Consider the following 115,343-nt stretch of genomic DNA (forward strand, 5'->3'; position numbering starts at 1 on the left):
TGAAATCCTCCGTGGAGCGAGGCCTCCGTGATGGAGCTGGCGGCCGCTTCGCGGCCTTCTTTGTTTCACACAGATTCGCACGGATTAGCCACAGATTCTCGCAGATTTTCCCGCAGCACTCCGGATTTCTCAGATTGGGGATGCGCTGCGCGCCTCCGCGTACCTTGGCGTACCTTCTTTTCTCTGCGTTTGGCCTCCCTCTCCTCGGCTTACCTCTCTCTGTGGCACCGCTGTGAAATCCTCCGTGGAGCGAGGCCTCCGTGATGGAGCTGGCGGCCGCTTCGCGGCCTTCTTTGTTTCACACAGATTCGCACGGATTAGCCACAGATTCTCGCAGATTTTCCCGCAGCACTCCGGATTACTCGGATTAGGGATGCGCTGCGCGCCTCTGCGTACCTTGGCGTACCTCCTTTCCTCTGCGTTGAGCCTCCCCTCCTCTGCCTACCTTCTTCTCTCCCTAATTAATGCGACCCGATAACCTCAAAAATCCAGGTCCACGATCCGTAATCGCTTGTACTTCCCCGGTCGGAATTTTCGCTTCCCGAGAAGCTTAACGAGCAGAAAACCGGTGCCCACCGAGGCGGCGGTGATCAGGGCATCGTCTGTACTATAGCTCGTGTCGTCGTAGCCGTCGGTGGCGTAGCCCAGGGCGGCGAAGAAGGACCAGCCGGCACCGAAGGTCATCAGTGCGTAGCCGATGCGGGAGGCGGCGGTATGCCCCCGGTAGACGGCGTCAATCTCCTCCAGCAGAATGTAGCGGTCGTTGATGACCAGGGCCTGGATGTCGGGCCGCATCTCGCGGATATAGCCTTCCTGCCAGAAGTCGTCGCCCTTCATCCGGAAGCGGAGCGACTCTCCCTCGTACACCCGTTCGCTGTGGGAACTGGTCAGCTTTTCGAAAAGCAGCACGCGTTGGGCGCGCACGCAGGTGCAAAAAAGTACCGCGAAGAGGAGTAATGTCAGGCGCATACCGGGTTGCGGTAAAGAGTCGGGGATGATGGGGCGGGTTGGTTACTTGGTCGCCGCCAGTCCAATTATTTGCTGCATCTGGTCGGCGTAGGCGGTAAGTACCTCACCAAGCTTATCGATCTGCTCCTGTGCCTCCGTGAAGTTGCGTTGCTCGATCGCTTCGCGGACCCCCGGCAGGGTCTTCACGCCGTAGCCGGTATAGAAGCCGGGTGCGTAGACGTGGTGGACGAACCAGGGCCGGCGGGGTAATCCTTCGGGCCGAGTGAGCTTGCGCTCCAGCCCCATGAACAGTTGGTTGAGCCGTTCGCGATCGGCGGCGGGCAGTTGGCTGGCCTGCCCCGGCTTGTAGGTATCGGCCAGTTCACTGATGCGACCAAGCGCGTTTTGCAGAGGGGCGAAGTTGAGGTAGGGTACTTCGGCCTTTTCCTTGGGCGCGGTGTACGGCTCGGTGGGATCGGCGGCCAACTCGTAGGCACCCTCCCCGATCAGGCGGTTACGGCGGGCGGTTTCCTTGCGGGTGCTCTCGGCGAGGTCCATCACTTCCTTGCCGTACTCCTGCAGGGTCCGGGCCATACGCGTAAACTCGAAGGGGAGCACGTCGGCGTTGGCGAGTCGCAGGGTGATTCGGCCGGCTACCTTTGCCAGGGCGCCCCCGTAGGCAAAGTCGGGATCCTTGAACCGCTTGTAGTGGTCGTAGCTGTCGTACATGGTGTGGTACTCCCCGCCGCTGCTCTCTCCCCCGAATCCGAGGTTGAAGGCGGCGATACCGAGGTGCTGAAAGAAGGGGGAGTAGTCCGAGCCGGAGCCCAGTGCCGACAGCTCGAAGGAGTGTAGGTCCTGCCCCTGATTCACCGCCGCGGCGGCCTTCCGGCGCTCGAATACGGTGACGCCGGTCTGGGGGTCCTCCACGTCGTCGGCGATCTGGCCGAAGAATTTTTCAAGGGTGTGCGAGCCGCCGGCCCCGAGGAAGCCCCGGCCGCTGGCGTCGGTGTTGATGTAGGCCACGGCCTTTTCGACCAGCTCGTCGGCGTGGGTTTCCACCCACTCGGTGGAGCCCAGCAGTCCGGGTTCCTCGGCACCCCAGGCGGCGTACTTGATGGTCCGCTTAGGCCGCCAGCCGGTCTTTGCCAGTTCCGCTACGGCGCGGGCCTCCTCCATGACGGCGACCATGCCGCTGATCGGATCGTTGGCGCCGTGCACCCAGGCATCGTGATGGTTGCCGCGGATGACCCATTCGTCGGGATACGCGCTGCCTTCCAGGGTGGCGATCACGTCGTAGGCGGGGGCTTGCTCCCAGTTGAACTCCAGCTGGAGATGGACTTCCGCCGGACCGGGACCGATGTGGTAGGTGATGGGCAGGGCTCCGCGCCAGGAAGCGGGGGCCACGGGGCCGCCCAGCGCCCGGAGCAGGGGAAGGGCATCGTGGTAGGAAATGGGCAGCACGGGAATCTCGGTCAGCCCCTCCGCTTCATCGAGGCTGAGGCGTTCCGCGTCGGCGGTGGCGCCGTAGCCGGGGGTGAGGGGATCTCCGGGGGCCCGGGGCAGGTCCATCACGGCACCGCGCTGTACCCCGTACTCGTTCTTGTAGGCCCCGTCGGGGTAGGTTTCTCCTTGGTAGTAGCCGTCGTCTTCGGGATCCGAGTAGAGAATGCAGCCGATGGCGCCCTTCTCGGCGGCTACCTTGGGCTTGATGCCGCGCCAGGAGCCCTGGTACTTGGCGATAACGATCTTCCCTTCGACGCTGATGCCACGCTTCTCCAGTTCCTCGTAGTCCGCGGGGACCCCGTAATTCACGAATACCAGTTCCGCCGTTACGTCGCCGTCGATGGAAAAGGCATTGTAGGGAGGCAGGGCTTCTTCGGTCTGGTCGGTAGCGGCATCGCCGGTCACGGGCGGCTCCTCCAGCATGGCCGTGTAGGTAGTGGGACCCAGCAGTTCCAGTTTACGCACCTTCGGCGTCGGGAAGAGCACGTCGAAGCGCTCGACGTCTACGTCGTACCCCCAGGAGCGAAATTTCTCGGCCATATAGTCGACTACCTTCTTGTCGTACGGTGACCCGACGTGGTGGGGGCGGGCGGTCATGTACTTCATCCACTCGTCCAGGTTGGCCGGGGTGATCTGGTCGTCGTACGCGCGCTCCAGCTGCCGTTGCTGCTCAGCGGAGGATTCGGTGAAGCCCATTAGTTGTTGGGATTGGGCAGAAAGGGAAATACCGGGAAGCAGGCAGGCGAGCAGGAAGTATAGACGGTTCATAGCGGATCGGGCGGTTTGGGAATGGAAATGTATGAAATCTAGTGCTGCGTGGGGAGCGGCCGGTCGACTAGTGGCCGGTCCGCTAGTGGCCGGTCGACTAGTCGACCGGCCACTTAGCCATCGGACCAGTTTCGAAAAATTAACATTCAGTTTACACTCGTCGCGGTGTAGCCGCTCCAGGAACCGATAAGGAATGATGACCATAACCTCGCACTACCGGTACCACCCAATTTGCCAACCCCGCCTAGACGCTCCAATCCCCTAATGCTTTCCAGTGCGCTCAACCTACCCGACAGGTACCGGCCGGACCGCCCTATAGCTTACGGCTGTTTTGCACTAAATTTACCCACCGCCCTGCCGGAGTCGATCGATCTCACTAACCCAATCCAACGTAATCAACCCATGCTCCGCATTCTGCTCGCCCTTTCTGTTTTCTCGCTCCTTGTCGCCTGCGGCGATTCCGGGGCTAATGCCCCCGAGGGCATGTCAGACGTAGAACTCCGCGCTCACGCCGACAGCCTTGCCCACTCGACCATCATTATCGACGGGCACGTGGATCTTCCGTACCGGCTCAAGATCAAGAACTTCCGCCTGGAGCGCGAGATGCTGGGCATTCCCGTCGAGACCGACGAAGGCGATTTCGACTACGTCCGCGCCGTAGAGGGTGGACTCGATGCCCCCTTCATGTCCATTTATATCCCGAGCAACCTCCAGGAAACCACCGGCGAATCTCCCGCGCTGGCCGACAGCCTCGTACAGATGGTAAAGGGAATCGTCGAGGCGCACCCCGACAAGTTCGCCCTCGCCCTTAGCCCCGATGACGTAGAGCGCAACTTCGCCAACGGCATCATGAGCCTGCCCATGGGCATGGAGAACGGCTCCCCCATTGAGGACAAACTGGAGCGCGTGGAAGAATACTACAACCAGGGTATCCGCTACATCACCCTCACCCACGCCAAGGATAACCTGATCTCGGACTCCAGCTACGATACCGTAGGCACCAACGGTGGACTAAGCCCCTTTGGCGAGGAAGTCGTACGCGAGATGAACCGCGTAGGCATCATGGTCGACGTGAGCCACATCAGCGATTCGGCCTTCTGGGACGTGATGGAACTCACCGAAGTACCGGTGATCGCCAGCCACTCTTCCGTGCGCTACTTCACGCCTGACTTCGAGCGTAATATGGATGACGACATGATCAAGCGGCTCGGAGAGAACGGGGGCGTGATCCAGATTAACTTCGGCTCTACCTTCCTCGACGGCGCCTTACGCACCCGGCAGGACAGTCTCCGCGAAGCCTTTATGGCCCGCCTCAGCGAGCGGGGAATTGAGAACCGCTCCGACGAGGCCGAGGCACTGGCCGACAGCTTCCAGCTCGAAAATCCTACCCTGTACTCTGACGTAGAAATGGTAGCCGATCACATCGACCGTGTAGTGGAACTGGCGGGGATCGACCACGTAGGCCTGGGTTCCGACTTCGACGGCGTAGGCGACAGCCTCCCTACCGGCCTGAAGGACGTTGCGGACTACCCCAACCTCGTTTACACCCTGCTCAAGCGGGGCTACACCGACGAGGACATCAAGAAAATACTGTCCGGCAACGTCCTGCGCGTATGGCGAGCCGTGGAAGCGGCCTCCTCCTCCCGCGGATAGAAGAAAAACCGGTTGCGATTCGTAACCGGTTTTTCTACACCTCTAGGAAATATGTACCTTGTTACCTATAGTTGCGTAACAAGGTACTAGTATGGCACTTCCCGATTTCTTCGACCACCTCGGCATCACCGCCGTGGCTTCCCGCACCCGCCTGTTGAGTGAGCGGCTGTTTGCGGATTCCCGGCAATTGAATTTCACCTACGGCACGGAATTGAAGTCGCAGTGGCTTCCGCTGTTGTACCTGCTCCGGCTGAATGGCCCGACGCCGGTATCCGATCTGGCAGCCAGCATTCGCCAGAACCATCCGGGGGTGGTGCGGATGATCAACGACCTGCAAAAGCACGATCTGGTCACCCGCACCCGCGACGCGACCGACGGGCGCAAGACTATGGTAGCACTGACCCCCGCCGGAGCGGCGGCCGCTACTACCCTGGCCGAGCGTACGGTACCCGATGTGGCGGCCGCCCTGCACGAAATAGCCGGGGAGTGCCAACATGACCTCTGGGTAGCCCTGGCCGAGTGGGAAGCGGCCCTGGAGCGTAAGAGCCTACCGGAACGCACCCGTGACGTGCGGCGGCGGCGTCTCGACGGCGAGCTCCGTATCGTGCCCTTCGAAGGCCGGCACGCCCAGGCATGGCACGACCTCAACGAGGCGTGGATCAGTAAATTCTTTACGATGGAGCCCGCTGATTATGAAGCCCTGCTGCATCCCCGCGAGCACATTCTCAACCCCGGCGGGGCCATCCTCATCGCCGAACTGCGCGGCCGCCCCGTGGGTACCTGCGCTCTGATCCCTATGCAGCATCCCTACTACGACGTGGAACTCGCCAAAATGGCGGTGGACCCGGAAGTGCAGGGGCTCGGCGTCGGCTACCGGATCGCACAGGCTACCCTGGAACTGGCCCGACAGCGCGGCGACCTACGGATACACCTGGCCAGCAATCAGCGCCTGAAGGCCGCCGTCCACCTCTACCGTAAGCTTGGTTTTAAAGATGTAACCGACAAGCACGGAGCGTACCAGCGCGCCGACGTCCAGATGGCCCTTACTCTTGCTCCGGGCTCCCCAACCGGCTGAGTAGGCGTCCCATCTTCTTCTCGATCACGGAAAACGGCATTTCCTCCCGGCCAGTGTACAGAAAGAGCAGCACCAGCTGCACCCCGACTTCCCCCGGCACCTGCGGCCGCGGCAGCAATTCCTTGTTGAGGCGGTAGGCCTCCCGCATCCGCCGCTTCAGCAGGTTGCGGTCTACCGCCCGCTTGAATTTGCGTTTCGGCACTACGAAGGTGACCCGGTAAGGATGAGGTCCCCGTACCTGCTCCGCCTCCCGGTAGATGAGCCGTACCGGATAGGAGGATACGGAAGCGGAGCCGCGCGCGAACAGCCGGCCTATCTCCCGGCTTGATTTCAGGCGCTCGGCGGTATAAAGGCGTTTTGACATGGTTTGCGCAGGTGCGGGGCGGATGAGTAGGGTTTCTACCGAACTTGGGCCGGGGGGTTCCCGTTGTAAAAGTGTAACTAAAAACAACAAGACATGACCAAGTCACCAAGCAATAACATCAAAGAAAAGTTTCTCGATACCCCAACCGACCTTCCCCAGGAGGCCGTCAAGGACATTACCGAGGCCCTCAACCCGCTCGTAGCCGATCTGATCGCCCTGTGGGTTAAAGTAAAGAATTACCACTGGCATATGTCGGGCCGTCACTTCCGTGATTACCACCTGATGCTCGATGATCAGAGTGAAGAACTGATTTCCACCGTCGACCCCCTCGCCGAGCGCGTCCGCAAGCTGGGCGGCAAGACCATCACCAGCCTTGCCCAGATCGGCAAATTGACCAGCATAGCCGACAACGATCAGGCACAAATCGCCCCCCGCGACATGCTGCTCGACCTGATGCAGGAGAACAAGAAGATGGCCGCCAACCTGCGCAAGGCGCACGAGGTATGTGAGAAGCACGACGATACCGGCGGCGCCAGCCTGCTGGAGGACTACATCAACGCCACCGAGCGTCGTACTTGGTTCCTCTTCGAGGCTACCCGCGAGGTTGAAACCGGCAACGCGCCCAAGAGTAACGGCAAGTCCGGTAAATGAGCACCTTTGTAACCAGCCTCGGACGGTTTAGAGCCGTTTTGCAGCAAGCGTCGGACGGTTTGAAACCGTCCGACGCTTAACAGTACCTGGGTTCCTCTTTGAGGCTACCCGCGAAGCAGAGTAAGGCACCCTACCCAGATTAATGGCCCGTCCCAACCGAATTGGGACGGGCCATTTTTTAGTATTCCGGTGGGGACCTTCACCCCATTGCCTTACTTCTTATAAAAGATCACCGAACGCGTGGGTACCGATAAGGTGTACGTTCCCCTAGGCAGGTTATCAAGATCCAGAATCACGCCCCCCTCCCTAACCTCGCTTAGCCCGACTAAATGTTGCACCTCCTGCCCCAGGGCGTTATGGATACGTAGCTCCGTTAGGGCGTCGAGCCCCGTCTCCACGTTGAGGCGATTGGTGGCGGGATTGGGATAGACGTGAAGTCGGTCTTTCCTACCCTCAGCTACGTAGACCCCCTTACTGGGTGACAGGCTGGATACACCATCATAGTCAGTCTGGCGAAGCCGGTACAGGGAAAACCCGGTCAGTGGTTCGGTGTCTTCGGCTACGTACTCGAGCTTACTGGCGGAGTTGTTACCACCGGCAACGGTCGTGAGGGTCATCCACTCCCGCCCGGTGGCGGAACGCTCTACGGCGAATGATTCGTTATTCTGTTCTGCGGCGGTTACCCAGTTTAGGCGCACGATTCCGTCACGTTCTACCGAGGCGGAGAAGGACAGCAAGTCTATCGGTAGGGCTTCCTCGGCGGTACCGACGGTGAACCTCGCGTTATTGGTGATTGCCGTCACATCCGAAAATTGAAAAATGCCACCTCCAAGGGAGGTAGCCGGTGTGGCCACGATAGCGTCGTCGGAAAAGCTGCCATTGTTATTGGCGTCGACCAGCAGGCGTAGGTCGGCAACGTCAGCCGGTGCCAGGCTACCGGGCGTGAAGCGCATGTCAATGCTTCCGACATCAACCGGGGAACCGGAAATATTCACTTCACTAACCCGCCACTCACGGTTGAGCCGGGAAATCATCCCGGCAGGCATATCGGCGGAAGTAGTGGAAGTAAGCGAGGCTCCGTCATGGCCCCAGAACAGGTACTCGTTGCTATTCAGGTTACTGGCCCCCAATATCCTAACGATGTCGCCCTGTGCATCGGTGTGAGTGCTGCCGGAGCTGCTCCGTCCTATACACGCTACGTCAGCATCATAATTTCCGTTCGCCGGGTTGTCGTGAATATAGACATCGTTAGCGATCGAAAAATTCCCGTACTTGGCCTGCAGGTAATTATTAACAATTGTGATTTCTACGTCGCTGAGTCTCTCATTGTAGACCAGTATCTCATAATAGTGTCCGCTGGCTCTATTCGAGCTGGTCCCGGTCCTGCCGATCATCGAGTAGGGAATGCCGGGGGTAGTGGACCCCAAGTTCAAGGTTTGCTCTTGGTTATTGACCCCAATGGTCATACTTTGGGAATTCGAGCGTTTATGCCAGGTAAAAAGCGAGTGACTACCGTAGTTGGAGGATCAAGTAGTGGTATAGTCCGTAGTACCGACCACGGTGTATCCCACCCGGTTACTATTTTCCCACTGCTCGCTTCGCAGGGAATAATCGGAACCATTCAGGAACGGACTCGTGGAGGCTCCGTGATCGATAGCCTGGGCCACGAGAAAAACGCTGCCGCCCCCGTACGAACCCGTGGATGTTCCATTCATATGCTGAGACACGGCATTATTGAAATTGAAGAGCACGGAGGGAGCGCCCACCGTACGGTATTCCGGCCGGGAGTCAAAACTGGACTGGCTGAAGTTGAAGCCGGTACTGACCTTGTTTACCCAGTTGGATACCCGAGTACCGTTTGCGGGATTATCGTTGGTATTGCCATCTCCGTCTAGGTCATCCGCCGATAGCCAAATTCTTAGCGAGGAGCTTCCACTTGTATTGCCGATACCTCCAGGCCCAAATTGAGCCATGCACATACACGGTAGGAATAGAAGCAGGGGTAAAAGGTTTTTCATTTCCTGAGAGACATAAAGATTATCTAAATATTATTCCTCGATACCCAATAGGATGAAAGAGTAGGGCAAAAACAATCCTATTAGGAAATTCAAAGCATCGTGAAATTCACCAGCTACAACTTCTATAAAATTTGGAATCGTAAGGTCACCGAACCTCGGAGGTGCAGCCGCCCCCTCCCAGCGGCCACATGATTTATTTAACTAATGTTTGGGTCAAGAAGAATATTGTTCAGGCGGTCAAATCCGGAAAGTTTAGGTCATCGTGCCAGTGGCGCAGGCTCCCCTCAAACGTATTCGGTAATGCATCAAAAGAAAGCCCGTCCTGATTTGATCGGGACGGGCTTTCTTGGTTTATTCAGTTGTCAGCTTAGACATCCACCTTGGCGTACTTGGCATTCGCCTCGATGAAGGCGCGGCGCGGCGGAACCTCGTCGCCCATCAGCATGCTGAAGACGCGGTCGGCCTCCGAGCTCTCCTCGATGGCTACCTGCTGCAGCACACGGGTATCGGGGTCCATGGTCGTTTCCCAGAGCTGGGTAGCGTTCATTTCACCGAGACCTTTGTAGCGCTGCACCTTTACGGCGCCGTCGTTCTCGTGCTTACTGTAGTTGGCGATGGCCTCGCGGCGCTCCTCCTCACTCCAGCAGTAGCGGAACTGCTTGCCGCGGCGCACTTGGTAGAGTGGCGGCTGGGCGATGTACACGTAACCGCCCTCGACGAGCGCGTGCATGTACCGGAAGAAGAAGGTGAGGATTAGGGTCACGATGTGGCTACCGTCGATGTCGGCGTCACACATGATGATGATCTTGTGGTACCGCAGCTTGTCTAGATTGAGGATCCGCTCCCCGTGGTTGCCCTCTACGATGCTCACGCCCAGGGCGGTAAACATGTTCTTGATCTCCTCATTCTCGTAGATCTTGTGCTCCATAGCCTTCTCTACGTTGAGTATCTTGCCGCGCAGCGGCAGGATGGCCTGGAAGGCCCGGTTGCGGCCCGCCTTGGCTGTACCACCGGCCGAGTCGCCCTCGACGAGGTAGATCTCGGAGCCCTCGGGGTCTTTATTGGAGCAGTCGGCCAGTTTGCCGGGCAGTCCCGTACCGGTGAGCACGTTCTTGCGCTGCACCATCTCGCGGGCCTTGCGGGCGGCGTGGCGGGCGGTCGCGGCGATGATCACCTTGTCGATGATACGCTTGGCCTGGTCGGGGTTCTCCTCGAGCCAGTGGCCCACGCTCTCCCCTACCGCGCGGCTGACGATACCGGTGACCTCGCTGTTGCCGAGTTCCCCCTTCGTCTGCCCCTTGAACTGCGGTTCGGGTACCTTGACGGACACCACCGCGGTGAGTCCCTCGCGAAAGTCCTCGCCGCTCACCTTGAACTTGAGCTTCTTGAACAGGCCGTTCTCGTCGCCGTACTTGGTGAACAGGCGGTTCACGGCGCGGCGGAAGCCGTTGACGTGGGTACCGCCCTCGCGGGTCTTGATGTTGTTGACGAAGGAGTAGATGTTCTCCTGGTAGGTGGTGTTGTACTGCATGGCCACCTCGACCTCCACGTTGTCCTCCTTGGACTTCACGTAGATGGCTTCCTCGATCAGGTCTTGCTTGCCCTCGTCGAGGTACTTGACCATTTCGGCGAGGCCGCCTTCGCTGTAGAATTCCTTCCGTAGGGGCTTGCCCTCGTCGTCGGTCTGCCGCTCGTCGGTGATACTGAGCTGCAGGCCGCTGTTGAGGAAGGCGAGTTCCTGCATGCGATTGGCCAGCGTCTCGTACTTGTACACCAGCGATTCGAAGATCGTGGGGTCCGGCGTGAAGTGAATAGTAGTACCGCTTTTCTCGGCCTCACCCACGACATGTACCGCGTTCTGTGGGATACCCTTGCTGTAGTCCTGTTGGTAGATCTTGCCGTCGCGGTGGACGGTGGCGCGCAGGTGCTCCGAGAGGGCGTTCACACAGGAAACGCCGACACCGTGGAGACCGCCGGAGACCTTGTAAGTATCCTTGTCGAACTTACCACCGGCATGGAGTACGGTCATGACGACCTCCAGGGCCGACTTGCCGAGCTTGGCGTGGTTGCCCACGGGGATGCCCCGCCCATCGTCCTGTACGGAGATGGAGTTGTCCGGGTGAATGATCATATCGATGCGGCTACAGTAGCCCGCCAGGTGCTCATCGATGCTGTTGTCGACTACTTCCCAGACGAGGTGGTGCAGACCGCGCGTATCGGTGCCCCCGATGTACATTCCGGGGCGCTTGCGGACGGCTTCGAGGCCTTCCAGGGCGGTAATATTGTCCGCTCCGTAATCGCCCCGGTTTACCGGCTCATTGTTCTTTGTCATACCAGCAAAAGTACAAAAATTATGCCACTTTTCCTAGTGTTTCCGGGTCGGAGAACGGGCATTCCGGCGGGTCCGCGGGTACCGGACGAAGCGGGCAAAAAAGCGCGCACGCCGTAGTACTTTTTCACGCTCCCGACGGGCGGCTCGGCGTCGTATTGCGGCGGACCGGCCAGCTCAACCGCGTTGACGTGCGGGTCTGAATTACCAGGGGTTGAGGCGCCGCCGGTATTCTTCCACCATCTCCGGTTGCGGGGCGCCCCGCTTGTACATCCGGAAGACCCGCAGGTTGGCCAGCTGCACGCGCAACCAGCCGTTGGCGCGGTACTTGCGGGCGGATACCGTTACCGCCCGCGGGATGACCCGAAAGGGAAAGCGCGCCCACGCCCGCTGGATGATGTCGTAGTCTTCCATGATCTGCATGTTCCCGTCGAAACCACCGAGCGCCTCCCAGGCGGCGCGCGTCAGGTACAGGGACTGGTCGCCGCCCCGGCACGCCAGACCGCGGAAGCGGGTACAGAACGCATTGATGGCCAGCAGGGGGTGGTCCGAGTCGAACCGGAAGCGGTAGCAGCCCACGGGGTAACCCGCTTCCGTACTGCGCAGGATATCGTCGTAAAAGCCCCGAGGCGGCCGGGTATCGGCGTGGAGGAAGTACACTACGTCGTAGTGCTCGACATGGCAGGCGGCCGCCTCGTTCATTTGCCGGGCCCGCCCGCGCCCGGCACAGGGCAGGTACCGCACCCGCGCCAGCCGCCGAACGACCTCCGCGGTACCGTCGGTGCTGCCGCCATCGGCGACCGTGATGGTACCCCGGCCGTTGAGCTCGCCGGCCAGGTAGGGCAACAGCTGGCGCAGGTTGTCCAGCTCGTTGACGACGGGGATGATGAGGTGCAAACGCATGGGAAAATAAACTCGACTTCCGGCAGGGACCTACGGTGCCGCGTACCGGGACGGATTTACTCTAAACGATAATATCCGGCCTTCAGGTACGCGCCCTCCGGAAAACCGACGGGGTGGTCCACGTCGTGGTAGGTGCGTTCCAGCAGCGCGTACGGCCGGCCGCTGCGCTTCAGCACCTTCTCCACGGTGGCGAAGAAATCCTCGGCGCTGACCCGGGCGGAGCACGAGGCCGCCAGGAGAATGCCGCCGGGCTTTACCAGCGGCACGGCAAGGGTGTTGATGCGGCGGTAGGCGTCCAGGGCCCCGCGCACTTCCTTCTCCCGCTTGGCGAAGCTGGGCGGATCCACCACCACGATCCCGAACTCCTCCTTGCGCTTCGCGATGCGCTCCAGCTCCTGAAAGGCATCGCCGATCACCACCTCGTGGCGCGGGTCGGGACCGAAATTGAGGGCGACGTTGCGCCGTGCCAGCTCCAGGGCGGGTTCGCTGATGTCGAGGCTCAGTACGCGGTAGGCCCCGCCCGCCAGGGCGTGGACGGTAAAGCCGCCGGCGTAGCTGAACACATCGAGTACGTCCTGCCCCTGGGACAGCTCCCCTACCCGCTTGCGGTTGTGGCGATGGTCGAGGAAGAAGCCCGTCTTGTGGCCGTCGGCCACGTGGGCCACGAACTGCAGGTTGTGCTCGCGAAAGACGACCTCCGGGTCGGTAAGCTCCCCGGCGAGGACGGCACCGTCGGTCCAGTCCCCCACCGGCGTCACCACGCGGGCGAGGCGCAGCACGACGGTATCGGCCTTCGCCGCCCGCTGAATGAGCGGCAGCAGCTCGGCGAGCCAGGGGAACCAGACGGGGCTGTACAGCTTCACCACGGCCACCCCCGCGTATACGTCGACCACGAGGCCCGGCAGGCCGTCGTTCTCGCCGTGGACGAGCCGGTAACCGTTGGTATTCTTCTTCAGCAGGGGCAGGCGCAGCTTGCGGGCGGCCTGCAGTTTCTCGTTGAACCAGGCGCCGTCGATGCGGGCGGGGCTGCCCTGGTGCAGGACGCGGACGCGGATCGGGGAGGCGGGGTCGTAGAGGCCGACGCCCAGGAAGCGGTCCTTCTTGCGGTCGAAGACGATCGCCAGGTCGCCGGGGCGGCCCTCCCCCTTGACGGATTCCACGGCCCCGTCGAAGAGCCACGGGTGGCCCGCACGCAGGATGCGTTCGCCCTGGGGGGTGAGGCGGGTGGCCAGGCGGGCGGGCGGCGGGAAGGGATCGATGGGCGGGGCTTGGAAGGTGATGTCGGGGCGCCGATTGGCGGGCGGCAAATATAGCGGTAATTTGCTGCGGTATGCGTAAGGTCCTGCACAATGTTTACCGCTCGTTCCCGGTGCAACTCCTGCTCCTGCACCTGCGCTCCCACTACCTGTTGCTGGCGTTGTGGACGCTGCTGCTGCTCATGATGACCGGCGTCCTGGGCCCCCGGCTGGGGATGCAGTACCTCTTTCTCGACCCCGAGTACCTGGGAAGGACGGGCTACCTGCCCTTCCTGATCGTGGGGCTCGCGTACGGTTTCTTCGTCATGACGTGGAACCTCAGCACCTACCTCCTGCTCGGGGGCTACTTCAACTTCCTGGCCAGCCTGGCGCGGCCGTTCTTCAAGTTCTGCCTCAACAACGCGTTGCTGCCGCTGGCCTTCCTGCTGGTGTACTGTGGCCTGCTCATCCACTTCTACCGCCTGGCGGAGGGGGCGGGAACGCAGGTGCTGGAGGCCATCACTGGACTCGTCACGGGACTGGCGGCGAGCCTCTTTATGTACGCGATCTACTTCAACCTCACCAACCGAGACATACTCTACTACACCGGCTACCGCGACCTGCCCCCGAACCAGGGCCCGAGCAGTCCCGAAGACCGCAGCTACCGACCCTACCGCGGTACGCCGCTGGGCCCGGAGCTGGTCGACCGCTACGACAACCCCTTCCGGGTACGCTTCTACCTCAACGCCGACGTACGGGTGCAGCGGGTGCGCTCGGTCTCCCACTACGATACGGCCCTGCTCCGCAACATCTTCCGGCAGAACCACTTCAACGCGCTGATCCTGCAGGCGGCGAGTATCGCTATCCTGGTCGTGCTGGGCCTGTTGGTCGACCGGCCGGCCTTTCAGCTGCCGGCGGGGGCCAGCTTCTTCATCCTGTTCAGTCTGTTCGTCTCCACCATCGGGGCGATCAGTTACTGGTTCAGTGCCTGGCGCTTGCCGCTGCTGACCCTGCTGCTGTTACTGGTGAACTGGCTCACGAGTACGTCGCTGTTCGATCACGGCAACGAAGCCTACGGGCTGAACTACACGCGGCGTGCCACTTACTCCCTAGACACCCTGCGCGCGCTCTACGCCCCGGATACCCTGCGGGCCGATATCGCCGCCACCACCGGCATCCTGGATCGCTGGCGGGCGAAGCAGGCCAGCCCCAAGCCCAAGCTGGTCATCCTCTGCGCCAGCGGGGGCGGGCTTACCGCGGCCCTCTGGGCCACCCACCTTACGCAGAGCATCGAGGCCTGCAGCGAGGGGCGCCTGCTCAACCAGACGGCCCTCATCACCGGCGCCAGCGGCGGCCTGCTGGGCCTGGCCTACCTGCGGGAAAGCTACCTCCACGATCCGGGCTTCTCCGGCAAGGACCTGGTGCGGCTGGAACGGGTGGCTACCGACCTGCTCAATCCGACGGCCTTCTCCATCGTCAGTAACGACATCTTCCTCCCCTTCCGCCGCGTGGAGGTGGGCGGGCGCAGTTACCGCCGCGACCGCGGCTACGCCTTCGAGCGGGCTTACAACCGCGCGACCGACTACCTCCTCGACCGGCCGCTGGCCGCCTACCGGGAGCAGGAGCGTACGGCCCGGGTGCCCCTGCTGTTCGTGACGCCCAGCGTGGTGGAGGACGGCCGGCGCATGGTCATCTCGCCGCAGGGCGTGAGCTATATGATGGCCCCGCCGGTGCCCCAGCGCCGGGGGGTGCCGCTGCTTCCCGACATGGTGGACTTCGGCCGCTTCCTCCGCGCAGAGGATGCCGACAGCCTCCGGTTAAGTACCGCCCTGCGGGCCAACGCCAGCTACCCCTACGTACTGCCGCAGGTGAACCTGCCGACCCGGCCGCAGGTCCGCCTGATGGATGCCGGCTACCGCGACAACTACGGCATCACCTCCGCCACCCGCTTCGTGCACGTGTTCGAGGACTGGATCGCGGAGAATACCTCCGGCGTGGTGCTGGTCCAGATCAGTGCCTTCCGGGAGCAGACGATCGCCGACGACGGTCGCCGGGGCGTGATCACCGGCCTGTTCAGCCCCCTGGGCGTGGCCGGCAACATCCTGGGGTTGCAGATCCTCGACCAGGAAGAGCTGCTGGCCGAGCTGTACCGGACCCTGGGCCCAGACCGCTTCCACCTCTTCCGCTTTAACTACCAGCCCAAAGCCGGTGACCCCCTGCGTACTTCGGTGTCGCTGCATCTCACCGATTTCGAAAAGACGCAGGTGCTCCGTGCCATCGACGAGCCGTACCACCAGCGGCAGATCGACGAGTTGCTGCAACTTCTGTCCTACTAGCTTTTCCAGGCGCGCGGCGCGCGTATCTTTACCCTATGTCGCAGCCCATCACCCGCGTTAACCGCCTCGAGCGCGAGCTCCACCTCCGCCAGCTGCAGGTGCGGAGGTTGCTGCAGATGACGCAGGCGATCAACAACAACGTGTCCGCCGAGGACCTCTTCCAGATGTACCAGGCCTTTCTCCGGCAGGAACTCGGGGTGAACGAAATGGCCCTGTTCGTACGGCACAGCGAGGACGACGAGGCCTGGCGGCTGGCCGCCTCCCTGGGGCTCGAAGACGTGGAACTGCCCGCGGGGCGCGACTACGGGACGGAACTGCAGCACCTCAAGCGGATGGTCACCCTGCACGAGCCCGATCACCCGCTCTTCAGTCACTTCGAGCACGTGGTACCGGTGCTGCACAAGGAGCGGCCCATCGCCTACGTGCTCATCGGGGGGTTCACCGACGAGGAGGACATGTACGAGCGCGTACAGATCATCACCACGATCAGCAATGTGATCGCCGTAGCCATCGAGAACAAGCGGCTCTTCCGTCGGCAGCTCGAGCAGGAACGGTTGGAGGCCGACCTCGACCTGGGGGCCAAGGTGCAGGGCATGCTCATCCCGAAGGACCTGCCGGCCAACGACTTCTACGAGCTCAGCGCCATCTACCGCCCGAAGCTGGGCGTCGGGGGCGACTACTTCGACTTCCGCGAGTTCGTCGACGGCAAGCTCGTCTTCTGCATCGGCGACTTCACCGGCAAGGGCGTCAGCGCCGCCCTGCTTATGGCCAACTTCCAGGCCAATTTCCATACCCTTATCCGCAAGCGGACCGACCTGCGCGACTTCGTCGCGGAGATCAACGAGAGCGTCTACCGCATCACGGACGGGGAGCGCTTCGTCACCTTTTTCGTCGCCGAGTACGACCGCGCCGAGCACCAGCTGCGCTACATCAACGCCGGCCACCCGCCGGCCGTCCTCGTGAGCGATAACCGGTTCCAGCTGCTCGACAAGGGCACGACCGTGCTGGGCTCCATCGACGTCTTGCCCGCGCTGGAAATGGGGGTCGTGGACCTGCCGCCCCAGGCTCTGATCATCACCTACACCGACGGGCTAACCGACCTGCAGAGTGCCGCCGGGGAGACGTTCGAGGAGGAAATCCTCTATGAGTTCGCCCGCCGACAGTTCTCGCGCTCAGCCAAGTCATTTAACGACAACCTGCAAGCGAAGCTTGAGGATTTCCGGCAGGACAACGCCTATCCCGACGACCTGACCATCCTGACCTGCCGCATTTTTGGGGAGTAGCCGAGAACGAAAACCACCGCTCGACCGTTCCCATAAGTGAGATGAAGGAGAAGACGATCGCGGCGGTACTGGCGTTTTTCGGCGGTATCGTCGGCCTGCAGCGTTTTTACCTCGGACAGAAGGGACTGGGCATGGCTCACCTCTTTTTTTTCATCCTTGCCCTGTTTGCCGGCCCTAACCCCTTCACCGTTCTTCTCATTTCGCTGGCCGCTATCTTCGGCGTTATTGACGCCATCACGCTGCTGTCCATGGACCAGCGTGAATTCGATCTCAAGTTTAACCAACCGGTCGCTCAGGCATCCGCATCCGTGGGGTCGTCCGCGCGGTCGTACAATACCGGAACCATGACCGACAGAGAGCGCCGCTTCCAGGAACGGCAGCGGCAGCGGGCCGAACTCGAGCGCGAGCGCGAGCGCCGCGCCAAGGAGCGCAACCACCAGCGCACCGAGCCCGCCCCCCGGGCGTCGGGCGGACGCCGTGATCCCGGACGCGCCGACCGCGAACGCGGCGTACACTACTTCCGCGAATTCGAGTACCGCCGCGCCATCGAGGCCTTCCAGGAGGCCCTCGCCAAGAACAGCCGCGACGTAGCCAGCCACTTCAATATCGCCTGCGCCTATTCCGTAGAGGAGGAGGCCGACCGCGCCTTCTACCACCTCGACCGGGCGGTGGCCCTGGGCTTCGACGACTTCGAGCGCATCCGCACCCACGACAACCTGGCCTTTCTGCGCATTCAGGCGGCCTTCCCCCCCTTCGCCGCCAACCAGTTCCGCCTGGCCACCGCCGCCGCCCGGCCCGCCGAGAATACCGCCGACCCCCTCGTAGCCGAGTCCGAACCCCGGCCCGCCGAGCCCGTCGTCCGCGACGAGTTACTCGAACAGCTCCAACGGCTGGCGGCCCTGCGCGAAAAGGGTCTGCTCACCGAGCTTGAATTCGCTACCCAGAAGCGCCGCCTGCTCGGCTGATTTTAATTCCCTACTTTGCCCCGACCCGATGACAGCTGACTTTCTCCTCACCGACGTTCTCGTTCCCCTGCGCCCCTCCGATACCGGAGAGGAAGCCCTGGAGATCATGAACGAGTTCTACATCCGGCACCTGCCCGTCGTCGACGGCACGAAGCTCGTCTCGGTCATCTCCGAAAGCGACGTCCTCGACGCCGATCCCGAGGAAGCCGTGTCCAACTACCGCGTAGCCCAGCTGCCGCCCTCGGTGTATCCCGATGATCACCTGTACGACGTTATGCGCCAACTGGTCGACAACAACCTCACCGTGGTACCCGTCATCAACCGGGAAGGCGACTACGTGGGCATGGTCACGGGCGAAGACCTGCTCCGCTTCTTTGCCCAGTCGAGCACCTTCAGCGATCCCGGATCCATCGTGGTGCTGGAAATGGGCCGCCACGATTACAGCCTCGCCGAGATCGCCCGCATCGTGGAAAGCGACAACGCCATTGTGCTCAGCTCCTTCGTCCGCAGCGTCATCGACTCCAATCAGGTGGAGGTGACGCTCAAACTTAATAGCCAGAGCATCGCCGGCACCATCGCTACCTTCGAACGGTTCAACTACGTGGTCAAGGCCAGCTTCAACGAGAAGCAGCTCCAGGATACCCTGCGCGAGCGCTACGACAGTCTGATCAACTACCTCAACGTTTAGCGTAAGCGTCCGACAGCTAGAAGCTGCCCGTCAGCAACAGCCGTACCTGCACGTCCTGCGGGTCGGAAGAGAATACGTCTTGGTCCAGCCGGTAGGCAACCTCTATGCCTACTGGCAATAGTTGGGCGTTGAGCCACACATTATCGAAGAAGAGCTGCCCCCCCACGCTGCGTTGATTAAAGCTTAGTTCCCGCGGCTGGTCGAGAGTAAACCGGCTGTAGTCGAAGAAGCCGATGAAGCGGATCCGCTTGAAGTAGGTGATCCCGAGGATTCCCAGGTCCGGATAGACAACCGGCAGGTGATAGTTGACCCCGAACCGGAAGACCCGGTCGTTGAGGGAAGCGGCGTAGCCGCGGGCGTAGCGGAACAGATCGGGATACTGGTACAGGTTTTCGGCCTGCTCGGTCTGTGCGTCCAGATCCAGCCGGATCCCGTGGGTACGGAGTAAGCCCGGCAGGTAGATCGAACTGCGCAGCAGCAAGCGCTCACCCGCCCGGTCGCTGCTCAACGCCCGGTCGTACGCCACCGTCGCCAGTGCTCCCCACCGCGGCTGTACCTGCCGGTAGGCCTGTTGTTGCTGCACGCCGAAGGTCATCCCCAGCGAAAGATTGGTGAAGTTGCCGGGCAACACGCCTTCCTCGGCGTCGCGCAGGTGATAGTACTGCAGCCCCACCGATGGCTGCAGGTTGGTGTAGGTGTTGCCGGACACCCACTGGAGGGGAACGTTGACGACGGGGCCCAGCGACAACTGATCGAATTCCTGCGCCCGAAAGGCAAAGCTGTCTACCCCGGCTACTTGGGAGATGATATTGCGGGCGCGGTAGCGCCCCTCTAACTCCAGTACGGGGTAGAGCCCGCCGTAGGCCACCGACAGGCCGCCCGAGTACCGGGCTTCGTTGATATTATAGCGGCCGTCGAGGGTGACCGCGGCGGTGTTCAGCGCGTTGGCCGCCTCGATGGCCAGGCCGGGCGTCACGTAGCTTCCGTTGAAGGACCAGCTGTGCAGCTTGACGCCGCCGAGGGTATTCGAAAAGTTGCGGACCGGATAGTCACGCACGGTCAGCTCGGTAGGCAGGTCCGTGGCTTCCGCGGCGAAGGCGGCGGGGCGCTCGAAAAAGCTCGGCCCCGTAGGCAGGGTGATTTCCCGGCCCTCTCCGGTCGTGGGCAGGTCGAGGATCCGCAGCCGCTCCCCCCGGGGGGTGGGACTCGCGTAGTAAAGCCGGCCGTCGGTGACGGACGGGTAATAGGCGCCGATCGCTACGTCCGTGAGGGGTTGCGGCGAGCCGCCGTCGGGCGGTAGCCGGTATACGTTGTCCACGCCGCTGGCGCCGCCGGTGAAGAGCAGGTCCCCCGCGTCCGTCACGGTAAGCATATCGATCGGGGCGGCCGAGCGCGGGTGTAGGGTGGTCACCGCGTCCGTAGCCGGCCGCCAGGCCTGTATGGCTATCCCCTCCGGGGTTTGCTCCAGAAAGAAGACCTGCTCCCCGTCGGCGGAGAAGCAGGGCCAAGCCACGTTGTTCGCCGCCACCGTCCGGCGGGCGATCACCTCTCCCGTCGCCGCATCGAGCAGGTGTAGCTGGGGACCGTCCTCCAGGGGGTCGAACCACACGGCCGCGATGCGGCGCTCGTCGGGACTGAAGCGGGCCGACAGGTAGTGCCCCCCCGCCGTCAGGGTGCGGCGGCGGCCACTGCTCAGCTCGTACACGACCAGGTCGGAGTAGCTCTGGTTGGTGTAGCGGGGGTCCTGGGCGTACTGGGTCCAGAGGACGAACCGGCGGGAGCCGGCGAGCCACGGTTCCCGCTGGATGCCGGTGCGGGTGATCACGCGATCGGGCGATCCGACCTCCACCAGGGCCGGCAGTTGTTCGTAGCTGCTGCGCAGGGCCAGCAGGTGCCCCTGCCCGTCGGTGAAGGCAAAGCGGTAGTCGCGCACGTCGCGGTCGGTACCGCCCAGCGGCTCGCCCTCCACGAGGGGCCGGCGGCGGGCCAGGGTGCTGTCCTGCTGCTGCTCCAGGTCGGCCATGGTGCGGTAATAGATGTCGCGGGTGGTGAGGCCGGTCTGCCGCTTGAGCGCCCGGCTGAAGGGATAGAAGAGTCCGCGGAAGGCGGCTCCCTCCTGGAGTACGGGCTTCCAGACGTCGTTGCCGAACCGCTCGCGCCCGTAGGTGATCATGGCGTAGCCGTAGCGATAGTGGTCAGGAACCAAATCCCGGAAGCTCCCGTTGCGCGCCTTCGCGTAGCGATAGACGATGTCGCGGCCGAGCAGGGCGCGCAGGTCCTTGCTGAAGGCCGGCGTGCGGCCGCGGCCGGCGGCGGTAAGGGCGGTCTCGGCGACCACGGCGTCGCCCTCCGAAAACCAGTTGGGCGTGGCAATCCCCGACAGGACCGCCCACCCCAGCTGCCCTTGCACGAGACTGGCCAGCCGGGTCAGGCCGCGGCGCTCGTTGCTGGTCTGTTGGACGTGGCGGAATTCGTGAATCGTCAGTAGGTCTACCCAGTCGGTATTGCTGAGGCGGCTGAAGGTCTGCGGCGGGGTCACGTAGAACTCGGAGCGGAAAGGGCCCAACCCCACGTAGCCGTTCACGGTCATGTTGGGGGTCTGCAGGATCAGGTCGAAGTCGTACAGCCGCTCGCCCACGCTGCGGGTATGCTCTGCGGCCAGGCGGTCCACGAGGCTGGCTACCCGTTGGGCGCTCGCCGCGTAACCCTCGGGAAAGATGACCCGCACGTGGTCGGCCCGCAACTGCTGCCAGTTGACCTCCGGGGGGTGCAGGCCGATACCCTGGCCGGCGGCCCAGCCGGAAAGGAAGAAACAACAGCTGAGCAGAAGCGATTTCATAATTCCCGGGGCTTGGATACAACCGCAATATGCTAAGATTCTGCGCGGTCGGCTCCCGCCTGCTACCTACTTTCGCGGTCTTATCGACTTTTGCCCCGCACCTGCGTTCCCGCAACAAGAACCTTTTACCCCGCCCTTGACCAATCCTACCCCACAAATCGTCCCTCCCGGCAGCTTCCGGGCCGAAGCCCACTGGTACCCGAAGGCGCTGAACGCCACCATCCACCCGATGGTGAGCTTCTTCCTGAATTTGGACCCCGAGCGCATCGTCACCCGGTACTGCCACCTCAACCCGCTCGTCGACCCCGACGGATTGCGCAGCATCCTCAGCTACTCCTGCAAGTATTTTCTGTGGGGCGGGGCGGACCTGATCAACGCCACCACCGCCCACGGGCGGCGACGCATGGTCATCATCGAGAACAACTCCTGCCCCTCCGGCCAGAAGTCGATGCCCCTGCTCGACGACCACCAGGAGGAGGGCGGCTACCGCCTGCTCGTGGAACGCACCTTCCGCCCCCTGGCCGAGAAGCGGCAGGCGAAGTCGGAGGGCCGCCTGGCCGTGATCTACGACAAGAACCCCATGGAGGCCAGCGGCTACGCCGCCGCCATCGCCGATGCCTTTCAGGAGGACGTGCTCTACATCTGCGACTACTACAATGCGCCGGAGCGCCACCTGAAGATCGAGAACGACTGGCTCTACGCCCGCCACGAGGGCGAGTGGGTACGCCTGCGGGCCGCCTTCCGTTACCTGACCCAGCGGCCCTGGACCCGTCTGCCCCTCAATGCGAAGACCCGTATCCTCAACCCCATTGTCACCTGCCTGGCGGGGGGCCGCAACAAGATGGTCGCCGCCAAGGCCTACGACCTCTACAACGGTGAGATCCGCAAGTACGGTCTGCGCATCCACACCCCGGAAACCATCTGGGACGTGAGCCGGAATGAAGTGCCCCTGTGGGTCGCCAAACTCGGCGGACAGGCGGTGGTCAAGGTGCCCTACAGCAACGCCGGACAGGGCGTCTACACCATCACCAACCCGGAAGAGCTGGCCGCCTTCATGGAGGAGCCCATCGACTACGAGCGCTTCATCGTGCAGAGCCTGATCGGCAATTACAAGTGGAGCTCCACGGGGGGCGATGGCAAGTTCTTCCACGTCGGCACCATTCCCGACAAAAAAGGACGTACCTACGTCAGCGACATCCGGCTCATGGTCAGCAGCACCCCCGACGGACTGCGCCCCCTGGCCTGCTACAGCCGCCGCGCCGAGCACCCCCTGGCCGACCAGCTGGCCGGGGCGCCCCCCTCCTGGTCGATGCTCGGCACCAACCTCTCCGCCAAGGTGGGCGACAACCAGTGGACCAGCGATACCGACCGCCTGCTGCTCATGGACCGCCGCGACTTCAACAAGCTGGGCATCGGCCTCGACGACCTGATCGAGGCGTACATACAGACCGTGCTGAGCACCATCGCCATCGACCGGATGGCCAAGAACCTGTTCAACAGTAAGGGAAAGTTTAGCCTGCGGATGTTCTCCAGCCTGAACGACGACCCCGTCCTCCTGTCCGAAATCCTGGTATGAAACACCTCTCTTTCCTGGTACTTACCGACCACAGCGGCCACTCCGATCAGAACTCGCTGTATTCCCTGGTGAATACACTGCGGCTCGATCCGCGTTGTGCCCACGTGGACGTGGCCAGTCGGGGCGACGCGCAGAACGCGGAGTTCTTCGCGGGCGGCGGCGCGCAGGTGCGGGGCTTCCGCGTCACCGGGCCGCTGAGTTACCGCTCCGACGGGGGCGCCTTCCGGACGGCGGACCGGCAACTGGACCCGAAGGACTACGACGTGGTCTGGCTTCGCCTACCCCACCCCATCGCTCCCGCCTTCTTTACCTGGCTGGAGCAGGTGGCCGCGCCGGCGGCCGGCGGCAGCGGCCCGCTGGTGGTGAACCGGCCCCGGGGCACCCTGACCACGGGCGATAAGTCCTTCCTCCTCAATTTTCCCGACCTTACCCCGCCGGTACGCCTGGTGACGGACGAAGCCGAGGCCCGCGAATTTGCCGGTGAATTTCCGATCGTCCTGAAGCCCCTGCGGGCCTACGGCGGCCACGGGATCGTACGGATGGACCACCCTGACGCGTCGGTGCAGGCCGATTGGTCGGCCCCCTACCTGGCCATGAAGTTCCTGCGCAACGTGAGCCAGGGCGACAAACGCATCCTGATCGTGAACGGCCGCATTCTGGCGGCTTCGCTGCGTATTCCGCCGCCGGGGGAATGGTTGTGCAACGTAGCCCAGGGCGGCCGCTCGGTGGCCGCCGACGTGGAGCCGGAGGAGGAGGCGATGATCGCCGAACTGGCCCCCGTTCTGCTGCACCACGGGATATGCTTCGCCGGTGTGGATACCCTGGTCAACGACGACGGCCGGCGGGTACTGTCGGAGATAAATACCCTGAGCATCGGCGGTTTTCCCCAGGCGCAGGTGCAGAGCGGCCGGCCGATCTTGCAACAGGCCATTGACGAACTATTTTCCTACTGCTATGAGCGCTGCTGAGACTACCATCCCTACTATCCTCAACCTCGAGGAGATCGACCAGCCGGCGGGTACGATCCGCAAGTACTGGCTGCGCATCATCAGCGACGGCCTGGGCGAGCCCGTACGGTTGCCCATCATCAGCGCCCGCGGGAGTGAGGATGGGCCCACACTGGGGGTGACGGCGGCCGTTCACGGCGACGAGCTCAACGGTATCCGGGTAATTCAACGGCTGTTTGCTGACCTGGACGTGAGTACCCTGCGCGGCACCATCATCGGTGTCCTGGTGGTCAACGTACCGGCCTTCCTGCGGCAGACGCGGGTGTACACCGACGGCTTCGACCTCAACCACGTCATGCCCGGTCGGGAGGACGGCCGCGCCAGCGAGGTATACGCCTTCCGCCTCGTGGACCGGGTGGTGCGCCACTTCGATTTTCTGCTGGACCTGCATACCGCGAGCCGCGGCCGGGTGAACAGCTACTACGTTCGCGCGGACATGTCGCAGGAAACCACCCGGCAACTGGCCATTCTGCAGAACCCGCAGCTGATCGTCCACAATCCGCCGAGTGACGGCACCCTCCGCGGGGCCGCCGACGCCCTGGACATCCCGGCCGTAACGCTGGAGGTGGGCAACCCGGGCGTCTATCAGCGCCGCCTGATCCGCAGCGGTACCGAGGGTGTCCATAATGTGATGTCGTACCTCCAAATGACGGACGACGATATCGTGGCCCCCTCGGCCCCGCCGATCCTGTGCAAGCGCAGCTACTGGATCTATACCCACACCGGTGGACTGCTCACGCTCGAGGTCGACCTGCTCCAGGAGGTAAAGGCCGGCGACCTCATCGCCACGCAGCGCGATGTATTCGGCAGCCTGAAGGAACAATACCTGGCGCCCGAGGACGGGGTGGTCATCGGCAAAAGCACCATGCCCGTGAACCGGAGCGGGGGGCGGATTTTGCACCTGGGCTTGGTGTAGCCAGTACAATGCTGCCTCCGGCAGCGACAGTACAATGCTGCCTCCGGCAGCGGAAGCACGATGCTGCCTCCGGCAGCGATGGAGTTAATTAACCCCAGAGCGGCTTGCGGCCTTCACCGAGGACGCGGAGGGCAGCATCCGATATGGCATAGTCTTAGTAGGAAACCCCGAATGACTGCAACGGGAACACAGTAACCCGGCCCTACCCAGCAAAACGAGTCGCCCCCCCTACCCTTTCACCCCAGCCCCCCGTACAAGCTTCACCACCGTAGTGATCAGCAGGCCGGTAACGAAAATGGCGGCCAGCCCGATGACCAGCCAGCTGGTATGATCGCGGATAAAGGGAATATTGCCGAGGAAATAGCCGAGCGTCACCAGGGAGATCACCCAGAGCAGAGCGCTCAGGATGTTGTAGCGTACGAAGCGGGCCGGTTCCATGTGGGCCACGCCGGCGATGAAGGGTACCAGCGCCTTGACGATGGGCAGAAAACGGGAAGTGAACAGCGCGGTGGCGCCGAACTTCCGGTAGAAGGCGTGGGCGCGGAAGTAGTGTTTGCGGTCGATCCAGGTGAAGCGCTCGAAGAGGCGGGGGCCGATGGTGTGGCCGAGCCGGTAGCCCGTCCAGGCGCCGAGGGCGGCGGCAATGCTGAGCAGCAGGCAGATGACGAAGGGATTGAGCAGGGCACCGGCGCACAGCACTCCGACGGCAAACAGCAGTCCGTCACCCGGAAAAAAGGGGGCCAGCGGAAAGAAGGCGGTCTCGGTGTAGATGACCGCGAAGAGCAGTCCGTAGGTAGCTACCGGGTAGAGCAGGGTGGCCTGCCGCAGACTGTCGTCGATATGAAAAAAGAAATCCGCTAGCTCTCCCATGTACAGGGTATAACCCTGCCGGGGCGGGAAAAGGTTGTGTGCGTGGCCGCGTGCGTCGCCGGTGGGCTAGTGGCCGGTGCACTGGTGGACCGGCGACTCGTGGACCGGCGGCTAGTGGCCGGTCGACTAGTCGACCGGCCAGTTATCGTACGTACCAACTTCCAAGATTTAACCCACAGTTCACACAGGCAGCAAATTTCACTAAATGAACCTAGCCCTGCGACCGGTCGTTTGCTGCTCACTAATCGATCGAAATGCAATACACTCCCTTTTCAACTCACCTGACGTTACTCCTGATGTTCCTACTCACCGCTACGGCCTGCCAGCCGCGCACGGAGGAGGATACGGACACGGTCGCCAGTGACTCCGCCGAAGTATCCGACCTGGCCGTCGAGCCCCGCATACCCGACTGGCAGAAAGACGCCGTCATCTACGAGGTGAACCTGCGGCACTACACCCCCGAAGGCACCTTTAACGCCTTCGCAGAACACATTCCGCGCCTCGCGGATATGGGCGTCGACCTGCTCTGGTTCATGCCGGTACACCCCGTCAGCGAAAAGAACCGGAAAGGCGAACTCGGCAGTCCCTACGCCGTCGCCGACTATACCGACGTCAACCCCGATTTCGGCACCCTCGCCGACTTCAAGTCCATGATCGACGCGGTACACGCCGCCGGCATGCACGCCATCATCGACTGGGTACCCAACCACTCCGGCTGGGACAATCACTGGATCACCGAGCACCCCGACTTCTACACCAAAAAGGACGGCGAGATCACCGACCCCATCAACCCCGCCACCGGCGAAAGCTGGGGCTGGACCGATGTGGCCGACCTCGACTACGACAACCCCGAACTCCGTGACAGCATGATCGCGGCCATGGAATTCTGGGTGCGGAAGGCAGACATCGACGGCTTCCGCGTCGACGTGGCCCACGGCATCCCCGTCGACTTCATCGAGCAGGCGGCTGACTCCCTCTACGCCATCAAGCCCCTCTTCATGCTGGCCGAGGCCGAAGTGCCGGAAATCGTCAACGACGGCGCCTTCGTCATGGACTACGGCTGGGAAATGCACCACGTGCTGAACGGCATCGCCCGCACCCAGGGCGCCAACCGCGAAGCCGAAACCGACCAGAGCAACATCGCCCGGGAAGCGGACGCAGAAGAAGAGCGCGTCACCGCCCGCGACATCGACCGCGTACTCAACCGCTACGCCGACGAGTACGACCGCGGCTACAAGATGATGTTCACCTCCAACCACGACGAGAATTCCTGGTCGGGTACCGAATTCCAGCGGATGGGTGACGGCCACAAGGCCTTCGCCGTACTCACGGCCACCTTCGCCGGTATGCCCCTGATCTATACCGGGCAGGAATCCGCCGATGACCAGCAGTACGAGTTCTTTACCAAGGACGAGGTCAACTGGGGCGACTACCAGTACACCGACTTTTACAAGACCCTGTTCGACCTCAAGGAACGCAACCGCGCCCTCTGGAACGGGGAGTTCGGCGGCGAGCTGGTTAAGATTCCGACGGGCAAGGATGAGGAAGTCTACGCCTTCACCCGCGAGCGCGACGGCGACCGGGTGGTCGTGGTCATCAACCTGTCTTCCTCCGAGCAGGAGATCATGCTCGCCGGAGACGGCTACGACGGTACCTACACCGAGGTCTTCTCGAAGGACCGCGTCGAGGTGATGCCCAATATGGAACTGGACCTGGGCCCGTGGGAGTACCGGGTGTACTCTAACAAGTAAGCTCCGTCCCGTTTCCTGAACCTAGCTTTTCCGCTCAGGTTACAGGGGCATGGACCTGAAGATCAAAGACCGCAAAGCCCTCATCACCGGCGCCGCCGGTGGTATGGGCGAAGCTACCGCCCGCATCCTTCTCGACGAAGGCGTTACCGTCATCCTTACCGATATCGACGGCGACGGCCTGCAAGCCACCGTCGATCGCCTCGGGAAGGGCGTCAAGACCGTCACGGCCGACCTGACCACCGATGCGGGTGCTCAGGCCGTAGCCGACGCGGCCGGGGATATCGATATCCTCGTACACACTTGTGGCGTCACCGGCGCGAAGGGCGACCCCCTCGACGACGTCAGCCTCGACGACTACCGCGACGCCTACGAAACCGACTTCCTCTCCGGGGTCCGCATGGCAAAGGCCTTCGTGCCCGGCATGCGCAAGCGCGGCTGGGGCCGGGCCGTATACGTCACCTCCGAGAACGTAGCCCAGCCCTACACCGAGGAAGCCGTCTACAACGCCGCAAAAGCCGCCGTTCTGACCTTCGTCAAGGGCATGGCCCAGGAGTACGCCATCGACGGCGTGCTCGTCAATTCCGTGGCGCCCGCCTTCATCGAGACCGGCATGACCGACGGGATGATGGACAAGCGCGCTAAAAAACTGGACGCCAGCAAGGAGGAGGCCATCAGCACCTTCCTCAACGAGAAACGGCCCCACCTGGTCCTCCACCGCCGCGGTAAGGCCGAGGAGGTGGCCGCCGTGATCGCCTTCCTCTGCTCCGAGCTCGCCTCTTTCGTCGTGGGCGTCAACTACCGGGTCGACGGCGGCTCCGTCCAGTCCATCGAAGTCTGATTGCGGCGCGGCCGCAGGTGCAAGGAACTCCCGTTCAATAAAGCTGTTCAGCATACACAGTTATCAAAACCACTATGAAAGCCTATACCCTCCCCACTCCCTCCGGTCCCGAAGGACTCCTCCTGCGCGATATCGCCCGTCCGACCGTCACTCCCGGCAGCCTCATCATCCGGGTACATGCGATCAGCCTCAACCCCGTTGACGTAAAGACCTCCCACGGCAAGGCCATGTACGACAAGCTGCGCCACGACGATCCGCTGATCCTGGGCTGGGACGTGGCCGGTGAGGTCGTGGAAACGGGCAGCAACGTGGAAGGCTTCGCGGTCGGGGACCGGGTGTTCGGTATGATTGATTTTCCGGGTCACGGGCAGGCTTACGCCGAATATGTACGGGCGGACGGTCACCACCTGGCCCACATTCCGGAGAACATCGGGTACGAAGCGGCGGCAGCCACCACCCTGGCCGCCCTCACGGCCTGGCAGAACCTCATCCACCTGGCTAAGATCAAGGAGGGCCAACGGGTACTGATTCACGCCGCCGGCGGGGGCGTGGGCCACTTCGCCGTACAGCTTGCCAAGGAGCGGGGCGCCTACGTCATCGCGACATCCTCGGGCAGCAAACGGGATTTCGTGCTGGGCCTGGGCGCCGATGAGCACATCGACTACAACGAGCACAAATTTGAGGAGGCCATTGAGCCCGTCGACGTAGTGCTCGACTCCCTGGGTCCCGACCACCTGCTGCGGTCGCTCCGGGTAGTCAAATCGGGCGGTCACCTGTTCACGATCGCCGCGGGTATCAGCGACAGCCTGAAGGCGCAGGCCAATGAGCGAAACGTATTGGTAACCCACCACCTCGTCCAGTCCAACGGAGAGGAAATGATCAGCCTGGCCGCGCGGCTGTCCGACGGACGCCTCAAAGCGCACGTTTCCCAAACCTACCCCTTCGACCAGTTGCCCCATGCGCTGACCGATCTGGAGGCCGGAGGTACCCAGGGAAAACGGATCGTGGTGGTGTAGGACTTCCCGTTGTAAACCCCTCGCACCTCCCGCGTAGCAGAAAGGCACGCGCGGATAAATTGCTGACGTACCAGGCTGGCTGCCGGTCGCTCCTGGGGATCAATATCGCCATCCTTTCGATTGATTGGGAATTTTCCGCAAAGTGGTCCCTCTGTGCCGGCCACGGCTGTGAATTCTTCACATACGGTTATCGTCGTTCCATACTACCTGGGCTCCCGTTCATCCCGTTCGCTAGCCTATTGGGGGCCGCGGGCATGGTAGGAATGGCGGCCGGGTAGAGGGAAAATTCACCCCAATTACCGAAGAAAATTGATACTGAGCGTCACATTTCCCCAATACATACAAAAGTATATATATAGAACATATTATTATTCGCTGGCGGCTGAAGATGCTCCGGCCGAGTGTTTCCGGGCCCTGCAGCCCTTCAAAATTGGATTATTGTCCGATCAACTGATTATTTTTCCACTTTTCGTCCCAGCATATCGACACTTCAGCACAAACCGGGAGGTCGGGGTGGATTTTGTCCATGACATTTTCGTACTTGGTGTTCTGACTCGCATACTGTTCTGCCCCTCGCGGTGGTGGCGCGGCCCGGATGTCGTCTTATCGTTCGTCTCTCATCATTCACACTGCGTTTCGCCTATAGGTTGCCAGGATATTGGTCCTGCAGCAATGCGAATTCGTCGTGCCATATCCGGATAAACTGACACTCCGCAATCGTCGCTTTCCCCGTCTCGTGCAGGCAGACACGTATGCATCTATTAACTGTTTCAACTTTAGTAACTATGCATGTTAGTTTACACCATTTAGCCAGCCTCTACCGCGCGTCCGTGCTGACCGTGGTATTGCTGTTTGGCATCGGCTCGGCGGCGGGCGCTACGGGGGATCCTCCCCTCCTCGGCCAGTGGACCTTCGAACCCGGCGTCGAAACAAAAGACCTCAAAGGCAATTTTCCGGACCTCCAGCTGAAGGGTGCCACCATCGTGGATGGCTTCCTCAGCGTGGGTGAGAACAAATACGCGCACTCTACGGGCTACAGTGGCCCCTCGATGCACGAAAAGACGCTCGTGGCCTGGGTCAAACTCGACGACCTCAACGTACGCGGGGGATCGGTACTCACCATCGACAAGTTGCACAGCGACGTATTCGACGGTATCGTATACGGTGAGAAGAACCTGTACGAGTGGATGGCCGGCAGCGAAGGCTTCCACCGCTACGGCGGCACCTCCTACGACGAGCCGCGCGAGCACGAAACCGGTAAAATGGTGCAGATCGCGATCTGCTACCAGCTGGTGCTGGGTTTCCCGAAGGTAGAGATCTGGCGCAACGGCGATAAAGTCGACCGCTACTCGGTTTCCGGCTTTCCTACCTTCTCCGGCAGCGACCTCGAAATCCTCTTCGGACTACGTCATACCCTGGTCGCGGGCGGTCTGCCCAACTCCCCCTGGGTGAAGGCCCACATCGAGGAAGCCCGCATCTACGGCGGCATCATCGACGGGAATGACCTGCTCGACCTGCACCCCTACAAGGTGCTCGACAGCGACAAGGACGGTGTGCCCGACAGCAAGGACAACTGCCCCCACCACCCCAACCCCAATCAGAAGGACAGCGACTACGACGGCAAGGGCGACGCCTGCGACGACGACCGCGACGGCGACGGCGTGCATAACGGCAGCGACAACTGCCCCGACACCAAGAACGCGGACCAGAAGGACAGCGACCACGACGGCATCGGCGACGCCTGCGACGACGACCGCGATAACGACGGCGTAGCCGACGACCGCGATAACTGCCCCGACACCTTTAACCCGGACCAGAAGGACAGCGACGGCGATCACATCGGCGACGCCTGCGACACCGCCGCTCCCCAGGACCGCGATGAAGACGGCACCCCCGACGACCAGGACAACTGCCCCGATACCTACAACCCCGGTCAGCGCGACCTGGACGGTGACGGCATCGGCGACGCCTGCGACAACGACAACGACAACGACGGCGTACCCGACGATAAGGACAACTGTCCCCACCGCCCCAACCCCGATCAGGCCGACCTGGACGGTGACGGTATCGGCGACACCTGCGATACCGACCGCGACGGCGATGGCGTCCGCAACAACGTGGACAACTGCCCCGACACCAAGAACGCCGACCAGAAGGACAGCGACGGTGACGGTAAGGGCGATGCCTGTGACGACCCGGCTCCCCAGGACCGCGACGGCGACGGCATCCCCGACGCCCAGGACAACTGCCCCGATACCCCCAATGCCGACCAGAAAGACACCGACGGTGACGGTAAGGGCGACGCCTGCGACGACCCGGCTCCCCAGGACCGCGACGGTGACGGCATCCCCGACGCCCAGGACAACTGCCCCGACACCAAGAACGCCGACCAGAAGGACAGCGACGGCGACGGCAAGGGCGACGCCTGCGACTACGACGCACCCACCGGCGACGGCTACACCCTCGAAGCCGAATGCGCCCAGCTCGGCACCAACTTCCTGGTCGTCGAGGACGGTGCCGTGAGCAACGGCAAGTACGTCCTGTACCGCGGACCACAGTCCACCAAGACCCCGCCCGCCGACCTGCCCGAGAACCGCATCCGCTTCACGGTCAGCAACGCCGCAGCCGGCAGCTACCACCTCTTCGCCCGCGCTAACGCCAACGACCCCGGTACCGACTCGTACTGGGTGCGCGTCAACGGCGGCAGCTGGACGGCCTGGAACAACTGGCGCACCTACGGACAGTTCACCTGGTTCGAGGTCACCGGTAGCCCCGTCACCCTCAAGGACGGCACCAACATCATCGACTTCGCCTACCGCGAGGACCACACCCGCCTGGATAAGATCTACCTGAGCCTGAGCAGCGTGCTGCCTTCCGGACTGGGCGGATCCGATATTACCTGCGGCCAGACGCCTACCAATCAGGCCCCCACGGCCGTGGCCGATGCCACTCCCCGCAGCGGTGACGCTCCCCTGAGCGTACAGCTCGACGGCAGCGCTTCCTCCGACGCCGACGGCAGCATCGTGACCTACCGCTGGACCTACACCGGCGGCGGAACCGCCAGCGGCGCCCAGCCGACAGTCACCCTGAGCACGCCCGGCACCTACGTCTTCACCCTCACGGTGACCGACGACGACGGCGCTACCGATACCGACCAGGTAACCGTTACGGTCAAGGCTCCGGTAGCCGACCGCGATGGCGACGGCGTAGCCGACGACAAGGACAACTGCCCCGATACCCCCAACGCCGACCAGAAGGACAGCGACGGCGACGGTAAGGGCGATGCCTGCGACAATGACGCGCCCACCGGCGACGGCTACACCCTCGAAGCCGAATGCGCCCAGCTCGGCACCAACTTCCTGATCGTCGAGGACGCCGCCGTGAGCAACGGCAAGTACGTCCTGTATCGCGGACCACAGTCCACCAAGACCCCGCCCGCCGACCTGCCCGAGAACCGCATCCGCTTCACGGTCAGCAACGCCGCAGCCGGCAGCTACCACCTCTTCGCCCGCGCTAACGCCAACGACCCCGGTACCGACTCGTACTGGGTGCGCGTCAACGGCGGCAGCTGGACGGCCTGGAACAACTGGCGCACCTACGGACAGTTCACCTGGTTCGAGGTCACCGGTAGCCCCGTCACCCTCAAGGACGGCACCAACATCATCGACTTCGCGTACCGCGAGGACCACACCCGCCTGGATAAGATCTACCTGAGCCTGAGCAGCGTGCTGCCTTCCGGACTGGGCGGATCCGATATTACCTGCGGCCAGACGCCTACCAATCAGGCCCCCACGGCCGTGGCCGATGCCTCGCCCCGCAGCGGTGACGCTCCCTTGAGCGTGCAGCTCAACGGCAGCGCTTCCTTCGATGCCGACGGCAGCATCGTGACCTACCGCTGGACCTACACCGGCGGCGGAACCGCCAGCGGCGCCCAGCCGACGGTCACCCTGACCACGCCCGGTACCTACGTCTTCACCCTCACGGTGACCGACGACGACGGCGCTACCGACACCGACCAGGTGACCGTAACGGTCAAGGCTCCGGTCGGTGACCGCGACGGCGACGGCATCCCCGACGATAAGGACAACTGCCCCGATACCCCCAACGCCGACCAGAAAGACACGGACGGTGACGGTAAGGGCGACGCCTGTGACGTCGTGGCTCCGCAGGACCGTGATAAAGACGGCATCCCCGACGATAAGGACAACTGCCTCGACGTCTACAATCCTGGCCAGCGCGACCTGGACGGTGACGGCATCGGCGACGCCTGCGACAACGACAACGACAACGACGGTGTACCCGACGACAAGGACAACTGTCCCCACCGCCCCAACGCCGACCAGGCCGACCTGGACGGTGACGGTATCGGCGACACCTGCGATACCGACCGCGACGGCGACGGTGTCCGCAACAACATGGACAATTGCCCCGATACCCCCAACGCCGACCAGAAGGACAGCGACGGCGACGGCATCGGTGATGCCTGCGACAACGATACCGCCAACCTTCCTCCGGTAGCCGTAGCCGACGCCACTCCCCGGAGCGGTGACGCCCCCCTGAGCGTACAGCTCAACGGCATCGCCTCTACCGACGCCGACGGCAGCATCGTGACCTACCGCTGGACCTACACCGGCGGCGGAACCGCCAGCGGCGCCCAACCGACGGTCACCCTGACCACGCCCGGCACCTACGTCTTCACCCTCACGGTGACCGACGACGACGGCGCTACCGACACCGACCAGGTAACCGTTACGGTCAAGGCCCCGGTCACCGACCGCGACGGCGACGGCGTACCCGACGACAAGGACAACTGTCCCGACACTCCCAACGCCGACCAGAAGGACACGGACGGTGACGGTAAGGGCGACGCCTGCGACACCGACGACGACAACGACGGCAGCCCCGACACCGAGGACTGTGCCCCGCTGAACCCCCACGTGTATCCCCACGCCAAGGAGATCTGCGACGGCATCGACAACGACTGCGACGGACAGATAGACGAGAACGATGCACCCATCTTTACCAAGGTTAAGCTCTCGACCTCCTTCATCAAGGTGGGCGTCTCGGTACTGCTCGACGTATTCTACACCGACTACAACGACCAGGACGGCCACAAGGTGGAAGTCGACTGGGGCGACGGTACCAAGGAGTACTGCGACATCGACCAGCTGAAGAACTACGCCTTCCGCTCGCACAAGTACGCCAAGGCCGGTCTCTACCGGATCGTGACCAAGATCGTTGACGTCTGTGGCACCGTAGTCATCGACACCGGCGACCACCAGGTGATGTGTACCGACCCCACCGACAAATACGCGGACGGAAAAGGTACCTTCAAGTCACCCTCCGGTTCGTTGTTCTCGCTACTGAACCTGTTCGGCGATGCGCACTACGACTTCGCCGGCAAATACGCAGCCGACGGGTCCATTGCGGGCCACTTCAACCTGGACCTGAACTGGAGCGACTACCACTTCCGCAGCACCAAGGTCGACTGGATGACCATCAGCGGCGACTACGGCAAGATGAAGGGTTCCGGCAAGGTGAACGGCGCAGGTAACTTTACCTTCGTGATCACCTTCGAGGACAACTTCAGCCTGCTGGGTCTCGGCTTCGATAAGATGCGCGTCCAGCTCTGGGACGAGGATCAGGACCACAAGCTGGTGTACGACAACATCAAAGGTGGATACCTCTTCGGCTTCCTCTGCAACAACATCAGCTTCGGCCACGTCACCATCCATTCGCCCAGCACCGGCTGGTTCAAGACTGCGACCGACCCCGTGGTAGCTCCGGCCGACCTGGGCGCTGCGGATGCGGCTACGCTGACCGTGTACCCCAACCCGGCCCGTCTCTCGACCAGCCTACAGGTGACCGGACTCGCCTCCGACGCTACCGTACGGCTCCACGACCAGGCCGGTCGGGTGATCCTCACCCGGCAACTGCCGGCCGGTGAGCAGCTCATCCGCCTCGACCTGTCCGATCGCAGCATCGCCCCCGGCGTATACCTGCTCTCGGTCACCGCCGGCGATCAGCAACTGACGCACCGACTCTCCGTAGTGCGGTAAACTGCTCCGGCAGTACCGTGCGCCAGCGGGCCAACCCTCCGGGGTTGGCCCGCTTTTTTTGTGCCCGCCAGAGGGACGGTACGCCGCTCCCGAAATCGATTGTGTTGTACCTTGTCGATAGCCTGAGCTACGCCAACCGCTACAATTAACCGATCATGCATCTCTTCTCCCTCCGCCGCCTCATCGCGGCAAGTGCCATGTTGCTACTCTGTTCGCCGCTTCCCGCCCAGGTCCGGTTACCCCGCCTGATCAGTGACGGAATGGTGCTGCAACGGGACCAGGATTTGACGCTCTGGGGATGGGCCTCCCCCGGAGAACGGATCCAGATAGAGGTCGCGGAACAGCGGATTCGGACGCGGGCGGACGAGAACGGCCGCTGGTCAGCCGCCTTACCCGCCCAGCCGGCCGGCGGACCCTTCGAGATGCGGTTATCCGCCTCTAATGAATTGACGGTCAGCAACATCATGTTCGGTGACGTCTGGGTCTGCTCCGGGCAGTCGAATATGACCGTTCCGCTGGAGCGGGTAAAGGAAGTGTACCCGGAGGATATCGCGGCGGCCGATTACCCGGCCATACGTGAGTTTTTCGTCCCCACCATGACCGAGCTGAGCGGTCCCCGCGAGGATTTTCCGGAAGGTAGCTGGCAAAGCGTCACTCCGGAAACCGTCATGCCGATGAGCGCTATCGGCTTCTTCTTCGCGCGCCGGCTCTACGAAACGTACGGCGTACCCATCGGCATCATCAATACCGCGGTGGGCGGCACGCCGATCGAGGCCTGGACGAGCGCCGAGGGGCTGCGGGAATTCCCGGAGCTGGAACGGACCATCGAACGGAACCGCGATACGGCCTTCATTCGCTCGGTAACCGGGGGTGGCCGCGCCCAGCGCCCTTCCGGTCCCCCGCCGGTCACCGACGAGGGCTTGCGTAATGAGTGGTATTCCCCCGATTACAGCCCCCAGGGGTGGCAAACCATCAACATCCCCGGGTACTGGGAAGATCAGGGCATAAGCGACCTCAACGGATCGGTCTGGTACCGGCGGGAAGTGGACATCCCCGCCGCCTGGGCCGGGCAGGAACTCAAACTCTTCATGGGCCGCATCGTCGATGCCGACGTGATGTACGTCAACGGCCAGGAAATTGGTAACATCACCTACCAGTACCCGCCGCGCCGCTACACCGTACCGGCGGGGCTGCTCAAGGCGGGCAAGAACCTGTTCGTCGTCCGCGTCATGAACTACGGCGGCAAGGGCGGCTTCGTGCCGGACAAACCGTATGTGCTCACCGACGGGCGGGACAGCCTGGACCTCAAAGGCACCTGGGAGTATAAGGTCGGGGAGGTCTTCGCTCCCCGCTCGTGGGGCGGTGGCGGTGGCGGCTTTGCCTTCTCGGCCCAGAACCAGCCTGCGGCACTCTATAATGCCATGATGGCCCCGATCACCTCCTTCGGCGTCCGGGGATTCACCTGGTACCAGGGCGAATCGAACGTCGGCCGCGCCCAGGACTACTACGACTACCTCCCCGCCCTGATCACCGACTGGCGGGCGCAGTTCGGGCAGGGCGAGCTCCCGTTCCTGACCGTGCAACTCGCCAATTTCCAGGACGCTACCTACCTCCCCGTCGAGAGCCAGTGGGCCGTCCTCCGCGATGCCCAGTTGCAGTCGCTGGCCCTGCCGAATACCGGCGTAGCGGTCACCACCGATATCGGGGAGTGGAACGACATCCACCCCCTCAACAAGCTGGACGTGGCGGAGCGGCTGGCCCTGGAGGCCCGGCACGTGGCCTACGGGGAAGACACGCTCACCTACTCCGGGCCGCGCTACCGGTCCGCTATCGTAGCGGGCGACTCCGTGCGGATCCGGTTCGACCAGACCGGTGCGGGGCTGACCACGACCGACGGCCTCGCGCCGCAGTACTTCGCCATCGCCGGCTACGACCGCCGCTACACCTGGGCAAAGGCCAGGATCGAGGGAGACGAAGTAGTGGTCTGGAGTGAGGAAGTTTCCGATCCCCGCTTCGTCCGCTACGCCTGGGCCGACAACCCCGTCGGGGCCAACCTGACCAACGAGACGGGCATACCTGCCTCTCCCTTCCAGACCGACTCGACCGCCCTCCACCGCAATGATCTCTGGCGGGGGAAGGCGGCCGCCGTGGTATTGACCTACGACGACGCCATCGTACAGCACCTCGACAATGCCCTGCCGGTACTCGACAGCCTTAACCTCAAGGGCACCTTCTACCTGACCGCCGGATTCCCCGGGGCCCGGGAACACATCGATGCGTGGCGCCGCGCGGCCCGCAATGGCCACGAGCTGGGTAACCATACCGTCTATCACCCCTGCGACGCCACCCCGCCGGGGCGGGAGTGGGTAGCTGCCGACCAGGACCTCAGCCAGTACACTACCGAACAGTTACTTAGCGAGATCGACCTGACCAACGCCTTCCTGGAGGCCATTGACGGACAAACGGAACGCACCTTCGCGTACACCTGCGGCGACACCGCCACGGCCGACGGCAGCTTCAAGGAGGACCTTTACGACCGCTTTACCGCCGCCCGCGGTACCACGGCCGGCCTGGAGCACCCCGCCACGGCGGACCTTTACAACCTGAAGTCATACGTGGTCAGCGGACAACGCGCGGAAGAGCTTATCGCGTGGGTAGAGAACGCCCGCCGGGAGAACGCCCTGATCACTTTCCTCTTCCACGGCGTGGGGGGCGGCAATGGGCTCAACGTCGCGAACGAGGAGCACCGGAAGTTCCTGGAATACCTCTACCGCAACCAGGATGATCTTTGGGTAACCACCGCCCGGGAAGCGGCGAAACAACTACGGGAGCACGGCGGACCGGTCAAGTAACCGCCAAGGCCTACGCTCCTGCTTCGTAGCTGGACCACAGCACCTCGGCCGGATGCCAGGCCCGCTCGTCTAGTCCGTCCTTCACCGTGTGCCGGCAACTCGTGCCGGCGGCCACGATGTCAACGCCCGGCCGGCGGTCGCGCACCTTGGAGAAGAGCGACTGCTCGGCGATCGTTCGGCTCAGCTCGTAGTGCTCCGCCTCGTAGCCGAAGCTGCCGGCCATGCCGCAGCAGCCGCTGTCGAGCAGGGTGACCGTAAAGTGCTGCGGCAGACTCAGGACGGCGGCGCACTTGTGGGCTTCCCCCAGGGCTTTCTCGTGGCAGTGGACGTGCACCACCAGTTCGCGGCGGGCATCGCCGAAATCGGCGGCACCGATCCGGCCCAGGGCGTGCTCGCGGTAGAGCCACTCGTCGAAGGTAAAGCAATGAGTGCCCAGCGCGACGGCCGCTTCCTCCTCCTCGTCGCGCAGCAGCAGCGGGTATTCGTCGCGGAAGCCGAGGATCGCCGACGGCTCCAGTCCCACCAGGGGCGCCTCCTCCCCTACCCGGTCGCGGAAGGCGGCGACGTTTTGCCGGGCGAAGGCGCGGGCCTCGTTCAGCAACCCCTTACTCAAGTGGGCGCGGCCACTGCTACCGTGCTCGGGCCACTCGACATCGTAGCCCAGCTTCCACCAGAGCCGGAGGGCCGCCTCGCCCACCGCGACGTCCTGGTAGTTGATGAATTCGTCGCCGAAGAAGTACAACTTGCCCCGCCGGCCCGCCGTGCGGGGCCGCTCGCGGCGGTAGAACGCCCGCAGCGACCGCCCGGGGAAGCGCGGCAGCGACCGCTCCTCGGCAATCCCCGCTACCCGTTTTACGAGGGGGCCGGCCAGGTCCAGCAGGGCGTTGGCCACGCCGGGCACCTTGCCGCCGAGGCGGTAGAGGGTTTCGTTGGCAGCCACCAGGCGGGTGCGGAGGTCGGGCTTCTCGGCCTGTCGTTTCTGGTGGAGGTACTCCGCCCGCAGGTGGCTCATGTTGACGGTGCTCGGACACTCGCTGTGGCAGGCCTTGCAACTGATGCACAGCTCCATGGCCTCGGCCAGGGCCGGGTGGGCGAAGGGGTCCTCGTTCTGGTTGCGGGTCAGGACTTCGCGCAGCACGTTGGCGCGGCCGCGGGTACTGTCCTTCTCTTTCAGGGTAGCCCGGAAGCTCGGGCACATCGCCCCGCCCGTGAGCTTGCGGCAGTCGCCCGAGCCGTTGCACTTTTCGGCGGCCCGGAGGATGCCGCCCTCCGCCCCGAAGTCGAGGGTGGTAACGTACTGTGCCGTCGTTTGGTCGGCGGCGTAGCGCAGCTCCTCATTCATGGGGGGCGCCTCTACGATCTTGCCGGGATTGAGCAGGAATTCGGGATCCCAGGCGCGCTTGAGGTCCACGAGCAGCTGATAGACTTCCGGACCGAGCATGTCGGACAGGAACTGCCCCCGGACCCGCCCGTCGCCGTGCTCGCCGCTGAGGCTGCCGCGGTATTTCTTGACGAGGCGGGCCACGTCGCGGGTGATGTCGTGGAAGCGCCGGCGGTCGTCCGACTGCTTGAGGTCGAGGATCGGCCGCAGGTGCAGCTCCCCTGCGCCGGCGTGGGCGTAGTAGACCGGGTTCTGGTGGTAGGTCTCCATCAGCTGGCTGAACTCGGCGATGTAGTCGGCCAGATCGGGCAGCGCCACGGCGGTATCCTCGATGCAGGCGACGGCCTTGGCGTCGCCGACCATGTTGCCAAGGATCCCGAGGCCGGCCGAGCGCAGGGCCCACACCTTCTCCGTATTCTCCTGGGCGGCGAGCGCGGGTGCGGCGTAGGCGGGCTCGGGCAGCGATCCGGGCCGGGTAAGGCGGTCGCCGAGGGCATTGGCCAACTTCAGGGCCTCCCCGTCGGTGGCGGCGCGGTACTCGACCAGGAGGAGCCCGCGGGGGTTACCAGATACGAAGGCGGCGTTCTTGCGCTGGTCGTGGTTGCGCAGGGCGAGGTTGAGGATGGTATCGTCCATCAGCTCGCACATGAAGGGCTCGGTCTCCATGGCCAGCTGGGTAGCCCGCAGGGCGGCGTCGATGGTGCGGAAGTGCAGGGCCACCACCGCCGAGCCGGCGGGCGGCAGGGGCAGGATGCGGACCTTGAGGCGGGTGGTCACGGCCAGGGTGCCTTCCGATCCGGCCAGCAGGGTACACAGGTTGGCGGGGGGGCCGTCGGGGGTGTAGGGAGCCTGTCGCGCCAGCAGGTCCAGGGCGTAACCGTTGTTGCGGCGGGTGACGGCCTCGGCGGGATAGGCCGCCGCGATGCGGGCACGGGTGTCGGGATCCCGAAGCGTTCGGTCCAGAAACCGCTGGACTTCGCCGAGACGGGAATCCCCCGGCACCTGCGCGCCGCCGCCGATGTCGTGCACGCTGCCGTCGGCCAGGACTACACGGGCCTCGAGTACGTGATCGCGGGTACTGCCCACCGTAATGCTGGTGCTGCCGCAGCTGTTGTTGCCGAACATGCCGCCCAGCGTACACCGGTTGGCCGTGCTGGTATTGGGCCCGAACCAGCGGCCGAAGGGGCGCAGCAGGGCATTGAGCTGGTCGCGCACGACTCCCGGTTCCACGATGGCGTAGCCCGCCCGGGGGTCGATCTCGAGGATGCGGCGCAGGTGGCGGCTCACGTCGAGCACCAGCCCGTTGCCCACGGCCTGTCCGGCCAGGCTCGTGCCCCCGGCGCGTGGGGTCAGCGGGATACCGTGGGTCCGGCAGAAGTCGACGCAGGCTACGATGTCCTCCTCGGTGCGCGGGCAGGCGACGGCGCGCGGAAGCTCGCGGTATACGCTGGCGTCGGTGGCGTAGAGGATGCGGTGCAGGTCGTCGGTTTCCAGCTCGCCGGTAAGTCGGGCGGCGAGTTCGGACCAGGGCGGGGGGGTTGGGGCGGGCATGGGACGAATGTACGGCACCCGACCGGCCGGTGAGGTCGGGGGGCTATCACAATAAGGATGGGTATAAAGGGGTTACTTTTGCGGCCCGACCGGGCCAGGAGTTAAACGCTGGAAGACACAAATGCCAAGCATGACTAAGCTTATTCTCGGACTCGCCTGCGCGCTGTCCCTTTCTTTCCCGTTGGTTGCCCAGCAGGACGACGACGTGCTGTTTACGGTCGACGGGGCCCCCGTAACGGTGGGCGAATTTCGGTACATCTATTCCAAGACCAACAGCGGGGAGGCGGATTTCAGCCGCGCCAGCGTCATGGAGTACCTGGACCTCTACGAGCGCTTCAAACTCAAGGTGGCGCGGGCGAACGAGATGGGGCTGGACACCGTGACCGCCCTACAGAACGAGCTGGAGGGCTACCGCCGCCAGCTGGCCAACAACTACCTCGTCGACCGGGAAGTGACCGACAAGCTGGTCGAGGACCTCTACGCGCGGCAGCAACGCGATGTGGAGTTCAGCCACATCCTGCTTACGCTGCCGTCCGGCGACCCGGCCGATACGCTGGCCGTATACCGCCGCGCCCGGGAACTTCGGGACGAGGTGACCGCGGAGAACTTCGCCGAGCAGGCCCGCACGTACAGCGAGGATGCCTACAGCAAGGACCGCGGCGGGCGTATCGGCTACGTGAGCGCCCCCCTGCCGCGCGGCATGTACCGCCTGGAGGAGGCCCTCTACGGCGCCGAAGACGGTGCCGTGGTCGGCCCGGTGCGCACGCCCGCCGGCTACCACATTGCTCTCCGGCACGGCAGCCGGCCCGCCTACGGGGAGGTAGAGATCGCCCACATACTGATCCGTAAGGGCGACAACGTGGAAACCGCCGCGGCCCGCGCCCGGGCCGAGGCCGCCCGGCAGGCCCTGACCGACGGAGCCTCCTTCGAGGACGTGGCCGCGGAATACAGCGAGGACGACGAGACGCGGCAGCAGGGAGGCTACATCGGGTTCTTCGGGATCAACCGCTACAACAAGGACTTCGAGCGGGCGGCCTTCGCCCTGGAGCGCGACGGCGCCATCAGCGACGTGATCGAAAGCCCCGTCGGCTTTCACGTTCTCAAGCGCATTTCCCGGCGCGGCATGCAACCCCTGGAACAGCAGCGTCCTCTCTTGGAGGCGGCCGTGCGCAACGACGTCCGCTACGCCGACGCGCAGCGGGCGCTGCTGCAACGCCTGGCTAAGGAATACGGAACCAAAAAGATGCAAGCGAACTACGCCGACTTCGTGGCCGGACTCGACTCCACCTTCTTCCTCCTCGACACCGACCTGGCGCCGGCGGGGGACGACAAGGTGCTGTTGCAGGTCGGTGACCGGGAGCTCCGGGCATCCGACTTCGCGAACTACCTCACCCGCAACGCCCGCCTGCGCGCCAGCCTGGAGCGCCGCTACGAGGCCGACGGTGCCGCGGACCTCCTCTTCGAGAGCTGGACCGACGAACAGGTACAAGCCTACGCCGAGGCCCAGCTGGAGAAGCAGTTCCCGGAATTCCGGGCCCTGATGCGCGAGTACCGCGAAGGCATTCTGCTGTTCGAGGCAACCAAACTCGAGGTGTGGGACAAGGCCGGCGAGGACTCCACGGGCCTGCAGGCCTTCTTCGACGCCCACCGCGACGACTACCGATTCGGGCCCCAGGCCCACGTACTGACCTTCACCGTAACCGGCGACGGGCCCGCCCCCGCCGAGGTGCTCAGCTACGCCCGGACCCACGATCCCGAAGCGACCGCCGACCACTTCGCGGGCACCGGGGTAGCCGTGGGCGAAGAGCGCTACGAGGAAGACCGGCTCCCCGACGGCCTCACCATGGAGGCCGGCAGCGCCACCGCGCCGACAGTGACCGCCGGCAGTACCACCTTCCAGTTGGTCGCCGACGTGGAACCGGCCCGCCGCAAGGAGCTCGCCGAAGCCCGCGGCTACGTGATCGCCGACTACCAGGACCAGCTCGAACGCGAGTGGGTAGAGGCACTGCGGCGCAAGTTCGCGGTGAAGCGCAATCAGAAAGTACTGGCCAAACTCATCGAATCTTGAAGCTATTCTGGTGTATAGCCGCCACCGCCCTGACCGGCGCCTTGGCCTGCGGACAACCGGAGCCGGAAAACCCGGACGACCCAGTACTGGCCCGGGTGCACCAGCGCGAGCTGCGCCTGTCGGAAATGGAGGGTATGTTCCCGGAGAACGCGTCGCCCGCGGATAGCGCCGTCATCATCGAGGCCTTCGCCAACCGGTGGGCCCGCGACGCCATCCTGCTGTGGGAAAGCGAGCAGAACACGCCCAGCGACCTCAACCTCGACCGCCTCGTACGCGACTACCGCGCCAGCCTGGTCCGCAGCAGCTACGAGGAACAGCTGGTGAGTACCAAACTCGACAGCACGATCAGCCAGGCGGAATTACAGACCTTTTACGATGCCAACAAAAACCAGTACCAACTAGAGAAGCCGATCGTACGTTGTCTTTTCGTGCGGGTGCCCTACCCCACCCCGGCGGAGGAAGCGCTGCAGGCGCTCTGGAACAACGGCAAACCCCAGGACACCTCCGCCCTGCGGGTGTACGCGGGTAAGTACGCCGAGGTGGCCCTGCTCAACGATTCGGCCTGGTACAGCCTCGACGAGATCGCCCAGCAGCTGCCCGAAGGCACCCTGACGGCCGACAATGTGAACTCCAAGCGGGAGTTCAGTCAGCTCGACGGGACGCACCGGTATTACTTTCGCCTTTTCGAACTGAAGCCCCGCATGGAAATCGCTCCGCTTAGCTACGTCGAAAACCAGGCGCGCCGGGCCATTTTGCACGGCCGCAAGCGGGACGTGCTGGAGCGAACGCGGGAGGAGATCTTCGAGAAGGAACTCCGCCGCGACAACATTCAATTTTTTACCAACCGTTAAACGGCAACCATGAACAACATCCTCGCCCTACTGCTGTGCCTCTTCAGCGCCAGCGCTTTCGCCCAGCAGGGCGCCGTGATCGACGAGGTGATCGCCCGCGTGGGCAGCGAGTACATCCTGCTCTCCGACCTCGAAGAGCAGTACGCCCTCGCCGTATCCCAGAATAACGCCGCCCTCCCCCCCGAAGCCCGCTGCGCCATGCTCGACCAGGCGCTCGTCGGTAAGTTGCTGTACAACCAGTCCAAACTGGACAGTATAGAAGTGGGTGACGCGGAGGTAGAGCAGCAGCTCAACGCCCGGATCGACCGCATCCTCAGCTACATGGGCGGCGACATCAACCAGTTCGAAGACTACTACGGACAGAGCATCACGGCGACCAAGGAGCAATTCCGCGAGGACCTGCGCGAGCAACTCGCCGTGGACCGCATGCGCGCCTCGGTAGTCAGCGAGGTCAAGGTGACGCCCGCCGAGGTGAAAAACTTCTTCGCCGCCATCCCGCGCGACAGCCTGCCGTATTTCAACTCCGAGGTGGAGGTCGGGGAGCTGGTGGTACACCCCACGGCAAACGACAGCACGAAATCCGCCGTCGTAGCCCGGCTGGAGGCCCTGCGGCAGCAGATCATTGACGGCACCATCACCTTCGAGGAGGCCGCCCGGCAGAACAGTACCGACGGCAGCGCCCGCGGCGGTGGCGACCTCGGCTGGACCAAGCGCGGCAAATTCGTGGCCGAGTTCGAAGCGGCCGCCTATAACCTCGACCCCGAGGAGATCAGCGGCGTGGTGGAGACCGAGTTCGGCTACCACCTGATCAAGCTGGTAGGCCGGCGCGGTAACTCGATCCGCGTCAGCCACATCCTGCTGCAGCCCGAAATTACCGAGGCCGACATGGAAAAGTCGCGCAGCTTCCTCGATAGCATCGCGCACCTGATCCGGGTGGACACCTTCGACTTCAGCTACGCCGTCAAGCGCTTCGGTTACGACAAAGTGCAGAGTTACAACAACGACGGCCGCATGTCGAACCCCGCCAGCGGCAACACCTTTTTCGAGATCGGCGACCTCGATCCCGATGTATATTTCGCCATCGACGAGCTGCCCGTCGACTCCATCAGCGAGGTCATGGAGTTCCGCAGCCCTACCCGCGAGCCCCTGCTTCGGGTGGTACAGCTACAGTCGCGCACCTCCCCCCACCGGGCTACGCTGAGCCAGGATTACGCCAAGATCCAGGACGCCACCCGCAATGCGAAACAGCAGGAATCTTTGAGCGACTGGATAGAGAGCAAGGTGGGCACTACCTTCATCAAGATCGACGAACGCTATACGGCGTGCCCGCAGGTGCAAAGTTGGCTGGAGGACAGCCGCAAGATTACGGTAGGTAACCGTGAGGGAAAGATCGTTACCGGGAGGTAAGCGGTTTCCCCCCGACAGGTGAGTGTGGTACGGCGGTCCGGGACGCTTTTTTCAGGTATAATTAAGAAAATACCTTAACGCAACACCATGGGGACCCCATGGACCGTTATATCCCCAACAAGCGATGAAGTACCTATTCTTCACCCTGAGTTTTCTGCTGCTTAGCCCGCTTTTCGCGCAGCTTGACAGCCCCGTCGGACGCTGGAAGACCATCGACGACGAGAGCGGGGAGACCCAGAGCGTAGTAGAGATATACGCCAAACGAGGCGGCTATTACGGTAAAATCGCGCAGATTCTTTCCGGCAACGTTACGGCCGTTTGCGAGTTATGCGAAGGCAACAAGAAAAATAAACCTATTCTGGGGCTCGAGATTATCGAAGGGCTCCGGGCCAACGACAGTGACGACCACGCGTGGGAGGGGGGAACAATCCTCGATCCGCGCAAGGGTTCCTCTTACCGACTTGAAGTATGGTACGAGGACGGCAACCCCGACGTACTCTACGTTCGGGGGAAACACTGGACAGGATTGTATAGGACACAGGAATGGATTAGGGAATAAATCCCTACTTTTAGACGTCCCCGGTACCACGTTCTGTGGCCGGCCGGCGTCTCGCTTTTACACTTTTGAATAACACAAACACTCTTTCCATGAAGCAATCTTTTACACAAGAAGACTTAGTCGCTTACGTTTATGGTGAAGCGACCGGTGAGCAGGTGCGCGCCACCGAAGCCGCCCTGGCTGCGGATCCCGCACTCGTCACCGAACTCACCCGCCTGGTCGAAGCCCAGGCCAACCTGCCCAAGGTGCGGTTCAGCCCGCGTCGTCGGATCATCGAAAAGATCCTCAACTACGCCCGGACCGAGCCCGCACCGCAGCTCTGCTACTAAACCAGACACCAACGAGAAGCACTACCCCCCGGGTGGTGCTTCTTTTTTTATGCCAATTTTTAAAATATCCTGATATGCTAGCCTCCATTATCGACGCCGTAAAGGGAGAACTCGTCTCCTCACTTTCCCAGCGCACCGGCCTGGACGCCGGGCAGGCCGAACAAACCGTACCCCTGGCGCGGGAATCCGTGACCGAGGGCGTCACCGAAGCCGCAGCCGGCGGTAATCTCGGCGGTATTCTGGACATGCTCCGTGGAGCCACGGGCGGTACCTCGTCGGGTAGCCTCGTAGAGAATACCGTATACCGGAGCATCGCCGGCAAGCTGATCGGCAAACTGACCGAACGGCTCAACCTTCCGGCCAGTGTAGCCGACAAGGTGGCCTCCGTAGCCCTCCCGATCATCCTCGGCAAACTGGCCGGAAAGACCCGCGAGGCGGGCGACACGGACGAGATCGACCAGGGCAGCCTGATTTCCACCCTCGGCCTCCACCCCAGCGAACTGCTCGGCGGACTGACCAAGGGCATGTTCGGCGGCGGAGAAGGCAAGAAGGGCGGCGGCAGCCTCGGCGACTTGTTCAAGTAGGTAGGGCAGCCCTACCGGCGCATAGCGCAGCAGCAACCCCCCAAGCGTTCATTCAGATCGGCAACCTGCCTCCGAGCGGGATGATGATCTGCTACCTCCACCACCGTAAGTACGATGCTGCCTCCGGCAGCGCGGTTCGATGCGCTCTCCGAGCGCGCGCCATATAGAGAGAAGGCTCCCACCCCAACCTCGCCAATCAGCGACCAGGCCGGTCAACCAGCCTACCCCAAACGCAAAAGGGCCTCCCAAACTGGGAGACCCTTTGCGGTCTGGACGGGACTCGAACCCGCGACCTCCGCCGTGACAGGGCGGCATTCTAACCAACTGAACTACCAAACCTTGGTGCAGCTAAGCAGCTTCCTGCTCGATTGCGACGGCAAATATACAGTCATCCGCCGCGAAGCTGCAAGCTATCGGGACAAAAATTTGCTTTTCTTCCCCCGTGCAACGGCTAGGCAGTTGGGAGTCAGAAGCTTAGTCCAGCTTAAACTTTACGGGTAAGTTGAAGATGACCCGCACCGGACGCCCGGCCTGGAGACCGGGCGTGAACTTCCGCCCGGAGGCGTTGATTTCCCGGATCGCCCGCAGTGACGCCTCGGTACAGCCGGCGGGTACCTCCCGCACGGCCTCGATACCGGAAACGGAACCGTCCTTTTCGACGATGAAGCGGATGACCACCGTGCCCTCGACCCGGTTCTCGCGGGCCAGGGCCGGGTACTTCACCCGCTGCTGCACGAAGCTCAGCAGCGCCCGGTCGGAGCACGCCTTGCGCTCGGCACCGGAGAGCTGGGGACAGTCTTCCCCGAAGACCGGCATGCGCTCTACGAACGGCAGGGCATCGTCGATGACGGGGGGCGGGGGCGCGGGCGGTGGCGGCGGGGGCGCCGGCCGCTCGGAGCGCTGTAGAATCCGGGGCTCCTCGAAGTGGACCGGCTCCTCTTCGGTGACCGACCGGTCCTGCTGCTGCACGGCGGGGGCCTGGTCGTCGGGGACGGGCTCAATGACCGGCGGGGGTGGCGGCGGCGGTGGGGGCGGTGGGTCCCGGCGGGTGATCGGGATTTCCTGCATGATCTCGTCGAGTAAGACAGGCCCCGGCGCGTAGACCGTGGCGGCGCCGTACTCGGTCCAGTTGATGGTCAGAAAGGCCAGGAGGAGCGCCGCGCAGAGGGAATACCGGTGGATGGCTGGGGAATCACGAAGGACGTCCCGTGCCGCACCGGCGGTAGCCGGACGGGCGTGCAGGTGCCGCCGTAGGAGGAACACCGCGCAGGCCGTGAGCAGGCACAACCCACCGATGGCCAGCACCACCGTGGTGCCGCTGAAGGTAAAGGATAACATGGGTAAAAATTGAAAGGGGTTGGAGCGTGCGCCGGCTACGCAGGATAGCCGACAGATGCACGCTCCAACCCCTTTCGGTGGTCGGTGATCAAAAAATCCCTAGCTCATGGCTACGGCATTCTTGGCAAAGATCTCGATCATCTTCTTGTTGAAGGCGGGGATATCGTCGGGGTTCCGGCTCGAAACGAGCTTACCGTCGACGACTACTTCCTCATCCTTCACGTTAGCTCCGGCGTTGGCCAGGTCGGGACGGACCGAGACGTAGCCCGTCATGGTACGGCCCTTCACGAGGTCGGCGTTGATGAGGGTCTGTCCACCGTGGCAGATGACCGCTACCGGCTTGTCGGCCTTAAAGAATTCCTTTACGAAGGCCAGGGCCTTTTCATTGATGCGCAGGTCGTCGGGGCTCAGTACACCACCCGGCAGGAGCAGGGCATCGTAGTCGGAGGCCTTCGCGCTGTCGAGCGTGATGTCCACCTTGTGCTCATCACCCCAGTCGGTCATATCCCATGCCTTGATGGAGCCCGACTGCGGGCTTACGAGATGCACGGTGGCACCGGCATCTTCCAGGGCCTTACGGGGTTTGGTGTATTCCACCTCTTCGAATCCGGTGGTGGCTAGTGCGGCTACTTTTATATTGTCGAGTTGCATAATTAATGTGTTTTGTTTGTTAATCTGATACTCATATTACGAAACGCGGGGGCCGGATGTTCGGAATTCACCGAAGGTCACCCCGCTGAAATTACCCTGCCATGACCCTCCGGGAACCCCGTATTTTGCAAGACCGTGCCTATGTCAACGGCGAGTGGATCGCGGCCGACGACGACGCCACCTTTCCCGTCCGCAACCCCTACACGGGCGCGGTGATCGCCTCGGTGCCCGACCTGGGCGCCGCGGCCGCCGAACGTGCCGTCGCCGCCGCGGCGGCGGCCTTTCCCGCGTGGCGGGACCGGACGGCCGGCGAGCGCGCCACCATTATGCGGAAGTGGTTCGACCTGCTGCTCGCCCACCAGGACGACCTGGCGGCCCTGATGACCGCCGAACAGGGTAAGCCGCTGACGGAATCCCGCGGTGAGGTTGCCTACGGAGCCTCCTTCATCGAGTGGTTCGCGGAGGAGGGGCGGCGCGCCTACGGCGACGTGATCCCCACCCACCGCAGCGGTACCCGCATCCTGGCCATCCGGCAACCGGTGGGGGTGGTGGCCGCCATCACGCCCTGGAACTTCCCCATCGCCATGATCACCCGCAAGGTCGCCCCGGCGCTGGCCGTCGGGTGCACGGTGGTGGTCAAACCGGCGGAGGACACCCCGCTCTGTGCACTGGCACTCGCTTACCTGGCCCAGGAGGCCGGCATACCGCCGGGCGTCCTCAACGTCGTCACGACCAACCGCCCCGCGGAAGTAGGCGGGGTGCTTACGCACGACCCGCGGATCCGCAAACTGAGCTTCACCGGCAGCACGCCCACGGGGAAGGAACTGATGAAGCAGGCGTCCGGAACGCTCAAGCGCCTGTCGCTCGAGCTGGGCGGCAACGCCCCCTTCATCGTCTTCGACGACGCGGAGGTGGAGGGCGCGGTCGCGGGTGCAATGGCCAGCAAGTACCGCAACGGGGGGCAGACCTGCGTGTGTGCCAACCGCATCTTCGTGCAGGCGGGTATCTACGATAAATTCGTCGCGGCCTTCTCGCGGGCCATCGCGGAGCTGCGGGTGGGCGACGGCGCGGCGTCGGGTACCGATATCGGCCCCCTGATCAATACGGCAGCGCTCGAAAAGGTGGAGCGCATGGTGCAGGACGCCGTGGACAAGGGAGCCGAACTGGCCCTGGGCGGCCGGCGGTCGCCGGCGGGGGAGCTGATCTACGAACCGACCCTGCTGCTCGGCGCGGACGCCTCCATGGACATCGCCCATGAAGAGGTATTCGGTCCGGTGGCCCCGGTCTTCCGCTTCACGACGGAGGAGGAAGTGATCGCCCAGGCCAACGACACCCCCTACGGACTGGCCGCCTACTTTTACGGGCGCGACCACGCCCGCATCTGGCGCGTGGCCGAGGCCCTGGAGTACGGCATGGTCGGCATCAATACCGGGATGATCTCCACGGCCGTGGCCCCCTTCGGCGGGGTGAAGGAGAGCGGCTTCGGCCGGGAGGGCTCCCGCTACGGGATCGAGGACTTCCTGACCATCAAGTACCTGTGCTGGGACGGTATCGGCGCGCCCTGACCCGCCGTAAACGAGCCGCGCCACGTCCTCAGGAGAGAACGTGGCGCGGCAGATAAAAAAGGGCGTGGGTTTCTAGGAACGTCCGGGCGCGAAGTGGTTACAGCCGAAGCTGGCTTCGGTCAGGAATTCAGCACCGGTCGGTGCGCTCTGGTTCTGCAGCACGGGCAGGACGTACTTCATGCCGCTTTCGCTGAGCACTTCACACTCGCCGAAGTTCTCGCGGTTCTGAACGGCGGGGGCTTCATGTTCCCAGTGGTTACAGTTCTTGCAGGTGGCTTCCATATCAGTTGTCTTTTTGGTTATGAGCAAATTACACTGATAAAAGCTAATCCAGCCAACAATTGTTCGGCTAAACCACTGATACACCGTTGTTTGTAAACAGACTAAATAAGCGCGCCCGGTCCCCCTGCCCTACTCAATATTCATGATCTTGTGGGTCTGCAGGCTGATCCGCCAGCGGGGGTTGCGCATGCAGTAGGCCACGGTGGCCGGCGTGTGGTCCTGTCCCGCTTCGTCCTTCGGCTGCAGGAAGAAATGCTCGAAGGCCAGGTGGGTGAAGTTATCGGGCTGGGCTTCCGGCTCGGCCTGCGGGAAGACCAGCTTCAGCTCATCGCCGCCCGCAACCACGAGGGGAGCATTGGCCTTGGGGCTCACGCAGACCCAGTCGATTTGCTCCGGGACGGGCACGGTACCGTTGGTCTCCACCGCTACCTCGAATCCGGCGGCCTGCAGGCCTTCGATCAGGGGCCCGTCGAGCTGGAGCAGCGGCTCCCCACCGGTGCAGACCACGTAGGGCCGGCCACCCCCCGGCCAGAGCGACCGGACGAGTTCGACGCATTGCACCTGCGTATAGCGCCCCCCGTTCGTGCCGTCGGTGCCGATGAAGTCGGTATCGCAGAATTTGCAGACGGCGGCGTGGCGGTCCTCCTCGCGGCCGCTCCACAGGTTGCAGCCGGTGAAGCGCAGGAATACCGCCGCACGGCCCGCCTGCGCGCCCTCGCCCTGCAGGGTATAGAAACACTCCTTGATCTTATAGCTCCGTGGCATGGGGAGTAGACAAGCGGGGCGCGTGGGGGGTTGAAAGGCCGGCGGGAAACCACCGCTTACGTAGCACCGGGAGGAATATCCCTTCGTATGCGTAGATCGCACTCCGCTGGCGGGCGCACCGGCCGGTACGCCGAATGCCCCTTGGCAACGGAAAAGGCGAAAACCATTACCGCTCCTTTCGCTTTTCCTGAGAAACCTACGCCCGTGTCCCTCCGACTACTTCCCCTGCTGGTCTATCTGACCATATGTACCAGCTGCGCCGCCCAACCGGACCAATCGCCCGAAGCAGGAAGCGCCACCTATACCTTCAAGGCCCCTTCCCCGAACGGTACCGGCAAGTACTACCTGGGCCGGGAGATCAGCTACGTGATGGGGCACCTCGCCGCCGACTGGCTGGAGCGGCCGGAGCGGGAAGAGGAGGAAAACGTCAGTCAGGCCATCGAAAACATGGACATCCAAGCCGACGAGCGGATCGCCGACATCGGGGCCGGCTCCGGTTACTATACCTTCAGGATGGCGCGTAAGGTCCCGCGCGGAAAGGTCTTTGCCGTGGACATCCAACCCGAGATGCTGGACCTCATGCAGCAGCGAATCGAAGGGGAAGGCATCAAAAACGTGGAACTGATCCGGGGCAGCGAAACCAGTCCCAAGCTGGAGGCCAACTCCGTCGACCTCGTCACGATGGTCGACGTGTACCACGAGCTGTCCCACCCCCGGGAGACCATGCAGAACATAGTGAGTGCCCTGCGGCCCGGTGGCCGCTTCGTCTTGCTGGAATACCGCATGGAAGACCCCACGGTGCCCATCAAACAATTGCACAAAATGTCGGAGGAGCAGGCCGTGCGGGAGATGGAGTCCGTCGGCCTACGGCTGCGGGAGAATATTGGTAACCTTCCCTGGCAGCACTGTATGGTGTTTGTGAAGGAGTAGATGCGTTGCCCGGGGAGCATACCATACATGCCTACCGATGGCTGTAAGCAGGGCGGTCTTTCGGATCCAATTCGCGGGGAACCGGACACCCCTATTTTGCCGGCCACCCACCAAGCACGTGGTCGGCGATAGCGTGCAGCTTCGCTGCCGAAGCGCCATCCCGCGCCAGGGTCGAAAACCTGTGCACCGTACAACTGACGAGGGCCGCCAGCGCCCCCCGCTTCGGCGTACGTCGATCCAGGATTGGCGTATAAATGGCAGCCCCGGTGTCCGGCTCCTAAAAGAAGTAAAGCCGCGTTTGGCCGGCAACCGCTTGGCTGCGGGACCACGGACCGTGGTCGGGCTGGCAACCCAATGGTCGTAACCCCCGGTCGACCCCCCGGCGGGCAGCAGAGCAACCCCAGAGCGCTACAGCGGGACTGGACTTGCGTGCTCCCCTACTGCTCAGTCGCTCCCCCCGTGTCTTCGGCGGTGAACAGCTCGCGGATCTCGGCCATGTACCTTTCGGTGGCGGGATTGCGCCAGACGTTGTTTTCGTCGAAACGCTCGCGTAGCGTGGGGGCGCACATGGATACCATCAGGCGCTGAAGGTGGCTTAACACGATCTGACGGTCGGACAACTCGCGGTCGTGTTGGTAGCGGCAATGAATAACTCGGTAAAGGTCCTCAAGCTCACGTGCGCAGTCGTGCAGCGGGTGATCCGCCGAGAGGCGGTGGGTTGGCAGGGTTGGGGGCTTATATTCTTCGGGGCGCATGGGCTACCATTGGGACACGCGCAGGAGCATCCGCACGCGATCATTGACTGCCGGGATAAGCTACGGCATACGCACTTTGTTCACCACCCGTATTGAGGCCCCGCCTCCACTCGAGGTAGGTAGGTTACGGTTGTTGTAGCTGGCTTACCGCGGAGGTACAGCACCGCAACGCCGTGGGCCGCAGCAGCTACCGTCGTACCCACACCTTCCCCTACCCCTTCTGGACGGTCCACCACGACGCTGTCGGATCGGAATTCGTGGATGGATTCCCCCGGTAAAAAGCGCGGGTGGAAGAGGGGCTGATTTGACGACTGCTAAGTCGCCTATTGGCTTCTTTTTTTCCCAGGCAGGTCAGGGGCGGCCTATAATTATACTTATGTTAAGTAGGGAGTTTTGGGAATCCTCTGCCATCACCTGTGGCATGGGAATGCAGGCATACAACTGCTAAAAAGCTCGGTAGTTTTGCGAGAAAGAAATTGCGCTAGTGCGAATAGTTGTCATTCCTGTGATTGGGAGTGCCAACACTACGAAGTGGGATCGGGAGCGCTGGTGGGAACCTTATAGGATCCGATCAGTAACGAAAAACCTGCTCCGTCCACGTAGGCCCGCTGATGTAAAACATCCCGTTTTCGTAGCGGACCGGCTCGATGCCCAGCTGGGGAAAAAGCTCCCACGATTCGAGGGTTTGGCTGTAAGGGTAGGGACGTTTATCGTACATGAAGTAGTGACAGGAATTCCAGAGCTGCCCGTCGGGGCCTTCGAAGAGGGCGTTGTGCCCGGTTTCCTGGTAGGGGTCTTCGGTGTCCTGAAACTCCAGGTCGGCGTAGCCGCCGCCGGCGGCCATGTCGGCGCGGTAGCCCTTCTTCCGGGTGCCGAAGATCGGTTCGGGGGAGACCAGCTCCCAGGGGCCCAGCGGCGTGGCCGACTTCAGCAGGCCGACTTCGTAGCCGCGCGTCCAGGTGGAAAAGAACATGAAGTAGGTACCGTCCCGCCTGATCACGAAGGGACCTTCGATGCCGCCGACCATCCAGTCGGGCCAGCCGGGCTCGTCCTTGTCCAGGAACTTCTCGATGGGCGTGGTGAGCTGACCGGTAGCGAGATCGATCTTAGCCTGGAAGAGGCCTCCACCGCTGCAGTAGAGGTAGGTCTGTCCGTCCTCGTCCTCAAACAGGGTCGCATCGTTGTTGTACTGTGGGGTGAGGGGGCCGTTCACCAGTTCGTAGGGTCCGGCGACGTCGGCGGAGGAGAACAGCCAGATGCTGTGGGTGCTCATTCCCTTGGGGTCTTCCTCCGTCACTTTGCCGCTGTTGACCGTCAGGTAGTAGGTGCTCTGGATGAGGTGGATTTCGGGTGCCCAGAACCGCCCGTTGTACGGACTGTCCGCCGGCAAGGTACTGGCGTCGATCAGCCAGGAGTGGTGTTCCCAGTTCACCAGGTCGTCGGACACCAGCAGCCGCACCCCGGGATTCGGGCCGGTCCAGATCGGGTTCGACGTGCCCGTGCAGTACCACTTGTCGCCCGCCTTGATGATGAAGTGATCCCGCATAGAAATGGCGGAATCGCGGGTGATGGGATTGGTATAGCGGAACTCGTGTTCCAGCTTCTCCTGCTCCCTTGTGTCCTGCCACGGATTGATCTGGGCGTATCCGGTAGCGGAGAGGGTGCAGAAAACTAGAATTAGAAGCATCTTTTGGAGAGTCATACGTTCGTTCGGTAAGCGTGGGAGGGCGGTAGCTAGGAAAGGCCATAAGGTAACGAACCGGGCGGAACCAGGCCTGCGTGAAGCCTGGGCACGAGCGGGTGCAAAGGTTTTTCGCGTAAAATCGGATTCTGGTAAACAGCGGGTCTGGGTAGCTACTCCTGCGTTTCGCACCGCCCACCCCTGGCCACGGAAGACACCAATCGATCCGGAAGCTCTTTAATAGGAAGGGCTGGAGCTACGGCCATCTGCTTAAAGCCAACCCGTATACTGTTCACTACGGCCGGTTGTAAGGAGATAGTAGCGCAGGAATTATTGCAGTGGAAGACTTCGTAAATTTGTAACATTACGCGACCTACCGGCCCGTCAGCGCCCTCCCCGCTACGGAAATCATAAGACCGGTCCCATACCTTAACTCATAATTATACAAAGCGATCAACGCACCCCTATGTTTTCCATTCCTTATACCGTCCGGCTCGTCATACTGCTATGGCTATGCTGCAGCGGGGCGGTACGGTCCCAGACGGAATATCCGGTTCCGAACGATATCGTACTGGATGCTCCGGCAGGCGCGGCCGACTTTCCGATTGTATCTAGTAGCGGAGAGGTCGCGGCGATTGCCTACGATACGGCCGATCATGCAGGAGTCGTCCGGGCGATCCACGATCTGCAGGTAGATATCGACCGGGTTACCGGTAAACGCCCGGCACTCGCGGAGAATAGGGCTTTGCCCGGGGTTAAAATAATTATCGGCACCCTGGGCGATAGCCGCGTGATCGATATGCTGACCACCGCCGGGATACTCGATACTAGCACTATTGCGGGGAAATGGGAGAGCTACCTCATAGCTACCCTGTCTGACCCACTGGATACTTCACAGCTGTGTCTCGTCGTAGCTGGGAGCGACCGCCGGGGCACCATTTATGGCATCTACGAACTATCGAGGCAACTTGGGGTATCGCCTTGGTACTGGTGGGCGGACGTGCCCTTCAAGGCCAGAACTGCGGCTTATGTACGGGCGGGCACCTACGTTTCTGAGGAACCAAAAGTGAAGTATCGCGGCATCTTCATTAACGACGAGGCACCTTGCTTTACGGGGTGGGCGCAGGAGAAATTCGGGGGTCTGAACAGCGAGATGTACGCCCACGTCTTCGAGTTGCTACTCCGGCTGCGGGCCAACTACCTCTGGCCGGCCATGTGGGGCAAGGCCTTCAACGAGGACGACCCGGAAAACCCCCGCCTGGCCGACGAGTACGGTATCGTGATGGGGACCTCCCACCACGAGCCCATGATGCGTGCCCAACGTGAATGGGGCAATCACCGCAACGAATACGGGAACGGCGAATGGAACTACCGCACCAACGAGGAGGGCCTCAAGGCCTTCTGGAAAGACGGCATGGAGCGGAATAAGAACTACGAGCAAGTGGTCACCATGGCCATGCGAGGCGACGGCGACCTGCCCATGACCGACGAAGGCAGCGTGGAGGAGAATTTCCGTCTGCTCGAACGGATCTTCGACGATCAGCGCGCCATCATCGAAGAGGTGAGTGGCCAGCCAGCCGAGAAAACCCCGCAGATCTGGGCCCTGTACAGCGAGGTGCTGGACTTCTACGACCAGGGGATCGAGTTGCCGGACGATATCACGATCCTCTTCTGCGACGACAACTGGGGCGACATCCGCCGGCTGCCCGAACTCGGCGCGGCAGACCACCCCGGAGGTTACGGCATCTACTATCACGTCGATCTCCACGGGGCGCCACGCGCCTACCAATGGCTCAATATGACTCAGATCCCCCACATGTGGGAGCAATTGCAACTGACCTACGACTACGGGGTGGAGGAAGTCTGGATCCTCAACGTCGGCGATCTAAAGCCCAACGAATACCCCATGGACTTCTTCCTGGAGATGGCCTGGGATCCTACGGCCTTCAATGCCGATAATCTGGATGAATACGCCGTTGCCTTCTGCGCCGAGAAGTTTGGGGAAGCCGGGGCGGATGAGGCCGCGGAAATCCTCAGCCTGCAGGGAAAATACGCCAGCCGGGTCACTGCGGAGATGCTCGACTACCGCACCTATAATCTCGCAAGCGGCGAATGGCTGCAAGTGAAAGATGCCTATCTCGCGCTGGAAACCCGCGCCATGCGGCAGTACTACGAACTTCCGGATCGCTACCGCGACACCTATATGCAGCTCATCCTGCATCCGGTACGCGCCATGGCCAACCTGTACGATATGTACTACGCCCAGGCCATGAATAAAAAACTGGCCGCCGAGCTGGATCCGGAAGCGAACTACTGGGCCGACCGCGTGGAAGCTTGCTTCAACCGGGATGCCACCTTCACCCGCGACTACCATGAAAACGTTTCCGGCGGCAAGTGGAACCACATGATGGACCAGACCCACATCGGCTATACCTCGTGGGACGAACCCAAGGAGGGTAACATTATGCCGGTAACCACCCGCGTCGACTCGGCGGAAGTACGCCAGAGCGGCAGCTATGTGTTCCAGGAGGACGAAGGCGTGGTGGTCATGGAAGCCGATCACTACTATGCGGCCGTTTCCAGCGATGCGACGACCTGGACCTTGATTCCCGACCTGGGCCGTACCGGCTCGGCCGTGGCGCTGATGCCCTACACCGAAGCGACGGAGGGTGCCGCTATTACCTACCGGATGGAACTGGACGCCCCTTCTGATAGCATCAAGGTCTGGTTCTTCTTCGATAGCACCCTACCCTTCAAGGACGGCGGGCACCGCGTGGCCGCATCCTTCGCCGGCGTTGCGGAAAAAACGTGGAACATCAATCAGGACCTCAACTGGGCCAACAACTACGCGAAGATGTACCCGGCCGGTGCCGCGCGTATCATCGAGACACCGACCACCCTGGCCCTTCCCGCTTCTAGCGATGGAACTTACGCGCTAACCCTGCGTCCGCTGGACCCCGGTGTCGTCCTCTACAAGATCGTAATTGACAACGGTGGCTATGAGCGGTCGCGACTGAAAATGGACGAAACCGGCTACCGGAGGGAATAGGATGGCTGGTTGGGTGAGCGTGGTGAAGCAGCATAAGGTCCTGCGGGAACCCACCGGAAAGACCTCGCAGGAGCACCTCCACGACAAGGTGCTCGAATGCTGGTTAGGAAAAAACAGAGAAAAGAAAGGAATTGGCATGCTACCAACAACTCAGTGCCGTGCACCCCAGCAGTTACCGCCGCACCCACAACTTCCCCTACCCCTTCTGGACGGTACGCCACGACTCCGTTGGATCGGAATTCGTGGACGGGTTCCCCCGGTGGAAGGCACGGGTAGAAGAAGGCTTGATTTGACAACGGCTCTTTCCTTTTCCAGGCTCAGTTGGCGGCGAACCATAGAGTTGATTATGTTAAGTAGGGGGGGGGGTAAATCCTTCTGCTTGTGCGTTAGAGCAAAAGCCCAGTTTGTTAAAAGCGGAAATAGGCAATCTTTGAATTTATGCTTTCAGTCTAGTGTGCACTATTAAATCCAGCCACCCAAAGTAAACCTCAGTTTGAGGGCCAGTAAGCTGGTTAGCCTCACGACTTACGTCCAGGATGATTTCAAAAACCGACGGATCAAACCGATCACTATTTATGTTAACGAGCCCTTCCAACCGTTGAAAAACTTGAAGAATGGCTCCTGCATTTTCCATAAAGTCTTCTGCGGGGAGATAGGAATAAGGGGGCTGCATCGCTTCCTCCACCCCAGCCATCATCGGCCCATGAAGTTCAAGAAACTCGTTGTAGTGCTCTCGAATGTCGAGATAAGTTTTTTTCAGTTCAAGCTCCGAAACCATCCTGCCGGTAGCGTCCTCCGTTACTAGTTCTGAGAACTGCCCAAGATACTCCAACATCATCCGGATAACCTGGAACAGTTCATTATATCGCTCTACCTGATCAAATTCCGGGTGGTCATCAGCCGCAAAGTCGAGGGAAAGCTCATCCGTAATCTCCGTAGTTACGGGTACGAAATTAACAATGGATGGTATACCTTCATCCCGGTCTATAATATCAAATAGTGAGAGCTTAATCGCCTGCCGACGAATTAGATAATCATCGTACAGTGGTAGTATCCACACGTTTTTGACTCGCTCATCCAGTATGATCCGTCTAAAACTATAAAATGGTGCAGAACCTAGACTCACCTTCAGCAGAGCATGAGCCTTCTTCCAACAGTTCAGCATCTGCTGGATACCATCAACATAGAATAGCAGATACCAGTCACCGCCAACATCTTCCGACGGAAAAACCTCGAAGTCTGTACACCCCTCATCGGCTAGGAAGCCATTGAGCTTATCGTTCAGTTTCTTTTCAAAAGTCCGTACGATCTTATCGCCCCTTTTTTCTGTAATTCTGTCCAAATCCGCTAACTTCTGAACTGAATGATCAATAATATATGCCCAGGAAAACAACATTTTCTCTAGGAGAGCAGAAAAGTGATCTAAACCCTTCATTGCAGACTCAGACAATTGGTCACCGGCTAACTCCAGCAGCGCCTCTTTGTACGCCGGGAATTTTCCGTATGCTTCCGCGAGGCTCATCTTAGATGATCGCAGATTACCCCGTGCGTAACCCGCGTCCTTCAACTGCTCCTCTTTCTCTCGCCAATTATCTTCTGTCCATTCCTTACTTACCTCTTTCAACCATAAGCTGATACAGGCCCGCTCGAAGAACCACCACATTTCTTGATGAAAATCCTTGATCGCCTTGACTCTAGGAGACAGCGTAGGATCCAGCAACTGTAAAAGAGGAATTCCGTGAAAGATATCCTTTATCTTTTCCTCCGTGATCTCAGCGTAAAAGCCCCAAGAATCAACCGCCGGTCTAGGAAGAATAAAATGAGTGTCCGGGCGGAAGGCAGGAACCATTCGAAACCCATTAGTCAGATCTCCCTTCTTCATTTTCTTTTGTAAGCCATTCGACAAACTCCGTAGAGAACCGGCCATTGACTTCTGATCTTCAAGCAAGTGTTGTAATAAGCTAGGCCAATCAGCGTGTCGCTTCTCATACTTTACCAAGTTGAAAAATATTTGCTTAGCGTCCGTCAACCATGGCAAGGGCAGGTTTTCCGCTTTGATGTTCTTCAAGCTTTCGTCGTGCGGCAGTGGAATCGCGCTGAATCTATGTCCGTATCCCTGAGTACTATAGAGCTCTCGGAAGGGTACGGCTTTTCGAATTAACCGCAGCAATTGTATAGTCTTGCCGTGAAAGCCCGCCCCAAAGACTTCACTCTCGCCTTTGAGATCAAAGATGAAGTGTAGCTTAATCTGCTCTCCATCATCTTCGATATTGACAACTTTCCCGTATGCCTGAAACTCTCGCATAAATCCTGGGAGTAGTACCTGAGCAGCCCCTTGCGCCTCAGTGGAACCGTACTGCAAACCCAGGAGCAAATCAGCGGTCGCCTCTCTATCGCTTTTCTCTGGCCGCATTTCCTTAAGTACTGCGAAGAGTTTGTCGGAAAACGACCGCTCTATACTTTGCTTACTATTCCAAAAGAGTACGTATCCAAATCCAGCAGTCTCTGCCGCCACCTGATGATCGATAGTTTCTGGAAATGAACAATTACAAAGCCATTCATCTGCGAAGCGGTAAAAACTGTCTATCGGAGTAAACCTCTCCAAAATTTTCTCCAAGCGTGCGAACCGCTCCGGTTTCCATACCTTCACCACTACCGACAAATCAACGTTTGGCGCCATCAGTTTCATAAGAGCGAAATCCGTCCCCATCGGAAACTCTTGCCGAAGACGGACAAGGTGCTCATCATTCTCCGTCAAGTATGCCCGGACCCCGCACCATACCAACGCTCGATGCATCTCCCTACAAGTTTTCCAGCGGCGCGGACGCAGGTGCAAAGTAGAAGGCATAACAGTCTCGTCCCACCCAAAATGATAGCCATACTGTAAAATGTAATTTCCCCAGTCCTCTTCCACAACCAGCAGCTGACAAAAAGCAAATGCTTCTTGCGCCGGTGCAACAACCGGATCACACAACAACTCCGCCATAATCCTGGCCCGTACGGGGTGAAGCGCCTCTAAATAAGCACCACCCTCCCCCTCTCGTAAAAGATACTCCTCTTGAAAGTAACGAAGCGCACGCTGCGGATTGCGTAAAGGGACAGCTTCAAGTAGTTGTCGCAAGTCCAGCCGACAATCATACGCCCCCGCAACAGCGACCAACCGTAATAACTTTACCTCATTATCATCTCCCTCGGTAACGACCCGCTCCTGAATACGTTGCAACTGATTGCTCAATCGCTCCCGTAGCTTCTCACCCTTTCGCAACAAAAACATAAACTCCAGCAGTGGCCCCGCTCCCCCAAACTGCGACCACGCATCTGTAAAATTTAGAAAGTGAAGAATTGGAGTTCGTGACTCTAGGGCCGCAAACAATTGAATCGCTTCGGTTTGGGTAAACGATAGACTAACGTCCGCTGCAGAAAAATACTCTCCTACCCCACCTGCTCGGTTCAAGTCTTCCTCTCTGATCGTCACCAACACATGGCAATATTCCGTTTCATTCAGTTGCCGACATAAATTAACCCAGTGTGTAGTTCCCGGTGCTACATCAACTAGCATCAGAAAAGGAGTTGCAAACGGTCGACTTAATGCCTTCGCCGCCCGAGCAATATCTAGGACACGATTAGCTCCCGCAGCACTAGAAATTTCAAAGGCATAGCCCTTAGGATACCTTTCATATGCATACCGATAAGCCAGAGTGCTCTTGCCCTGCCCCGATGCTCCGTGAACGATAACGATCTTGTCCTGATGAAAAGCTTCATCTAACTCTGCCACTTTCTCTGGTCGAACTACATCTAAGCCAGACTCAATATGACTATACTTCGCAGCTATACCAGACTGAAACTCATCTTTCTCTTTCTCACCAATCGTTACTGATGAATTCCCCAGGGGAAGGATGGATGCCCCAAACTCCTCCAAAAAGCTAACTCGCTCGTTGACAAACTGCCCAATACTCTCAACTTTACGTATCAAATCACCTTTTGTCGCCGATTTCTGGCGTTCCGCCAATTGGTACATCCAGTACAAGAGCATATCTGTTGTTATAACAACATCCGCTCCTGCTATGCTTTCCGCGATAAAAATTTCAACCTGCTTGCGTAATTCTATGGCTTGAACCTCAATGATCTCCAACTTACCTATGAACAAGTCCGCTTCGGAAGCGGCGAAAGCATAATCATTAATGAGTTTACCTCGTATGATCTTTGACTCTTTACCCACTTTCAGGCCAAGTAACTCTTGCCCTAGCTCTCCCAGAACCACAAGCTTCAAGGAAATTTTTGGATCTTCCAGTAGCTGATCGATTGACCGGCGAACAAACCCCTTCCTTTTCCCTGGGGATAAATCAGATAATCGCAAAGGCTTTCCGTAATTCTTTACTTGAACTACTTCAGTAACCTTTTCCTCTACCGAAACACTATAATCCTCAAACATTTCAGGATGTATTGCTTCATCATCTTCCGCCTGGAGAACCCGAAGTAAAGTGTACAGAAATTGAAGACGATAGCCACGAAGGGCTGGAATCGGGCCGGAATTATTCATGCTGGCAATATCACAACTACAATCCAATCTATTGAAGACGGTCCCTATAATAAGGACTCCGTGCCCCCCTCATTATATAATACCTCGACAGATTTGGACCATGAAGCCGAGTTACTTGATCAAAGAAGGTAGTCATTTTAGCAGGGCACGCTGAGCTTCCTTTATTCTTAATCCACATAGTGGAACACTATTACTATTTCTGTCTCTTGGCGATCTACAAGGATAAGTAAGCACTCGAAATCGTCTCCTGCGTCAGCCCAATGTACCGCCGCGTCACCCCAATATCCCGGTGCCCAAAGATGTGGGACAGCAGAATCAGTGCGTGCTCGCTCCGCCCGTTGTTCTCGTAGATGCGCCGCCCGAAAGTCTTACGTAGGGTGTGGGAGCTAGCGTTCTGCGAATCGATCCCGTAGGCGGCGAAGGCCTTCCGGATCCGCTTGTTGGCGGCCGTCACCGAAATCGCCTTCTCGCGATCGCCATCACTCCGCTGGTGAACGAAGACCAGGCCGGCGTGATCGGCGGAGATTTTCAACTGCCCCCCTACCCTCCTGGCCAGCTTCAGGAAGTTGCCGTGGACGTTGACCATTCTTTCTTTCCCGGTCTTACCTTCCTTGATGATGAACTGATCCGACTGGATCTGATCCCACCGGAGTTGGAGGATGTCCGAAATCCGGAGGCCGAAGTAGATGCCGGCACCGATTAGCAGGGCGGTGTTGTAGCGGCGGTCGGCCATCAGGCCCTTGATGAGGGTATTGGCGTGCGTCCACCGGAGGGGGGCGGTGGCGCTCTTGCGTCGTGGTTTTGCCATGTTCTTAAGGTATGGCGGGGAGGTTACAAAAACCGCCCGTGACGCAGGTAAATGCAACCTAAAAACAAGACGACCGAACTTATTTTGGCTCAAATTCCTGAAAATCAGTTAAGTAAGCGATTTTTATAGGTTACACTTATACACAAAATGTAACCTACTGAAATTATCAACCTATCGTAGACGATGTTAATTATTTAACGTATTTGTGGTAGCTTGAGATAAGGGGCCGTATGTTATATGGGATTTCACATCAATTATGAACCAGCAATCGCCGCACCATGTACCTTGGCTCCCTAGTTCGTATTCAAACAGCTCAACAGGCTTGTCGTACTGAGACACGAATGATTTGACCGAGTTTGTATCTATCATTCCATTTGCTTTCGCGTATATGAAATCATCTATTCTATCTATTTCTTTGACGCCGGACAATAGGACTGAGTCAAGAACTACGCCTACGTCATCTTCTCTCCCTACTACAAGTTGGTTAAAATTTCCTCCCTCAAAGATGAAAAATAGGCCGTCTCCCAGAGACTCGATATTGTCTGATACACCACCGCATGAAGAAACGAGCACAAAGCACAAAAGGCTGAATATCAATTTCATAACTCATTGTATGTTTACTGATTTACAAGAAGAATCTAGTATCGTGAGTCTTTTAAATGCAGCCACAAGTTAGGCAGTTGGAACTGCAGAAGCAGATAAGAGAGACATACCTTGCATTGGTAGCAGTAGACGATGCGCCCGGTCAAACGCCTCCACCGTCAGCACCTGGGCCGTCCTCACGTAGATATTCGTCGTGTTCGACTGTTGGTGGCCAAGTAATGGGCCTAACTCCTCCAGCGTCATACCGCCTCCGTCAACAACGTCGCCCAGGTGTGGCGGAGCGTGTGGGGTGTCTCCCGTTTTTCGATTCCCGCCGCGGTGGCCACCCGGCGGACTAACTGCTGGACGCGGCGATCCGGATAGGCTTTCTCCTGCAGGTTGCGGAACAGCACCTGAGCCTCCCCTTGATAAATCAAGGTAGCGGAATAGGATCTCGTCAGCTTCACAATGGAAGAATGACTATGAAATAGCAAGACTTTCTTATTGGGTTTGCAGCCCGAAGCAGTCAATTTGGAGCCAATAATTTCGCTCTCTGGCTAGAGAGCGAAGTCGTAGCATCTTGGTAAGTCAAGTCTTGTGGTTGTATTCTCACCCTAAATGCAACCTAGCCCATCCTGGTTACCCTATTCTGTACTGCCTGAAATTTCAGGAAGTTTATTGATGTTACAGCTCTGCTACTCAGTCGCCAAGCCAGCCGCTACCTTCCAGCAGTTTGTCAACTGGAGTAGTATACACGACCCGCCAGTCTGATTCATCCGTACTGGCCAAGTAGTCCTCAATTATACGATAACCTACATAGTAGCCGATATTGCCTGGGGATCCTTCCATGAAGCTATCGGGGACTTGCATGCTTAGCGGATCCCAGTCTTCTTCCTTCGTAGACAGAAGTATTGGGCGCACTGCATCCCTTATCTCCTCCTCATGCCTAGTAAACCAACCGTACTCATCCGAAGTCATGAAGAAAGCCTCCGGGGTGGAGACCTCGTTCATGCGTTGAGAAGCGTAGTTAGCCAGCCCCTCATCAATGGCCTTGTAAAGTACCGTTTCACTAAGTATAGTATCTGACTGAGTATCCTCAAAGGCGTTGTGGCTCAGTTCGTGTGGTAGCAAGATCCGGAGATGATCGGCCGATAAGTTCATGGGAAAAAGCATATCCATCTGCATCGTCATCTTGTCACAACCGCAGAAAGAGCATTGATTTCGGTGGAAAAAGGCAAAGTAAAAGGTCCCCCTTACCGGGTGACCGATAAAGGAAGGAAAGGCGCGCTGATAATAACTCAGGATTGTATCGAATTGCAGTTGATCGAAGAAGGTCATCGCACTTCGTACCTCCGATCTGCGACTCGAATAGATAATGCGCTGGTTACTTATATAGGTCGTACTGTCCGTAATGAAGCAGGAATCATACAGCGTGCGGTAAGGAAGATAGAGACTATCAACGATCATCCTATTGATTTTGCTACTGTCGCTCTCTTCATCCATCATAGTAAAAACGGCTAGCTGTTTCTGATACAGCGGCACAAGTCTCAACTGGCTTGTCGCAGAGGGAGCAAGGTAATTTGGCTGACCAGCACTGCACCCGCACAGTAGCATAACAAGCAGTACGTAGCACTGAAAAGGAAGTCGGATTGCCATCACATAAAGATCTAGGGAATTGATTACACGTCGATAGCTTCGCGTACGATACGTCATAATACGCATGACGACTGCACTTTAGGGAGTTTGCCCCACCCTTTCCAAATCGTTGCAACACTATTACCATAAGTGTTGCAAAATTCGGCCCCTCCCCACCCGAAACGTAGTAAAGCCGTCGCCAGCACCATCGCTTTTCCGCAAATTTTGAAACATTACCGACGTAGTGTTCACTGGCGGAACCGACTTTGCGGCGTGGCGTTTAAGACCGAAGTTGCGCGCCCATTTCCGCTTTTCCACAACAAAAGCAGAATCGAGCTTAACCAACATCAACCCACCTCGGGGATCAGCGGCCACCAGCTCTACCCCCCTTTCCGACAAGCGGCCCTAACTTGGCGGGGAGCCTATACCGCCTGCAGACATATGCCCGTCGCATAGCCCGCCTCCACTCGCCGTATCTTCCCGCGCCCGACCATGCACACCCCCCCACAGGATACCTACCGCGTCCCCGCCGGCCCCGCCGCCGGTGAGTTCCGCGAACGCGGCAGTAAGTTCGTGGCGGCCCTCTACCCCGTCCTGAGCGAGGAGGAAGCCCTGGCCGCCGTGGACGCCGAGCGCCTCGCCCACCCCAAGTGCAACCACCACTGCTACGCTTACCGCCTGGGCATCGGCGACGACCGCTGGCGCGCCAACGACGACGGGGAACCCAGTGGAACGGCCGGCAAGCCCATCCTCGGACAGATCGACAAGGCCGGACTCAGCGATGTCGTCATCGTCGTCTCCCGCTACTACGGCGGGACCAAGCTCGGCACCTCCGGACTGATCAACGCCTACCGGGAAGCCGCACGCCAGGCCCTGGACTCGGTCGCCACCGCCGACCGGGTGCTCACGGCCCGGGTATACCTCAGCTTCGGCTACGCGCTCATGTCGCCCGTCATGGGCGCACTGAGCCAGCTCGGACTGGAGATGGCCAACCAGGACTTCGCCGAGACCGCCCACGTAACGCTGGAACTGCCCCGGTCGACGGTCGCACCCACCGTGCGCGAACTGCAGGCCGCCATCGCCGGGGTATACCTGGAGGAGGTCGACGCGGACTTTACCGTAGCCGGACTGACGATCAGCACCGACTGAGCGGGCGGCCTACTTCCCGGACAGCGCCACGCCCAGGCTTTCTACCTTGGGGTTGCCGAGCTTACTCACCATATAGTGCGCCACGTTTGCCCGCGAGATGCGGTTACTGGGCAGCTTGCCGCTGGACCGGGCCACGTAGCCGTCGGGCGTGAGCGGACCGTTCGTCAGCCCCACCGGCCGCACGATCGTGTAGGGTAGCCCGCAGCTGCGAACGAGCGTCTCCTGGCGCTGGTGGTCGGCGAAGGGATGGCGCAGTAGCGTGCGCATCAGCAGCCGGGCGATCCAACTCGTCTGGGAGTAGCTGTCGCCGGTACCGCAGGCGCTCAGGATCCACAGGTGGGGCCGCTGACCGCTTTCCCTGGCCGCGTCGATCACGTTGCGGGTGATGTCCTCGTTGGTCGTATCCGCCGAGAGCCCGCCCCCCACCAGGATGGCTACGGCGTCGAAGGGGTCCGCTCCAAAGGCCCGGCGGACCGCCGCGGGATCCTGGCCGTCGCCGGTCGTTACCGTAAGTTCCGCTGCCCCTTGCAGCTTCTGCGGGCTGCGGACCAGCACGCTGACCCGGTGCCCGGCCGCCAGGGCCTGCTCGACGTACGTCCGACCGGTACCGCCCGTCGCTCCGATAACCAGTATGTGCATAGTAGAGGGTTTGTGCCAAATACTGGAGCGGATCTGCTCCCCCCGATGTTCGCGGTCGGCGGGTCCGCAGGTGCCGGGAATATTCAACGGCTTAGCGCCGCACGGCACCTGCGCTCCGCCGCACCGGAATACCGTAAATTGGCGGTATGGACCGAAGAAAGATTCTGAAGGGGATAGCCGCCGGCACCATCGCGCTTCCCGTGGGGCTCCGCCTCCTCGGGGGCGAGGGCCACGCTCAAACTCGCGCCGCCACCGTCAGCGGGGAGCGGTTCGACTGGAAGATGGTCACCACCTGGCCGCCCGGATTTCCCATCCTGGGAGAAGGCGCGCAAAAGCTGGCCGACCTCTGCCGCGACATGTCCGGCGGCCGGCTCAACATCACCGTCTACGGAGGGGGCGAACTGGTACCGGCACTGGAAGCCTTCGACGCGGTGCGGCAGGGCGCGGCGGAGGTGGGCAGCGGGGCGGCCTACTACTGGTCCGGCAAGCTGCCAGCGGCGCAGTTCTTCGCCGGCTTCCCCTTCGGCCTCAACGCCCAGCAAATGAACGCCTGGCTGCTGGCCGGCGGCGGCATGGAGCTCTGGCGCGAACTGTACGCGACCGTGGGCCTCTTGCCCTTCGCGGGCGGCAACACCGGGGTGCAGATGGGGGGCTGGTTCAATCGCGAGATCAACAGCGTGGACGACTTCCGGGGACTGAAGATGCGCATGCCGGGCCTCGGCGGGCGCGTCCTTGAGCGGCTGGGCGGTACGCCCGTGCTGTTGCCCGGAGGAGAAATCTATACGGGCCTGGAGCGGGGAATCCTGGACGCGACGGAGTGGGTGGGCCCCTATCACGACTACATCATGGGCTTCCAGGAGATCGCGAAGTACTACTACTACCCGGGCTGGCACGAACCCGGGACCAACTTCGAGTTCTTCGTCAACCTGGAAAAATACAACGCGCTGCCGCCGGACCTCCGGCAGATCTTCGCCGTGTGTACCCAGCACATAAATATGTACACCCTGTCGGCCTTCGAGGCGAAGAACGCGGAGTACCTGGAAAAACTGAAGCAGGTACCCGGCCTGTCGATCCGGCCCTACCCGCCCGAGGTACTGGAGGTGGCCCGCCGCGCCGCGACCGAGGTCATGCAGGAGTACGCCGACTCCGACCCCACCACCGCCCGGGTGTACGCCTCCATCCGGGAATTTCAGCGGCTCGCTAAACCGTGGAGCGAGATCACGGAGCAGTGGTACTACGAGGGGCTCTCTTGATATAGCTACAGTTTGTGGTCCTCCGGCACCTGGCTGGGGGTGGATATCTCCGTCGGATCCCCGGGGTGCTCGTCGGGGGCCTTACGCAGGAGCGACAGCACCACGCCGGCCGTGAGGGTCACGAAGATCACGACTAGGCTTACCCACTCGGCCGGGTGCCACACTTCGTGCAGCATCAGCTTGATGCCGACGAAGGTCAGGATCAGGGCGAGGCTGTACTTGAGCAGGCCGAACTTGTCGATCATCGAGGACAGTACGAAGTAGAGCGCCCGCAGGCCGAGTACGGCCAGGATATTCGAGGAGAACACTAGGAAGGAGTCGGTCGTGATGCCCAGGATCGCGGGAATGGAATCGACGGCGAAGATCACGTCGGTGGTTTCCACCATGATCAGGGCCACGAACAGCGGCGTAGCGTGGAGCTTGCCGGCCACGCGTACCCAGAAATCGTGTCCGTGGTAATCGTTGGTGACGGGAACCACGCGCTTGACCAGCTGAATGATCGGGTTCTCGGAGGGGTGAATGTCCTCCCCCTTGCCCACCATCTTGTAGGCGCTGTAGAGCAGCAAGAGACCGAAGACGTAGAACATCCAGTCGAACTTCTCCAGCAGGTAAACCCCCGCCAGGATCATGGCCAGGCGAAAGAATACGGCGCCGAGGATGCCCCAGAAGAGTACGCGGTGCTGATACTTGGCCGGTACGCGGAAGTAGCCGAAGATGACGGCGATCACGAACACGTTGTCCATGCTCAGCGAAAGCTCCACCAGGTAGCCCGTGAGGTAGTTGATCATGGCGGTGTGCGCCGGCAGGTCGGAATCGACCCAGCCATTGTTGTACGCCAGGTAAATAAACCCGCTGAACCCCAGCCCGATAGCCATCCACAGCGCCGTCTGCCCCAGCGCTTCGCGGGTGCGGGGTACGTGGTCCTTGGCGTTCAGCACGAATAGGTCGAGGAACAGCAGCAGAAGCACGAAAACAGCAAAGCCAATCCAGATAAAGGACATGTTGGGAAATTGTGAGGCTTATAACGGGGGGCGGCTTACGATGTTCCGAAGGTACCACATGGTATAGACCCGACCATATTACTTCTTCCCGCAATCCGGCAGCCCCCCTTCACTCCGTACCTTGGGAAGTGTCTATGCCGCCCCAACTTATGCGTTTTTTCAGCCTGCTCCTCCTCTTCTTTACCGGCCTTACCCTCCCCGCGCAATCGGATCCTTCGGTCGCCCGCGAGTGGAACCGGCTCTACCTGTTCGCCATCCGGCACGACTTTGCCCGCCCCGTCGTACACGCGCGTAACCTCTACCACAGTTCCGCGGCGATGTACGACGCCTGGTCGCTGGTGAACGGCAGCGGAGCCCGGGCGCTGGTCCGGGACACGCTGGCCCTGCCGGCGTACGCGGACCGGCAGGCCGCGGCCGAGGAAGCCATCAGCTACGCCGCCTACCGCGTGCTGCTTCACCGTTACGCCAACGCCCCCTCGGTGGTCAATATCCGGCGCGAGGCCACCGCCCTTATGGAGCGTCTCGGCTACGATGCCACCTACGTCTCTACCGACTACGCCACGGGACGGCCCGCGGACCTCGGTAACTACATCGCCGAACGCGTCATCGCATACGGCCGGGCCGACGGGGCCAACGAAGCCCTGGACTACGCCAACGATGCCTATCCCGACCCGGTCAACGAGCCCCTCGTTCTGGACCGCCCCTTCAGCATCCTCCTGCTGGAGGATCCCAACCGCTGGCAGCCGCTGGCCTTTCCCGGAACGGTGGTCGACCAGTCGGGCAATCCGATCGGCAATATTCCCGGCTTCCTGGGCGCCAGCTGGGGGCGGGTAACGCCCTTCGCGATCCCCGCTTCCGCCCGCACCATGCCGTCCGACGATAACCCGGTATACGGCAATAGTCCGGTGTACCACGATCCGGGCCCGCCGCCGCAGTACGACCTGTCGGACACGGCAGCCTTGAACCTGTACCGCTGGAACTTCGAAACCGTGCTCAAGTGGTCGGGTCACCTGGACCCCACAGACGGCGTGATGTGGAACATCTCTCCCGGCGCGCGCGGCAACGTACCCTACGACCTTCCGGAAACGCCCGCCGAATACCGGGCCTGGTTCAATCAGCACGAGGGCGGACAACCCGGCAGCGGGCGCGCCGTGAACCCGGTGACCGGCGAGCCCTACCCCGACAATTTCGTCCCGCGCGGTGACTATACCCGCGTGCTGGCCGAGTTCTGGGCCGACGGACTCAGCTCAGAAACGCCGCCCGGCCACTGGTTCGCGATCTTCAACCAGGTAATGGACCATCCCCTGTTCCGCCGCTCCCTCTGGGGCGAGGGACAGGAACTCGCGCCGCTGGAGTACGACGTCAAAGCCTACCTCGCCCTTGGCGGGGCCATGCACGACGCGGCCATCACGGCCTGGAGCATCAAGGGGAAGTACGACTACGTGCGCCCCATCACCGCCATCCGCTTCCTGGCCAGTCAGGGGCAGGCGACCGACCCCGATCACCGCAGCTACAATCTCGGGGGGATCCGCCTGGACCCCGGCTACATCGAGATCGCCGACCGGGCCGTGGACGTGGTCAACAGTACCGCTCTGCTTAACGTGCGCGCCCGCGCCTGGGTCGGCAATACCTTCATCGATAACCCGGACGTGGAGCAGGCCGGCGTGGACTGGGTCAACCCCTCGGTCTGGGAACCCTACCAGCGCCCCAATTTCGTGACCCCCAACTTTGCGGGCTACGTGTCCGGCCACTCTACCTTCAGCGCCGCCGCGGCCGAGGTGCTTACCGCCCTGACCGGCACCCCCTACTTCCCCGGGGGCGTAGGCGAGTTCGTGGCGAAAAAGAATGAGTTCCTGGTCTTCGAGGAAGGCCCGAGCGTGGACGTGGTGCTGCAGTGGGCTACCTACCAGGACGCCTCCGCCGAGACCAGCCTCAGCCGCATCTGGGGCGGCATCCACCCCCCCGCCGACGATATTCCGGGCCGCCGCATCGGCCGCGTCGTGGGCCACGATGCCTACCAGCTGGCCGCCGCCCTGTTCCGCGGTGAACTTACCGACGCACCGGCCCTGCCGGAGTCATCCGCGGGGCCGGCCCTGGCGGCCTACCCCAATCCGGTATCGCGCGGCTCGACGCTGCGGCTGAACTGGCAGGTGCCCCCGCCCCCCGGCACCCAACTCGACGTCTTCAACGGCATCGGGCAGCGGGTAACCAGCATAGCGATCACGGGCGACCGGACCGACCTGCCGACCGGAGACTGGCACGCCGGGATGTACCTCCTGCGGGTACGCGGGAAGGCCGGAGCGGTAAAAATTCAGGTATTCTGACGGAGGGCCTTAAGCCTCAGACCATCAGGCGGATCGGATCCTCGAGCGTCGCCTTGACGTCGTTGAGAAACTGGGCGGCCGAAGCGCCATCCACCACGCGGTGGTCGCTGCTCAGGGTCACCTTCATGATCTTGCCGGGTACCACCTCACCGTTGCGGACGATGGGCTTGTCATTGATGCCCCCAACGGCCAGGATGCTGGCGTCGGGCGGGTTGATGATGGCGGTGAACTCCTCGATGCCGAACATGCCGAGGTTGGAGATGGTGAAGGTGTTACCGGTCATCTCGTCCTGGGAGAGCTTCTTGTTCTTGGCGCGGCCGGCGAGTTCCTTGACCTCGGTGTTGATCTGGCTCAGGGACTTCATGTTGGCGTAGCGGATCACGGGGACCAGCAGGCCGTCGGGGATGGCTACGGCCACGCCGATGTTGACGTCCTTGTTCACGCGGATCTTGTCGCCCTGCCAGCTGGAGTTGATGGCGGGGTGCTTGGGCAGGTTGACGGCGCAGGCCTTGACCACGAGGTCGTTGAAGCTGATCTTGACCGGAGCGACCTCGTTGATGCGCTTGCGCATCTCCCAGACCTTGCTCATCTCGATCTCCACGGTCACGTAGAAGTGGGGGGCAGTGAACTTCGACTCGCCGAGGCGGCGGGCGATCACCTTGCGCATCTGGCTGACGGCCGACTCCTCGTAGTTGGCTTCTCCGCCACCGAAGGCGAAGGCGGGTACCTTCTGCTGCGGCTTCTCGACGTCGACGTTGGGGCTCTTCTGCTCGTTGGGTACCGGCTGGGGCGTCTGCGGCTGGGGGGTGGCGGTCTTTGCGGCCGGGGCCGACTGCGCCTCCTCGATGTCGCGCTTGACGATGCGGCCGTTACCGCCGCTGCCCGTTACGTTCTTCAGGTCGATGCCGGCTTCCTTGGCCATGGCGCGGGCCAGGGGGCTGGCCTTGAGGCGATCGTCGCCGCCAGAGGTGTCCGCGTCGGTGGTCGTACGGCCCGGGGTGGCCGGGGCGGCATTGGCCGGAGCGGTATTGTCGCTCGAATCGGATTCTTTTTCGTCGGAGTCGCCCTTGTCGGAGGCGTCGCCGGCGCTACCGTTGCCGCCGGCGCCCTCAATAGCGGCTTTCCAGTCCTCGCCTTCCTCGCCGATCACGGCGATGACGCCGTCGATGGGTACGGCACCTTCCTTGATGGCGATGTGGAGGAGGGTACCTTCGAAGAAGGAGTCCAGCTCCATGGTGGCCTTGTCGGTCTCGACCTCCGCCAGCGTCTGGCCGGGCTCTACGGCTTCACCTTCCTCTACGAGCCAGGCAACGATGTTACCTTCTTCCATCGTGTCGCTCATGCGGGGCATGCGTATTACCTCAGCCATATCTCTTTGTCTTTTTAGGTCGTTGTCGGTGACCGGCAAATTTGCGGCCTATTCCCGGGATAAACAAACTGATTGGGCTGCCGATTGTTTTTTTGGCATTCCCTTCTTCACATATCTATCGCCTTAGCTTCCGCGCATGCAATTTTCTTCCCGCCTCATCGAAGACGCCGTCAACGCCTTTAGCTCCCTGCCGGGCGTGGGCAAAAAGACCGCCCTGCGCTTCGTCCTCGATCTGGTCCAACGGCCCACCGAAGACAGCGTCCACCTGGCCCGTACCGTGGCCCGTATGCGCGAAGAGATCCAGCACTGCATTACCTGCGGTAACCTGAGCGACCAGACTACCTGCAGCATCTGCCGCGACAAGCGCCGCGATAGTTCCATCATCTGCGTCGTCGAAAATATCCGCGACGTCATGGCCATCGAGGAAACCCAGCAGTACCGCGGAGTCTATCACGTGCTCGGCGGCGTCATCTCGCCCATCGAGGGCGTCGGACCGGCGGACCTCAACATCGATACCCTGATCCAGCGGGCCGCGGCTCCCGAGGTCAGCGAGATCATTATGGCCATCAGCCCGACCATCGAGGGGGACACCACCATCTTCTACCTCAACAAGCAGCTGGGCGACGCCAACGTGCAGGTCAGCAGCATCGCCCGGGGCGTAAGCTTCGGGGGCGAGCTCGAGTACGCGGACGAGGTCACGCTCGGCCGAAGCATCGTGGCGCGGCGCAAAATTTAGCACGTACCGTGTTTAGGAAAGTGATGTCCAGGGTCCTTTTCGCCGGTCGCGTGCTGGCCGGCCGAAGACTCATCGATCCGGTGGAAGCGTACTTCCTGCCGGAAACGGACACGCTCTACCCCATCAACTCCAAGGCCGGCTGTTCTTCCGTCAAACTGGCCCTGGTCCGGCGCTACGCGCCCGAGACTCAGTTGCGGTTCCCGGAGATTCACGTGCAGGACCCCGCCGAGCTGACCGGTGGCAAGGTGGAGCGCCACTTTTTCCTTACCCGGGATGCCTACCGCGACTTCTGTCGGGGCCGGCGTATCGTGCTGGTGACCCGCGACCCCTACGCCCGGATCTTTTCGGCCTACGAAGGCTACCGCCGGGGCATCAACCGCTACTACCGCCACTACGCCCGGTTACGCCAATGGTTTGGTTTCGACCGGGAACTCACCTTCGAGGAATTTGTGCAATACTGCTGCCGCCTCCCGGCCCGGTACGCCGACCGGCATTTTCGCCCCCAGTCCTTTTACCTGCCCGCCGGCGTGAAGGAGGCCAGCCGCGACTGGCAGACCACGGACATTACGGAATTCGGGAACCTTGCCGGCTCCGCCCGACCTACCGTGCTTAACGCGTCGGGGTCCGCCCTTCCCCCGAGGCTGCACGAATACCTGCGCGATCACGGCGGGTTTCAGGCACGCTACGCGGAAGACCTCACATGGTACGGTGAAAGGTGATGCCCGCCGGCAAAAAGGGCCCGGCGTCTCCCCCACCCTTTATTATTTCCCGCACGATGGTCGAACTGATGTGGCTGTAGGCCGGCTGGCTGATCAAAAAGATGGTTTCCAGCCCCTCTCCCACGATCTCGTTGAGCTGAGAGATGGTTTTCTCATAGTCGAAGTCGCTGGCGTTGCGCAGTCCGCGGAGCAGGTAGCGCGCGCCGATCTTCCGGCAGTAATGCGCGGTCAGTCCCTCGAAACTGTCCACGCTGATCTTCGGCTCGTCGGCAAATACCTCGCGGAGCCACTGCATGCGCTGCTCCAGGTCGAAGAGGTAGCTCTTCTGGCTATTCACGCCCACGGCTACCACGACCTGGTCGAAGAGCGGGACCGCCCGCTTGACGAGCTCGACGTGACCTACGGTGATGGGATCGAAGGACCCGGGGAAGACGGCGGTTTTCATAGCGACCAAAGTTAGGCATTCAGCGGGAGGCCGTAAATCGTCCCAGGATCCAGGCGTACTTCTGCACCGTATCCAGGTAAGCGTTCTGCCAGTAGTACCCCCGCAGAAGCAGCAGGCGAGCCAGGTTTTTGGGCAGCTTGACGAAGGTGACGCGGGCCGCCGCCCGCAGCAAAAACGCCCAGCGGCTACCGTGGGGCAGCGGCGTGATGGTCGCGCTCGCCCGGCCTTCCGCGTAGGATAGCGCCAGCCGGTTACCCAGCAGGTACTTGTAGGGCTGCACGAGGTGACGGAGCGTGAGGCCGGGATCATAATACACCGGGAAGCCGGCATGGCGGAGCTTGTCCTGCACGTGATCGTCCTCCCCCCGTACGATCCGGTCGCCGGACATGCCGAGGGCGGGATCGAACCCACCCACCCGGGCCAGCGCGCCCCGCCGGATGGCCATGATGCATCCGATCAGGTACTGCCCCGCGGGCAGTACCCCATAGACCGTGGCCGTGCCGGGCCGGCGCGGCCCGGCGTAGTACCGCCGCAGCCAGGCCGGCGGGGGCGTGGCGAACCAGTGGGTGTACTGCCCCCCGAAAGCCGCGCAATCCGTAGCACGGATTCTCTCCCCGAAGCGGCGGAGCAGCCCCGGCGGTGCCTGGATGTCGTCGTCCAGGTACACCAGCCATTCGGTTTCCGACTCGGCGGCACCCCGGTTGCGGGCGTGGCTCAGGCCTACGGAGGGCTCGTGGACGTAGTCCGCTCCGTAGGTGGCCGCTATGGCGCGTACCTCCGGGGTACCGGCATTGTCCACGATCAGCAGGCGGCAATCGTCGGGCGGCGGTTCCGGTTCCGCGAGTGAGCGCAGGCTGCCCTCCAGCAGTGCCGGCCGCTCGTACGTACAGATTATCACGGTAAATTGCACCGTCCAAAGGTACACGGCGACCACCCACCGCCCCAACTCCCCCCGTGCTGGTATCCATCATCATTCCCGCCTACAACGCCGAACCGTTTATCGAACGCTCGCTGCAATCCGCCCTGGCGGCGGGGGCGCAGGTGCCGGGCCGGTGGGAAATCATTGCGGTGGATAATGGCTCTACCGACCGAACGCCCGCTCTGCTGCGGGAGGCCGCACGGCAGCACCCGGAGGTCCTACGGGTCGTTACCTGCCGGCGTCGCGGTGCCCCCGCAGCCCGCAACGCCGGCGTAGCCGCGAGCAGCGGTGCCTGGTTGCAGTTCCTGGACAGTGACGACACCATCGATGCCGACAAGATCGCCCGGCAGCTCGCGCTGGCGGGGGAGGCGGACTGGGTGGTGGGCGCCTACCGCCACCTGTACCCGGATGGCACTACCGAAGACTCGATACCGCACCCTGACCTTTGGCACGGCCTGTTTCACGACTTCCGGACGGGCTGCACCCACTCCAACCTAATCCGGAAGCGGGCAGTGCAGGAGGTCGGCGGCTGGGACGAGCGGCTCCCGTCAAATCAGGATACGTTCCTGTGGTTCCGCCTCCTGCAGGCAGACGTCCGCACCGTGATCGATCCCGTCATCGGCAGCTACTACCACCATCACTACGGCGCACGCATCACCGGTGCCGACCCGGCGGGGAGCACCCAGCACCGCATCCAGATGCTGGCGGCGGCTAACGCTTGGCTCATCGACAATCGTCCGCAATACTGGCACCGCCACGCCCCTTTTTTTCTCGGGGCCCTGCTCCGCGCGGTACGGATGCTGGCCACCTACGACCTGCAGTCGGCCAGCGAGGCGTACGATGCCTACTTCGGTCGCCCAAACGAGTGGGCCATCGACCGCCCCTACGAGCTGGTAGGCCGCTACACCCGCCTGTACCCATACCTGGGGTTCCGCAACCTGGAGTGGACCCGGCGGAAGCTGGCGCGCATCCTGCCCGACCGCTGGAAACGAAGGCTCAAAGCGTAGTACCTTGCCGGCAGTTTCCCAACCCCCTAGTTCCTAAATCGCACTTCCCTTGGCAGGCAACACCTTCGGCACCCTCTTCCGCGTCACCACCTTCGGAGAAAGCCACGGCGTCGGGCTGGGCGTCACCATCGACGGTTGCCCCGCCGGGCTCCCCCTCGACGTGGAGGCCATTCAGCACGAAATGGCCCGCCGCCGCCCCGGGCAGAGCCGCATCGTGACCCAGCGCAAGGAGGGGGATACCGTGGAGCTGCTGTCCGGCACCTTCGAGGGCAAGACCACGGGCACGCCCATCGGCATGGTGATCTACAACCAGGACCAGCGGAGCAAGGACTACAGCCACATCCACGACAAGTACCGGCCCAGCCACGCGGACTACACCTTCACGGCCAAGTACGGGCACCGCGATTACCGCGGCGGGGGCCGCTCCTCGGCCCGCGAAACGGCCGCCCGCGTTGCCGCCGGCGCCGTGGCACGGCAGCTGCTCGATCACTACGGCATCACCATCCGCAGCTACGTGGACCAGGTGGGCGATATCGCTACCGGCAAGGACCACAACGAGCTGGACCTCTCCCTGATCGACAGCAACGACGTACGCTGTCCCGACCCCGCCGCCGCGGCACGGATGGAGGAAGAGATCCTCACCGTCCGCAAGGCCGGCGATACCATCGGGGGCGTAGTGAAGTGCGTCGTCAGCGGCGTACCCGCCGGCTGGGGCGAACCGGTATTCGACAAGCTCCACGCCGACCTCGGCCGGGCGGTGCTCAGCATCAACGCCTGCAAGGGGTTCGAGTATGGCAGCGGCTTCGCCGGCGTCACCATGCGCGGCAGTGCCCACAACGATGCTTTCTATACCGACGCGGAGGGGCGTACGCGTACCCGCACCAACCGCAGCGGCGGCATCCAGGGCGGAATCTCCAACGGGGAGGACATCTACTTCCGCGCCGCCTTCAAGCCGGTGGCCACCATCATTACCGACCAGGAAAGCGTAAACGAGGCCGGTGAGTCGGTCACCGTAGCCGGCAAGGGTCGCCACGATCCCTGCGTTCTGCCCCGTGCCGTTCCCATCGTCGACGCCATGGCCGCCCTGGTACTGGCCGACCACTGCCTGCGGGCCCGCGCCAATCGGCTCTAGCCCCGCTAGGGCATGGGCCAGCCGTAACTCTGCCAGTCCTCGAGGTGGTCCACGTCGGACAATTCGGGCAGGCGGGCCACGGAAAGCCCCAGCACCTGCGCCCGCGCCAGGGTCTCGTCGAGCACGTACTGTGTACTCCAGGTCATATACTGGAACAGGGAAGGGTGCGGATGCCGCATGCCCATCAGGTAATAGCCTCCGTCCACCGCGGGTCCGATGACCAGCTCGTGGGTATCTAGCTCGTCCAGCGCCCGCCGCAGCAGCTCCGTGGTCACCCCCGGGCAGTCGCTGCCGATGATAATTACCTTTCCTTGATTCCGCACAAAGGCGTGATCGACGGCCGCCGCCATGCGCTCGCCCAGATCGTTGCCAACCTGCACGAGTTTGATGAAGGAATCGTTGGGCCATTCGTCGTTATCGTCGACGTGGTCCGAGTAATGGAGGTAGCGGGTGACGCCGTCCAGGGCAACGGCCTGATCCCGTGTGTGGCGGATCAGCATCCCGTACATACGCAATGCTTTTTCGTCGCCCACCTCGGCGGCGAGACGTGTCTTGGTATGACCCGCTATGGGGTTTTTGACCATCAGGATGAGGGCGGGCTGTTGCATGGCGGCCAAGATAAGGTTCAACAAAAGTTTAGGCCCGGCACGGCCGCGAAACCGCCCCGCCCGCCACCGCTCCTTGGGGGCCAGGCGAACATTTCAAAGCCCGTTCCGTGTTCTGATGGGGGGTGAAAATTCTGCGCGCTAAACTCAACCTGTGACCCTTTCCGTACCCATCCTTTCCGATATATCCACCCGCTACGACCGCGTACGGCAGCAGTCGGTACGCCTGTGCGCGCCGCTGCAGCCCGAGGACGCCACCGTGCAGCCCCACCCCGACGTAAGCCCGCCCAAGTGGCACCTGGGCCACTCCACCTGGTTCTTCGAAAACTTCGTGCTGGTGCCCCACTCCCCCGGCTACCGGCCCTTCGACGAACGACTGAACTGGTTCTTCAACAGCTACTACGAGAGCCAGGGACCGCGGATCCTGCGCAGCCAGCGGGGCAATATGACGCGCCCGGCGCTGGCGCAGATCCTGGAGTACCGCACCCACGTCGATACCGCCATGCGCGAGCTGCTGGCCGGAGAGGACGAAGCGGTAGCCTCCCTCACCGAGCTGGGCCTGCACCACGAACAGCAGCACCAGGAACTCCTGGTAACCGATATCAAGTATATCCTCGGTACCAACCCCCTCTATCCCCGCTACCGGGAGCGGAAGCGGGAGGCGCCCGCCGCCGCCGCCGTTCCCCACACCTACCACGGGGTAGCCGGAGGCCGCTACTCCATCGGACACCGCGGAGCGGGTTTTTGCTGGGACAACGAACTCAGCCGGCACGACGTCCTGTTGCAACCTTTCGGCATCGGGTCGCGGCTGGTGACCAACGGGGAATACCGGCAGTTCATGGAGGACGACGGCTACGCACGCTTCGAGCTCTGGCAGATGGAGGGGATCGCCTGGGCCCGGGAGCTCGAGGTTAAGGCACCCCTGTACTGGTACCCCGTCGACGGCGACTGGAAACACTACACCCTGACGGACGGCCTCACCACCGTCGATCCCCACCTGCCGGTCACCCACATCAGCTGGTACGAAGCCGATGCCTACGCCCGCTGGGCCGGGGCCCGGCTGCCCACCGAGTTCGAATGGGAGGCCGCGACGCGGGAGCGCGACGTGCAGCCGGACCACGACGGCAACTGGAGCGAGCGGGGCGACCTGCATCCGGCCGCGGCGCGGTCGCCCACCGATCCCCAACTGCTCGGACATACCTGGGAATGGACAAACAGCGCGTATCTTCCCTACCCGCGGTACCCCCGGCCCGAAGGAGCCCTGGGCGAGTACAACGGCAAGTTCATGATCAACCAAATGGTGCTGCGCGGGGGCAGTTGCGCGACTCCGTTCAGCCATATCCGCCCCACCTACCGAAACTTTTTCCAACCGGATAAACGGTGGCAATTCACCGGTATCCGTCTCGCCAAAGATCTATAACCCATGACCTCCCCCGTTACCTCCTCTACGTTGGGCGCCTTCGCCCGCGACGTTCTGCAGGGCCTTTCCGCCGACACGCCCGAGCTCAACAGCAAATGGTTCTACGACGCGCGGGGCAACGCCCTGTTCAAGCAGATCATGCAGATGCCCGAGTACTACCTCACCGAGGCCGAGGCGGACATCTACCGCAACTGCGCCGCGGAGTTGCTGCAGGCGATCGGGAAAGGCACCTTCGACCTCATCGAGCTCGGGGCCGGTGACGGCAGCAAGACCCAGCTGCTCATCGAACGCTTCCTGGCCGACGGCGCCACCTTTTCCTACCGTCCCATCGACCTGAGCGCCACGGCCCTGGCCGAGGTGCGGGAGCTCATCGAGCTCCGCTGGCCTACCCTGGATTTCGAGCCCCTGGAGGCTGATTACTTCGAGGCGCTCGACCGCCTCGGCAAATCAAACGCCGGCCGCCGCCGCCTGCTGCTCTTCCCCGGGGCCAACATCGGCAACTTCACCCCCGGCGACGCGGTGGCCCTGCTGGGCCGGATCCGGTCCTTCCTGAAGCCCGGTGACATGTTACTTACGGGCTTTGACCTGAAGAAAGACCCGGCGCGCATCCTCGCGGCTTACAACGACGCGGCCGGCCACACGGCCAACTTCAACCTCAATATCCTGCGACGGATCAACCGGGAACTGGGTGGTAATTTCGACCTGTCCTGCTGGCGGCACTGGGAAACGTACAGCCCCGACACGGGGGCCGCGCGCAGTTTCTTGGTCCCCACCGAGGACCAGAAGGTCACCATCAATACCATTAACCGGTCCTTCAACTTCCGGGCCTGGCAGGCCATTCGCGTGGAGGTCAGCCAGAAGTACAGCCTCCGCGAGATCGAGGGCATGGCCGACGCGGCCGGCTTCAACTTCGTCCGGCACTTCCAGGACCGCGACGGACTGTTTACCGACAGCCTGTACCGGGTCGGTGGATAGGACGGTGACAGCGACAAGGCAGGACGTGGGGGAAGTTCAGCGCGTCGCCGGTCGGGGCGATACAATCAGGTACGACCCTAGCGGTAGGAGAAAGTCGGCGTCCAGCCACTAACCCACCACTTCAGTTTCAGGAGATCGAGAAACTTCAGGTTCCGGCTCCAGAGGAGAAAGCGGATCAGCAACCGCTCCGGGATATACTCCAAAAACTGGGTAAAGACCGGGTAGCGGTCCGCAAAACGGGTCAGCCGGGTACTCAGGGTGGGGTAAGCTTTGCGCAACTCACGCAGGTTCTTGATCGCCTGTCGCTGCTTGGTCAGGAAGACCTTGGTGGGTTCGAGCCCGAGGTGGACTACGGGATTGTCAATGTACAGGATCTGGATCCCGTCAGGTGCCAGCAGTTGCCCCCAGAGGGTATCCTCGTGTCCGTATCCCCGCACGTGCGGGAAGGGGTGGGTGAGGAGTATATCCCGTTGGGCCATAAAGTTATTCGACTGAAACTGCAGGTAGCTCATGCGCCGCCGCTGGGCGGGCTTCCTGGTCTCCCGCATCCGCCCGTACTGCCAGTGCAGTAAGTATTCCGGGTCGTCGGGTCGTTCGGAGGTATAGGTGGTACCGCCCACGAGCACGGCCGCGGGGGGGGCTTCCAGGTACGTCCGGAGAAACTCGGGCCCCGGCCAGCTGTCCACGTCCAGCATCAGAATCCGGTTGCCGACCGCCGCCCGGACCATACGGTTGCGGATCTCGGCACGCCCCACGTTGCGCGGCAGCTCGGTGTAACGCACGCCGGGCAGTCCCTGCGTTTCGCGGTTGAGCTTGCGAATGGCCTCGGAACTGCCGTCGTCGTAGAGCAGAATCTCGATCGGATCCTTCAGGTCCGCGGCCTGCCGCACCAGTTCGCGCAGCAGAGGACGGGCGTCGTACTTGTAGACGGGTATGCAGATGGACAGCATCGTGTTGGCTTAGCGGGGTGTACTTACTCTAAAAACAGGCCTCCTGGCCTATTGTGTCCGTGGCGGTGCGCTTTGACGATAGGCCTTCGGCAATTCAGTCTGGCGAACCTGACGTAAATATCGGTCGTAGTCGGCTAAATGCAAGGAGCGGTCGCCCGCTCCGTAGCGAAGCGGGTACCCGTTTGCCGCCCGGAAGGCATCTTCCACCAGGGCCGCGGCTTGTTCAAGATTGAAGTCGTACAGGTCACGGCCGCCCCTCAGTCCCTCCGGTCCTCCGTAATCGTAGCCCGCGGCGGTACGCTGTGCGGCCAGGGCCCGGGGAATGTAAAGTGCGCCCAGGTGCACGTACTGCCAGACGTGCATGACCTCGTGTACCAGCAGGGGATCGGACATGGCCCCCCAGGCATTCACCGTATGAAAGCTGACGTAACAGATGCCGTAGCGACGGGTCCCGACACGGGCGCGTTCGTCGACGCGGATGCGGGCGTAGGGTACGCTCTCGCCGTAGACGGTACGCAGGAGATTTACCTCCCGCGGGGTAAGTAATCGAAGCCTGGGCGTCAGGGCATTGGAGACGAATTCGTACAGGTCGCTTATCCCCAACAGGTCCAGTAGCTGAACGCAACGATCGGACAGCCCGGTACCGACCCGCGAGGGGGGCAGCGGACCGAAGAGCCTGCTGCAGCGGAGGGGAAAAATCCTGAAAAAGAAGATGGGGAATTGGGAGGTTGGCACCCGGCTAAAGTACTGCCGGTACCGGAAGGCGGTCCGGAGGCCGAAGGTCGGCGCCGGATGGAAAAGTGGCTGTAGGGGCAGGAGTCGAACCTGCACGGGGCGGTTAGTCACCGGTCAAGGCTCCGGAGAGCCACGCTCGCGCGGAGCACTGATCGGTGATTTATTCCGGCTTCCCCACCCGCGAGACAAGCGGGCATGGCTGCCAATTTCATCACCCTACAATGAATTTAAAATGTCAAATTTTAAATTTGAAATTCTAAACGTCGTTGCTGTAAGGGCAGGAGTCGAACCTGCACGGGGCGGTTAGCCCGTTTCAACGCTCCGAGGAGCGACGCTCAGCGCGGAGCACTGAAGAGGGTTTATCCCGACCTCCCCACCCGCGAGACAAGCGGGCATGGCTGCCAATTTCATCACCTTACAAAGTATCGAACGTAGCCGTTGCTTCGTCCTTGCATTAGCAAAGATGCAACTAACAGAAGGTATTACGCAAGTATTCGTAACGTTATTAGAATGTTTATATATAATTATTAACGCAAAGTCCTTTTCATTGCCATTTCTTCAAAAATGAAGTAGCGCGACGGCGGGAATTTGCGGATCTCACATCCCGCCGTTGAGCCGTCCGGACTCAGAACCAGAGCGCTTCCCCGCCGCCGACCACGTAATCGATGAGGAGTTCCTCGCCACCGGCAATGTCGCGCTCGGCCGAAAAGCGGATCTGCTCGAATTCGTAGTCCATCTCGAAGGCCAGATTGGGTTCGGATGCGTGGTTGTACAGCGAGCCGTAGCCCAGGGCGATTGCCGCGCCGTCTCCGTCCCACAGGAAGTAGTAGTCGTGAAGTCCCGTTCCGTGAATGATTGCCCGGTCTTCGGGGCTGAGCACCACCACCGGTGCGCGCTCCACCACGGTACCCGCCGGTATCGGCTCGGCGGTATAGACGCCGCGGCCGCCGAGGGGGCTGGGGCGTACGTAGATAAAGGGAAGGTGAAGCATGGGCTGGCGCGTCGGGATCCGCTGGTCTAGAACAGGCCCCGAATGACGTGCTCTTCGGTGATACCTTCCGCCTCGGCCTTATAGTTGCGGACGATGCGGTGGCGCAGGACGTAGTTTGCAATGGCCTGTACGTCCTCGATGTCGGGACTGTACTTGCCGTTGATGGCGGCGTGACACTTGGCACCCAGCACCAGGTACTGGCTGGCCCGGGGGCCCGCGCCCCAGCTGATGTACTCGTTTACGTTGGTCCCGGCACGGGAGGTATTGGGCCGGGTCTTCCCGGTAAGTTTGACGGCGTACTCCAGTACGTTGTCGCTGATGGGAATCTTGCGCACGAGCTGCTGGAAGTAGAGGATGTCCTCACCGCTCAGTACGTGGCTGACGCTATTGCGTCCGACGCCGGTGGTACCCTTCACAACGGCAAGCTCTTCCTCGTAGGAAGGGTAATCCAGCGGAATATTGAACATAAAGCGGTCCAGCTGGGCCTCCGGCAAGGGGTAGGTCCCCTCCTGCTCGATCGGGTTCTGGGTAGCCAGTACGAAAAAGGGGGCGGGCAGGGCGTGGCGGTCGCCGGCCACGGTGACGGAACGCTCCTGCATGGCCTCCAGCAGGGCGGCCTGCGTCTTGGGCGGTGTCCGGTTGATCTCGTCGGCCAGGACGATGTTGGCGAACAGCGGCCCGGGATTGAATTCGAAGTGGCGCTCGTCGTTCAGGATTTCCGAGCCGGTAATGTCGGTAGGCATCAGGTCGGGCGTGAACTGGATGCGCTTGAAGTCGAGTTCCAGCACCTCGGAGATCGTGGAGACCAATAGCGTCTTGGCAAGCCCGGGTACGCCGACGAGGAGCGAGTGGCCGTTGGAGAACAGGGAGATCAGCACCGTCTTCACCACTTCCTGCTGCCCCACGATCACCTTGCCGATCTCCGCGCGCAGGTCCTGATACGATTGGGCGAGGGCGTCAACGGCTTCTACGTCGGAGGAATATTTGGGGGCTGGCATAGTGATCGTTTAGTAAAGTAGGGTTTCCGGCGGCGGCGGTAATACGGGCCCGAAGCACCGGGCTTCAAAAATAGAAGACTGCCGGATCAATCTAATTGTTGCCTCGGGTGAAGCTTTTCCAGGTAAGTTGCCCCAATCCGACGGCTCCCAGCAGAAAAAGTAGCATGGCCGGGAAGCCCCCGAGGGTAGAGATGAGGCGGATACCGTCCAGCCCCGCGAAACTGACCAGTACCCAGGCGGTCACGCCGATGGTGAGTCCCCACACCAGTTTGACCCCCACCGGCGCCTCGGCCGAATCCGGACCGGTATCGCGCATGCACAGGGCACTCATCGCGGATACATTGGAGTCCGCCGCCGTCACGTACGAAAGGAACACCAACACGAGGAATACCAGTGCCGTCACCGCCAGCCCCGGCAGTTGCTCGAGCAAGGCGTAGGCCACCGCTTCCGGCCCGCCCGCGGCCAGGGCGGCGGACAGCGCGCCATTGGTCTGCCCGTCCAGGACCAGGGAGGTGCCGCCGAAGGCGATCATCCAGCCGGCCCCGAAGAGCGAGGTGAAGAGCAGGTTGACCTCGATGAACCGGCGCACGGTGTACCCGCGGGCGAGCCGCCCCAGGAAGAGGGCCGTGATCGGCGCCCAGGCGTACCAGTTGGCCCAGTAGAAACCGGTCCACGCGTGACTCCAGTCGGCGGGGATCCCCGGGTCGGTCCCGAGGTTCCGCGGTACGAAGGTGACCACGAAGTCGGCCGCCGCCGCTCCGGCCAGCGCCAGGGTTTCCGCCAGCGGGCCCGTCACGAAGACGAAGGCGGCCAGCAGCATGAACCCGATGATGTTGTAATTCGATAATACCCGGATGCCCCGCTGCAGGCCGGTTGCCGCGGATACGCAGAATGCCACGACGATACAGCCGATGATGACCGCCAGCCGGAGGGGCGTTGCACCCGCGTCCCCGCCGAAGTAGCCCGCCAGCCCGCCACTGAGGGCCAGGCTCCCCGCGCCGAGGGCCGCCGACATCCCCGCCACGAGCGCGAACAGGCACACGGCATCAACCGCCGCCCCCCCGTGGGTATGGACGCGATCGCCCAGCACGGGCCGCAGCAGCGTACTCAGGGAAAAGGGCTGTCCGTGGCTGTAGAAGCCCAGGGCAAAGAGCAGTCCGCCAACGGTATAGATGGCGTAGGGGGTCAGCGTCCAGTGGAGAAAGAGTGTGGAGAGGGCGAATACCGCGGGTTCACCCTCTCCCGCCGGCGGCGGCGCACTCACGTGGTAAATAGGCTCCGCGATACCCCAAAACAGGATACCGGTAGCGATGGTCGTGCACGCCGTGATCGCAAACCACCGCCAGGGGGAAAGCAACCGCGTAGCTCCTGCGCCACCGATGACGGAACGGCCGAGGGGAGAGATGTACACGACCGCCAGCAGCAACAGGAAGCCCGAGCACGACCACGCGAAGAGCCAGTCGAACCGCTCGAGTATCCAGTCGCTGGCCGCCTGGGCGTACGCGATCAGGCCCACCGGGTCGTACAGTGCCAGCAGCGCGCAGATCAGCAGCGGGAGCAGCGGCGGCAGCAGTACGGAATAGCGGATATGAGGGAGGGTCGGGCGCACGGGCGGTAGTCAGCTAGGGGCACGCCCAGACCCAGTCACTCAACGGGAACCTCGGCCCACCATAATTGAAGTGCCACCACTCCGTGCGGATGGTGGAGAAGCCGTGCCGGAGCATGGCCTCCTGTAGGATGCGCCGGTTCTCCGGCACCGGGGCGGGCAGGTCGGTCGTGGTAGTGTAGGCGGCCTCGCCGAAGAAGTCGTAGGGCGTGCCCATATCCAGCTCCTCACCGGTCGCCAGGTCCACGATGGTCAGGTCGGCCGCGGCGCCCCGGCTGTGCACGCTCCCCTTGGTGGGGCGAGCGACGTATCGGGCGTCGGGCAGCACGTCCCAGAGGCGCTGCTGGTAGGGACCCGGCCGGTAGCAGTCAAACATCTTGAGCCCCAGGCCCCGGCTGCGCAGGTCCTGCTGTACCGCGAGCAGGGCCCGGGCCACCTTCGGCCGGTAGAAGCAGCGGCCGCAGTCGTAGATCTGCTGCTTCATAAAATTGCTGTCGGTGGCGTAGCGCAGGTCGAGCGCGAAGGACGAATCGAGCCGGACGAGCTCCGTCCAGGCGGTGCTGTCGTAGTCCGGCGGCAGGGGGGCCGGGGGAAGTGGGGGCGGCGGAGGTTCTACGGCCACGGGAAAGGCAACCGGCGGGGCGGGCGGATCGGCCGCGGGTCCGCAGGCGCAGAGTAATGACAACAGCAATAAGGCGCGGAACGGATGGGCCATGGGCGCGTAAAATATGGGATTTTGGCCGGGCATCCCGGTGACCGGTGTACTTTGGAGCCTGCTTCACCCGTCCCTATGCCCCTTCCCCGCAACAGCCTGCCCCTTCTTTTTCTCGGCCTGCTCCTGGGTGGGGCGGCCGCCTGGCTGTACTTCTTCACCGAAGACGCGGTCCACTGGCCTGCCTTCGTAAGCATGGCCGTCTTCTACGCGGTGATCTACTACATCGGTGCCCGCGCGGCCGACCGGCGGCGGGGGGAGGACAACGACGCCGACGGTATGATGCTGGCCGGCCGCAGCCTGCCGCTTTACGTGGCCATCTTCACCATGAGTGCCACCTGGGTGGGCGGCGGCTTCATCAACGGTACCGCCGAGTACACCGCCACCCAGGGACTGGTGTGGGTGCAGGCCCCGTGGGGCTACGCCCTTTCGCTGGTGGTGGGCGGACTGTTCTTTGCCCGGACCATGCGCCGGCGGCGGTACCGGACCATGCTCGACCCCCTTACCGAACGGTACGGCGAGCGGGTTACTGCCCTGCTGTTCCTGCCGGCCCTGACCGGGGAGCTGTTCTGGACCGCCGCTATCCTGACCGCACTCGGGGCCACCTTCGGCACCGTACTGGGCGTTGACCTGACCACCGCCATCCTCCTGTCGGCGGCGATCGCGGTGGCCTACACCGCCCTCGGCGGACTGTGGGCCGTGGCCCTGACCGACGTCGTGCAGCTGCTCATTCTATTCCTGGGGCTGGCACTGATCGTACCCTTCGCCCTTTCCTACACCGGGGGCCTGGCGGCTACGTATACTGCCTACTCCGACAAATTCGGTGCCGCCGCCAGCCTGCTGCCCTCGCGGGAGGCCCTCGGGGCCGCGTACTGGACGTGGTGGGACTACGCCCTCCTCCTGGTCTTCGGCGGCATTCCGTGGCAGGTCTACTTCCAGCGGGTGCTGGCGGCCCGCGACGAGGATACCGCCGTGCGGCTCAGCCTGATCGCGGGCGTCGTATGCCTGCTGGCCGCCGTGGCGCCGGTACTGATCGGTATGGTGTCGGCCACGGTCGACTGGTCGGCCCTGCCCGCCGGACCGCCGCCCGATGCCAGCGCCACCCTGCCCTGGGTGGTCCGGTACCTGACCAACCCGGTCGTTGCCGTGGTAGGGCTCGGCGCGGTAGCCGCGGCCGTGATGTCGAGCGTGGACAGCAGCGTGCTCAGTGCAAGCAGCATGGGCGTCTGGAACGTGTACAAACCGCTCATCAAACCCGACCTGCCCGACGACCGTCTCGCCACGCTCATCCAGCGGTGCATCTGGATCGTGGGCGTAGCGGCCACGCTGATTGCCTTCCAGGTGCAGAGTGTTTACGCCCTGTGGTTCCTGTGTTCCGACTTCGTGTACTGTCTCCTCTTTCCGGCACTCGTTTGCGCGCTCTTCGATCCTCGGGCGAATCGCTACGGGGCGCTGGCGGGCTTCGGGGTGGCCGCCCTGCTGCGGTTCGGCGGCGGCGATGCGACCCTCGGGCTGCCGGCCTTCCTCCCCTACCCCGCCGACTTCCCCTTCCGTACCACCGCCATGCTGGCCGGGCTGCTCAGTAGCGCGATCGCCTCGCGCCTCGCCCCGGAGGAAGAAAATGCCCGGGTATAGGGGGAAAAGACGGTAACAGACCAAGAAAAAAATCGTTGTGGGAACAAAAATGTTCGTATCTTACTTGTAGCAATTGGACTTAGTCCATCAATTGTCTTTCCTAGTTAGCTTTGATTATTGGCCTTTTGGCCCACACGAACAACACACATGAAATTGTTTTCCTCCCCGTTCATGCTGGCGGCGGTGTCTATCATATATATGATAGGTGATGCAGTACAGCAGTCTTACTTCGCCGACGATGCCCCGCCGGCCATCGTTCGCCGTTCCTCCGCCCACAAGATCATCCCCATACCCAGCGACGTACTGCGCCTGCGGGACGCCAGTGCTCCCGATCGCAGCACCTTCGGGGCCACTACGGTGTCGCTGGTCCATGCCATGCGACCGGTAGCCCACCCGGCACCGGTCTACGGAGGGAACGATTGTCCAACGGCCGCGGCCACGGATTCACTCTCGCCGGTCGAGGTGCTTTCCACAAGCCCTTCGGAGTACGGCCTGACCGGCCTCTAGTCCGCCTCCCGCGCGTCCATAGCTTCGCCGATCAGCCAGCCCCCCGTCCAGGCCGCCTGAAAGTTGAACCCGCCCGTGATGGCATCAATATCCAGTACCTCACCCGCCAGGTATAGGGTCGGATAGTGCTTTGACCGGAAATGCCGGAAATCGACTTCGCGCAGGTCCACCCCGCCCGCCGTGGTGAACTCATCCTTGTTGGTGGCCTTGCCGGTTACGCGGTAGCGGCCGTCGGTCAGCTCTTCGGCGAGCCGGCGGAGCTGTGCGTTGGACAGTTGCGCCCACTGCTGGTCCTCCGGGATCTCCGCGGCGCGTACCAGCGACTGCCAGAGACGGGCCGGCAGCTCCACGGGGCTCCGCGTACTCATCTGTTGCCGGCTGCGATCGTCCCGTGCCCGCGCAAGCTCCTCGAATACATCGGTGGTCCGCCGGGCCAGCCAGTTCACCGCTACCTCGAACGCATAGCCCCGGGGATGCAGGTGACGTGCCCCCCAGGCACTTAGCCGCAGAATGGCCGGGCCGCTCAGTCCGCGGTGGGTAACGAGGAGCGGTCCTTCCGCACTCAGTCCGTCCCCGGTAGCCCGCACGGCAGCCCAGGGCAGGCTGATACCGGCCAAGCCGGCCAGGCGGGCATCCTTTATGTTGAGCGCGAAGAGAGAAGGTACCGGGGGGACGATCGTATGCCCCAGTTCCGCCAGTAGTTTCCAGACCGCCGGATTACTACCCGTCGTTACTACCAAGGTATCGGCGGAAAACCGCTGGTCACCCGCCTCTACCGTCCAGGAAGGGGCAGCATCGGGGCGGCGGGGCGCAGGTGCAAGGATTCGGGTTACGCGGGTGCCGGTCACTACGCCAATGCCCAGCCGGCGCGCTTCTCCCCACAGGCAGTCGACGATGGTACGCGAATCGTCCGACACCGGGAAGATCCGACCGTCCTCTTCGATCTTGAGTTCGACGCCCCGGTCGGCGAACCATCCCATGGTATCACCGCAGGCGAACTTATGAAAGGGGCCCAGCAACTCCCGCCCTCCGCGGGGATAGAATTTGACGAGCTCTTTCGGCTCCCAGCAAGCGTGGGTGACGTTGCACCGGCCACCCCCGCTGATGCGCACCTTCTCCAGCACGGAACGGCCCCGTTCCAGGATGGTGACCCGCCCGCCGGGCCGGCGCTCCGCAATACGGATAGCGGCAAAAAAACCGGCGGCTCCCCCGCCCAGGATAAGCGTGTCTGCGTGCATCTGGATAGCGTAAAACCCAAAGGTATGCGGTTGGAGCGGACCGGCCGGGACGATACCTTTCCGGTCCACTCAACCCAACGCTGTAATGGCTACCCCACCCCCCGAACGCTTAGCCGCCATCGAACGGGCGGCAAAAGATCTTCGATTTACCATGTCATCGGACGATCGCCTCGGACCGTTGCTCACAACCCTGGCCGCCAGCCGGCCCGGTGGACGTCTGCTGGAACTCGGGACCGGGCTGGGGCTGTCCCTGGCGTGGCTGGTACAGGGGATGACCGCGGATACGACTATTGTCTCCCTGGACAACGATCCGCGACTGACGAACGTAGCGTCCGAACTGTTTGCCGACGACGAGCGCGTACGCATCGTAACAGCCGACGGCGGCAGCTGGCTCGAAACCTACGATGGCCCCGCCTTCGACTTCATTTTCGCCGATACCTGGCCCGGCAAATACACGCATCTGGAAGAGGCGCTGGCACGACTGCGGCCCGGCGGCTTGTACCTCATCGACGATATGCATCCGCAGCCCAACTGGCCCGAGGGGCACCACGAACGCGCGCAGCAGCTGCTGGCTACCCTGCGCCGGCACCCGGATCTATACCTCACGGAACTGGACGTAGCGACCGGGCTCGTGCTGGCCGCTAAATCTGCCTGAGCTTCCAGCGCCCGCGGCGGAACAGAACGATCGCCACGACCGCCAACACGAATTCGGCAATTACCACCGCCCAAACGACTCCGGTGACCGCGTAGCCCAGGGAGACGGCCAGGTAGTAGCTTAGGGGGATTTCGAGTAGCCAGAAGCAGACAAAATTGAGCAACGAGGGCGTGAGGGTGTCCCCCGCCCCGTTGAAGGCCTGGATCGGGATGAGCCCAAGACCGAATAACACATAGCCCGCGGCGAACACCTGAAGGGCTGCGATGCCGTACCCAACGGCTTCCGGATCCTGGGTAAACGCCCGCACCAGCGGCCCCGCCAGCGTATAATAGCCGATAGAAAGCACGGCCAGGTAGACGGTAGTGAAGCCCAGTGTCCACCACACGCCCCGTTCGGCCCGCAGGGGACGTCCGGCCCCGAGGTTTTGCCCGACGAAGGTAGCCGCGGCGTTGGACAAGCCCCAGGCGGGCAGCAGCGTGAACAGGATCAACCGGATCGAAACCGTGTAGCCCGCGACGGCCGCGGCACCGAAACTGGCTACTATGCGCGCCAAAAAGATCCAGCTGGCGGATCCGATCAGGTACTGGAAGGCTCCGCTCGCCGCGATACGAAGGATGCGCCGCTGCATGGCAAGGTCGAGTCGCCACCCGCGCGGGGCGATGCGGACCACGGAACGGCCGCCAAAGAGAATATACAGTTGGTACACCACGCCTATGCCCCGGCCGAGCGTGGTGGCGAGTGCTGCCCCCTCTACTCCGTAGGCCGGAATCGGTCCCCAGCCGAAGATCAGCAAGGGATCGAGGACGATGTTGATCCCGTTGGAGATCCACAAGACCCGCATGGCCGTGGCGGCTTCTCCGGCGCCCCGGAATACCCCGTTCAGCAAGAAGAGCAGCATGATGATCCCGTTGCCGGCGAAGAGGATACGGGTATAGCCCGCGCCGGTGGCCACTACCCGCTCTCCGGCCCCCATGAGCCGGAGCAGGTCCGGGGCGTAATACGTGCCTGGCACGGCAATGACCAGACTGACCAGGAGGGCGAGAACGATCGACTGCCCCGCGGCGCGGCTCGCCAGTGCGGTATTCTTCTCCCCCACGAAGCGGGCGATGAGCGCCATCGGCGCCAGGCTCAGACCGACGCCGATGCTGTAGATGAGGGTCATCATCACCTCGGTCAGCCCTACCGTAGTGAGCGCCTCGGTGCCCAGCCGCCCGACAAAAAAGGTATCGACGAGGGCGAAGACACTCTCCATGGCCATCTCCAGCATCATGGGGATGGCCAGCAGGATGATCGACTTCCGGATACCGCCGGAGGTATAATCGTAGGCATCGCCGCGGACGGCAGAGGCCAAGAGCTGAAGGAGACGGTTGGAGCGCACGGAAGAGGGTCGGGAAAACAAAAAGCGGGTGCCCAATTCAGGACACCCGCTCGGTAAGCTATTAGATTTTAAAGGCTAGAAATCGGCACCGATCTGCTGCATCCGGCTACCGGTTCCCCGGCCCTGCAGACGCCCCTCTTTGGAGAGACCGTCGTACTTCCGCATGAGCAGGTACGTATCGATTTGCTGCAGGGTATCGAGTACTACGCCTACCATGATGATGAGCGAAGTACCGCCAAAGAAGATGGCGAACTGCTGGTTGACGCCAAGTCCAGCCACGAAGGCGGGAAGGATGGCGATCAGGCCCAGCAGAATAGATCCGGGCAACGTGATACGGCTGGTGATAGAATCGATGTATTCCTCCGTTTCGGTACCGCCACGAACACCGGGAATAAAGGCGTTCTGCCGCTTCAAGTACTCGGTGTACTGGCTGGGGTTAACCACCAGGGCGGTATAGACGTAAGTGAAGGCAACGACAAGCACGAAGTATACGATGTTGTAGACCGGTGAGGTGAAGTCGTTGAACTGCAGTGCGAGCCAGCTGGTCTCCGCATCGCCACCGGCGAAACCGGCGAGGCTGGCGGGTACGAACATCAGCGCCTGGGCGAAGATGATCGGCATTACGCCGGAAGCGTTTACTTTCAGGGGAATGTAATCGCGAGCGGTGGTGGAGGGTGCGGCACCCTGGCCACGACCAACCATGCGCTTAGCGAACTGGATCGGAATCTTGCGTACCCCGGTAACGATCATGACGGTAGCCATGGTCACGAGGAAGAAACCGAGCATCTCCAGCACGAAGATGAGCAGGGCGCCGGCCTGGAGGCGCGACTGAAGCTCGAATCCGAGGGCCGCCGGTAGTCCGACGATGATGCCCACGGTGATCAGCAGCGAAACACCGTTACCGATACCGCGGTCCGTGATCCGCTCTCCCAGCCACATCGCGAAGATGGTGCCGGTAGAAAGGATGATAATACCGGAGATCCAGAAGACCGACTCGGAAACAGCGGGGCTTACACCGCCCTGGGAGCGGATGTAGGTGAGGTAACCGGCACCCTGCACGAGGGTAATGGCCACCGTCAGGGCCCGCGTGATCTGGGTCAGTTTCTTGCGGCCCGACTCCCCTTCCGTCTTCTGAAGCTTCTGGAAGTAGGGGACGGCAAAACCGAGCAGCTGCACGATAATGCTGGCCGTGATGTAGGGCATGATACCCAGGGCCATGATCGAGGCGTTATTGAACGCACCGCCGGTGAACAGATTGATCAATCCCAGCAGGTCGTTGGCGTCGCCACGGCTGTTGAGGCTGGCCTGCAAGGCTTCAATGTCGGCTCCGGGGAGTACGACGAAAGAACCAAGACGGTATACGGCCATAAGGGCGAGGGTGAAGAGGATGCGGTTGCGCAACTCATCGATCGACCAGATATTTTTAATATTCTCGAATAACCTCATGGCAAATACTTTTAGGCGGTGGTAATGCTACCACCGGCTTTCTCGATGGCTTCCTTTGCGCTGGCGCTGACGGCGTGGGCCGTGATCGTCAGTGCGCTGGTCACCTCCCCATTGCCAAGCACCTTGTACCGGTCATTCTTCTTGATGATTCCGGCGTCGTAGAGCGACGTGGGAGTGATCTCGGAGAGGCCGTGCTTTTCGCTGATGGCCTGGAGGTTTTCCAGATTCAAAGCTACGTATTCTACCCGGTTCGGGCTATTGAATCCGCGCTTGGGCAGGCGCATTTGCAGGGGCATCTGACCGCCCTCGAAGTTACGCTTGCTCTTGTAACCGCTGCGGGACTTGGCTCCCTTGTGGCCACGGGTGGAGGTACCACCGCGTCCGGAGCCCTGTCCGCGGGCAATCCGCTTTCCGGACTTCGTGGAACCGGCGGCGGGCTTGAGATTATTGAGTTGCATGGATGAGTTTTTTATATCGCTTGGTCGGGGCGGGCGGCACCGGCGCGCAACTTTCCGGGGGCAATGTACCGTCGGAGAAAGAATAACGGAAAAGGATCCGTAATCATTTCAGCGAGAGGCCAGCCAATGTCGGGAAAGTGGGAGCCTGAGCTACTCTACGACTACGAGGTGGGCGACCTTGTTAACCATTCCGCGGATGACGGGCGTATCCTCGCGCTCTACGGTCTGGTGCATTTTTTTGATGCCCAGGGCCTTGATGGTATCCTTCTGTCCCTTGGGACGGTCGATGACGCTCTTGACCTGGGTGATTTTAATCGTTGCCATTATTCGGTGGTTTGAGTTCCGACGGAGTCGGGACGACTGGGGAAGAGACCTAGCCTTCGAAGAGCTTCTCCATCGAGATACCCCGCTGCTTCGCGATGGTCTGCGGGCTGCGCAGCTTCTGGAGCGCGTCAATGGTGGCTTTGATCACGTTGTGGGGGTTGGAAGAGCCCTGCGACTTGGCAAGCACGTTGTGCACACCACAGATATCGAGGACGGAGCGCATGGCACCACCGGCGATTACACCGGTACCCTCGCTGGCGGGCTTCAGGAGAACCTTACCGGCTCCGTACTTACCGAGCTGCTCGTGGGGGATGGTCCCTTTGTAGAGGGGCACCTTAATCATGCTCTTGCGGGCTACGTCCGTGGCCTTCTGAATGGCTTCGGAGATATCCTTCGATTTACCGGTACCGTGTCCGACCTTGCCTTTACCGTCGCCTACGACGACGATGGCGGCGAAGGTGAACGTACGACCGCCCTTGGTTACTTTGGATACCCGGTTAAGGGCTACCATCTTTTCCTTCAGGTCGGATTCGTGCTGGTCACCACGATTGTTACGACCGCGGTTGTCGCGGCCATCACGGCGGTTACGGTTGTTGCCGCCGCCGCTGCTGTTGTTTCTGTTGTCAGCCATTGGAGCTTGATTTAAAGGTTGAGGCCACCCTCGCGGGCACCGTCAGCGAGTGACTTCACCCGACCGTGATACAAATAGCCACCCCGGTCAAAAAGGGCGCGTTCGATGCCGGCGGCCTTGGCACGCTCGGCGATCAGCTTGCCGACTTCCTTGGCCTGGTCGGACTTGTTGCCTTCGTTGGCGACGGCTGCCTCGTAGCTCGAAGCGCTGGCCAGCGTGTTGCCGGAGACGTCGTCGATCAATTGGGCGTAGATATAGCGGTTGGAACGGAACACGTTCAGGCGGGGCTTTTCGGCCGTACCGGTGATCTTCTTCCTTACGCGGCTGTGGATCCGCTTACGCCGCTTGAGTTTCGTTAGTTGCATTGCTGTTATCTTTTTACTTCTTAGCGGCGGTCTTACCAGCTTTGCGGCGGATCTCCTCACCTTCGAAGCGAATACCTTTACCCTTGTAGGGCTCGGGCTTCCGCAGCGAACGGATCTTGGCGGCCACCTGTCCGACGAGTTGCTTGTCGGTGCTGGACAGTTTGATGATGGGGTTCTTACCCTTGGCGTTCACGGTTTCGACCACCACTTCCTTGGGTACGATGAAGTATACCGGGTGGGAGTAACCGAGGGTAAGGATGAGCAGGTTGCCCTTGTTTTCAGCACGGTAACCCACGCCGATCACTTCGAGCGAGAGGTTGTAGCCGTTGGTTACGCCTTCGACCATGTTGGCCAGCAGCGAACGGTAGAGACCGTGGAAGCTGCGGTGGCGCTTGCTGTCGGTGGGGCGGGTGACCTGGACATCCGAATCATTGATTTCGATGCCCATGTCGGGATCGACCTGCTGGGTCAGCTCGCCCTTGGGGCCCTTCACCGTGACCAGGTTACCCTTGGAGACGGAGACGGTAACGCCCGAGGGCAGTTCAACCGGGTTTTTGCCAATTCTAGACATAATATTGGAGTTGATCTTACGGCGGAGTATTCCGCCTGCAGAGGTGGACTATTTAGTATACGTAGGCGAGTACCTCTCCACCGACGTTCTGATCGGTAGCCTGGCGGCCGGTCATGAGACCCTTGCTGGTGGATACGATGGCGATACCAAGCCCGTTGATGACACGGGGCATAGCGTCCGCCTTGGCGTACTGCCGCAGACCGGGCTTCGACACGCGGACGAGCTTGCGGATCACGGGACGCTTGGTTTCACGCTCGTACTTGAGGGCGATGGAAATGGTGCCCTGCTTGCCTTTGCCGGCCTCGTCGTCAAACTTGTACTTCAGGATGAACCCCTGGTCGTACAGAATCTCGGTGAGGCGCTTTTTGGTGCGGGAAGCGGGGACGGTAACTACCCGGTGACCGGCAACCTGTGCGTTGCGGATGCGGGTAAGGTAGTCGGCAATAGGATCAGTAACTGCCATGGAAAAAGTATTGCGCTCCTAGGTTTTCCCGTCAGGGGAACTGCTGGAACTGTAAGGGAATAGTCCGTGAGGACTTAAGAATTGCTCGGGATGCTTCCGCGAAGGGGAGCGTTACCAGGAAGCCTTGCGAACGCCGGGGATCTTGCCGTCAAGTGCCATTTCACGGAACTTTACGCGGCAGAGGCCGAACTTACGCATGTAGCCCTTGGGGCGACCGGTGAGTCCACAACGGTTATGGAGGCGGATGGGGTTGGAGTTGCGGGGGAGCTTATCCAGCTCTTCCCACTCTCCGGCGGCCTTCAGCGCGGCACGCTTCTCGGCGTACTTGGCGACCATGCGCTCCCGCTTACGTTCGCGGGCGATCAGTGATTTACGGGCCATTATTGGTTGTTGTTCTGGTTCTTGAAAGGAAGACCGAGTTCGCGGAGCAGGGCGAGTGCTTCGGCATCGGTCTTGGCACTGGTGACGAAGGTGATATCGAAACCGGTAATGTTGGCTACGTCATCCAGGCTGATCTCGGGGAAGATGATCTGCTCGGATACGCCCATGGTGTAATTACCACGGCCGTCGAAGCTCTTGTCGTTGATACCGCGGAAGTCCCGGACACGGGGCAGGGCGGTAGAGATGAGGCGATCGAGGAAGTCGTACATCTTCTCCCGGCGTAGGGTAACCTTAGCACCGATGGCCATACCGTCGCGCAACTTGAAGTTGGAGACGGATTTCTTGGCCTTCGTGGTGACGGCCTGCTGGCCGGCGACGAGGGTCATTTCCTTCACCGCGTTCTCCACGAGCTTACGATCCTGGGTGCCCTTACCTACGCCCTGGTTGATGGCGATCTTCAGCAGACGGGGGACCTCCATGGGTGACCGGTAACCGAACTGTTCCTGCAGCTTGCTGCGGACTTCGTCGTCGTACTTCTTCTTTAGTCTTGGCGTGTAGCTCATTATGCGATGATGTTATCGTTACGCTTACCGTAGCGCTGGAGCTTTCCGTTGTCATCGCGCTTGCGACCGACGCGGGTCGGCGTCACTTCGTCAACGGAAGGATCTACCAGCATCAGGTTGCTGATGTGGATGGGGGTAGCCTTCTCAACGATTCCTCCGGCAGAGTCCTCGGTGGGCTTTTGGTGCTTCTTGCGCAGGTTTACGCCGTCGACCAGGGCGCGGTTGTCCTCGGGGAAGATCTCGAGTACCTCGCGGGCGGTGGTACGGTCCTTGTAGGCGCCGCTGATCACGACCACCCGATCGCCCTTCTTGATCTTAAGCTTGGGCGTGTGGCGCTTCTGCTTGTCTTTATAGGTCTTGTTAGCCATTGGTGGTTGTGTTTAGAGTACCTCGGGAGCGAGGGATACGATCTTCATATAATCGCGGTCGCGAAGCTCGCGGGCCACGGGGCCGAAAATGCGGGTGCCGCGGGGTTCCTCGGCGGCATTAAGGAGAACTACCGCGTTGTCGTCGAAGCGGATGTACGATCCGTCCTTGCGGCGGATTTCTTTCTTGGTGCGCACCACAACGGCCTTGGAGACGGAGCCTTTCTTGACGTTACCGCCCGGAGAGGCTTCCTTAACGCTGACTACTATCTGGTCACCGATGGTGGCGTAACGGCGCTTCGAGCCGCCCAGTACGCGAATACAGAGCACTTCCTTGGCACCGCTGTTGTCGGCTACGCGCAAACGTGATTCCTGTTGGATCATTTCAACTTTCTTTTACTGCCGTTTACGATTGGTTACTTGGCCTTCTCCAGTACGGAGATGAGGCGCCAGCGCTTACGCCGGCTCAGCGGGCGGCACTCCGTGATGCGGACCAGGTCGCCGATCTGGCATTCGTTGGTCTCATCGTGGGCGATCAGCTTCTTCGTTTTCTTTACGTACTTGCCGTAAATGGGGTGCTGCAGGCGGCGCTCGATGGCGACGGCAATGGTCTTGTCCATCTTATTGCTCACCACGTAGCCCTCCCGGGTCTTACGCAGGTTGCGACCGCCCTTACCCAGTTTGTGGGCCTGGTGGGCCTCATCGGGTGTTGCGGTACTGCTGGTTGCGGAAGCGTCGTCGCCGGTAACGGCGTCTACGACCTGCTCAACGGCATCCGTAGCGGCATCCACAACTGCGTCAGCTGCGTTGGTGACGGTTTCGACGACGCCGCCCTGCTGCTCTTCGGCCTGGGGCTGCTCGTTCTCCGGAGTGTTTTTTTCCTCGTTACTCATCTTGTCAGTTACTTTTTACGGCGGCGGCGGCGAATGTCATCACGCTTGGCAAGCGCTTCCTGGGGAAGGGCTTCCAGTTCACGGCGGCGGAGCTCGGTTTTGATCCGGGCCACGTCGCGGCGAACGGTGCGCAGCTGGAGGGGATTTTCGATACCGTTCACGGTATGGTCGAAGGTCATTTTTTCAAGGCTGGTGGTGCTCTCGTTCAACTGATCCCGGAGGTCAGCGTCGGAAGCATCCCGCAGCTCTAATGTCTTATTACTCGCCATCGGAAATTGATTGTACCGCGCGGCACGCCGGCGGATTTAGCTTAGTAGTTATGGTTGAACGGGAGGTTAGCCCTGGTAATCGACGCGGGTGATCGTCTTGGTGAGTACCGGAAGCTTCTGAGCGGCCAGGCGAAGCGCCTCTTCGGCTACCTCGCGCGTCACCCCGTCGAGTTCGAACAAGACGCGGCCCGGCTGCACCTGAGCGACCCAGTGGTCGAGTGCACCCTTACCCTTACCCATACGTACCTCAAGCGGCTTGCTGGTAATGGGCTTGTCGGGGAAAATGCGGATCCACACCTTACCCTCACGCTTCATGTGGCGGGTCATGGCAATACGGGCAGCTTCGATCTGCCGGTTGGTGATCCGACCGGAATCCAGGCTCTTGAGCCCAAAACTTCCAAAGGAAACCAAGTTACCGCGGCCAGCCAGACCGGTGTTGCGACCTTTCTGCTGCTTGCGGTATTTCGTTCTTTTCGGCTGTAACATGTTACTTTTTTTAAGAGGGCCCTCTTAGAGCGGGGCAAAGGTACGGTTTTCCTGGTGGAATGGGAAACTTCCAGCCAGTTTTCTTCCTAACGCGGAAAGCAAGGCAGCGGCCGGAGGATTCCGGATGCTGCCCTGCTAGTCGGTGGGGAGGAAGACCAGCGCAAAACGCTGTTTTGATGGTCTTCGGTTCGGTTGTTCTCGCCGGAGGCGGTTAAGTCGGCCGAATTACAGTGCGGAGCACGTTTCCGGCGTGGGTATTGTAGTAAGGGATTGTAGCGGGGAAGCCTACCGGCGTCCGCCGCCACCACCACCACCGCGGCGTCCGCCACGGCTGCCGCCGCCGCCGCCACGACGGTCGTCGCGGTCGCCTTTGGTAGCCAGGCCGGCGTTGGGGTTGAGATCGCGCTTGCCGAGGACCTCACCCTTACAGAGCCATACCTTGATGCCGATACGGCCGTAGACGGTATGTGCTTCTTTGTGGGCGTAGTCGATATCGGCACGGAAGGTGTGCAGCGGGGTGCGTCCCTCCTTGTACTCCTCGGTACGGCTCATATCGGAACCGTTAAGGCGACCCGAAATACGGATCTTGATTCCTTCGGCTCCGGCGCGCATGGTCGAGGCGATGCTCGTCTTGATGGCGCGGCGGTAGTTGATACGGGCCTCGATCTGGTTGGCGATGGACTCCGCAACGATGTTGGCATCCATCTCCGGCTTGCGGATCTCGATGATGTTGATCTGGATGTCCTTGTCCGTTAATCGGCGCAGCTCCTCACGGATCTGGTCGATTTCCTTACCGCCCTTACCGATGATGATACCGGGGCGCGAGGTGTGGATGGTGAGCGTGACCCGCTTGAGCGTACGCTCAATGATGATCCGGGCGATGCCGCCCTTGTTGATCCGGGTTTCGAGGTAGGTACGCAGCTTCTCGTCTTCAATGACGTTGGCGGCGTAATCTTTATCAGCGAACCAGTTACTGTCCCAGCCGCGAATGTAACCGAGGCGGTTACCAATTGGATTTGTCTTTTGACCCATGGGTTGTTATTCTTGGACGGTTTCTGGTTCAGTCGCTTCCACTCCCTCGCTGGGCAGGGCAACACTGTTGGATACTTTAATCGTGATGTGGCAGCTGTGCTTCCGGATGCGGTGCGCACGACCGTGGGGGGCCGGACGGAAACGCTTGATCTGGGCGCCGGCGTCGGCATAGATCTCGCTGATCACCAGTTCGAACTCGTCGGCGCTCTGCAGGCCGTCGGTCTTGTACTCCCAGTTGGCGATGGCCGAAAGCAGGTTCTTGCGCAGCCAGATGGCGGCTTCCTGCTTGCTGTACTCCAGAATACCCAGAGCCTCACCTACCCGCTTGCCGCGGATCAGGTCGACGACGAGCCGCATCTTGCGGACCGACATCGGAATGCTATTTAAACTTGCTGTTGCTTCCATTACTTGGATAAAAATTACGAGGGAACGGGTTAGTAAGCCGGGCTCTTGCGGGCGAGGACTTACTCTTCCTTCACTCAGTTTTAAAGTACGGTAGTACTGTAGTCTGGTAGTACGGTAGCCGGAGCGCGCTGCTACCGTACTACTGTACTACCGACTACCGTACTATTTCTTCTTACCGCCGTGTCCGCGGAACGAACGGGTAGGCGCAAACTCACCGAGCTTGTGACCGACCATGTTCTCCGTAACGTAGACGGGGACGTGGGTTTTGCCGTTGTGGACCGCGATCGTCAGGCCGACCATGTCGGGAACGATCATGGAAGCGCGCGACCAGGTCTTGATCATGCCCTTGCGACCGCCCTCCTGCGACTTGACGATCTTGTCGTAAAGCTTGTGGAAAACGTAGGGGCCTTTCTTGAGGGAACGTGCCATAATTTACTTCTTGTTCTTGGTCTTGCGACGGCTGATGATCATTTTGTTGCTTGCCTTGTTGACGTTGCGCGTCTTCTGGCCCTTGGCCATGATGCCGGTACGCGAACGGGGGTGACCTCCCGAGGCGCGACCCTCACCACCACCCATGGGGTGATCGACGGGGTTCATAGCGACACCGCGAACGCGGGGGCGACGACCCAGCCAACGGTTCCGGCCCGCCTTACCGGCAACGGTCAGGGCGTGGTCGGGGTTGGACGTGGCGCCAATAACGGCCTTGCACGTCTTGAGGATACGACGAACCTCTCCGCTGGGCAACTTGACCGAAACGAAGCGTCCTTCCTTACCCATCAGCGTACCGTTGGTACCCGCGGAACGGGCGAGGGCGGCACCCTTACCGGGCTGGAGTTCGATGTTGTGGATCTGGGCACCCAGGGGTACATCTCCCAGCAGCATACAGTTGCCGGTATCGGGGGTAGCGTCGGGACCACTTACGATGGTATCTCCTACGGTCAGTCCCTGGGGGGCAATGATGTAGCGCTTCTCCCCGTCGGTGTACTCGACCAAGGCGATGAAGGCGGTGCGGTTGGGATCGTACTCTATGGTCTTGACCTCGGCACGGATACCGTCTTTTTCGCGGCGGAAATCGACAATACGGTAGCGGCGCTTGTGTCCGCCGCCACGCTGGCGTACGGTCATCTTACCGGTACGGTTACGACCGCCGGTCCGCTTCACGGGGGCCAGCAGGCTCTTTTCCGGCTTATCTCCCGTCAGTTCGGTAAACTTGTTACCTACGTGGAAGCGGGATCCGGCAGATACCGGCTTAAACTTCTTGATTGGCATTATTGCACTGGTTGTCCGGTGAATCTCGGAGCAAAAAGACGGTTACCCAGATCGACCCTGGTCCGCTGCTCCCCACCCACCGGGGTTTTATAATTCGTTATACAAGTCGATCGTTTCTCCCTCAATCAGGGTCACGATGGCTTTCTTGAAGCCCGAAACCCGACCGCGGATGACGCCCGACTTGGTCGATCTGTTTTTGGTCTTGCCCGGCATGTTCATGGTGTTGACCGAGTCTACGGTTACCCCGTAGCGGGCCTCCACGGCGTTACGGACCTGGATCTTGTTGGCGGATTTGTCCACCACGAAGGTGTACTGCTCCTTGCTTTCGCTGAGTAGTTCGGCTTTTTCCGAAACTACCGACTTGATGAGGATATTCTTAGCCATTGGTCGTTGTGGTTTCGAAGGCGGCGAACTGCTCCTTCAGTTTATCAATTGCGCCCTCGGCGATGAGTATGGTTCCGGCCCGCATCACCTCGTAGGTGTTTACGGCTCCGGCACTCACGATGGTGCTGTCGGGCAGGTTACGGCCGCTGCGGAAGACGTTGGCGTCATTCTCGGCGGTGATCAGGAGTACTTTGCCCTCGGTAGCGTTCACCGCACCGAGAAACTTGACAAATTCCTTGGTCTTGGGAGCGTCGAACTTGAGGTCCTCGACCAGCTTGATCTTACCGTCGGCCGCTTTGGCGGAGAAGGCGGAAGCCCGGGCGGTCAGCTTGACGCGCTTGTTGAGCTTGATGCCGTAGGTACGGGGGCGGGGGCCGAAGATGCGTCCACCGCTGCGGAACAGCGGGTTCTTGATGTCGCCCTTACGGGAGCCACCGGTACCCTTCTGCTTGTGCAGTTTCTTGGTGGACCCGGCGATCTCACCGCGTTCCTTAGCCTTGTGGGTACCCTGCCGCTGGGCGGCGAGGTAAGCCTTTACGGCCAGGTAAACGGCGTGCTCGTTGGGCTCGACGCCGAAGATGTTGTCGGGCAGTTCGACCTCACGGCCGGTTTCGGCACCCATTGCGCTATGAACTTGGAGTTTCATGTCTTAGATAGTTTGTGGCGGGTGCCTTACTTGTGAAGAATTACGGTTCCGCCCTTTGGTCCGGGCACGGCGCCCTTCACCAGGATGAGGTTACGGTCGGGGAATACCTTAAGTACCCGGAGGTTCTTGATGGTCACGCGACCACCACCGTCGCGGCCGGCCATCCGCATACCCTTGAATACACGGGCGGGGTAGCTGGCGGCACCGATCGAACCGGGAGCGCGCTGGCGGTTGTGCTGACCGTGGGTGGCGTCGTTGACACCCTTGAAGTTGTGGCGCTTTACTACGCCCTGAAAACCCTTACCCTTGCTGGTTCCGACGGCGGCGCACATGTCGCCTTCCACGAATACCTCGTCGACGGTAACGGTGTCGCCTAGGGCCTTGGTCAGGCTCATGTCGCGAAACTCGATCACGTCGGTTTTGGGGGAGGTGTCGGCCGCTTTGAAGTGGCCGGCCAGCTGCTTGCTGGTCTTCTTTTCCTTGCGTTCGCCGTAGGCCAGCTGCAGGGCGTTGTACTGATCCGTATCGTCAGTCTTTACCTGGGTGACCACACAGGGCCCGGCTTCGATAACCGTACAGGCTACGTTGCGGCCCGCGTCGTCGAAGATGGAGGTCATCCCGACTTTCTTACCAATTATACCGTTCATCGGTGATTATTTGTCCGCCTTCCCCTTCGTGGGGAGCGGGCGGTATGCTCCCGTCCGATCTAGGGAGGGAGCAGTTAAGTAAAAGATTGTCCAACCGCCGCCGTAGCGGCGGGCGAGCGAGCTACGGTTAGGTCAGCTTCACCTGAATGTCTACGCCACTGGGAAGCTCCAGCTTGGCCAGGGCGTCCACCGTCTTCTGGTTGGGCGTATAGATCTCGATGAGGCGCTTGTGCGTGCGCAATTGAAACTGCTCCCGGGATTTCTTATTTACGTGCGGCGAGCGCAGAACGGTGTAAATATCTTTCTCGGTGGGCAGCGGAATCGGGCCGGTCACGATGGCCCCACTGTTCTTTACGGTCTTGACGATCTTCTCCGTGGACTTGTCCACCAGGTTATGATCGTAGGACCGCAGCTTAATGCGAATTTTCTGATTCATGCCAGTTTTGTATTTCAAAAATTGAAGGAGAGAAGGATGGATGGAATGAAGGCCGGGCCGTGCCGATTAACCCCTCATTCCATCAGTTCTCCAATCCATATAATTGCCGGCGTTCCGGCAATGGGGATTTTACGTGATTTAAGCCTCTCCGCGAGCCTTGGCGATGATCTCCTTCGCTACGCCCTGCGGTGCTTCGGCGTAGTGGCTGAAGGTCATGGTGCTGTTGGCGCGTCCGGAGGTAATGGTACGCAGGTCGGTTACGTAACCGAACATCTCACTCAGGGGTACGTCGGCGGTGATCTTGACGGCTCCACCGGTGACGGGGTTCTGTCCTTTCGGCAGGCCACGGCGGCGGTTGAGGTCGCCGATAACGTTACCGGTGTACTCCTCGGGAGAAATGATCACTACGTCCATGATCGGTTCGAGCAGCTTGGGCTGTGCCTGGTTGGCAGCGGCCTTGAAGCCCTCCTTGGCACAAAGCTCGAAGGCGATGGGCTTGGAGTCAACCGTGTGCATGGCACCGTCAAATACGCGGACCTTCATGCTATCGATGGTGTAGCCGGCCAGAACGCCGTTCTTCATCATGGACTTGAATCCGTCGCGAATCGGCTTCTGGTAGTTCTTGTCGATCGAGCCACCAACGATGTCCCAAACGAACTGCAGGGTCTCCTTGCCGCTCTTGAAGTCTTCGCTTTCCAGGAACTCCTCGTCGGCGGGGCCGAGGTCGAAGCTCATATCGGCGAACAGACCCGAACCACCGGACTGCTTCTTGAGGCGCTCACGGTGCGTGACGGTGTTAAAGAGTGCTTCCTTGTAGTTCACCTGCGGGGCGCCTACGTTGGCCTCTACCTTGAACTCGCGCTTGAGGCGGTCCACGATGATCTCGAGGTGCAGCTCACCCATACCGCTGATGACGGTCTGGTTGGTCTCGTCGTCGTACTTGACCTGGAAGGTCGGATCCTCCTCGGCCAATTTGGCCAGGGCCATACCGAGCTTGTCGATGTCCTTCTGCGTCTTAGGCTCCACGGCTACACCGATAACGGGATCGGGGAAGACCATGGATTCCAGCACGATGGGGTGGTCGGCGTCACACAGGGTGTCGCCGGTGCGGATGTCCTTGAAGCCTACGGCGGCGGCGATGTCTCCGGCTTCTACCTTGTCGATGCTCTCCTGCTTGTTGGCGTGCATCTGGTAGAGGCGCGAAATACGCTCCTTGGAGTCGCTGCGGGTATTCTTTACGTAGGAACCGGCATCGAGCTTACCCGAGTAGACGCGCATGAAGGCCAGGCGACCTACGAAGGGGTCGGTAGCGATCTTGAACGCCAGGGCGGCGAAGGGCTCGTTTACGTCGGCCTTGCGGGTCAGTACCTTCTCCTCGTCGTCAGGGTCGGTACCCTTGATAGCGGGTACGTCCAGCGGGCTGGGCAGGTAAGCACAAACGGCGTCGAGAACGGCCTGTACACCCTTGTTTTTGAAGGCGGAACCACACATCATGGGTACGAAGGCGGCGTCGGTAACGGCGTCGCGTACGGCGTTGCGTACTTCCTCGATGCTGATGCTTTCGGGATCCTCGAAGTACTTCTCCAGCAGGCTTTCGTCGTATTCAGCAACGGCTTCGAGCAGCTTCTCGCGCCATTCCTGTACGCTTTCCTCCAGGTCTGCGGGGGTATCGATGACCTCGAAGGTCATACCCATATCGTCCTCGTTCCATACGATGGCCTGCATGGTCACCAGGTCGACGACGCCCTTAAAGCGCTCCTCGGCCCCGATGGGTACCTGCAGGGGGATGGCCTTCGAGCCGAGCTTCTCCTCCACGTCCTTGACGACGGCGAAGAAGTCAGCACCCGAGCGGTCCATCTTGTTGACGAATCCGATCCGGGGGACCTTATAGTTGTTGGCGAGGCGCCAGTTGGTTTCCGACTGCGGCTCTACGCCCGAAACGGCGCAGAACAGGAACACCAGACCGTCGAGCACGCGCAGCGAGCGGTTCACCTCTACGGTGAAGTCCACGTGACCGGGGGTGTCGATGATGTTGAAGACGTAGCTCTGGTCTTTCCAGATCCACTTGGTGTGGGTAGCGGCCGAAGTGATCGTGATACCGCGCTCCTGCTCCTGCTCCATCCAGTCCATGGTAGCGGCACCGTCGTGCACCTCACCGATCTTGTGGGAGATACCGGTGTAGTACAGGATACGTTCGGTAGTGGTGGTCTTGCCCGCGTCGATGTGCGCGGCAATCCCGATGTTACGGGTGTATTTCAGGTCCGTTGCCATGGCAGGGAGGAATTTTAGATTTGAAATTTAAAATTGAACAGTGTCAATTTTACCGCCCGTAGTGGGCGAAAGCGCGGTTGGATTCGGCCATCTTGTGGGTCTCTTCCTTCCGCTTAACGGCCAGTCCTTCGTTGCGGCTGGCGGCGAGCAGCTCGGCGGCGAGTTTCTCGGCAAAGCCCTTGCCGCTGCGCTGGCGCGCGAAACGGATGAGCCACTTCATGCCGATCGACATCTTCCGCTTGCCGCGAATCTCGGTGGGGATCTGGAAGGTCGCACCGCCGATCCGACGGCTGCGTACCTCGACCTGGGGCATGGCGTTGTTCACGGCACGCTTCCAGACTTCGTATTCGTCGATCTCTTCGTTGGCTACCCGCTCCTTGATGATGTCCATGGCACCGTAGAAGACCGCGAACGCGGTGCTCTTCTTGCCGGAGTACATCAGGTTGTTAACGAACTGGGTGACCAGCGTGTCGCCGAAGCGGGGGTCCGGAGTTACGATCCGGAGTTTTGGTTTTCTTTTACGCATAGTTGCTTTACTTCAGATGGCCGGAGCCGGCCGATGGGTGCCTATAAAGAGACAGCCCCTCTTACTGTTTGATTACTTCTTGGGACGCTTGGCACCGTACTTCGAGCGGGCCTGCTTGCGGTTGGCAACGCCAGCCGTATCAAGGGCACCCCGTACGATGGTGTAACGAACACCCGGAAGGTCCTTTACACGACCACCGCGGATCAGCACGATGCTGTGCTCCTGCAGGTTGTGTCCCTCACCCGGGATGTAGGCGATCACCTCGATACCGTTGGTGAGACGCACCTTAGCCACCTTCCGCAGGGCGGAGTTAGGCTTCTTGGGGGTGGTAGTGTATACGCGGGTACAGACACCACGCTTTTGCGGACAGGCGTCAAGGGCACGCGACTTGCTCGATTCCTTGATCTGCTTGCGGCCCTTCCGCACTAATTGATTAATTGTAGGCATACGTTTTCTTTGCTTTACGAACGCTTTTTAAATACCAGAGGCCTACCTCCTGAAAAAGCGAGCACAAAGGTAAGATTTTCTTTTCGGAAAACCTAGGAGATTTCGTACGGGAATACATTTTTCTGGCGGGGACGCGGGTGCGGCGTCTTTCGGCCACCGAAAATGCCGGACGGATTCACGATTTCAGGCCACGGAAACCCGCTTGCGCAGCCTGACGGGCAGGCATAGCACCCGCGCTTGCGCCGGATCGGCCTACTAGTTGTGGGTTGCTCACCCATCATTCCATCAACCCCTCAATCCCTAGAACGTATCTCCAAAGAGGCTGTCCACGAACGCCCGCTTGTTGAAGACCTGCAGGTGCTCGATGCCCTCCCCCACCCCGATGTAGCGGATGGGTACCTGGAACTGGTCGGTGATACCGATAGCTACCCCGCCCTTGGCGGTGCCGTCGAGCTTGGTCAGGGCCAGGGCGTTGACCTCGGTGGCTTCGGTGAAGGCCTTGGCCTGCTCGATGGCGTTCTGGCCGGTGGTGGCATCGAGGACGAGCATGACCTGGTGCGGGGCGCCGGGCATGGCCTTGGTGACGGAGCGCTTGATCTTGCTGAGCTCCTTCATCAGGTTGAACTTGGTATGCAGGCGGCCGGCGGTGTCGATGATGGCGACGTCGCAGTTGTTCTTCTTGGCGAACTGCACGGTTTCGTAGGCTACGGCCGCCGGATCGGTATTCATCCCCTTGCTGTAGAAGTCGCAGCCCACGCGCTCGGCCCAGATGCCGAGCTGGTCCACGGCCGCGGCACGGAAGGTATCGGCGGCGCCCAGGACCACCTTCAGTCCCTGCTGCTTGTACTGGTGGGCCAGTTTACCGATGGTGGTGGTCTTGCCTACCCCGTTGACGCCAACGATCAGGATGATGGCCGGCCGCTCGGTGGTCGGCAGTTCGTAGGAATCGTAGTCCTCGGCGTGCTGTTCGCCGAGCAGGCGGACGATCTCGTCACGCAGGATCTCGTTGAGCTCGCTGGTATTCAGGTAGCGGTCCTCGGCTACGCGCGCCTCGATGCGGTTGATGATCTTGATGGTAGTATCGAGCCCCACGTCGCTGGAAATCAGGACACTCTCCAGCTCGTCGAGTACTTCTTCGTCCACCTGATCCTTGCCGGCAACGGCCCGGCCGATCTTGCTGAAGAAGCCCTGCTTGGTCTTCTCCAGGCCCTTGTCCAGGTCCTCCTTCTTTTCGGGGGTAAAAAACTTCTTGAAGAAACTACTCATGCGTCGGCGGTTTGCAGCCGCAAAGGTAACGCTTAACCCCGGCTTAGGGGTCGGGGCAACCGCAGCCGCGGCGGGCGCGCCAACGGTTGGCCGGACGTAGCATCTCCGGTCTCCCCCACCCCGGGCAGGTGCTCGAGCAGAAAATTGGGCAACTGCAGGAGGGTATCGAGCATGGCATGGTGGGGCGCTACGGCCAGTTCGTGGTAGGCACAGCGGCCGTTGCAGATGGCCAGGTTGAAGTGGACGCGTGCGGCGCAGGCGTGGCGCAGCAGCTCGGGCGTATCGACGGCGGCGAAGCACAGGCCCGGCGTAGACAGGCCGGCGTTCTCCTGCGCCAGCCGCACGGGATTATCCTTACGGTGCTGGTGAGTGATGATCTCCTGTACGGTACCGTCCTCATCTACGCTCCACCCCAGTCGTTCGAGCAGGAGGAGGGTGCGGCTGCGGTTGTAGTCACTCAAGAGGCAGATCCGTACCCCGCGGCGGCGCAGCCAACTGAAGGTAGCTTCCACACCGGGCATTTTTTCCAGCGCGGCCGTGGACAGGTAGTTCTGCATGCCTTTCTGCACGCTGACGCACAGATCGTTCAGATGAAAAACGGCAAGTTGCAGGTGGCGGTCGTTCATACGCCGGGGCAGATAGGTCACGAGTAAACTGTTAATAGCGACTAATGCAATGGATAGCAGGTAATTACAACCGTTAAATTAGGCTACTAGGTGCAACGGCGCGCCAGAAAACCGATCATTTAATGATAGCTTAATACTGAGGTAAGCTAGCAGGCCAATACCTTACAAACCCTTAACTCGAGTCACACGTTAATCACCCATGGAGCAAAACGTCCGCGCGGCAGGTATCCTGCACCACACGATCTACCGGCAGGAAGGGCCCGCGGAGTGGATGGTATTTATCCACGGGGCCGGGGGCAGCTCCATTACCTGGAAGCACCAGGTCAAGGCTTTCCGCCCCTTCTTCAACCTGTTGCTGATCGACATGCGCGATCACGGGTACAGCAAGGACCTCGAGCCCGAATACAGTAGCTACGACTTTGACATCGTGACCGACGACGTGCTCCGCACCATCGACCACGTGGGGGTGACGCGGGCTCACTTTCTTTCGCTGTCCCTCGGCAGTATCGTGCTGCAGCGCCTTTACGACCGGCGGCCAGAGCTCATCGAATCGATGATCATGGCCGGCGGGGTATTCAAGGCCGACTGGAAGATCCGGCTGTTCGCCCACAGCGGAAAATTCCTGAGCTACTTCGTGCCCTTCCGCTGGATCTACGACACCTTTATCCTTATCGTACTGCCGCGCGATAATCACGCCCCCAGTCGCCGGCTCTACCGCCTGCAATCCAAGAAACTGACCCCCACGGAATTCCTGAAGTGGCTGGGGCTGTACCGGGACTTCTTCTCGATCGTCAAGCGGTTCTACCGCCGCAAGCTGCGCACCTCCAGCCTCATCGTGATGGGTGGGCAGGACCACGTCTTTCTCGAGGCCGCTCAGCGGTTCGCTACCAAACAGGCCCACCATGCCCAACTGGTGGTACTGGAGGGCTGCGGTCACCTATGCAATCTGGAGGAGGTACAACGCTTCAACGAGGCCGTGCTGTCCTTTCTTGGCAAGCCGGTAGATAGCACGCGGCCGCGGGGCAGCGCCGTAGGGGGTTAAGCGATAGTATAGATAGGGGCCGGAAACGGTCCGGCGAGACGGTGCTAGCGCATGTTGCGCGCACCCTGCACGAGCAGGTTCACTTCGTTATTAAGCACCTCCACGAAACCGCGGTCGATACTGAACGTAAGGTGACGGTTTGGCGTGGAGTCCTTGGACATGCCACTCTTGTCTTCGTCGTAGTAGTTGTATTCACCGCTGCCGGTGACCATCGTGACCCGACCGGCCGTGAGGCTAGAGACGAGCGGCGCGTGGTTGTCGAGCAGCTGGAAGCTTCCGTCGGCACCGGGCAGGCCCACCTTGGAGACGTTGCCGGTAAAGATGGTGCGGTCGGGAGTCAGGACGGAGATCTTCATGGTACCGGGGGTTTGTCGCCGGGGGGCTACCACTGATCGGCTTCCCCCCGGCTAACGTGATTTACGCGTTGGCGGCCAGTTGCTTTTCGCCCTTGGCGATGGCATCCTCGATGGTGCCGACCAGGTTGAAAGCATCTTCGGGGTACTTGTCTACCTCGCCGTCGATGATCATGTTGAAGCCTTTGATGGTATCCTTGATGTCAACGAATACGCCCTTGAGGCCGGTGAACTGCTCGGCTACGTGGAAGGGCTGGCTGAGGAAGCGCTGTACGCGGCGGGCGCGGCTTACAACCAGTTTATCCTCCTCGCTCAGTTCGTCAAGGCCGAGAATGGCGATGATGTCCTGCAGCTCGTTGTAGCGGGCCAGGATGTTGATCACGCGCTGGGCCGTATCGTAGTGCTCGTCGCCGATAATGGCAGGATCGAGGATCCGGCTGGTGCTGTCGAGGGGGTCCACGGCGGGATAGATACCCTGGGAAGCGATCTTCCGGTTGAGTACCGTTGTCGCGTCGAGGTGAGCAAAGGTCGTAGCGGGCGCGGGGTCGGTAAGGTCATCCGCGGGCACGTAAACGGCCTGTACGGAGGTGATGGAGCCCCGCTTGGTGGAGGTAATCCGCTCCTGCATCAGGCCCATCTCGGTGGCGAGGGTCGGCTGGTAGCCTACGGCGGAGGGCATCCGGCCGAGGAGGGCCGACACTTCCGAACCCGCCTGGGTGAAGCGGAAGATGTTGTCGACGAAGAACAGGATGTCGCGGCCGCCGGTGGGGTCGCTCAGGTCGCCGTCGCGGTAGTACTCGGCGATGGTGAGGCCGGAGAGGGCCACGCGGGCGCGGGCGCCGGGGGGCTCGTTCATCTGTCCGAAGACGAAGGTGGCCTTGGATTGCTCCAGCTCCTTCATGTCTACCTTGCTCAGGTCCCAGCCGCCGTGCTCCATATCTTCCTTGAAGGCATCGCCGTAGCGGATGATGCCGGCCTCGATCATTTCACGGAGGAGGTCATTTCCCTCACGGGTACGCTCTCCTACCCCGGCGAATACCGAAATACCGTCGTAGCCTTTGGCGATGTTGTTGATCAGCTCCTGGATGAGTACAGTCTTGCCTACACCGGCACCGCCGAACAGTCCGATCTTTCCGCCCTTCGTATAGGGCTCGATCAGGTCGATGACCTTAATACCAGTGAAGAGCGGCTCACGGTCGGTGGCCAGGTTTTCGAACATGGGTGCCTCGGCGTGGATCGGCCGGGCGTTTGCGCCCTTGGGCACCGGGGCCATGCCGTCGATGGGCTCCCCTACCACATTGAAGAGGCGACCTTTGATGGCGGTACCGACCGGCATCGCGATCGGGATACCGGTGTCGACTACGTCGACGCCGCGGGTGAGGCCGTCGGTGGCATCCATGGCGATCGTGCGTACGCCGTCCTCGCCCAGGTGCTGCTGCACCTCGAGCACCAGGATTTCGCCGTTGGCGCGGGTGATTTCGAGGGCGTTGAGGATGGCGGGCAGCGTGGCGCCTTCGGTGGCGAAGGATACGTCTACGACGGGTCCGATTACCTGCTTGACTTTACCGATATTGGCCATGTGTCTGAGCTTCTTAGTAAGGGAAGGGGGTTACAATTGAGGCGCAAAAGTAAGCAATGAAATTCAAACTCACCAGCGCAGCGGGAAAATGGGGACCGACCGCGGCGGATGTTCCGCGCTATCGGGCAGAAAATACGACATATAAGTAATCTTTGGTACATTTAGTCGCCGCAACCGGTGCTCCGTGGCTCGCATGCAAATCTCCTACCGCCCACTATGAATCCCCACCACAGGACCATCCTTTACCGCGCCGGCCGGTACGTCACCCAGCTATTAATTCACCAGTTGCCCAAGGACCGGGTTTTCCACAACCTTCATCACACCATCAACGTGATGCAGGGTGCCCTCAAGATCGGAAAGGAGGAGGGTCTGAGCGAGGAAGACCTAGAGATCGTGATGCTGGCGGCTTGGTTTCACGATACCGGGCACATCCGTACCTACACCGGCCACGAGCAGGTAAGCATGGAGATCGCCCGTGACTGGCTGGAGGAGGAGGGGTACCCACCGGACCGTATCCAGCGGGTCCTCCGTTGTATCGAGGTTACTACTATGCCCCAGCGGCCGGAAGCGACGATCGAGAACGTGATGTGCGACGCCGACCTCTACCACCTCTCGTTCAATACCTACGACCACTACCAGGAAATGCTGCGGGAAGAATGGCGGCGCGAACTGGGTATCGAGGTCAACGACGACGACTGGAACAAGCAGAACGCGGCCTTCCTCAGCAGCCACGAATACTTCACCGAATACGGGAAGGCGGTACTGGAGTGCCGCAAGAGTATCTGACCGCAAGCGATCATCCCGACACCTGCCCCGTTATACGTCGGACCGCTTACCTACTTTATGGCTACTACTCCCCCACCCCCCGCCACTGCAGCTCCCGACGAAGCAACCGGTCACGGTCATGATCACAGCCACGGCATTTTAGGGGAACGCACCGAACTGTACTTCGCCATAGCCAGTGGAGTCTTCTGGACGGTGGGTATGCTCCTTAGCTGGCTGACCGACCTTCCCGAACCGATCGGCATAGGCTTGTTCGTGGCGGCCATTCTCTTTGGTGGCTACTACGCGACCCTGGAGGCTTACGAGGGGGTTACGTCGGGACGCTTCGAAATCGATTTTCTCATGATCGTGGCCGCGGCGGGCGCGGCGGCCCTCGGCAAGTGGGGGGAAGCCGCACTGCTGCTGTTCCTCTTTAGCCTGGGCCATGCCCTGGAGCACTACGCCATGGCGCGGGCGCGGAAGTCTATCTCCGCGCTGGCGGAGCTCGCTCCCGCTACGGCACTGTTGCGCGACACCTCCGGCGGCACGCGGGAGGTGGACGTCGAGGAACTGGTGGTTGGCGATACCGTCGTGGTCAAGCCTAATTCGAAAATTCCCGCGGACGGAGTCGTCATCAGCGGAAGCAGCGCCGTGGACCAATCGGCCATTACCGGGGAGAGCGTGCCGGTAGAAAAGCTGGCCGTACCGGATGTCTCCCAGAAATACGACCTGGCGTCCCTGGCCGCCGAGCACCGCACCTTCGCCGGGACGGTCAACGGCAGCTCCGTGCTGGAGGTCCGCGTCCTCAAACCCGCAAAGGACAGCACCCTGGCGCGCCTGGTCACCCTGGTGCAGGAGGCCGAGGGACAAAAGTCGCCCACCCAGCAGCTGACGAACAAGTTTGAGCGCTACTACGTGCCGGCCGTACTCATCCTCGTGGGAATACTGCTGCTGGCCTTCCTGGTACTGGACGAGACCTTCGGACAAAGTTTCTACCGGGCCATGGCGGTACTGGTGGCCGCATCGCCCTGCGCCCTGGCCATCTCCACCCCGAGTGCCGTCCTCGCCGGGGTCGCCCGGGCGGCCCAGAAGGGCGTGCTCGTCAAGGGCGGCCGCCCCCTCGAAGACCTCGGAGGGCTCAGCGCCATCGCGTTCGACAAAACCGGTACCCTCACCGAGGGCAAGCCCCGCCTGACCACCGTGCTGCCGGCCGAAGGCGTTTCCCGGCGCGAGCTGCTCGCCACCGCCGTGGCCGTGGAGGAGCTCAGCGACCACCCACTGGCCACGGCTATTGTCGAAGGGGGAATGAAAGAGCTCGACACCATAGAGAGGAAAGCGACCGGCTTGGAAGCCCTCACGGCCCGGGGCATCCGGGCGGAGTACAACGGCCAAACCGTCCATATCGGCAACCGGCGCCTGCTGCGCGAGGTGACCGGCCAGGACGTGCCCGAAGCTATTAACAGCCAAATGACCGAACTGGAAACCACCGGTCATACCGCCATGATCGTCTACGCCGGCGACCACTACCTGGGCGTGATTTCAGTGATGGACGTGGCCCGCGATACCGCCAAACCAACCCTGT

At 61.5% G+C, this 115,343-nt stretch carries 105 protein-coding genes and 1 tRNA gene (1 of these 106 running past the window's edge); 40 read left to right on the forward strand and 66 right to left on the reverse strand.

What is annotated here, in order from left to right; all coding sequences use genetic code 11:
- Positions 1–480: 480 nt before the first annotated feature.
- Positions 481–969 carry a hypothetical protein gene (locus DQG19_RS05300; RefSeq protein ID WP_157974336.1) on the reverse strand — a complete coding sequence of 163 codons (489 nt, stop codon included), beginning with the start codon at positions 967–969 and terminating at the stop codon, positions 481–483.
- Between the two features lie 42 nt (positions 970–1,011).
- A complete protein-coding gene (locus DQG19_RS05305; RefSeq protein ID WP_116125210.1) occupies positions 1,012–3,222 on the reverse strand; it encodes a transferrin receptor-like dimerization domain-containing protein in 2,211 nt (736 codons plus the stop codon).
- Between the two features lie 402 nt (positions 3,223–3,624).
- On the opposite strand from DQG19_RS05305, the gene DQG19_RS05310 reads away from it, so the two are divergent.
- Positions 3,625–4,875 (forward strand): dipeptidase, encoded by a 1,251-nt coding sequence (locus tag DQG19_RS05310; RefSeq protein ID WP_116125211.1) that lies wholly within the window; start codon positions 3,625–3,627, stop codon positions 4,873–4,875.
- A 91-nt stretch (positions 4,876–4,966) separates the two neighbouring features.
- Positions 4,967–5,950 (forward strand): bifunctional helix-turn-helix transcriptional regulator/GNAT family N-acetyltransferase, encoded by a 984-nt coding sequence (locus DQG19_RS05315; RefSeq protein WP_116125212.1) that lies wholly within the window; start codon positions 4,967–4,969, stop codon positions 5,948–5,950.
- Here the strand turns inward: DQG19_RS05315 and DQG19_RS05320 are convergent.
- Complete coding sequence (locus DQG19_RS05320) at positions 5,919–6,314, reverse strand: ribonuclease P protein component (RefSeq protein ID WP_116125213.1); 396 nt, start codon at positions 6,312–6,314, stop codon at positions 5,919–5,921. The two genes, DQG19_RS05315 and DQG19_RS05320, sit on opposite strands and share 32 nt — an antisense overlap.
- 93 nt (positions 6,315–6,407) lie before the next feature.
- On the opposite strand from DQG19_RS05320, the gene DQG19_RS05325 reads away from it, so the two are divergent.
- Complete coding sequence (locus DQG19_RS05325; protein WP_116125214.1) at positions 6,408–6,965, forward strand: Dps family protein; 558 nt, start codon at positions 6,408–6,410, stop codon at positions 6,963–6,965.
- Positions 6,966–7,177: 212 nt separating this feature from the next.
- On the opposite strand, the gene DQG19_RS05330 is transcribed toward DQG19_RS05325, so the two are convergent.
- The 5 genes from DQG19_RS05330 to DQG19_RS05350 all read right to left on the reverse strand — a co-directional run bounded on the left by DQG19_RS05330 (position 7,178) and on the right by DQG19_RS05350 (position 13,522).
- Positions 7,178–8,392: a T9SS type A sorting domain-containing protein gene (locus DQG19_RS05330; RefSeq protein WP_157974337.1), complete on the reverse strand. Its 1,215-nt coding sequence runs from the start codon at positions 8,390–8,392 to the stop codon at positions 7,178–7,180.
- A 99-nt stretch (positions 8,393–8,491) separates the two neighbouring features.
- On the reverse strand, positions 8,492–8,680 hold the full coding sequence (locus DQG19_RS20795; RefSeq protein WP_157974338.1) for a hypothetical protein: 189 nt from the start codon (positions 8,678–8,680) through the stop codon (positions 8,492–8,494).
- 670 nt (positions 8,681–9,350) lie between these two features.
- Entirely contained in the window at positions 9,351–11,315 is a 1,965-nt protein-coding gene (gyrB, locus tag DQG19_RS05340) for a DNA topoisomerase (ATP-hydrolyzing) subunit B (RefSeq protein ID WP_116125217.1), read from the reverse strand.
- A gap of 201 nt (positions 11,316–11,516) precedes the next feature.
- On the reverse strand, positions 11,517–12,215 hold the full coding sequence (locus DQG19_RS05345; RefSeq protein ID WP_116125218.1) for a glycosyltransferase: 699 nt from the start codon (positions 12,213–12,215) through the stop codon (positions 11,517–11,519).
- Between the two features lie 56 nt (positions 12,216–12,271).
- Positions 12,272–13,522: a class I SAM-dependent rRNA methyltransferase gene (locus DQG19_RS05350; RefSeq protein ID WP_232826447.1), complete on the reverse strand. Its 1,251-nt coding sequence runs from the start codon at positions 13,520–13,522 to the stop codon at positions 12,272–12,274.
- Between the two features lie 23 nt (positions 13,523–13,545).
- Between DQG19_RS05350 and DQG19_RS05355 the strand changes: the two genes are divergently transcribed.
- From DQG19_RS05355 to DQG19_RS05370, 4 genes are read left to right on the forward strand one after another with little or no spacing between them, the layout of a single operon-like run.
- Positions 13,546–15,786: a patatin-like phospholipase family protein gene (locus tag DQG19_RS05355; RefSeq protein WP_116125219.1), complete on the forward strand. Its 2,241-nt coding sequence runs from the start codon at positions 13,546–13,548 to the stop codon at positions 15,784–15,786.
- Positions 15,787–15,821: 35 nt separating this feature from the next.
- Positions 15,822–17,069 carry a PP2C family protein-serine/threonine phosphatase gene (locus tag DQG19_RS05360; RefSeq protein WP_116125220.1) on the forward strand — a complete coding sequence of 416 codons (1,248 nt, stop codon included), beginning with the start codon at positions 15,822–15,824 and terminating at the stop codon, positions 17,067–17,069.
- A gap of 41 nt (positions 17,070–17,110) precedes the next feature.
- A complete protein-coding gene (locus tag DQG19_RS05365; RefSeq protein WP_116125221.1) occupies positions 17,111–18,034 on the forward strand; it encodes an NINE protein in 924 nt (307 codons plus the stop codon).
- 28 nt (positions 18,035–18,062) lie between these two features.
- Positions 18,063–18,722 (forward strand): CBS domain-containing protein, encoded by a 660-nt coding sequence (locus DQG19_RS05370; RefSeq protein ID WP_116125222.1) that lies wholly within the window; start codon positions 18,063–18,065, stop codon positions 18,720–18,722.
- 16 nt (positions 18,723–18,738) lie between these two features.
- On the opposite strand, the gene DQG19_RS05375 is transcribed toward DQG19_RS05370, so the two are convergent.
- Entirely contained in the window at positions 18,739–21,561 is a 2,823-nt protein-coding gene (locus DQG19_RS05375) for a hypothetical protein (RefSeq protein ID WP_116125223.1), read from the reverse strand.
- Positions 21,562–21,697: 136 nt separating this feature from the next.
- Between DQG19_RS05375 and DQG19_RS05380 the strand changes: the two genes are divergently transcribed.
- From DQG19_RS05380 to DQG19_RS05390, 3 genes are read left to right on the forward strand one after another with little or no spacing between them, the layout of a single operon-like run.
- Entirely contained in the window at positions 21,698–23,137 is a 1,440-nt protein-coding gene (locus tag DQG19_RS05380) for a hypothetical protein (protein ID WP_116125224.1), read from the forward strand.
- A complete protein-coding gene (locus tag DQG19_RS05385; protein WP_116125225.1) occupies positions 23,134–24,105 on the forward strand; it encodes a RimK family alpha-L-glutamate ligase in 972 nt (323 codons plus the stop codon). The genes DQG19_RS05380 and DQG19_RS05385 overlap by 4 nt, the downstream gene beginning before the upstream one ends.
- On the forward strand, positions 24,092–25,060 hold the full coding sequence (locus tag DQG19_RS05390) for a succinylglutamate desuccinylase/aspartoacylase family protein (RefSeq protein WP_116125226.1): 969 nt from the start codon (positions 24,092–24,094) through the stop codon (positions 25,058–25,060). Before DQG19_RS05385 ends, DQG19_RS05390 begins: the two co-directional genes overlap by 14 nt.
- Positions 25,061–25,288: 228 nt before the next feature.
- Here DQG19_RS05390 and DQG19_RS05395 read toward each other — a convergent pair whose 3' ends face one another.
- A complete protein-coding gene (locus DQG19_RS05395; RefSeq protein ID WP_116125227.1) occupies positions 25,289–25,930 on the reverse strand; it encodes a DedA family protein in 642 nt (213 codons plus the stop codon).
- Positions 25,931–26,226: 296 nt separating this feature from the next.
- On the opposite strand from DQG19_RS05395, the gene DQG19_RS05400 reads away from it, so the two are divergent.
- From DQG19_RS05400 to DQG19_RS05435, 5 genes are all read left to right on the forward strand, one after another.
- Positions 26,227–27,681: an alpha-amylase family glycosyl hydrolase gene (locus tag DQG19_RS05400; protein ID WP_116125228.1), complete on the forward strand. Its 1,455-nt coding sequence runs from the start codon at positions 26,227–26,229 to the stop codon at positions 27,679–27,681.
- Positions 27,682–27,730: 49 nt separating this feature from the next.
- Entirely contained in the window at positions 27,731–28,519 is a 789-nt protein-coding gene (locus DQG19_RS05405) for an SDR family NAD(P)-dependent oxidoreductase (protein WP_116125229.1), read from the forward strand.
- Between the two features lie 74 nt (positions 28,520–28,593).
- Positions 28,594–29,535: an NADP-dependent oxidoreductase gene (locus tag DQG19_RS05410; RefSeq protein ID WP_116125230.1), complete on the forward strand. Its 942-nt coding sequence runs from the start codon at positions 28,594–28,596 to the stop codon at positions 29,533–29,535.
- A 785-nt stretch (positions 29,536–30,320) separates the two neighbouring features.
- A complete protein-coding gene (locus tag DQG19_RS21155; RefSeq protein ID WP_198661663.1) occupies positions 30,321–35,594 on the forward strand; it encodes a thrombospondin type 3 repeat-containing protein in 5,274 nt (1,757 codons plus the stop codon).
- A gap of 155 nt (positions 35,595–35,749) precedes the next feature.
- On the forward strand, positions 35,750–38,446 hold the full coding sequence (locus tag DQG19_RS05435) for a sialate O-acetylesterase (protein WP_198661664.1): 2,697 nt from the start codon (positions 35,750–35,752) through the stop codon (positions 38,444–38,446).
- Between the two features lie 10 nt (positions 38,447–38,456).
- Here the strand turns inward: DQG19_RS05435 and DQG19_RS05440 are convergent, their stop codons facing one another.
- Positions 38,457–41,378: an FAD-binding and (Fe-S)-binding domain-containing protein gene (locus DQG19_RS05440; protein ID WP_116125231.1), complete on the reverse strand. Its 2,922-nt coding sequence runs from the start codon at positions 41,376–41,378 to the stop codon at positions 38,457–38,459.
- A gap of 130 nt (positions 41,379–41,508) precedes the next feature.
- Here DQG19_RS05440 and DQG19_RS05445 point away from each other — a divergent pair, with 130 nt between their 5' ends.
- The 6 genes from DQG19_RS05445 to DQG19_RS05465 all read left to right on the forward strand — a co-directional run bounded on the left by DQG19_RS05445 (position 41,509) and on the right by DQG19_RS05465 (position 47,176).
- Complete coding sequence (locus DQG19_RS05445; protein WP_198661665.1) at positions 41,509–43,446, forward strand: peptidylprolyl isomerase; 1,938 nt, start codon at positions 41,509–41,511, stop codon at positions 43,444–43,446.
- Complete coding sequence (locus DQG19_RS05450) at positions 43,443–44,297, forward strand: hypothetical protein (protein ID WP_116125233.1); 855 nt, start codon at positions 43,443–43,445, stop codon at positions 44,295–44,297. The genes DQG19_RS05445 and DQG19_RS05450 overlap by 4 nt, the downstream gene beginning before the upstream one ends.
- A 9-nt stretch (positions 44,298–44,306) precedes the next feature.
- Positions 44,307–45,704 (forward strand): peptidylprolyl isomerase, encoded by a 1,398-nt coding sequence (locus DQG19_RS05455; protein ID WP_116125234.1) that lies wholly within the window; start codon positions 44,307–44,309, stop codon positions 45,702–45,704.
- Positions 45,705–45,828: 124 nt separating this feature from the next.
- Positions 45,829–46,263: a DUF2147 domain-containing protein gene (locus tag DQG19_RS05460; protein WP_116125235.1), complete on the forward strand. Its 435-nt coding sequence runs from the start codon at positions 45,829–45,831 to the stop codon at positions 46,261–46,263.
- An 89-nt stretch (positions 46,264–46,352) separates the two neighbouring features.
- Positions 46,353–46,592 (forward strand): hypothetical protein, encoded by a 240-nt coding sequence (locus DQG19_RS20800; protein WP_157974339.1) that lies wholly within the window; start codon positions 46,353–46,355, stop codon positions 46,590–46,592.
- A 74-nt stretch (positions 46,593–46,666) separates the two neighbouring features.
- The gene (locus tag DQG19_RS05465) at positions 46,667–47,176 is read left to right on the forward strand and encodes a DUF937 domain-containing protein (RefSeq protein WP_116125236.1); all 510 of its coding nucleotides are present in this window, start codon (positions 46,667–46,669) and stop codon (positions 47,174–47,176) included.
- Positions 47,177–47,441: 265 nt separating this feature from the next.
- Here DQG19_RS05465 and DQG19_RS05470 read toward each other — a convergent pair.
- The 3 genes from DQG19_RS05470 to DQG19_RS05480 form a co-directional block, all read right to left on the reverse strand.
- Positions 47,442–47,515: transfer RNA gene (locus DQG19_RS05470), tRNA-Asp, on the reverse strand.
- A 135-nt stretch (positions 47,516–47,650) separates the two neighbouring features.
- Positions 47,651–48,514, reverse strand: coding sequence for an energy transducer TonB (locus DQG19_RS05475; RefSeq protein ID WP_116125237.1), 864 nt, complete (start codon positions 48,512–48,514; stop codon positions 47,651–47,653).
- A 99-nt stretch (positions 48,515–48,613) separates the two neighbouring features.
- Positions 48,614–49,165, reverse strand: a complete 552-nt coding sequence (locus tag DQG19_RS05480; RefSeq protein WP_116125238.1) for a type 1 glutamine amidotransferase domain-containing protein — start codon at positions 49,163–49,165, stop codon at positions 48,614–48,616.
- Positions 49,166–49,266: 101 nt separating this feature from the next.
- Between DQG19_RS05480 and DQG19_RS05485 the strand changes: the two genes are divergently transcribed.
- The gene (locus DQG19_RS05485; protein WP_116125239.1) at positions 49,267–50,730 is read left to right on the forward strand and encodes an NAD-dependent succinate-semialdehyde dehydrogenase; all 1,464 of its coding nucleotides are present in this window, start codon (positions 49,267–49,269) and stop codon (positions 50,728–50,730) included.
- A gap of 72 nt (positions 50,731–50,802) precedes the next feature.
- Here DQG19_RS05485 and DQG19_RS05490 read toward each other — a convergent pair whose 3' ends face one another.
- Entirely contained in the window at positions 50,803–51,012 is a 210-nt protein-coding gene (locus tag DQG19_RS05490) for a hypothetical protein (protein ID WP_116125240.1), read from the reverse strand.
- A 129-nt stretch (positions 51,013–51,141) separates the two neighbouring features.
- Entirely contained in the window at positions 51,142–51,777 is a 636-nt protein-coding gene (queE, locus tag DQG19_RS05495; RefSeq protein WP_116125241.1) for a 7-carboxy-7-deazaguanine synthase, read from the reverse strand.
- 204 nt (positions 51,778–51,981) lie between these two features.
- Between queE and DQG19_RS05500 the strand changes: the two genes are divergently transcribed.
- Positions 51,982–52,707, forward strand: a complete 726-nt coding sequence (locus DQG19_RS05500) for a class I SAM-dependent methyltransferase (RefSeq protein ID WP_116125242.1) — start codon at positions 51,982–51,984, stop codon at positions 52,705–52,707.
- A 437-nt stretch (positions 52,708–53,144) separates the two neighbouring features.
- On the opposite strand, the gene DQG19_RS21160 is transcribed toward DQG19_RS05500, so the two are convergent.
- Both DQG19_RS21160 and DQG19_RS05510 read right to left on the reverse strand, forming a co-directional pair.
- Positions 53,145–53,309 (reverse strand): hypothetical protein, encoded by a 165-nt coding sequence (locus DQG19_RS21160; protein WP_198661666.1) that lies wholly within the window; start codon positions 53,307–53,309, stop codon positions 53,145–53,147.
- A gap of 724 nt (positions 53,310–54,033) precedes the next feature.
- A complete protein-coding gene (locus DQG19_RS05510; RefSeq protein ID WP_157974341.1) occupies positions 54,034–55,149 on the reverse strand; it encodes a glycoside hydrolase family 43 protein in 1,116 nt (371 codons plus the stop codon).
- Between the two features lie 460 nt (positions 55,150–55,609).
- Here DQG19_RS05510 and DQG19_RS05515 point away from each other — a divergent pair, with 460 nt between their 5' ends.
- Together DQG19_RS05515 and DQG19_RS21455 are read left to right on the forward strand one after the other, a co-directional pair.
- Entirely contained in the window at positions 55,610–58,192 is a 2,583-nt protein-coding gene (locus DQG19_RS05515) for a glycosyl hydrolase 115 family protein (protein ID WP_116125245.1), read from the forward strand.
- 158 nt (positions 58,193–58,350) lie between these two features.
- Entirely contained in the window at positions 58,351–58,485 is a 135-nt protein-coding gene (locus DQG19_RS21455) for a hypothetical protein (protein ID WP_255418737.1), read from the forward strand.
- Positions 58,486–58,628: 143 nt separating this feature from the next.
- Here DQG19_RS21455 and DQG19_RS05520 read toward each other — a convergent pair whose 3' ends face one another.
- From DQG19_RS05520 to DQG19_RS05535, 5 genes are all read right to left on the reverse strand, one after another.
- Positions 58,629–62,732 (reverse strand): hypothetical protein, encoded by a 4,104-nt coding sequence (locus tag DQG19_RS05520; RefSeq protein WP_157974342.1) that lies wholly within the window; start codon positions 62,730–62,732, stop codon positions 58,629–58,631.
- A gap of 214 nt (positions 62,733–62,946) precedes the next feature.
- Positions 62,947–63,540, reverse strand: a complete 594-nt coding sequence (locus DQG19_RS05525; protein WP_116125247.1) for a tyrosine-type recombinase/integrase — start codon at positions 63,538–63,540, stop codon at positions 62,947–62,949.
- A gap of 186 nt (positions 63,541–63,726) precedes the next feature.
- Positions 63,727–64,143: a hypothetical protein gene (locus DQG19_RS20810; RefSeq protein WP_157974343.1), complete on the reverse strand. Its 417-nt coding sequence runs from the start codon at positions 64,141–64,143 to the stop codon at positions 63,727–63,729.
- 239 nt (positions 64,144–64,382) lie between these two features.
- Entirely contained in the window at positions 64,383–64,559 is a 177-nt protein-coding gene (locus DQG19_RS05530) for a tyrosine-type recombinase/integrase (RefSeq protein WP_410503615.1), read from the reverse strand.
- Between the two features lie 262 nt (positions 64,560–64,821).
- On the reverse strand, positions 64,822–65,628 hold the full coding sequence (locus DQG19_RS05535) for a DUF2268 domain-containing putative Zn-dependent protease (protein ID WP_157974345.1): 807 nt from the start codon (positions 65,626–65,628) through the stop codon (positions 64,822–64,824).
- A 621-nt stretch (positions 65,629–66,249) separates the two neighbouring features.
- On the opposite strand from DQG19_RS05535, the gene DQG19_RS05540 reads away from it, so the two are divergent.
- On the forward strand, positions 66,250–66,906 hold the full coding sequence (locus DQG19_RS05540; protein ID WP_116125250.1) for an IMPACT family protein: 657 nt from the start codon (positions 66,250–66,252) through the stop codon (positions 66,904–66,906).
- 9 nt (positions 66,907–66,915) lie between these two features.
- On the opposite strand, the gene DQG19_RS05545 is transcribed toward DQG19_RS05540, so the two are convergent.
- A complete protein-coding gene (locus tag DQG19_RS05545; protein WP_116125251.1) occupies positions 66,916–67,545 on the reverse strand; it encodes an NAD(P)-dependent oxidoreductase in 630 nt (209 codons plus the stop codon).
- Positions 67,546–67,691: 146 nt separating this feature from the next.
- Here DQG19_RS05545 and DQG19_RS05550 point away from each other — a divergent pair, with 146 nt between their 5' ends.
- Positions 67,692–68,798, forward strand: a complete 1,107-nt coding sequence (locus DQG19_RS05550) for a TRAP transporter substrate-binding protein (RefSeq protein ID WP_116125252.1) — start codon at positions 67,692–67,694, stop codon at positions 68,796–68,798.
- Positions 68,799–68,803: 5 nt separating this feature from the next.
- On the opposite strand, the gene DQG19_RS05555 is transcribed toward DQG19_RS05550, so the two are convergent.
- A complete protein-coding gene (locus DQG19_RS05555) occupies positions 68,804–69,799 on the reverse strand; it encodes a TerC family protein (RefSeq protein WP_116125253.1) in 996 nt (331 codons plus the stop codon).
- 134 nt (positions 69,800–69,933) lie between these two features.
- Here DQG19_RS05555 and DQG19_RS05560 point away from each other — a divergent pair, with 134 nt between their 5' ends.
- Positions 69,934–72,123, forward strand: a complete 2,190-nt coding sequence (locus DQG19_RS05560) for a DUF6851 domain-containing protein (protein WP_157974346.1) — start codon at positions 69,934–69,936, stop codon at positions 72,121–72,123.
- 16 nt (positions 72,124–72,139) lie between these two features.
- Here the strand turns inward: DQG19_RS05560 and DQG19_RS05565 are convergent, their stop codons facing one another.
- Positions 72,140–73,492, reverse strand: a complete 1,353-nt coding sequence (locus DQG19_RS05565; protein WP_116125255.1) for a pyruvate dehydrogenase complex dihydrolipoamide acetyltransferase — start codon at positions 73,490–73,492, stop codon at positions 72,140–72,142.
- 136 nt (positions 73,493–73,628) lie between these two features.
- Here DQG19_RS05565 and recR point away from each other — a divergent pair, with 136 nt between their 5' ends.
- Entirely contained in the window at positions 73,629–74,228 is a 600-nt protein-coding gene (gene recR, locus DQG19_RS05570; RefSeq protein WP_116125256.1) for a recombination mediator RecR, read from the forward strand.
- A 23-nt stretch (positions 74,229–74,251) separates the two neighbouring features.
- Positions 74,252–74,947, forward strand: a complete 696-nt coding sequence (locus DQG19_RS05575; protein ID WP_116125257.1) for a sulfotransferase family 2 domain-containing protein — start codon at positions 74,252–74,254, stop codon at positions 74,945–74,947.
- On the opposite strand, the gene coaD is transcribed toward DQG19_RS05575, so the two are convergent.
- Both coaD and DQG19_RS05585 read right to left on the reverse strand, forming a co-directional pair.
- A complete protein-coding gene (coaD, locus tag DQG19_RS05580; protein WP_116125258.1) occupies positions 74,925–75,392 on the reverse strand; it encodes a pantetheine-phosphate adenylyltransferase in 468 nt (155 codons plus the stop codon). The two genes, DQG19_RS05575 and coaD, sit on opposite strands and share 23 nt — an antisense overlap.
- Before the next feature lie 19 nt (positions 75,393–75,411).
- Positions 75,412–76,302 carry a glycosyltransferase family 2 protein gene (locus DQG19_RS05585; protein ID WP_157974347.1) on the reverse strand — a complete coding sequence of 297 codons (891 nt, stop codon included), beginning with the start codon at positions 76,300–76,302 and terminating at the stop codon, positions 75,412–75,414.
- A gap of 44 nt (positions 76,303–76,346) precedes the next feature.
- On the opposite strand from DQG19_RS05585, the gene DQG19_RS05590 reads away from it, so the two are divergent.
- Positions 76,347–77,318, forward strand: coding sequence for a glycosyltransferase family 2 protein (locus tag DQG19_RS05590; protein ID WP_157974348.1), 972 nt, complete (start codon positions 76,347–76,349; stop codon positions 77,316–77,318).
- Between the two features lie 49 nt (positions 77,319–77,367).
- Positions 77,368–78,450, forward strand: coding sequence for a chorismate synthase (gene aroC, locus DQG19_RS05595; protein WP_116125261.1), 1,083 nt, complete (start codon positions 77,368–77,370; stop codon positions 78,448–78,450).
- Positions 78,451–78,455: 5 nt separating this feature from the next.
- Here aroC and DQG19_RS05600 read toward each other — a convergent pair whose 3' ends face one another.
- Complete coding sequence (locus DQG19_RS05600; RefSeq protein ID WP_116125262.1) at positions 78,456–79,058, reverse strand: TIGR04282 family arsenosugar biosynthesis glycosyltransferase; 603 nt, start codon at positions 79,056–79,058, stop codon at positions 78,456–78,458.
- Between the two features lie 151 nt (positions 79,059–79,209).
- On the opposite strand from DQG19_RS05600, the gene egtB reads away from it, so the two are divergent.
- Positions 79,210–80,475, forward strand: a complete 1,266-nt coding sequence (egtB, locus tag DQG19_RS05605) for an ergothioneine biosynthesis protein EgtB (protein ID WP_116125263.1) — start codon at positions 79,210–79,212, stop codon at positions 80,473–80,475.
- A gap of 3 nt (positions 80,476–80,478) precedes the next feature.
- Positions 80,479–81,450 (forward strand): L-histidine N(alpha)-methyltransferase, encoded by a 972-nt coding sequence (locus DQG19_RS05610; RefSeq protein ID WP_116125264.1) that lies wholly within the window; start codon positions 80,479–80,481, stop codon positions 81,448–81,450.
- A 77-nt stretch (positions 81,451–81,527) separates the two neighbouring features.
- Here the strand turns inward: DQG19_RS05610 and DQG19_RS05615 are convergent, their stop codons facing one another.
- The 6 genes from DQG19_RS05615 to DQG19_RS05640 all read right to left on the reverse strand — a co-directional run bounded on the left by DQG19_RS05615 (position 81,528) and on the right by DQG19_RS05640 (position 87,445).
- On the reverse strand, positions 81,528–82,400 hold the full coding sequence (locus DQG19_RS05615) for a glycosyltransferase family 2 protein (protein ID WP_116125265.1): 873 nt from the start codon (positions 82,398–82,400) through the stop codon (positions 81,528–81,530).
- 48 nt (positions 82,401–82,448) lie between these two features.
- The gene (locus DQG19_RS05620; protein ID WP_116125266.1) at positions 82,449–83,135 is read right to left on the reverse strand and encodes a hypothetical protein; all 687 of its coding nucleotides are present in this window, start codon (positions 83,133–83,135) and stop codon (positions 82,449–82,451) included.
- A 625-nt stretch (positions 83,136–83,760) separates the two neighbouring features.
- Positions 83,761–84,126 carry an SET domain-containing protein gene (locus DQG19_RS05625; RefSeq protein WP_116125267.1) on the reverse strand — a complete coding sequence of 122 codons (366 nt, stop codon included), beginning with the start codon at positions 84,124–84,126 and terminating at the stop codon, positions 83,761–83,763.
- Between the two features lie 26 nt (positions 84,127–84,152).
- On the reverse strand, positions 84,153–85,124 hold the full coding sequence (locus DQG19_RS05630) for an AAA family ATPase (RefSeq protein ID WP_116125268.1): 972 nt from the start codon (positions 85,122–85,124) through the stop codon (positions 84,153–84,155).
- Between the two features lie 91 nt (positions 85,125–85,215).
- Positions 85,216–86,733: a BCCT family transporter gene (locus tag DQG19_RS05635; protein WP_116125269.1), complete on the reverse strand. Its 1,518-nt coding sequence runs from the start codon at positions 86,731–86,733 to the stop codon at positions 85,216–85,218.
- 13 nt (positions 86,734–86,746) lie between these two features.
- Positions 86,747–87,445, reverse strand: a complete 699-nt coding sequence (locus DQG19_RS05640; RefSeq protein WP_116125270.1) for a M15 family metallopeptidase — start codon at positions 87,443–87,445, stop codon at positions 86,747–86,749.
- 75 nt (positions 87,446–87,520) lie between these two features.
- Here DQG19_RS05640 and DQG19_RS05645 point away from each other — a divergent pair, with 75 nt between their 5' ends.
- Both DQG19_RS05645 and DQG19_RS05650 read left to right on the forward strand, forming a co-directional pair.
- A complete protein-coding gene (locus DQG19_RS05645) occupies positions 87,521–89,077 on the forward strand; it encodes a sodium:solute symporter family protein (protein WP_116125271.1) in 1,557 nt (518 codons plus the stop codon).
- Between the two features lie 198 nt (positions 89,078–89,275).
- Complete coding sequence (locus tag DQG19_RS05650) at positions 89,276–89,584, forward strand: hypothetical protein (RefSeq protein WP_157974349.1); 309 nt, start codon at positions 89,276–89,278, stop codon at positions 89,582–89,584.
- Here DQG19_RS05650 and DQG19_RS05655 read toward each other — a convergent pair.
- The gene (locus tag DQG19_RS05655; RefSeq protein WP_116125273.1) at positions 89,581–90,822 is read right to left on the reverse strand and encodes an NAD(P)/FAD-dependent oxidoreductase; all 1,242 of its coding nucleotides are present in this window, start codon (positions 90,820–90,822) and stop codon (positions 89,581–89,583) included. The genes DQG19_RS05650 and DQG19_RS05655 overlap by 4 nt on opposite strands.
- An 85-nt stretch (positions 90,823–90,907) precedes the next feature.
- Between DQG19_RS05655 and DQG19_RS05660 the strand changes: the two genes are divergently transcribed.
- Entirely contained in the window at positions 90,908–91,477 is a 570-nt protein-coding gene (locus DQG19_RS05660) for an O-methyltransferase (RefSeq protein WP_116125274.1), read from the forward strand.
- Here the strand turns inward: DQG19_RS05660 and DQG19_RS05665 are convergent.
- The 28 genes from DQG19_RS05665 to DQG19_RS05800 all read right to left on the reverse strand — a co-directional run bounded on the left by DQG19_RS05665 (position 91,464) and on the right by DQG19_RS05800 (position 110,046).
- Positions 91,464–92,855, reverse strand: a complete 1,392-nt coding sequence (locus DQG19_RS05665) for an MATE family efflux transporter (protein ID WP_116125635.1) — start codon at positions 92,853–92,855, stop codon at positions 91,464–91,466. The two genes, DQG19_RS05660 and DQG19_RS05665, sit on opposite strands and share 14 nt — an antisense overlap.
- A gap of 75 nt (positions 92,856–92,930) precedes the next feature.
- Entirely contained in the window at positions 92,931–94,301 is a 1,371-nt protein-coding gene (gene secY / locus DQG19_RS05670) for a preprotein translocase subunit SecY (RefSeq protein ID WP_116125275.1), read from the reverse strand.
- Positions 94,302–94,312: 11 nt separating this feature from the next.
- Positions 94,313–94,759 (reverse strand): 50S ribosomal protein L15, encoded by a 447-nt coding sequence (rplO, locus tag DQG19_RS05675; protein WP_116125276.1) that lies wholly within the window; start codon positions 94,757–94,759, stop codon positions 94,313–94,315.
- A 150-nt stretch (positions 94,760–94,909) separates the two neighbouring features.
- Complete coding sequence (gene rpmD / locus DQG19_RS05680; protein ID WP_232826449.1) at positions 94,910–95,083, reverse strand: 50S ribosomal protein L30; 174 nt, start codon at positions 95,081–95,083, stop codon at positions 94,910–94,912.
- A 49-nt stretch (positions 95,084–95,132) separates the two neighbouring features.
- On the reverse strand, positions 95,133–95,714 hold the full coding sequence (gene rpsE / locus DQG19_RS05685) for a 30S ribosomal protein S5 (RefSeq protein WP_116125277.1): 582 nt from the start codon (positions 95,712–95,714) through the stop codon (positions 95,133–95,135).
- 11 nt (positions 95,715–95,725) lie between these two features.
- Positions 95,726–96,079 (reverse strand): 50S ribosomal protein L18, encoded by a 354-nt coding sequence (gene rplR / locus DQG19_RS05690; RefSeq protein WP_116125278.1) that lies wholly within the window; start codon positions 96,077–96,079, stop codon positions 95,726–95,728.
- 13 nt (positions 96,080–96,092) lie between these two features.
- Complete coding sequence (rplF, locus tag DQG19_RS05695) at positions 96,093–96,650, reverse strand: 50S ribosomal protein L6 (protein ID WP_116125279.1); 558 nt, start codon at positions 96,648–96,650, stop codon at positions 96,093–96,095.
- A 52-nt stretch (positions 96,651–96,702) separates the two neighbouring features.
- Entirely contained in the window at positions 96,703–97,113 is a 411-nt protein-coding gene (gene rpsH / locus DQG19_RS05700; protein ID WP_116125280.1) for a 30S ribosomal protein S8, read from the reverse strand.
- 111 nt (positions 97,114–97,224) lie between these two features.
- A complete protein-coding gene (rpsN, locus tag DQG19_RS05705; RefSeq protein ID WP_099106019.1) occupies positions 97,225–97,494 on the reverse strand; it encodes a 30S ribosomal protein S14 in 270 nt (89 codons plus the stop codon).
- The gene (rplE, locus tag DQG19_RS05710) at positions 97,494–98,057 is read right to left on the reverse strand and encodes a 50S ribosomal protein L5 (RefSeq protein ID WP_116125281.1); all 564 of its coding nucleotides are present in this window, start codon (positions 98,055–98,057) and stop codon (positions 97,494–97,496) included. The genes rpsN and rplE overlap by 1 nt, the downstream gene beginning before the upstream one ends.
- A complete protein-coding gene (rplX, locus tag DQG19_RS05715; RefSeq protein WP_116125282.1) occupies positions 98,057–98,425 on the reverse strand; it encodes a 50S ribosomal protein L24 in 369 nt (122 codons plus the stop codon). The genes rplE and rplX overlap by 1 nt, the downstream gene beginning before the upstream one ends.
- A 12-nt stretch (positions 98,426–98,437) precedes the next feature.
- Positions 98,438–98,806, reverse strand: a complete 369-nt coding sequence (rplN, locus tag DQG19_RS05720; RefSeq protein ID WP_099106022.1) for a 50S ribosomal protein L14 — start codon at positions 98,804–98,806, stop codon at positions 98,438–98,440.
- Between the two features lie 32 nt (positions 98,807–98,838).
- The gene (rpsQ, locus tag DQG19_RS21165) at positions 98,839–99,102 is read right to left on the reverse strand and encodes a 30S ribosomal protein S17 (protein ID WP_410503619.1); all 264 of its coding nucleotides are present in this window, start codon (positions 99,100–99,102) and stop codon (positions 98,839–98,841) included.
- Positions 99,103–99,323: 221 nt separating this feature from the next.
- On the reverse strand, positions 99,324–99,584 hold the full coding sequence (rpmC, locus tag DQG19_RS05730; protein ID WP_116125283.1) for a 50S ribosomal protein L29: 261 nt from the start codon (positions 99,582–99,584) through the stop codon (positions 99,324–99,326).
- A gap of 66 nt (positions 99,585–99,650) precedes the next feature.
- Complete coding sequence (gene rplP / locus DQG19_RS05735) at positions 99,651–100,070, reverse strand: 50S ribosomal protein L16 (RefSeq protein ID WP_116125284.1); 420 nt, start codon at positions 100,068–100,070, stop codon at positions 99,651–99,653.
- A 285-nt stretch (positions 100,071–100,355) separates the two neighbouring features.
- A complete protein-coding gene (gene rpsC / locus DQG19_RS05740) occupies positions 100,356–101,102 on the reverse strand; it encodes a 30S ribosomal protein S3 (RefSeq protein ID WP_116125285.1) in 747 nt (248 codons plus the stop codon).
- 6 nt (positions 101,103–101,108) lie between these two features.
- Complete coding sequence (gene rplV, locus DQG19_RS05745) at positions 101,109–101,507, reverse strand: 50S ribosomal protein L22 (RefSeq protein WP_116125286.1); 399 nt, start codon at positions 101,505–101,507, stop codon at positions 101,109–101,111.
- A 162-nt stretch (positions 101,508–101,669) separates the two neighbouring features.
- Positions 101,670–101,936: a 30S ribosomal protein S19 gene (rpsS, locus tag DQG19_RS05750; RefSeq protein ID WP_099106028.1), complete on the reverse strand. Its 267-nt coding sequence runs from the start codon at positions 101,934–101,936 to the stop codon at positions 101,670–101,672.
- A gap of 3 nt (positions 101,937–101,939) precedes the next feature.
- The gene (gene rplB, locus DQG19_RS05755) at positions 101,940–102,776 is read right to left on the reverse strand and encodes a 50S ribosomal protein L2 (protein ID WP_116125287.1); all 837 of its coding nucleotides are present in this window, start codon (positions 102,774–102,776) and stop codon (positions 101,940–101,942) included.
- Positions 102,777–102,863: 87 nt separating this feature from the next.
- Positions 102,864–103,160, reverse strand: a complete 297-nt coding sequence (rplW, locus tag DQG19_RS05760) for a 50S ribosomal protein L23 (RefSeq protein ID WP_116125288.1) — start codon at positions 103,158–103,160, stop codon at positions 102,864–102,866.
- Positions 103,153–103,806 (reverse strand): 50S ribosomal protein L4, encoded by a 654-nt coding sequence (gene rplD / locus DQG19_RS05765; protein WP_116125289.1) that lies wholly within the window; start codon positions 103,804–103,806, stop codon positions 103,153–103,155. The genes rplW and rplD overlap by 8 nt, the downstream gene beginning before the upstream one ends.
- A 26-nt stretch (positions 103,807–103,832) precedes the next feature.
- Positions 103,833–104,453, reverse strand: coding sequence for a 50S ribosomal protein L3 (gene rplC, locus DQG19_RS05770; protein ID WP_116125290.1), 621 nt, complete (start codon positions 104,451–104,453; stop codon positions 103,833–103,835).
- Positions 104,454–104,580: 127 nt separating this feature from the next.
- A complete protein-coding gene (rpsJ, locus tag DQG19_RS05775; RefSeq protein ID WP_099106033.1) occupies positions 104,581–104,889 on the reverse strand; it encodes a 30S ribosomal protein S10 in 309 nt (102 codons plus the stop codon).
- A gap of 138 nt (positions 104,890–105,027) precedes the next feature.
- On the reverse strand, positions 105,028–107,160 hold the full coding sequence (fusA, locus tag DQG19_RS05780) for an elongation factor G (protein WP_116125291.1): 2,133 nt from the start codon (positions 107,158–107,160) through the stop codon (positions 105,028–105,030).
- A 49-nt stretch (positions 107,161–107,209) separates the two neighbouring features.
- Positions 107,210–107,686: a 30S ribosomal protein S7 gene (gene rpsG / locus DQG19_RS05785; RefSeq protein ID WP_116125292.1), complete on the reverse strand. Its 477-nt coding sequence runs from the start codon at positions 107,684–107,686 to the stop codon at positions 107,210–107,212.
- Positions 107,687–107,758: 72 nt separating this feature from the next.
- Positions 107,759–108,133 (reverse strand): 30S ribosomal protein S12, encoded by a 375-nt coding sequence (gene rpsL / locus DQG19_RS05790; protein WP_104419864.1) that lies wholly within the window; start codon positions 108,131–108,133, stop codon positions 107,759–107,761.
- A 300-nt stretch (positions 108,134–108,433) separates the two neighbouring features.
- A complete protein-coding gene (ftsY, locus tag DQG19_RS05795) occupies positions 108,434–109,399 on the reverse strand; it encodes a signal recognition particle-docking protein FtsY (RefSeq protein WP_116125293.1) in 966 nt (321 codons plus the stop codon).
- A gap of 32 nt (positions 109,400–109,431) precedes the next feature.
- The gene (locus DQG19_RS05800) at positions 109,432–110,046 is read right to left on the reverse strand and encodes an HAD family hydrolase (RefSeq protein WP_157974350.1); all 615 of its coding nucleotides are present in this window, start codon (positions 110,044–110,046) and stop codon (positions 109,432–109,434) included.
- A gap of 178 nt (positions 110,047–110,224) precedes the next feature.
- On the opposite strand from DQG19_RS05800, the gene DQG19_RS05805 reads away from it, so the two are divergent.
- On the forward strand, positions 110,225–111,067 hold the full coding sequence (locus DQG19_RS05805; RefSeq protein ID WP_116125295.1) for an alpha/beta fold hydrolase: 843 nt from the start codon (positions 110,225–110,227) through the stop codon (positions 111,065–111,067).
- A 44-nt stretch (positions 111,068–111,111) separates the two neighbouring features.
- On the opposite strand, the gene DQG19_RS05810 is transcribed toward DQG19_RS05805, so the two are convergent.
- Together DQG19_RS05810 and atpD are read right to left on the reverse strand one after the other, a co-directional pair.
- Positions 111,112–111,423: a F0F1 ATP synthase subunit epsilon gene (locus tag DQG19_RS05810; protein WP_116125296.1), complete on the reverse strand. Its 312-nt coding sequence runs from the start codon at positions 111,421–111,423 to the stop codon at positions 111,112–111,114.
- A 61-nt stretch (positions 111,424–111,484) separates the two neighbouring features.
- Positions 111,485–112,999 (reverse strand): F0F1 ATP synthase subunit beta, encoded by a 1,515-nt coding sequence (gene atpD / locus DQG19_RS05815; RefSeq protein ID WP_116125297.1) that lies wholly within the window; start codon positions 112,997–112,999, stop codon positions 111,485–111,487.
- A gap of 216 nt (positions 113,000–113,215) precedes the next feature.
- Here atpD and DQG19_RS05820 point away from each other — a divergent pair, with 216 nt between their 5' ends.
- Complete coding sequence (locus DQG19_RS05820; RefSeq protein WP_116125298.1) at positions 113,216–113,785, forward strand: HD domain-containing protein; 570 nt, start codon at positions 113,216–113,218, stop codon at positions 113,783–113,785.
- 57 nt (positions 113,786–113,842) lie between these two features.
- Positions 113,843–115,343, forward strand: partial view of a heavy metal translocating P-type ATPase gene (locus DQG19_RS05825; RefSeq protein ID WP_116125299.1) — the 5' portion only. It continues 503 nt past the right edge of the window; only the first 1,501 of its 2,004 coding nucleotides appear in the window; its start codon is at positions 113,843–113,845; its stop codon lies off the right edge, out of view.

The organism is Lewinella sp. IMCC34183, assembly GCF_003390915.1.
In the GTDB taxonomy this organism is placed as follows: domain Bacteria; phylum Bacteroidota; class Bacteroidia; order Chitinophagales; family Saprospiraceae; genus Neolewinella.

Coding starts and splice junctions, on each gene's coding strand:
- rpsS (WP_099106028.1), bottom strand. CDS start 101,936: ATGGCACGTTCCCTCAAGAAAGGCCCCTACGTTTTCCACAAGCTTTAC.
- fusA (WP_116125291.1), bottom strand. CDS start 107,160: ATGGCAACGGACCTGAAATACACCCGTAACATCGGGATTGCCGCGCAC.
- DQG19_RS05435 (WP_198661664.1), top strand. CDS start 35,750: ATGCATCTCTTCTCCCTCCGCCGCCTCATCGCGGCAAGTGCCATGTTG.
- rplC (WP_116125290.1), bottom strand. CDS start 104,453: ATGAACGGTATAATTGGTAAGAAAGTCGGGATGACCTCCATCTTCGAC.
- rplX (WP_116125282.1), bottom strand. CDS start 98,425: ATGGCTAACAAGACCTATAAAGACAAGCAGAAGCGCCACACGCCCAAG.
- rpsL (WP_104419864.1), bottom strand. CDS start 108,133: ATGCCTACAATTAATCAATTAGTGCGGAAGGGCCGCAAGCAGATCAAG.
- DQG19_RS05315 (WP_116125212.1), top strand. CDS start 4,967: ATGGCACTTCCCGATTTCTTCGACCACCTCGGCATCACCGCCGTGGCT.
- DQG19_RS20795 (WP_157974338.1), bottom strand. CDS start 8,680: ATGAATGGAACATCCACGGGTTCGTACGGGGGCGGCAGCGTTTTTCTC.
- DQG19_RS21155 (WP_198661663.1), top strand. CDS start 30,321: ATGCATGTTAGTTTACACCATTTAGCCAGCCTCTACCGCGCGTCCGTG.
- rplF (WP_116125279.1), bottom strand. CDS start 96,650: ATGTCTAGAATTGGCAAAAACCCGGTTGAACTGCCCTCGGGCGTTACC.
- DQG19_RS05300 (WP_157974336.1), bottom strand. CDS start 969: ATGCGCCTGACATTACTCCTCTTCGCGGTACTTTTTTGCACCTGCGTG.
- DQG19_RS05490 (WP_116125240.1), bottom strand. CDS start 51,012: ATGGAAGCCACCTGCAAGAACTGTAACCACTGGGAACATGAAGCCCCC.
- rplN (WP_099106022.1), bottom strand. CDS start 98,806: ATGATCCAACAGGAATCACGTTTGCGCGTAGCCGACAACAGCGGTGCC.
- DQG19_RS05365 (WP_116125221.1), top strand. CDS start 17,111: ATGAAGGAGAAGACGATCGCGGCGGTACTGGCGTTTTTCGGCGGTATC.
- DQG19_RS05385 (WP_116125225.1), top strand. CDS start 23,134: ATGAAACACCTCTCTTTCCTGGTACTTACCGACCACAGCGGCCACTCC.
- DQG19_RS20810 (WP_157974343.1), bottom strand. CDS start 64,143: ATGAAATTGATATTCAGCCTTTTGTGCTTTGTGCTCGTTTCTTCATGC.
- DQG19_RS05515 (WP_116125245.1), top strand. CDS start 55,610: ATGTTTTCCATTCCTTATACCGTCCGGCTCGTCATACTGCTATGGCTA.
- rpsN (WP_099106019.1), bottom strand. CDS start 97,494: ATGGCCCGTAAATCACTGATCGCCCGCGAACGTAAGCGGGAGCGCATG.
- gyrB (WP_116125217.1), bottom strand. CDS start 11,315: ATGACAAAGAACAATGAGCCGGTAAACCGGGGCGATTACGGAGCGGAC.
- rpsE (WP_116125277.1), bottom strand. CDS start 95,714: ATGGCTGACAACAGAAACAACAGCAGCGGCGGCGGCAACAACCGTAAC.
- DQG19_RS05545 (WP_116125251.1), bottom strand. CDS start 67,545: ATGCACATACTGGTTATCGGAGCGACGGGCGGTACCGGTCGGACGTAC.
- ftsY (WP_116125293.1), bottom strand. CDS start 109,399: ATGAGTAGTTTCTTCAAGAAGTTTTTTACCCCCGAAAAGAAGGAGGAC.
- DQG19_RS05810 (WP_116125296.1), bottom strand. CDS start 111,423: ATGAAGATCTCCGTCCTGACTCCCGACCGCACCATCTTTACCGGCAAC.
- DQG19_RS05630 (WP_116125268.1), bottom strand. CDS start 85,124: ATGCCAGCCCCCAAATATTCCTCCGACGTAGAAGCCGTTGACGCCCTC.
- DQG19_RS05510 (WP_157974341.1), bottom strand. CDS start 55,149: ATGCTTCTAATTCTAGTTTTCTGCACCCTCTCCGCTACCGGATACGCC.
- DQG19_RS05655 (WP_116125273.1), bottom strand. CDS start 90,822: ATGCACGCAGACACGCTTATCCTGGGCGGGGGAGCCGCCGGTTTTTTT.
- DQG19_RS20800 (WP_157974339.1), top strand. CDS start 46,353: ATGAAGCAATCTTTTACACAAGAAGACTTAGTCGCTTACGTTTATGGT.
- rplV (WP_116125286.1), bottom strand. CDS start 101,507: ATGGAAGCAACAGCAAGTTTAAATAGCATTCCGATGTCGGTCCGCAAG.
- DQG19_RS05645 (WP_116125271.1), top strand. CDS start 87,521: ATGCCCCTTCCCCGCAACAGCCTGCCCCTTCTTTTTCTCGGCCTGCTC.
- DQG19_RS05805 (WP_116125295.1), top strand. CDS start 110,225: ATGGAGCAAAACGTCCGCGCGGCAGGTATCCTGCACCACACGATCTAC.
- queE (WP_116125241.1), bottom strand. CDS start 51,777: ATGCCACGGAGCTATAAGATCAAGGAGTGTTTCTATACCCTGCAGGGC.
- DQG19_RS05660 (WP_116125274.1), top strand. CDS start 90,908: ATGGCTACCCCACCCCCCGAACGCTTAGCCGCCATCGAACGGGCGGCA.
- DQG19_RS05625 (WP_116125267.1), bottom strand. CDS start 84,126: ATGCTTCACCTTCCCTTTATCTACGTACGCCCCAGCCCCCTCGGCGGC.
- DQG19_RS05370 (WP_116125222.1), top strand. CDS start 18,063: ATGACAGCTGACTTTCTCCTCACCGACGTTCTCGTTCCCCTGCGCCCC.
- DQG19_RS05555 (WP_116125253.1), bottom strand. CDS start 69,799: ATGTCCTTTATCTGGATTGGCTTTGCTGTTTTCGTGCTTCTGCTGCTG.
- rplD (WP_116125289.1), bottom strand. CDS start 103,806: ATGAAACTCCAAGTTCATAGCGCAATGGGTGCCGAAACCGGCCGTGAG.
- secY (WP_116125275.1), bottom strand. CDS start 94,301: ATGAGGTTATTCGAGAATATTAAAAATATCTGGTCGATCGATGAGTTG.
- DQG19_RS05565 (WP_116125255.1), bottom strand. CDS start 73,492: ATGGCTGAGGTAATACGCATGCCCCGCATGAGCGACACGATGGAAGAA.
- rpsH (WP_116125280.1), bottom strand. CDS start 97,113: ATGGCAGTTACTGATCCTATTGCCGACTACCTTACCCGCATCCGCAAC.
- rpmC (WP_116125283.1), bottom strand. CDS start 99,584: ATGGCGAGTAATAAGACATTAGAGCTGCGGGATGCTTCCGACGCTGAC.
- DQG19_RS05375 (WP_116125223.1), bottom strand. CDS start 21,561: ATGAAATCGCTTCTGCTCAGCTGTTGTTTCTTCCTTTCCGGCTGGGCC.
- DQG19_RS05480 (WP_116125238.1), bottom strand. CDS start 49,165: ATGCAACTCGACAATATAAAAGTAGCCGCACTAGCCACCACCGGATTC.
- rplO (WP_116125276.1), bottom strand. CDS start 94,759: ATGCAACTCAATAATCTCAAGCCCGCCGCCGGTTCCACGAAGTCCGGA.
- DQG19_RS05460 (WP_116125235.1), top strand. CDS start 45,829: ATGAAGTACCTATTCTTCACCCTGAGTTTTCTGCTGCTTAGCCCGCTT.
- rpmD (WP_232826449.1), bottom strand. CDS start 95,083: ATGGCAACGATTAAAATCACCCAGGTCAAGAGCGTCATCGACCGTCCC.
- DQG19_RS05390 (WP_116125226.1), top strand. CDS start 24,092: ATGAGCGCTGCTGAGACTACCATCCCTACTATCCTCAACCTCGAGGAG.
- DQG19_RS05325 (WP_116125214.1), top strand. CDS start 6,408: ATGACCAAGTCACCAAGCAATAACATCAAAGAAAAGTTTCTCGATACC.
- rpsG (WP_116125292.1), bottom strand. CDS start 107,686: ATGCGTAAAAGAAAACCAAAACTCCGGATCGTAACTCCGGACCCCCGC.
- DQG19_RS05405 (WP_116125229.1), top strand. CDS start 27,731: ATGGACCTGAAGATCAAAGACCGCAAAGCCCTCATCACCGGCGCCGCC.
- DQG19_RS05820 (WP_116125298.1), top strand. CDS start 113,216: ATGAATCCCCACCACAGGACCATCCTTTACCGCGCCGGCCGGTACGTC.
- coaD (WP_116125258.1), bottom strand. CDS start 75,392: ATGAAAACCGCCGTCTTCCCCGGGTCCTTCGATCCCATCACCGTAGGT.
- DQG19_RS05650 (WP_157974349.1), top strand. CDS start 89,276: ATGATAGGTGATGCAGTACAGCAGTCTTACTTCGCCGACGATGCCCCG.
- rplW (WP_116125288.1), bottom strand. CDS start 103,160: ATGGCTAAGAATATCCTCATCAAGTCGGTAGTTTCGGAAAAAGCCGAA.
- DQG19_RS05615 (WP_116125265.1), bottom strand. CDS start 82,400: ATGCTGTCCATCTGCATACCCGTCTACAAGTACGACGCCCGTCCTCTG.
- DQG19_RS05465 (WP_116125236.1), top strand. CDS start 46,667: ATGCTAGCCTCCATTATCGACGCCGTAAAGGGAGAACTCGTCTCCTCA.
- recR (WP_116125256.1), top strand. CDS start 73,629: ATGCAATTTTCTTCCCGCCTCATCGAAGACGCCGTCAACGCCTTTAGC.
- DQG19_RS05475 (WP_116125237.1), bottom strand. CDS start 48,514: ATGTTATCCTTTACCTTCAGCGGCACCACGGTGGTGCTGGCCATCGGT.
- DQG19_RS05535 (WP_157974345.1), bottom strand. CDS start 65,628: ATGATGGATGAAGAGAGCGACAGTAGCAAAATCAATAGGATGATCGTT.
- DQG19_RS05410 (WP_116125230.1), top strand. CDS start 28,594: ATGAAAGCCTATACCCTCCCCACTCCCTCCGGTCCCGAAGGACTCCTC.
- rplR (WP_116125278.1), bottom strand. CDS start 96,079: ATGCAACTAACGAAACTCAAGCGGCGTAAGCGGATCCACAGCCGCGTA.
- DQG19_RS05440 (WP_116125231.1), bottom strand. CDS start 41,378: ATGCCCGCCCCAACCCCCCCGCCCTGGTCCGAACTCGCCGCCCGACTT.
- DQG19_RS05560 (WP_157974346.1), top strand. CDS start 69,934: ATGCCGCCCCAACTTATGCGTTTTTTCAGCCTGCTCCTCCTCTTCTTT.
- DQG19_RS05395 (WP_116125227.1), bottom strand. CDS start 25,930: ATGGGAGAGCTAGCGGATTTCTTTTTTCATATCGACGACAGTCTGCGG.
- DQG19_RS05640 (WP_116125270.1), bottom strand. CDS start 87,445: ATGGCCCATCCGTTCCGCGCCTTATTGCTGTTGTCATTACTCTGCGCC.
- DQG19_RS05345 (WP_116125218.1), bottom strand. CDS start 12,215: ATGCGTTTGCACCTCATCATCCCCGTCGTCAACGAGCTGGACAACCTG.
- rpsC (WP_116125285.1), bottom strand. CDS start 101,102: ATGGGTCAAAAGACAAATCCAATTGGTAACCGCCTCGGTTACATTCGC.
- DQG19_RS05400 (WP_116125228.1), top strand. CDS start 26,227: ATGTTCCTACTCACCGCTACGGCCTGCCAGCCGCGCACGGAGGAGGAT.
- DQG19_RS05305 (WP_116125210.1), bottom strand. CDS start 3,222: ATGAACCGTCTATACTTCCTGCTCGCCTGCCTGCTTCCCGGTATTTCC.
- DQG19_RS05550 (WP_116125252.1), top strand. CDS start 67,692: ATGGACCGAAGAAAGATTCTGAAGGGGATAGCCGCCGGCACCATCGCG.
- DQG19_RS05540 (WP_116125250.1), top strand. CDS start 66,250: ATGCACACCCCCCCACAGGATACCTACCGCGTCCCCGCCGGCCCCGCC.
- DQG19_RS05445 (WP_198661665.1), top strand. CDS start 41,509: ATGACTAAGCTTATTCTCGGACTCGCCTGCGCGCTGTCCCTTTCTTTC.
- atpD (WP_116125297.1), bottom strand. CDS start 112,999: ATGGCCAATATCGGTAAAGTCAAGCAGGTAATCGGACCCGTCGTAGAC.
- rplE (WP_116125281.1), bottom strand. CDS start 98,057: ATGAGCTACACGCCAAGACTAAAGAAGAAGTACGACGACGAAGTCCGC.
- DQG19_RS05575 (WP_116125257.1), top strand. CDS start 74,252: ATGTCCAGGGTCCTTTTCGCCGGTCGCGTGCTGGCCGGCCGAAGACTC.
- DQG19_RS05360 (WP_116125220.1), top strand. CDS start 15,822: ATGTCGCAGCCCATCACCCGCGTTAACCGCCTCGAGCGCGAGCTCCAC.
- rplB (WP_116125287.1), bottom strand. CDS start 102,776: ATGCCAATCAAGAAGTTTAAGCCGGTATCTGCCGGATCCCGCTTCCAC.
- DQG19_RS05455 (WP_116125234.1), top strand. CDS start 44,307: ATGAACAACATCCTCGCCCTACTGCTGTGCCTCTTCAGCGCCAGCGCT.
- DQG19_RS05355 (WP_116125219.1), top strand. CDS start 13,546: ATGCGTAAGGTCCTGCACAATGTTTACCGCTCGTTCCCGGTGCAACTC.
- DQG19_RS05520 (WP_157974342.1), bottom strand. CDS start 62,732: ATGAATAATTCCGGCCCGATTCCAGCCCTTCGTGGCTATCGTCTTCAA.
- rpsJ (WP_099106033.1), bottom strand. CDS start 104,889: ATGAATCAGAAAATTCGCATTAAGCTGCGGTCCTACGATCATAACCTG.
- DQG19_RS05610 (WP_116125264.1), top strand. CDS start 80,479: ATGACCTCCCCCGTTACCTCCTCTACGTTGGGCGCCTTCGCCCGCGAC.
- rplP (WP_116125284.1), bottom strand. CDS start 100,070: ATGTTACAGCCGAAAAGAACGAAATACCGCAAGCAGCAGAAAGGTCGC.
- DQG19_RS05320 (WP_116125213.1), bottom strand. CDS start 6,314: ATGTCAAAACGCCTTTATACCGCCGAGCGCCTGAAATCAAGCCGGGAG.
- DQG19_RS05600 (WP_116125262.1), bottom strand. CDS start 79,058: ATGCAACAGCCCGCCCTCATCCTGATGGTCAAAAACCCCATAGCGGGT.
- DQG19_RS05485 (WP_116125239.1), top strand. CDS start 49,267: ATGACCCTCCGGGAACCCCGTATTTTGCAAGACCGTGCCTATGTCAAC.
- DQG19_RS05525 (WP_116125247.1), bottom strand. CDS start 63,540: ATGGCAAAACCACGACGCAAGAGCGCCACCGCCCCCCTCCGGTGGACG.
- DQG19_RS05310 (WP_116125211.1), top strand. CDS start 3,625: ATGCTCCGCATTCTGCTCGCCCTTTCTGTTTTCTCGCTCCTTGTCGCC.